The sequence below is a fragment of the Rhizobium sp. Leaf321 genome, from assembly GCF_001423215.1.
Lineage (GTDB): Bacteria > Pseudomonadota > Alphaproteobacteria > Rhizobiales > Rhizobiaceae > Neorhizobium > Neorhizobium soli.
This window is the reverse complement of record NZ_LMOF01000005.1, coordinates 227,527-342,869: the sequence shown is the minus strand read 5'-3', so window position 1 is coordinate 342,869 and position 115,343 is coordinate 227,527. Positions and strand designations below refer to the sequence as shown.

Below are 115,343 nucleotides of genomic sequence, written 5' to 3'. Positions count from 1 at the left end.
GCCAGCGCCACCTGCGCGGATCCGCTCGGCGAGCGTGCCTTGGGGGACGAGTTCCAACTCGATTTTTCCGGCCAGATAGGTATCGGTAAAAGCCCGCGGATCGGACGAGCGAGGGAAAGAGCAGATCATCTTTGCGATCATGCCCGCATCGATCATTGCCGCAATGCCGATGCGTCCGTTCCCGGCGTTGTTATTGATCACGGTCAGGTTTTTAGGACCATTGTCGATCAGCGCGTGGATGAGTTCGATCGGCGCACCGGAGCCTCCGAAACCACCGATCATCACCGTGGCACCGTCGGTAACCTTGGACACGGCATCAGTCAAAGTCCGAATTGTTTTATCCATCAGTATCCTCCGCAAACCGCTCCCGCTGCAGAAACAACTAAATCCCATACAGATGGACGGCAAACCATTTGTGCGATATCGTCTCTTTGTACGATTATCGCACAAAAACGAGGCTCTGTTGGACGTCAAGACGAGAGACATGATGGGCGGGCTGGCAAAGGGCCTCAAGGTCATAGAAGCCTTCTCTGCCGAGCGACCGCGTCTCAGCATCGCCGAAGCCTCACAGCTCACCGGCTATGATCGCGCAACGGTGAGGCGATGCCTCCTGACGCTCTCCGAACTCGGCTATTGTGCCTATGACGGAAAATTCTTCACCGTCACGCCCCGCGTCTTGCGACTGGGGACGGGATGCCTGGCAGCGATGCCATTGCCGAAGATCGTGCAGCCTTGGCTCGATGACCTGTCCGAACAGACAGGCCAAAGCACATCCGTTTCCATTCTTGATGAGAGTGACATCGTTTACGTCGCGCGGGCCGCGCAGCGCAGGGTCATGTCGATTTCGCTGATGCCGGGCTCACGCCTTCCAGCCTACTGCACCTCCATGGGGCGGGTGATGCTGTCAGCACTTCCTGTCGAGCAGGCAGAAGATCTTCTTTCATTAAAGCCGCTCGTGGCGAGGACGGCAAAGACCGTGACCGACATCGAAACGCTCAAGGGCGAACTGCTCCGCATCCGTGATCGCGGCTATGCCTGCATCGATCAGGAGGTCGAAATCGGCCTTCGCTCTCTGGCCGTCCCGCTATTCGGCCCCCGCGGCCAAGTCGTCGCCGCGCTGAACATCGGGCTAGCCGCGTCAGAGGAGCCGATGCAGGCTGTCGCTGACCGTTACATTCCGTCACTGCTTAAAGTTCAGAAGGAGCTGACCGGCATATCCGGTTGAATTTGCGGCATATGCCGGCGTTCCAACTCCGAAACCATCTTATTCCCGCGGTATCTCCTGCAGCATCCGGATGATGGCGGAAAAGTCCTCGCCGCCGTGTCCGGCTGCCTCGAACTGGGCGTAGAGGTCGGCCGCGTGGGCTCCGAGCGGTGTCGCGGCGCCGGATTGTTGTGCTGCCTCTTGTGACAGCAGCAAGTCCTTCAGCATCAACGCCGTGGCAAAGCCGGGGCGGTAGTCGTTGTTGGCAGGCGATGTCGGCACGGGACCGGGCACGGGGCAATAGGTCGTCAGCGACCAGCACTGGCCCGATGAGGTCGAGGCGACATCGAACAGCGCCTGATGCGAGAGGCCGAGCTTTTCAGCCAGGCCGAACGCTTCGCAGACGCCGATCATCGAGATGCCGAGGATCATGTTGTTGCAGATCTTTGCAGCCTGACCCGCACCATCGCCGCCGCAGTGGACAATCTTGCGGCCCATGGCTTCGAGGATAGCCTTACCCGACGCAAACGCACTCTCCGAGCCGCCCACCATGAATGTCAGCGTGCCCGCTTCCGCGCCAGTCGTTCCCCCGGACACCGGAGCATCGAGAGAGAGGCAACCCATCGCGCTGCCCAGAGCATGCGCCTTGCGGGCGCTCTCCACGTCCACGGTCGAACAATCGATGAGCAGCGTTCCCTCGGGGATCACGGATGCCAGATCCGACCAGACGGCGAGGACATGCTGGCCCTTGGGCAGCATGGTGATAATGCAGTCTGCATTCAGCACAGCCTGGGGGAGGGTGCTTGCCGCGTTGACGCCATGCGCGCTTGCGGCATTCCTGCTCGCCTCCGAAAGATCGAAGCCCCAGACGTCATGTCCCGCCTTGACGAGATTGGCCGCCATCGGCCCGCCCATGTTCCCAAGTCCAACGAATGCAACCTTGCTCATAGTCCCCCCTTACCGATTGTCCGCCAGGATCATCGCCGCCGCCTTTTCGGCAATCATGATCGTCGGAGAATTCGTGTTGCCCGATGTGATGGCGGGCATGATTGATGCGTCGGCAATTCTCAGCCGGCCGAGTGCTCTCATTTTCAGTCGCGGATCGACGACGCTATCGGGATCCGACCCCATCCGGGCCGTGCCCACGGGATGGAAAATCGTCGTTCCTATTTCGCCGGCAGCGCGCTCCAGATCTGCATCCGTGTCGTACGCCGGTCCCGGCTTGTATTCTTCCGGCTGGTAGCGGGCGAAAGCAGGCTGCGCGACGATGTTGCGGGTCAGCCGGATCGAACTTGCCGCGACACTGCGGTCGGCAGCTGTCGAAAGATAGTTCGGCCGGATCGCCGGCGCTGCTGCAAAATCTGGGCCTTTCAGATGCACGGAACCGCGGCTTTCGGGGCGAAGATTGCATACGCTTGCGGTGATTGCCGGAAAAGCATGAACCGGATCCCCGAAGCGGTCCAGCGAGACCGGTTGGACATGGTATTCGAGATCAGCCGTTTCCTTGTCCGGACCCGACCGGGTAAAAATCCCGAGCTGGCTTGGAGCCATGGACATAGGTCCTGAGCGTTTCAGCGCATATTCCAGCCCGATCGCAGCCTTGCCGAGCCAGCGAGAGGCTTTCTCGTTCAGCGTCGGCACGCCGGTGACCTTGTAGACCAGCCGTAGCTGCAGGTGATCCTGCAGGTTTTCGCCGACCTGTCGCACCTCCTTGACCATCTCGACCCCGGCGTCCGCCAGAACCTCGCCGCGTCCGACGCCTGAGAGTTCGAGCACATGCGGCGTCCCGATCGCGCCCGCCGAAAGCACCGTCTCGCGACGGGCATGAGCCACCTGCGACACGCCATTCTGCTGGAACTCGACGCCTTTCACCTCACCGGTTTCGATGATCAGGCGGCGGACATGCGCCTTGGTGAGGACGCGTAGGTTCGGCCGCTTCATCGCGGGCCGCAGAAAGGCCTTGGAGGTGTTCCAGCGAATGCCCGAACGCTGGTTGACGTCGAAATAGCTCGAGCCTTCGTTGTCGCCGCGGTTGAAATCCTCGATCATCGGGATGCCCGCCTGTTCCGCCGCCTTGCGGAAACTGTCGAGCACCGCCCAGTGCAGACGCTGCTTTTCGACCCGCCATTCGCCGCCTTCGCCATGCAGATCGTCGCCGCCCTTGTAGAAGTCCTGGCTCTTGCGAAACAGCGGCAGCACGTCGTCCCAGCCCCAGCCGGCACATCCCATCTGCCGCCATAGGTCGTAATCGCGCGCTTGGCCGCGCATATAGATCATGCCGTTGATCGAAGAGCAGCCACCGAGCAGCTTTCCGCGCGGATAAAACAGGGAGCGGCCGTTGAGGCCTTCCTCCTTTTCGGTGGCAAAACACCAGTCGGTGCGCGGGTTGTTGATGCAATAGAGATAGCCGACCGGGATATGCACCCAGTGATAGTTGTCGGTCCCGCCGGCTTCCAGCAGCAGCACGCTGTTGCGGCTATCGGCCGAAAGGCGGTTCGCAAGAACGCAGCCGGCGCTTCCGGCACCGATGATGATGTAGTCGTAGGTTTCCATGATCTTCAGCCAATCAGCGGCGATGCTCGAAGCCCAGTTTTCGGCCAAGCCGCGAGGCGTAGAATTCCCCGATCAGGCCGCGCCGGAAGAGGAGGACGCAGACCATGAAGACCACGCCGGTGATGATCGTGACGGGAAATTCCGAGGTCGCGAGGTAGTTCTGCAACGCAACGACAAGCCCGGCGCCAAAGATCGGTCCGATCAGCGTGCCGATGCCCCCAAGCAGCGTCATCAGGATCACCTCGCCGGACATCTGCCAGCCGACATCGGTCAGCGTCGCGAACTGGAAGACGAGCGCCTTGGTTCCGCCGGCAAGCCCGGCAAGCGCCGCCGACATGACGAAGGCGCCGAGCTTGTAGCGGGATACGGAATAGCCGAGCGAGATGGCGCGCTGCTCGTTTTCGCGGATCGATTTGAGGATCATGCCGAACGGCGAGTTGATGAACCGCCAGATGATCGCCATGCCAATCAAGAAGACGGCCAGCACGAAATAGTACATGTTCGTCGTTTCGCTGAGATCGATAAAGCCGAACAGGTGGCCGCGCGGCACGGACTGGATGCCGTCTTCGCCATGCGTGAATTCCGCCTGCAGGCAGAAGAAGAAGAACATCTGCGAAAGCGCAAGCGTGATCATCGCAAAGTAGATGCCCTGCCGCCGTATCGCAAAGAAGCCCATGATCAGGCCAAGCACGGCCGCTCCGAATGCACCGACGAGAATGCCGAGTTCCGGCGACAGACCCCAGACCTTCACGACATGGGCAGTAAAATAGGCGGCTCCGCCGAAGAACGTCGCATGGCCAAAGGACAACAGGCCCGTGTAACCCAACAGCAGGTTGAACGCGCAGGCAAATAGCGCAAAGCACAAAAGCTTCATCAGAAAGATCGGGTAGAAGAACAGCGGTGCAACAAGGAGCAGCACCAGTCCCAACCCGATGAAGATCGCGTAGGTTTTCGTGGCTGTGCCCGACCTCTCTATGCGCGGCGGGGCGGCGGTGTGGATGATGTCGCTCATCTCTGGCATCCTTCCCTAAACATCCCGGCCGAAAAGACCGGCTGGCCGCAGAAGCAGCACGATCGCCATGATCACGAAGATCACGATGCTCGATGCTTCCGGATAAAACACTTTCGTCAGGCCCTCGGCGATTCCGAGCATGTAGCCGGTCAGGATCGCACCCATGATCGATCCCATGCCGCCCACCACGACGACCGCAAAGACGACGATGATGATGTTGGATCCCATCAGCGGCGAGACCTGGTAGATCGGCGCGGCCAACACACCCGCGAAGGCTGCAAGTCCGGCGCCGAGCCCGTAGGTCAGGGTCAGGAGCACCGGCACGTTGACGCCGAAGGCCTGCACGAGGGTCGGATTTTCCGTCGCTGCCCGCAGATAGGCCCCGAGCTTGGTTTTTTCGATCAAAAGCCAGGTGCCGATACAGGCGATCAGCGACACGACCACGACCCAGCCGCGATAGATGGGCAGGAACATGAAGCCGAGATTGGTGCCGCCGGCAAGCTGCGGCGGGACCGAATAGGGCTGGCCTGACGATCCGTAGAGATACCGGAACGTGCCCTCGATGGTAAGCGCTAGCCCGAAGGTGAAGAGCAGACCGTAGAGATGGTCCAGCTTGTAAAGCCGCGATAGCAGAAAGCGTTCGGTGACGGCGCCGAACAGGCCGACGATGAGCGGCGCGAAAACAAGCGCGAACCAGTAGTTGATGCCGAAATACTGCAGCAGCAGCATGGCGACGAACGCGCCGAGCATATACTGCGCGCCGTGGGCAAAGTTGATGACCCGCAGCAACCCGAAGATGACCGCAAGACCGAGGCTTAAGAGTGCGTAGAAAGAGCCGTTGATCAGGCCGATCAGGAGCTGTCCGAGGAAAGCCTGGAGCGGAATGCCGAAAATCATGGTCATGGTGCGGCGCTCCTGGCGTCGTCTGATTTTACCGAAACTGGACGCGAGCGCGTTGCCAGGTCGTCCGTGCGGTGATCCGTTTGCATTGCGACCATGCTCAAACCCCCAGAACCTTGTGCAGCATGTCCATCCTCTCGGGCAGTTCGCCGACGGGAAAATTTGCCACCATTTTTCCGTGATCCATCAGGTAGAACCGGTCAGCGACGCGGCTTGCGAAGCGAAAATTTTGCTCGACCATCAGCACCGTCATGCCGCGGTCTTTGAGCGTCTTCAGGACTTCGCCGATGCGCTGCACGATGACAGGCGCAAGCCCTTCGGTCGGCTCGTCGAGGATGAGCAGTTTTACCCCGGTGCGCAGGATACGGGCGATCGCCAGCATCTGCTGTTCGCCACCGGAGAGTTTCGTGCCCGGGCTGGAGCGGCGTTCGTGAAGGTTCGGGAATAGCTCGTAGATCTCGCTGAGCGGCATGCCGCCTTGCGCAACGACGGGTGGCAGCATGAGGTTTTCCTCGACCGTCAGGGTCGAGAAGATCCCGCGTTCCTCCGGCACGAAGCCGAGACCCGCATGGGCGGTTCTATGCAGCGGAACGCGCGACATGTCCTGGCCCGAAAAGAGGATTTCGCCGCGGCGTTCGCGGATGATGCCCATGATCGTGCGAAGCGTCGTGGTCTTGCCGACGCCGTTGCGACCGAGAATGGTGATCGTTTCGCCCTCATGCACCGTCATGTCGACGCCGTGCAGGACGTGGCTTTCACCATACCAGGCATTTAGATTGGAAACCTGAAGCAGGGGTTGCGCCATCATGCTTCCTCCGTGCCCATGTAAGCCGTGCGGACGCGCGGATCCTGGCTCACCGTCGCATAATCGCCCTCGGCCAGAATTTCGCCGCGCTGCAGTACTGTGACGTGGTGGCAGATATCTGCAACGACGGAAAGATTGTGCTCCACCATCAGCACCGCACGGGTCTTCGCCACTTCGCGGATGATGGCGGACACGGTGCCGATATCCTCCTGGCCCATGCCGGCCATCGGCTCGTCGAGCAGCAGCACTTTCGGATCGAGTGCCAGCGTCGTTGCGATCTCCAGTACCCGCTTGCGACCGTAGGAAAGGTCGGCAGCCAGCGCGTTTCGCTCGCGTTTCAGCCCCACAGTCTCGATCAGATCGTCGGCGCGGGCATCCAGCCGGTCGAGCGAGGAGAGCGGCAGCCAGAACTGTGTCGACAACCCGCTCGGACGCTGCAATGCGACGCGGACATTGTCACGCACGGTCAGATGCGGAAACACGGCCGAGATCTGGAACGAGCGGACCAGCCCCATCCGCGCCACCTTGTCGGGTGGCAGTTTCGTGATGTCGGCGCCCATCAGCGTGATCGAACCGGCCGTCGGCTGCAAAAACTTGGTGAGCAGATTGAACACCGTCGTCTTGCCGGCGCCGTTCGGACCGATCAGCGCATGGACACTGGCGTCGTGAACATCGAGATCGACATTCTTGACGGCTGCGAATGCTCCAAAGCTCTTCGACAGGCCACGGGCGGACAAGACCACCCGTAGCTGCTCGTTAGTCGAGATCGATGCGACTGCCATCGCTCACTTCACCAGCTCGCAACCGGCCTTGGCCGGGTCGAGATAGGCCTCCTTGCCGGGAATGGTGGCAAGCACGTTGTAATAGTCCCACGGTTCCTTGCTTTCATCAGGCTTCTTCACCTGCAAAAGGTACATGTCGTGGATCATTCGGCCGTTGGCGCCGACCGTACCGCCGCGAGCGAAGAAGTCGTCGACCGGCATTTCATGCAGCGCTTTGGCCACCGCGTCGCTTTCGTCCGTACCGGCCTTCTGCACGGCTTTGAGATACTGCGTCACGGCAGAATAGGTGCCCGCATGAACCATGTTCGGCATCTTGTTGGTCCGGGCAAAAAACTTCTTGGCAAACTCGCGGCTCTTGTCGTCGAGGTTCCAGTAATAGCCTTCCGTCAGCGTCAGGCCTTGTGCTGCCTCAAGTCCGAGCCCGTGCACTTCGGCCAGCGTGAACAGGAGCGCCGCCAATTTCTGCCCCCCCTGGACAATACCGAACTCGGCCGCCTGCTTGATCGAGTTGGCCGTGTCGAGACCGGCATTGGCTAGCCCGATCACCTTCGCGCCTGATGACTGCGCCTGCAGCAGGAAGGATGAGAAATCCTGGCTCGACAGGGGATGCCGCACCGAACCGACGACCGTGCCGCCATTGGCCTTCACGTAGTCGCTGGTCTGCTGCTCGAGGGAATAGCCGAAAGCATAGTCCGCGGTCAGGAAAAACCAGCTGTCACCGCCCTGCTTGACCATCGCACCGCCTGTGCCGACCGCAAGCGCATGGGTATCATATGCCCAGTGGAAGCCGTAGGGCGTGCAGGACTTGCCCGTGAGATCAGTGGTCGCCGCACCGGTGTTGATGGTGATCTTCTTCTTGTCCTTGGACAGCGCCTGGACCGCGAGACCGACCGACGACGTTGTCAGGTCCATGATCGTATCGACCTGCTGGGTATCGTACCACTGGCGGGCGATGTTGGAGGCGATGTCGGGCTTGTTCTGGTGATCGGCGTCGATGACCTCGATCGGAACATCCAGAACCTTGCCGCCAAAATCCTCGACCGCCATCTTTGCAGCCTCAACGGACGACTTGCCGCCGAAATCGGAATACACGCCGGACTGGTCGTTAAGGATACCGATCCTGACCTTGCCGTCGGATGCCGTTTGGGAAAATGCAGTGCTGCTGGCGAGCAATACGGCCAGCGGTGTAACAACGGACGCCACAAACGTCTTTCGCATAAGGTCTCCTCCCAGAGATAACAGCGCGCGAATCTGTTCAAATTTGGCGGGCTACCCTCCTCAAAGCAGCTCCTCCTGGGGGTATGGTCGAGTAAAACGAACGTTGACGCAAGGAGGAGCGCGCTATTAATTGCAAACAGCCTCTGTTCAGTTTTGAACAGACACGTGACAGCGTTTGAACAGATAGGGACATTGGAGCGCTAACCGCCGACATGACAGCCAGCCCGAACTTCACCTGGGACGACCTTCAATATTTCCTGGCCGTCGCCCGAACCGGGCAGCTTTCCGTCGCGGCCCGGCAATTGCGCACCAGCCATGCCACCGTATCTCGCCGCATCGACCGACTGGAATTCAGTCTCCGGATCAAGCTTTTCGAGCGCAATCCGCGCGGTTATGTCCTAACCGGAATTGGACAACGCTTCATCGAAGCGGCGGAACGCATGGAGGCGGAAGCGGACCGGTTGCAGATGGATATCTTCTCGGGGAGCGCTGCTCACCAGGGCGTGGTCCGTCTCAGTGCTCCGGAAGGAATTGCGAACTTCTTCCTCGCGCATCAGATCGGTGATTTCACCGTCCAGCATCCCAATCTCTCGCTCGAGCTGGTGACGATCCAGCAGATCATGTCCTTGTCGCGCAAGGAGGCCGACATTGCCATCTCGCTCGATCCGCCGAAGGGCGGACCCTACGAAATCGAGAAGATCACCGACTATCGGCTGAACATCTACGGCGCAAAATCCTACCTGTCCGAGCGACCGCAAATCAAAAGCCGCGACGACCTGCTGCTACACCCGTTCATCGGCTACATCCAGGATATGATCTTTGCGCCGGGACTGGACTATCTTGGCGACGTCCATCCGGGAATCCGGCCGCGGTTTCAGAGCTCGAGCATCTCGGCGCAACTGACGGCGACGCTTCAGGGCCAGGGACTCTGCATTTTGCCGCATTTCATTGCGCGCCGTCAGCCGGATCTCGAGCTGGTGCTGTCCCGCGAGGTGCAGTTGACCCGGCACTACTACCTAGTCCGCCACCGCGACATGAGCCGCATTCCCCGTGTACGTGCCGTCGCCGACTACCTTTTGGCAGTCGTGCAGAACAATCGAGATGCTTTTCTTGGCGAAATAGAAAGCGCCTGAGCAAAACGGATGTGCCCGCCAAACCTGGTTTACCTGGCGTGGCGGGCACTGTACCGAGACAGTAGTCGCGTTCGGAATCAGTGACTGACGATTTTTACAGGGATTGCCTTGGACGCCGGCGTCTTGGACATCTCGTCGTGATGGTCGATTGCGTTCAGCACATTGCATTCGGGATAGTACCCGCCGATCGTGCCGCGGGGAAGCTTGTGCGCTCGGACCGTCAGCCCGCTGAGTTCGCGGTGTTTGCCGTCTTCGAAGTCACTGACGAGCGATACGACCTGACCTTCCCGAAGCCCTGCTGCAGCGATGTCTTCGGGGCACATGAGAAGCACGTCTCGCGTGCCCTCAATGCCGCGGAATCGATCCGAATAGCCATAGATCGTTGTGTTAAACTGGTCGTTGGATCGCATCGTGATCAGCCGGAACCGACCAGGCGCATCCTCGAACGACAACGCGTTGAGCTGATGCGGCGTTGTAAAGACCGCTTTCTTTTCCTCGGTATTCCACTTCCGTTCGTGTGCATCATTGCCGCGATAAAAGCCGCCGGGCTCGAACATGCGCTGGTTGTAATGCTTGAAGTCGTCGGGGTAGGTTGCCTCGATGAGATTGCGAACGAGGCTGTAGTCCCGCGTCCATTCGTCCCATTTCAGCTTCGGGTTATGGTCGAGGGTTGCCTTGGCGATGCCGGTCACGATCGCGAGTTCGCTCTGGAGTTGCTTGGATGCCGGCGTGCGCTTTCCGATCGATCCGGAAATGTGGGAGAAGCTGTCTTCCGTCGTGACGGACTGATTTCCGGTCGCCTGCATGTCGATCTCGGTTCTGCTGAGACATGGCAGGATCCAGGCCTCCTTGCCCGGAAACAGATGGCTGCGGTTGAGCTTCGTCGAGACCATGACCGTCAGCTCCTGCTCGGCCCAGACCCGCTCCATATCGACCTGATCCGGCACGGCCCGAAGTAGATTGCCGCCCAGTGAGATCGTGGCGCGAATGGTTCCTGCCATCATGCCTTTGACCGCATCGACGATGTGCGTTCCGTCCTCGGTCGGAGGATCGAAATCGAACAGTTCCTTCAGTTTGTCCATCGGGATGAGCTTGGTCTTTTCGGCAATGCCGACGGTCCGCTGGCCCTGAACGTTCGAGTGGCCACGCACCGGACAGCAACCAGCCCCCTCGCGGCCGATATTGCCGCGCAGGAGGAGAAGGTTGACTAGCATCGCGATGTTAAGGCCGCCCTGCGAGTGCTGGGTCAGTCCCATTCCGTAGACGCCGATGACGCGCTTGGCGGCAATATAAGTCGCGCCTGCCTCGCGCAGGCCAGCCTCCGTGAGCCCGCTTTCGCGCACAATGTCCGACCAAGGCGTGTCGCGCACGCATTCGATGAACTTGTCGGAGCCCGTCGTATGCTCGGCGATGAAATCGACATCGAGAACGCGCGCCCGGCCAGCGGCAACCGCCGCATCATCGGCCTCGACGACGGTCTTACAGAGACCCAGCATGGCAGCGACGTCACCACCGGCCTGCACCTGCAGATACTGATCGGATATCTTGGTCTCATTGCCCGTGACCATGTCGAGCGGATTTTGCGGGTTCACGAACGACACGAGACCCTGCTCGATGACAGGGTTGAATGTGACGATCTTCGCGCCGCGCTTTTTGGCTTCCTGCAGCGGATGCAGGAAACGTGGACTGTTGGTGCCCGGGTTCTGGCCGAAGAAGAAGAAGGCGTCGGTCTTTTCCAAATCTTCCCATACGATGGTTCCGACCGGCGAGCCGATGACTTTGGTGAGGCCGACGGACGTCGTCTCGTGGCACATGTTCGAGCTCTGCGGCAGGTTGTTGTTGCCGTAGGCGCGTGCCAGCAAGGCATAGAGGTAGGATGCTTCCAGTCCGGCATGGCCGGACGAATAGAAGACTACGCTCTTCTTCTCCAGGCGCTTTAGCGTTGCGCCGATCTTTTGGAACGCCTCGTTCCAGGTGGCCTCTACGTATTGTCCGGTCGCGTGGTCGAAGCGGAGAGGATGGGTCAGGCGACCTGTCATCTCCAGATCGTGGTCTTTCCAGCCCTTCAGCTCCTCCACCGTATGCTTCTTGAAGAAATCAGGTCCGCAACGGGAGTTGGTCAGGTCCCACATGGTGGCCTTGGCACCATTCTCGCAAAACTCGAAGGGGTGATAGTTCTTGGGCTTTGGCCAGGCGCAGGAGACGCACATAAATCCGCCCGGCTTGTTTTGGCGAGACAACGTTTCGAGAAACGCTGGTGGAGGCGAACTCTCGCCGTAGATCCGGAAAATCGACTTTACCGAGCCCCAACCACCTGCAGGGCCTTTGCCTTCAGGATTGCTGATGTTGTCTGCCATGGGTGGGCCTCCGAAATGTTCGCTGAAAGGGATGCTAGGGGCGGCATCGACATAACTCGAAGAAGGCGCGATCGTTCCTCCCGCCGGGCAGTCGTTTCCGAGCGGCTGTCGGATCCGGAGACGGCATACGGCCTCGGTTTCAGGACGAGGCATACCGCAAATGACTGACGTGACGTTGCTCCACTATTCTTCTTGAACCGGCGGCATATATAGGCGTTTGCGTCCGGACGATTGCGGTTGGGCGCGCGAGGCAAGACTAGTTTTAAACAGGGAGATACCGGCCGTGCACCTGCCCAAGATCGTGATCGGAACCATATTCGCCATTGCCGCATCTGCGGCCACGGCATCGGCGCAAGTCGTCGTATCATCAAAGATCGATACCGAGGGCGGCGTCCTCGGCAACATCATTTTGTCCATCCTGAACGCAAACGACATCAAGACGACGGATCGCGTTCAGCTCGGCGCCACACCTGTCGTGCGCAAGGCGATCACCGCTGGCGAAATCGACATCTATCCGGAATATACCGGCAATGCGGCGTTCTTCTTCGAAAAAGCCGAAGACCCGGCCTGGAAGGATGCGGCAAAGGCCTATACTGAGGCCAAGAAGCTGGATTACGATGCAAACAAGATCGTCTGGCTGACCCCGTCTCCGGCAAACAACACCTGGGCGGTCGCAATCCGCAAGGAAGTCGCGGACGAAGGCAAAATCAAGACCTTTAGCGAATTCGGCTCCTATGTTGCTGGCGGCGGTAAGGTCGTTCTGGCTGCCTCCTCGGAATTCGTCAATTCTGCTGCAGCCCTTCCGGCCTTCCAGAAGACCTACGGCTTCACGCTCAAGTCCGACCAGCTGATCACGCTGTCCGGCGGCGACACCGCTGCCACGATCGCAGCAGCTGCAAACCAGACCAACGGCGCCAATGCGGCGATGGTCTACGGCACGGATGGTGGCATTGCGCCATCGGGTCTCGTCGTTCTGGAAGACGACAAGGGCGTCCAGCCGGTCTACCAGCCGGCTCCGATCATCCGTGAAGCGGTTCTGAAGGAGCATCCACAGATCGAAACGCTTTTGAAGCCTGTCTTCGAAAAGCTTGACCTTGTGACACTTCAGGAATTGAACGGCCGCGTGCAGCTCGGTGGCGAACCGCCGAAGGCCGTTGCCGAAGACTTCCTGAAGAAGAACGGATTTCTGAAGTAAAGCTGGCTGTATGATGCATTCCACCCTCAGGGGCGGGATGCATCACCCGGGGGCCAAGGAGGATCGGATTGAAGCTTCGCCTCGATAAGCTGGGTGTCGTCGTGGCGCTGCTGGCGGTCTACGCTGCCTTCTTCGCGCCCCTCATGATTTTCCGTCCCAACCGGATCGTGCCGGGGCAGGGGAAGTCTCTCTGGGAATCCCAGCCGCCCTCCACGTCGATCGCCTTCGTCGTCGTTATCGGCGTCGCGATCCTCATCACACTCTTCAAAACACCTCTTTATCTGAGGCTGTCGGCTGCGGCGGCCGTTCTCGCGGGACTTGCCATCTCCGTCGGTTCCGCCGCGTCGTTTCTGACGCCGGACGGCAATACCTATGCTCGTGTTTCGCCGGCCTCCGGTGCCTGGCTGTTGATGCTTGCCTTCGCTCTGCTCGCCGCCGATGCGATCGCCAGACTGCGGCCAACGCCCGTCGTTCGGATCGCCTTGCTGGCGGTCAGCCTAGCGGGAATAGCGGTCGTCCTGTCTTCGGGTCTCTGGGACGGACTTTCCATCATCAGGGAATATGCGGGCCGCGCCGACGTCTTCTGGCAGGAAGCGGGAAAACATGTGACATTGGCGATCGGATCGCTGATTGCAGCCGTCGTCGTCGGTCTTCCCCTCGGCGTTCTTGCCCACCGAGTCACTTCCTTGCGTGCCGGCATTCTCAACACGCTGAACTTCGTCCAGACGATCCCGTCGATTGCCCTGTTCGGCATTCTCATCGCGCCGCTCGGCTGGATCGCCATCAACGTGCCGGGTGCGGCCGCGATCGGCATACGCGGCATTGGCGCTGCACCCGCGTTCGTGGCGCTGTTCCTCTACTCCCTGTTGCCTGTTGTCGCCAACACCGTCGTGGGACTCGAAGGCGTGCCCCGGGAAGCAAACGAGGCGGCCCGCGGAGTCGGCATGACCGGGCGCCAACGCCTGTTCGGCATCGAACTGCCGCTCGCCATGCCCGTCATCCTGACCGGTATCCGCATCGTTCTGGTTCAGAATATCGGGCTTGCCACCATCGCGGCCCTGATCGGCGGCGGCGGGTTCGGCGTCTTCGTCTTCCAGGGCGTCGGCCAGACGGCAATGGATCTTGTGCTCCTAGGCGCCGTACCCACCGTCGTGCTCGCCTTCACCGCAGCCACCGTATTGGACGCACTCGTCGAACTGAACGCCCCTGTTGGCACTCGAGGCAAAGCCGCATGATCGAAATCGAGACCCTCACCAAGCGTTACGGCGACAATACGGTTGTCGACACAGTGACTATGACGATCCAACCGCGCACGGTAACGGTCATTGTCGGAACGTCCGGCTCCGGCAAGACCACGCTTCTGCGGATGATCAACCGGCTCGTGGAACCGACCTCTGGAACCATCAAGCTCGACGGCGTCGACAATCGCGACCTGCCGGGGTTCGAACTGCGGCGCAGGATCGGCTACGCGATCCAGGGACACGGGCTTTTTCCGCATCGAACCGTCGCGCAGAATATCGCCACTGTTCCGGGTCTGCTTGGCTGGGACCGGCCCCGCATCGACGCCAAAGTAAAAGAGCTGCTCGAACTCTTCCAGCTCGACCCCGCCGATTTCGCGGCGCGTTTTCCGCATGAACTCTCCGGCGGGCAGCAACAGCGCGTCGGCGTGGCACGCGCTCTTGCGGCCGAACCCAACGTGCTCCTGATGGATGAGCCGTTCGGCGCTCTCGACCCGATCATTCGCGCCAAGGCGCAGCAAGACCTTATCAGCATTCAAAAGGTGCTCGGCACGACCATCGTTCTCGTCACGCACGATATGGACGAGGCCTTTCATCTGGCGGACCGGATTGCGGTGATGGACAAGGGCAAGGTCGTTCAATACGGCGCGCCTGTCGAACTGGTTCGACAGCCTGCGACCCCGTTCGTCGAAACGCTGATTGGCGATACGGAGCGGCCGTTCCGGCTCCTGTCGATGCAGACTATCGGTGAGGCCCTCGAGCCCAATCAAGCGACAGGGGAACCACTGTCCGAAGACATGAGCCAGCGAGAAGCGCTATCAAAGCTTTTGTGGACGGGACAGCAGGCATTGCCTGTTCGCGCATCCGATGGGCGGATCATCGGTTCTGTTTCGGTCGAAGGACTGTCCAAGCGCGCGGCGGGTCTGGCATGAGAGCGTGGCTTCCTCTCATGCTGCGGGCGTTACTGCTCGTTCTTCTGCTGACGTTCCTGCTGATGCCCGAATTGTTCGATCCCATCCTGCGCCCGCTGGTTCAGCAGAATGCGCCCGCGATCTACAATCAGGGAAGTCTTCTGACACTCACGCTTCTGCATCTGCGGACGGTCGCCATCGCCACGACAGCAGCGATCCTTGTGGCTGTTCCCATGGCAATTCTCGTGACGCGGCCGATCGGCGCCGAGTTTTTGCCGCTCTCGCGGGGCCTCGTGAATATCGGGCAAACCTTCCCGCCAGTAGCGGTGCTGGCGCTCGCGGTTCCAACGCTGGGCTTTGGTGAAAAACCGACGCTGGTCGCGCTCTTTCTCTACGGTTTGCTGCCGATTTTCGAAAACACACTGACGGGGCTGACGACCCTTCCGCCGTCTGTCATGGAGGCGGCGCGCGGGACGGGCATGACCGGGTTGCAGCGGCTGTTCAAGGTCGAGCTGCCGCTCGCGACACCCGTCATCCTCGCCGGTATCCGTCTGTCGGTCGTGATCAGTCTCGCCACGGCCACGATCGGTTCTACCGTTGCCGCAAAAACCTTGGGCGAAGTCATCATCGCCGGCCTGCAGGCCAACAATCTCGCCTTTATCCTGCAAGGCGGCCTGATCGTCGGCGCTCTTGCGATCCTCATCTACGACACGCTTTCCGCCGTCGAGCGGATTGCAGCGCGTCTTACGGGCCTGAACGTGCGGTAATTCCGCTTCTGGTAGAGCTTCAACGCTGACAGTCTAGCTGTCCCACTTCGGCCCGACACCGCGGCCGGTGATCAACCAGGCGAGGCTTACCTGCAGGGAGCGTGCGACGATCTCGAGATCGGTTGCGATCGGTGCGTCACGGTCGTTCTCCCAGGCCTCCCAGACACTCCGTTCCACACCGGACATGTGGGCAGCATCATCTACCGAAAGATCAGTCGCATCGCGTGCCAGGGAGATACGCCCGCCGAGCGTATCGCCGGTAGCCTGGTCGAGATCCGTTCCGTCAATAAACATCGTCTGCTCCTAACAACTGGACGCTGGCATCAAGTAGCAAAAGGGCTCCGCGGATAACCGCGAAGCCCGAGGCCTATGTCAGCCGTCTTCTCCAACCCAGGCCTTGACCTGATCCGGATGGTCCTTGATGTATTTTGCGACCGCTTCGTCGTAGGACGTCTCCTGCGCGGTAAACATCCCCGCCTCGAGATCAGCGATCGGCAGCTTCATGCGCGAGAGGAAGCCGGCAACCTTCGGATTTTCGGTCTTGAAATCCTTGCGGGCGAGAACGTCGACATGCTCTGCTTCACCCAACGACTTCTTGGGGTCGGTCAGGTAACGAAGCTTGTACTTTCCGAACATCCAATGGGGGCTCCAGGACGTGGCGACGAACCACTTTTCGCTGCGCATGGCGCGATCGACCGTCGTCAGCATGCCCGCCTCACTGGAGATCTGCAGCTTGTAGTCGTCGAGACCGTAATCCTTCACGGCCTTTTCTGACAACCGTGTCAGACCTGCTCCCGGATCGATGCCCTGCACGATGCCGGAAAGCTTCTTCTGCACTTCAGGCTTCTTCAGATCCTCGATCGAAGCGATCTCGCTTTCCGGGATATAGGCCGGAACGACCCAGCCCAGCTTTGCGCCATCATAGACGGTACCGAGCGTTTCGACCTTGTCTTTCACCTTGTCGTAATAGTCCGCATGGGTCTGCGGCAACCAGGCCATCATCATCGCGTCGAGATCGCCGCGGCTGACACCCTGGTAGAGCGGAGCGACATCGGACTGTACCAGCTCGACTTCCGTGCCGAGTTCATCCTTGATGAGCTTGGCGGCGAGCTTGGTGACAAATTCAGCATCGGACCAAGCGGACCAGCCGATCTTTACCGGCTTGGCGTCCTGCGCCATCGTTGCGGTCACAGATCCACCGATGAGGGTGGCGGCGAGCCCGAGGGTTGCGAGGGTCTTGAACATGTAGTCTCCTTTTTGGGAGGTTTGCAATTGCGGGTTCATCACCCGCACGGTTCGGCGAAGGACTGGATCAGGCGGTTACCGTCACCATATCCTCACGCTCGTTTCTCTTGAAAAGCGCGCGCCAGAGGGCGTTCGGCTTTCTGGATTTCTGGCCGAGGCTCTGGGTGATCCGGTCGAGAATGACGGCCAGGATGACGACGGCAAGACCGCCCTCGAAGCCCGTGCCCACATCCAGGCGCTGGATACCGGTCAGGACCGTGTTGCCGAGCCCGCCGGCGCCGATCATCGAAGCGATGACGACCATCGACAGCGACAGCATGATCGTCTGGTTGATACCGGCCATGATCGAGGGCAGGGCATTGGGAAGCTGGATCTTGAACAGAAGCTGCGTCGAGGTGCAGCCAAACGCGTTGCCTGCCTCGATGAACTCGTGATGTACCTGGCGAATGCCAAGATTGGTCAGTCGCACGACAGGCGGCATTGCAAAGATCACCGTGGCGATGGCACCCGGTACCGCTCCAAGCCCGAAGAACATCGCTGCCGGAATGAGGTAGACGAACGCCGGCATGGTCTGCATCAGATCGAGGATGGGCCGGACGATGGCTGCGACACTATCCTTGCGCGCCATGGCAATGCCGAGCGGCAGGCCAATGATCATCGCCATCAGCGTGGACGCGATCACCAGGGAAAGCGTCTCCATCATGGCGCTCCAAAGACCCATGTGGTCCACCAGCCAAAGTGCGATGCCGGTCAGCAGGCCGAAGCCGAGGCCGACCCGCCAGAGGGATAGCGCGACAAAGATGGCAATGCCGACGGGCATCGGGAGCGCAAGCAGCGCATCCTGGATCGTCCCGGTTACAAAGCCGATCGCCGACGCGATCAGATCGAGAAAGGGGGAGAAGTTGTCGAGGATGTAGTTGACGGCTGTATCGATGCCGTCGCCGATGTTGAAATTCATGTCTGTCTCCGGTTTCTGGCCGGCTACAGCGCCGCCTGCATCATGGGCCGGCAGGGCGCTGCAACAATTCTAAGGTCGTGAATGGAAATCAGCTGGCGCGGTCGAGCGTTTCGAGCAGCGTCGTTTTGCTGATCGATCCGAGATAGCGCTTGGCGTCATCGATGACGGGGACCGGCCAGGCGCTGGCGGCGACCGTGCCGAGAACGTTCGACAGCGGTTCGTCGGCTGCGATTGTCTCGATCCCGGTGAGAAACGCTCCGCGGTAGGGATCATCCGCCTTGGCGCGCAGCTTTTCGACAAGCGATGTCTGGCTGACCATTCCCTGGTAGGTCTTGTCGCGACCGAGAATGATCGCGTATTCGCGGTCGAAGTGCTTCATGCGTTCGAGTGCGGCGGCGGCCGATACACCCTGACGGTCGATGATCGTGACCTGGGTCTTGCGGGCAACATCGCCGGCCTTGAAGACATGGCTGACATCAACATTGCGGAAGAAGGAGCGGACGTAATCATTGGCCGGGCTCATGACGATTTCGTCCGGCGTACCGACCTGAATGACGCTGCCGTTCTGCATGATGCAAATACGGTCGCCGATCCGCATGGCTTCGTCGAGATCGTGGCTGACGAAGACGATCGTGCGGCTTTGTTCGGACTGAAGACGGACCAACTCGTCCTGCATCTCGGTCCGGATGAGCGGGTCAAGTGCCGAGAAGGCTTCGTCCATGAGAAGAATGGTCGGTTCACTGGCCAAAGCACGGGCAAGGCCGACGCGCTGCTTCATGCCGCCGGACAGCTGATCCGGAAGGCTGTCCTCGTAACCGTCGAGGCCCACGGCCTTCAAAGCAACGAGAGCCTTCTGCCGACGCTCGGCTTCGTTGACGCCTGCGACCTCGAGACCGAAGGAAGCGTTGTTGAGCACGGTACGGTTGGGCAGAAGCGCGAAGGACTGGAACACCATGCTGATATCGCGGCGCCGCAGATCGATCAGTTCCTTGCGCGACATCTGGGTGATGTCACGCCCGTCGATTTTTATCGCACCGGATGTCGGCTCGATGAGCCTGTTCAGTAGACGAAGGAGGGTGGATTTTCCGGAGCCGGACAGGCCCATGATCACGAAAATCTCGCCAGCTTTGATCTCGAAGCTCGCGTCGTTGACACCGACGGAGCAACCGGTCGCTGAATGGATTTCGGATTTTGTCTTGCCGGCGCGGATCATGTCCAAGGCCTTGTCAGGCCGCTCGCCGAAGATTTTGTAGACGTTGTTTAGACTGATCTTGGTCGGTGTCGCTTCGAGCGGCGCGTCATTTTCAGTTGCATAAGCCATTAAAAATTTGGCCCGGGCTCGGTAGCGCGGGCATTCTCCTAGACAGTCGGATCTACTCTACGGCGGAAGCATAGGCTTTCCGGCCAGAGGTCGTCCGTGTATTTTATTTGGGCGATATAGCCATCGCCGGCGAAGAACCAATCCGATCAGCGTATCGCGAGGATTGTATCAAGTCAGACGTCACGCACTAAAAGCGCGCTTCAGACGCACATTCGTTATGCGCATCTGCAGCCCGTCCATGACCTGTTTGTAGAGCGAGAGATGTGGATGTCCATCAAAAAATCTAATTTGCATGGGCCGGAAAATCTCCCGAAGCGCGCTCATCCATCGCAGATCCACTGCATCAACGAGCATCTCGCCCTATCGAACCCGGATTTCAGACCGGCCATCACGAAACCGTGAAACAATGAAAATCATGCTCTAGCCCAAATTGCGAACCTCCAGACTTTGTGAGCCAGTGAGCTAGACTGCGACGTGCAATCGTCCCAACAAGCCGATTTCCCGACCGTTACACAGCCAACGCAACTCCCCGCAGTCGCTCTGAGAAACACTCGCGTTGCACTGCGACATGGGATATTTGCATTGTTGGGTGATCGGCGAGTAACGACGTCTGGTCTTTATGAAGCGGTTTACTCAGCGTGGTCTCATGGGCGTTGTCGGGCAGAGTACTTTTATCATCGACAATCTGAGATTGGCGGACGGTCGCCAAGGCATGTCGCTGAGTGTTTCGAACGGCGTGATAGTCGCGATCGGAGAGCAGACCGCACAGCTATCGTCGCCGCGTCTCGATGCTGGAGGGGTGCTGATCCTGCCGGGACTGACGGATGCGCATGTCCATCTCGACAAGGCGATGATCCTTGGCCGCTGCCCGCTGTGTGAGGGGACCCTTGCTGAAGCCGTTCGGCTGACGGCGCAAGCGAAACGCAGCTTTACCGCAGAGGATGTCGAAGCGCGCGGCGCGCAAGTCTTGGAATTGGCTGTGCGTGCGGGTACGCAGCGCATGCGCAGCTTCGTCGAGGTGGATCCACGCGCAGGTCTTCGAAGTCTGGAAGGTCTGCTGCGGCTGAAGCGCAGATGGTCGGGTCTCATCGACGTCCAGCTTTGCGCCTTCGTGCAGGAAGGCCTGACCAACGAGCCTGAAACCATCGACCTTCTTCACGAAGCCATGAGGATGGGTGCGGATCTGATTGGCGGATGTCCTTATACGGACCCTGATCCCGTTGCCCATGTCGAGCTCATCTTCTGCCTTGCCCGTCGTTACAACGTTGATGTCGACTTCCACGCCGACTTCGATCTCGATCCCGTAAATTCCATTTTGCCCGAGATCATCAGGCAGACCGAAGCCTTCGGCTGGGGTGGGCGTGTCACTGTCGGCCATGCAACGAAGCTTGCAGCCTTCGATCCTGACGAGCGTGAGAGGATGGCGCGGAGCATGGCCGAGGCCGGTATCGCTCTCGTCGTCTTGCCCGCGACAGACGCGTTTTTGAACGGATCGCGCGACAACCCGATGCGGCCGCGAGGCATCGCTCCGGCAGCCCAGATGAAGCGCTTCGGGGTGGATGTCGCGCTCGCCACCAACAATGTGCAAAACCCGTTCACACCGTACGGCGACGCCTCACTGCTTCGGATGGCAGGCCTCTACGCCAATCTCGATCAGCTCTCGACGGCAGCTGATATGCACAGCGTTTTCGAGATGGTGTCGACAGATGCGGAGAAGATCACGGGGATGCTGGCGCCACCGATCGCTGTGGGGGCGAAGGCCGAATTCATTCTTGTTGCCGCAGAAACGGCCGAAGATGCGATCCGCCGCAACGCGCCCGTCGTCGCCGCTGTCAAACGCGGCGTGTTGCGACTATGGGCGCCTCTTGCGCCTTTGATCATTCCGGACTGAAACTTTCCTTGTCCCGAGCGCGTAGTAGGAGCGAAATGCTCATTTCGGCGAAACGCATTGAGGACTAATGCAAAAGATTGTCTTGCTTCTGGGGTTTGCGCTCGCGGCGTTCGGCATCGTCGGCGCGCGGCAGGTGACGGCCGATGACCATGTGCCACAAGCGGTCCGGATCGATGTCGGCGGTTACAAACTCAACAGCGTTCTGATCGAGCCGGACAAAAAAGCGGATCTTCCCCCGATCGTTTTTCTCCATGGTGCGAGCACGAGCCTGAAAGATCCCCTCTTTTCGTTCAGGAAGACGTTGCAGGGCAGGGCGCGACTGCTGTTCGTCGACCGACCGGGACATGGCAGTTCCGATATCGGAAGCGAACAGAATATCCTTCCGGATGGCCAGGCTGATGCCGTCGCGCAGCTGATGAGGAAGCGGGGGATCGGCAAGGCCATTATCGTCGGCCATTCCTTCGGGGGCGCCATCGCCGCGGCATTTGCAGTTCGGCATCCGGACATGGTGTCCGGTCTCGTCTTCCTCTCGCCGGCGGTCTACCCCTGGGACGGAAGCGTCGCATGGTATTATTCTGCAGCCACAGCCCCTGTCACGGGCCAGGTCTTCAGTGCGCTCGTCGTTCCACCGGTGGGGCTGCTGGCGATCAAGGGTGCGGCGAGCGCAGTCTTCTCTCCCAACCCTGTCCCCGCCGGCTATATTGCCGAGACCAATGCGTTTCAGGCGCTGAGCCCAACCGCATTTCGCCATAATGCGCGGGAAATCTCGGCGCTCAGCGACTGGGCACGTACCGCCTCGCGACAATATCCGAAGATCAAGGCGCCGACAGTGATCATCACCGGTGATGCCGATGAGATCGTATCTCCCGAAATCCATGCCAAACATCTGGCGCGCGATATCCGCGGCGCAAAACTGATCGTCGTCCACAAGCTCGGGCACAAGTCCGACTACATCGCGAGGGATCTGGCGGTGGCTGCCATAGAAAGCGTTGCGGGCCGACGCAAGGACTTAGCCTCCATTGCAAGGTCGGTGGAGCGACGGATAGCGGCAGATGCAAAGGATTGAACCCGTCAGGGAACGCGAGGGACAGGACCTGACCGTCTGGCGCCGTCGGTGCCGGTTGGGCCTCTTCCTGTTCTATGCCGCAGCGGGCGTCCTGCATATCACCGTGCCGCGGCCGTTTCTCAGCATCACACCCAGCTGGGTCCCTGATGCACCGGAGGTGATTCTTGTAACGGGCCTCTGCGAGATCGCAGGCGCGATCGGATTGCTTGTTCCGTGGTCGCGTCGGTATGCGGGCATTGGCCTGGCGCTTTACGCAGCCTGCGTCTTTCCTGCCAATATCAAGCACGCAGTTACCAGCCTGACTGCGCCAGACGCCTCGCAGTGGCAGTGGCTTTATCACATGGTCCGATTGCCGTTACAGCCTGTTCTGATCTGGATCGCCCTGTTTGCGGCGGGCATCGTCAGGTGGCCGATGAGGGCGAGGGGCTGATCTGTCGCCTCGGCGCGACAACAATTCCGCGCCGGCATCGTGCCGCGCTCGGCGAAGGTCGGAGGATTTCCAACCCGAATCCATCGGCAGCACGACACGACCTTAAGGGTTTCAAAAAGGAAGAGACCATGTCCTCCATTTCCAGAACCGGCTTTACGATACTCTCAGGCGCACTGATCGCCGTCACGCTCGGTGTTTCGGCCTTTGCGGCAGACACCGTCCGGGTCCGCGGTACAGTCGAGAGCCTCCAAGGCAAGACCCTGTCTGTCAAAACCCGCGAAGGCACGAATGCCAAGATCATGCTCAAGGATGACTGGAAGGTGTCGAGCGTTGCCAAGGCCTCTATCGATGACATCAAGCCTGGTGACTTTGTAGGGATCGCCTCGTTGCCGACTGCCGATGGCGGTGACGGCGCTCTTGAAGTTCTGATCTTCCCGGCGGCGATGAAAGGCACCGGTGAAGGCAGCTACGCCTGGGATCTGAAGCCGAACAGCTCGATGACAAATGCGACGGTTGCCGATGCGGTCAAGTCCGTCGATGGCCACACGGTCACCGTGACCTACAATGGCCAGGAGAAAAAGATCTCGATCCCTGAGGGCACGCCGATCGTGACGTTCGCGTCAGCAGTCGAAGCGGATATCAAGGCAGGCGCGACTGTGTTTGTGCCGTCGGAAAAGGCGGCCGATGGCTCCATGTCGAGCGGCCGGGTCGTTGTCGGCACCAACGGCGTCGTGCCTCCGATGTGAACGAGCTCGTCGATCGCCTAGAGATGGCGCAGTTCTATCCGCGCTTCGAAACCGTCGGAGCGTCCTGTCGCCGGAGATGCGAGGATCAACTGTCCGTTCATCTGACCGAGTAGTCGGTCCACAATTGAAAGACCGAGACCGGAGCCTTCGGCTTCGGTCCGGCCACGCCCGAAGCGCTTGCGAATGGCGGCAAGTTCAATCGCACTCATAACCGGCGATCCGTTGGTAATGCGCACTGGGCCACCATCCTCAAGAAACACCTCGACCGGTTTATCCGGTGTCCCGTGAATGAGTGCGTTTTCGATCAGATTGCGCAGCACGATCGCGAACCCGTCTTCGCTCACCGGCGCCGTCAGGCGCGCGCCAGTTGGATGGCGGAGGACCAGCCGGTCGGGATCGGCCATGCCGCGCTGAAAATCGGTCACCACCATGTCCAGAACACGACCAAGATCGACGGCGTGGTCGGCGAGGCCGATGCCCGCCTCCGCGCGAGACAGTTGCAGCATCTTTTCCGCAAGGTGGCTCAGTCGCGTCAGTGAGGCTTCAACCTGGTCGGCACGCCGGCGATGAGGGTTTCCCACAAGTTCGGCGACCAGCATCTGAGTCTGCGCCAGCGCGCCCGCAATCGGCGTTCTCAGCTCGTGGGCGCTGTTGGCGGTAAATTCACGCTCCGCATCAAGTGCTGTGCGCAGGCGCTGCATCAGCCGATTGACCGATGCGGCAATCGGCATCAACTCTTTCGGAAGCGCCGTCGCGTCGATCGGCTCGGTGTTGCCGCCGTCCTTGGTTTCGATCTCCTCGCGCAACGCACCGACGGGACGGACAGCTCGACGCACCACGAACCAGATCGCCATTCCGCAGACGGGAATAAGCAGCAGGAGTGGCAGAAACAGTGCCATGGCGCCTTCGCGAAGCGCTTCTTCTCTGTTTTCGAAAGCGTCGGCGACCTGCACGAAGACACTCCGATCGCCATTCGCCGCGGTATAAAATTGATAGGTGTCGTTTCGCCACAGCCCTGCCTTCAGCGGCGCCTCGAAAGGTTCTGCCGGCGCATCATGGGACCGGATCAGGATCCGCCCGGCCGTGTCTCTCACCTGATAGATCAGGTACTCCCGTTCGCCGCTCGAACTCGCGGTCTGTAGTTGTTGGGGGGAGGCGCCGACGAGGCTGCGATGTTCAAGGTCGTCGACGGCAAGAGGAACCAGTCTCTCGGCCGTATCCTGCAGAGTACCATCGAAAATTTCGGCGAGCTCCTCTTCCATCACAACCAAGCCCAGGCCCACGGCAAGCAGCCAGAGAAACGCCATCACCACAGTCAGCCACAAAATCAGACGCCGGGTCATGGAAGGCGCCGTCTTGGAAAGAAGCATGCTCATCGATCTACCCTAGCCGATATCCAATTCCGCGCAGTGTTGTGATGTGGTCGCGGCCAAGCTTCTTGCGCAAGCGGCTGACATAGACTTCGACGGTATTGCTCTCGATTTCCGAGCCGAAGGCGTAAAGCGCTTCCTCGATCTGCGATTTGGAAACGACCGCGCCGACACGAGACGACAGCGCGTCAAGCACGGCCCATTCCCGGCTGGAAAGTTCGATGACGGCGCCCGTTGCGGTAACGCGACGGTCGGTCGCATCGATCTCGAGATCGCCCACGCGAAGAAGCGAAACCGGACGGCCGCTGTAACGGCGACTAACCGCCAACATGCGCGCCGTCAGCTCACCCAGGTTGAAAGGCTTCACAAGGTAGTCGTCTGCACCGCTGTTCAATCCTTCGATGCGATCTGAAATCTGGTCATGTGCCGTCAGAATGATTACCGGCGTGGTAATACCCTTGGCGCGCAGGCGTTTCAAAAGCGCGATGCCGCTGCCATCCGGCAGGCGCAGATCCAGAAGGACAAGACCGTAGCCGGTCGTCGAGAGGGCGCTCTCTGCAGCGTCAAGCGTCTTGGTCCAGTCGACGGCATGGTCGGCGCTCGCCACATGGTCGCGCACTGCTTCCCCAAGTGTCACGTCATCCTCGACCAGAAGAACTCTCAAGCAGTCTGCTCCATCCCTTTGCCATTTCGCTTCGGCGATCCGGAGACGAGAATAGCCGGAAATCTCAGGAAGTGGAGCGACAATCGTGCGCACACAAGCGAAGCACGAGAGCCCTGTTGCCAACCCAGCAAACGATGTCGAGAAGAACTGTCTGACCGGACTACCACCAGTGTCGAACGGGTCAGAAGTCTGCACGCGCGCTGGCAACGCCGCTACTGTCTCTCACCCGCCGGCACGATGCCATTACGTCAAGGTCCGGCTTGTAGCTCGAAGTCCGAACGGACATCATTCCCAGTACGGTGTGAAACAGATTGTCATGTGAGGCGGGTGCAGCCGCTCGGGAAGAAAGGCATTGCGGATCGGTCGTGGTTTTCAACTCCGACCCTTGCCACAGCACAAAGGGCACGTGGGTCTGCTGCGATGGCGCAACGACATACGGAGCGCCGTGCAGATAAAGGCCATGCTCACCGAGCGACTCGCCGTGATCGGACATGTAGATCATGGCTGGAGCGATGACGTCCTGACGCGCCTTCAGACTGTCGATAACCGACGCGAGGATGTGGTCGGTGTAAAGGATCGTGTTGTCATAGGCGTTGACGATCTCATCGGTTTTGCAATTGCCCAGTTCAGCATTGCGGCATTCCGGCTTGAAGCGGGCAAAGGACGTGGGATAGCGCTCAGAATAGGCGGGGCCATGACTTCCCATCTGATGGAGGACCAGGACGCTGTCGCCCTTGACTGTCGAGAGCCAGCCATCGAGTGCCGCGACCATCCCCTCGTCGAGGCACTCCCTGTCTTTGCAGTAGCGGGGATCGTTGGCATCGGAAAACGAGTGGTAGGCGGTACGGCTTGCAACGTTCTTGCTGCCGGTGTTGTCGTCCCACCATTCCGTTTTGACACCCGCGTGACCGAGGACGTCGAGCAGATTTTCATTCGCGAGGCCGGCACGATGGGAATAGCCGCGCCGTGTCAGGTTGGAAAACATGCAGGGCACGGAAACCGCTGTTGCCGTGCCGCAGCTTGATGTTTCCTTGAAGTAGGTAATGTCTCGGCGGGCGAGCTCCGGATTGGTGTCGCGGCCGTAGCCACCAAGCGAAAAATTCCCGGCACGGGCCGTCTCGCCGACAACGATCACCACGACGCGCGGTCGGCCGGAGGATGTCGGGGCAATGACGCGGGCATCGGTCCCGAGCGATTTCACGACGACGGTTTCGTCCTCGCCGGTCGCCATGGCAAAGCCGATGGCATTGCCGATCGGCACGAAGGGGTTAAGTGTCATCATCAGGTCTTTGTGGAGCCGCGTGACCGAGGCAATGCTGCGAGCGCTGCTCATTCCGCAGGCGAGCGCGACCAGCAGAAGTGGAACGATTGCCGCGCTGTTCCACAAGACTTTGCCGAAGAACGGCCTGTGTTCGATCTTGACCCAGCAGACCAGAAGCGATGGCAGGATGCCGAAAACGGCCATGTGCAGCACGAAGGCCGGTGTCAACAGATGCCCGGCTTCGGATGACGTCGTCTGGACGGCGTTGCGGATCATGTCGACGTCGATGATCGTTCCGAACCTGTCCATGAACCAGGAGCCCGCAGCAGCGCTCACGAAGAGAAAGACCAGAACCGGCTTCAGGACATACTTGAGCGACAACGATACGATCAATGCTGCGAAAAGGCATGCGAGACCGAGTATGAAGGCAGCAAAGGCAAGGTGACTGTCGAAATAGGCGAAAGCCCGCGTGAGAAACATCCGGTTGGTAAAGGCCGCCAGATAGAGTGCACCTGTCACAGCCAGGGTAACGCTACCCATCCGCGGGCGGAAGAAAGGAGGTGCGGTTCTGGACAGACTGGAGATCGGCACTGGTTGATCCTCGGCGATATCGATTGCCACGGATTTGCATCGGATCCTGACACGCACCTGAATGCCCTAGACCAACGGCCACCCTTCAGCTGGGAGTCAGCTTCGTTCGTCATCATTGCCTGAGTGAGAAGCAACAAGGCCTATACTCGGTGAACAGTTTTCGTCTTCGGCCCGGTCTAATTTTCGTGGGCATATTCGTACTGATCGTGTGCTCGATCTCGCTGCTGCGCGATCCCCGGCACGTTCGCAATCCCCAGACGCTACCGGGATCGAACGTTCGACAAACACATATGCCGACGGGTTGAGCGGCCGCATCTTGACCGGCGGATGTCCGGTGCGCCATGTCATAGGGTGCATCTTTTCGGACGACGGGGGCAGGCAGTGGGCGATATCGATCGGGACAGGGCAGAGCGATTGATGCAAGAGGCCGATCTTGACGGCCTGCTGCTATTCCAACCCGAGGCATTCCGCTACGCAATCGGCGCATCCGCTGGCGTCGCAACGATGTGGGGCAGGGCAGGGGCAGCAATCGCTTTTGTCCCCGCGGATGCGGGGCTCGCGCTTGCCGCCGTGGTCAGCGATCACGCCCTGCCAAGCATCCGCAAATCCGCACCTGATGTCGAGCTGCGCAGTCATCGGATCTGGATCGACACCGTCGATACAACGGACGCCGGCTCCATCGCGCAAATCGACCAGTGCTATCGCCGAGGTGGGTCGACGGGGGAAAGGCCTGAAACCTTTGATCGCGAAGCGTCCTTCTGCCTGCTGGGAGAACTGCTTCGCGAGCGCGGTCTATCTGAGGCTCGTCTTGGCGTTGACATGGAGTTCATGCCCGCCGCCGATTTTGCCGCGCTGAAGCACCATCTGCCCCGCGCCTTGTTGACAGATGGATCTGCGGTTCTGCGCCGCCTGCGCTCGGTGAAGACGCCGGTCGAGATCGCTCGATTGCGTCTTGCGGCCAATGCGGCAGAGGCAGGCATCGTCAGAATGGTCGAGGCCATACGGACTGGCTCCTCTGTCCAATCGCTTTCCGACGCTTGGAAATCCGGCGCGAAGGCGTTCGCAATCGGGAAGGGCGTCAGCCTGTCCGGGTCATGGGACTACATCTCCGTTGGCCCGGATCTTTCAGACGCGAACGCAACGGTTGTTCCGGGTGCGCTCATCAAGGCAGATGTAGGAACGCTGGTGGAGGGATATTCTTCCGATAGCGCACGAACCTTCGTCTATGGCGAGGCGTCGCCGCTCGCGAACGATCTCGACAAGATCCTCCTCGAGGCATTTGAAGCGGGCCTCGAGCACATCCGGCCCGGCAATACATTCGGCGCGGTGCATCGGGTTGTCACGGCCGCCATCCGCCGTGGGGGATTGAGCGAATATCATCGTGGGCATTTCGGGCACTCGGTCGGCGGCAGTGCCGGCATCGAGGAATGGCCATTTTTCTCGATGGGAAATGAGGAACTGATCCAGCCGGGCATGGTGGTGGCGCTCGAGACGCCCTTCTACGGGAATGGCTTTGGTGCCCTGATGATCGAGGACCAGTTCCTTGTGACCTCTGACGGCACGGAATGCATGAATAGATTGCCGCGCGGTCTTCAGAAGATCATGCATTGAAGCCTGACGACCGAACGCCCGCGAACGGCATTCTTCAGAAATCAGGGGCCCTCCGCGCACGCCGTTCGTCCTGGTTCTTGCGATGGACACGCAATATTGCACACCCAGACAGTTGCCAAAACTCGATCATTGTTGCACCACCATTGCGCAAAACGAACCGACATCGCAATTGGAACATAGCGGAATGCGTCTGAGATATTCTTTCCTTGGTCTACTTCTTGCCATCGCACCAGCAGCCTATGCCTTGGAACCGGGCACACCCCCCGTCCTCGCTCCGCTCGATCGGCAGGCACAGGCGGCCAATATCAGCGCACAGTTTCTCGGCCGCTACAGCTACAAGCCCGTACCGCTGGACGACGCGCTGTCGGTCAAGATCATGAACAGCTTCATCAAGTCGCTGGATCCGGACCGGAGCTTTTTTCTCAAATCCGATATCGACAGCTTTGCCGCGAACAGCAAGAAGATCGACGATGCGATCGAGGACGAGGACCTGAAGCTTCCCTTCTCGATTTTCAACGTTTATTCGCAGCGCGTTTCAGAGCGCCTGACCTATGCACGTGAGTTGCTGAAGCAGGGTTTCGACTTCACCCAGCGGGAAGAGTATTCCGTGCTGCGAGACGACGCGCCGTGGCCGCAGTCGCAACAGGAAAGCAACGACCTGTGGCGCAAGCGTGTGAAAAGCGACTGGCTGCGCCTGAAACTGGCAGGCTCCCAAGACGCGACGATCCGCGAGACGCTCGACAAGCGCTACCAGAACGTCCTTGATCGGACCTACCGTTATAAGAGCGACGATGTATTCCAGTCTTTCATGGCTGCCTACACGACGTCGGTTGACCCGCACACGGACTATTTCGGGGCGAGGGCAGCGGCTGAATTCGACATCTCCATGAGCCTGTCTCTCGTCGGTATCGGCGCGGTTCTGCAAGAACGCGACGGTTACACCACGATCCGTGAACTCGTGCCTGGCGGCCCGGCGCAGCTCTCCGGCAAGCTCGCTGTCGGCGATCGCATCGCAGGCGTTGCGCAAGGTGAAGATGGCCCGATGAAGGACGTCGTGGGTACGCGCCTCGACGAAATTGTGCAGATGATCCGTGGCGCGAAGGATTCTGTCGTCCGTCTGGACGTGCTGCCTGCAGATACCGGTGAGACCGGAAGCCACCGGGTTATCAGCCTCGTGCGCGACCGGGTTAGTCTCGAAAAACAGGCAGCCCAGAAAAGCATTATTCCGGTCGAGGACAAAGGTGTCACCCGCCGCATCGGCGTGATCACTCTGCCTGCCTTTTACGAGGACTTCGAAGCGAGACGCAAAGGCGAGAAGAACTACAAGAGCGCCAGCCGCGATGTCGCCAAGCTGCTCGTTGAACTCAAACAGGAAAACGTTGATGGCGTCCTGATTGACCTGCGCGATAACGGAGGCGGATCCCTGTCTGAAGCGATTGAACTCACCGGGCTCTTTGTCGGCAAGGGACCGGTCGTGCAGCAGCGCGATGCCAAGGGTAAGGTTGAAATCCTGAAGGACGATCGGTCTGCTCCCGCTTGGGCGGGCCCGGTCGGCGTGCTCATCAACCGCGGTTCGGCTTCGGCCTCCGAGATCTTTGCTGCAGCTATCCAGGATTATGGTCGCGGCGTTGTGATCGGCGAGCCCAGCTTCGGCAAGGGAACCGTGCAGACCGTCGTGGATCTCGATCAGGCGACGCGCAGCAGCGAATCGAAATATGGCGAACTGAAACTGACCATCGCACAGTTCTTCCGCGTCGATGGCGGTACGACCCAGCTTCGCGGTGTGACGCCGGATATCAACCTCCCGGGCCTTTCTGACCCGAAGACGCTGGGTGAGGCGAGCTATGACAATGCGCTGCCATGGACACGTATCAAGCCTGCCAAATATGCCGCAGTCGGAAATGTCGCATCTGTTCTGCCACAACTGCAGACCCAGCACGAAGCCCGAATCAAGGATGACCCGGATTTCCAGCGGTTCATCGAGGACGCTGCCGAACTGAAGCAGCAGCGCGAGAAAAAGGTCATCTCGCTCAACGAGGCCGAACGCCGGGCAGAACTCGCAGCCGTCGCCAGTCGTCTGAAGGCTCGCGAGCAGATCAACAATGGACTGGTCGGCAGCGAAGACGATGGTCTGCAAGCAAACGAACGTAGCTTGAGTGCGGAGATCGCTCTTGAGGATGCGCGCAAGAATGCCAAGGACGTCCTGAAAAACGAGGCGTCTGCGATTGTCGCCGATCAGGCGACCTTGCTGCAAGACAGCAATGCACAGCCCGGGCGCGCCAAGCGAAACTAGTCACCAGCGGGCTGCGGGGTCGTCGGGGTTCAAGTGAACCTTATGACGGTCATTAGAGCAACGTCGAATGACGTCGACAGCGCGCGGTAGCGATACCGTGCGCTGTCGTTAAAGCGAAGGGGAGATGCAGTCTCACCGACGTGGAAAACCCGAGCCGCCCAACAGATAGCATCATCCATTTATCAGATAATATGCATTATGGAACCAACGGATATTGATGGCGTGTAGCAGGCTTAGCGGCCTTGGCTGAGACGGTAGATACGTCCGCTACGGTTCAACGTGCCGCCTCTGAAGCGCCGATATCAGCACGCCATTTCCGGCTATCTTTGCCGACGCGTGAGAGACGAAGCGAGAGAGACGAAGCGTAACAAAGCAGTGGCCGCGGGTTTAAAAAATGCAAATCCTAGTTCAGCCGCGACCATCGGTAGCTTGTAATCCCGGCCGACCTGGGAGCCTTACCAGACCGCGGCTAAAACTCCTCCCACGCCTCGGCGACAGCTGCACTTGTTGGAAAAGAGCTGTTCACTCTCGCCATCAGCTTTCTGGCTGGGGACGGCATATGGGGCGCGCCGTTGGCGTTTCCGGTTCGAGGTTGAAGGTCATGTCCTTTGCTCAACGTGAACCGACCAATCATGGTGAAAAGGTTATCTGCTTCGCGGGCAAGGCTGTTGCTGGCTGCAGTCGATTGTTCGACCATGGCCGCATTCTGTTGCGTGCCCTGGTCCATCGTATTGACCGCCATATTGATTTCCTTGAGCCCGACCGCCTGCTCCTTGGCCGCTTCGACGATGGCGGTGACATTGACGCTGACGTCCTGGACGCGGGAGACGATCTCAGTGAGCGATTTTCCGGTTTCTGCAACAAGCTGAACCCCGTTTCGAACCTGCTCGCCTGACGTGTTGATCAGGGTTTTGATCTCCTTGGCCGCCTTTGCAGAGCGTTGAGCAAGTTCACGGACCTCCTGGGCGACGACGGCAAATCCCTTTCCGGCCTCCCCGGCGCGCGCCGCCTCGACGCCGGCATTCAATGCCAGCAGATTTGTCTGGAAAGCGATATCATCGATGACCCCTATGATATTGACGATCTCGTTCGACGAGCGCTCGATTTCGCCCATTGCCGAAATCGCTTTTCGCACGACGTCGCCAGACTTTTCGGCACTGTCCTTTGTCTCGGTGACAAGGCGACCAGCGGCTTCGGCACGCTTGCTCGATCCGGCAACGGTGGTCGTGACCTGCTCAAGGGCCGCAGCCGTTTCTTCAACAGAGGCAGCCTGTTGCTCGGTGCGCTTCGAAAGATCATTGGCGGCCGACATGATCTGGTTGGAACCCGCCGCGATCGTCTGCGCGTTCTGGCCGACGGTGCGCAAGGTCTGCTCGAGGCGTTCCATGGAGCTGTTGAAGTTCGTCCTCAACACATCAAGCTGCGCAACGAATGCTGCATCGATCCGATGCACGAGGTTCCCATTCGCAAGCTGATCGAGACCATGTTTCAGGTTATCGACAGCGAACTCCATCGCTTCGGCTTCGGCGGCTCTGATCCGGTCGCGTTCAATACGCTCCCGCTCCGAAACGCTGCGGTTTGCATCGGCCTCGGCCTCCAGACGAGCTCGATCTTTCGCACTTTGCCTGAAGACACCAACGGCGCCTGCCATTGTGCCGATCTCGTCGCGGCGGCCCTCGCCGAAGATGCGCACGTCAAGTTTGCCGCCCGCCAACTCGGTCATGGCCCTCGTCATCTCGGTCAACGGCCGGATAACCGCAGAACGAACCGTCCAAACCGAAATCACCACGACGGTAAGACCCGCGAAGGCAATGATCGCCATGACCAATGTCAGGCCAGCCTTCATCTCCTTTCCTGTCGCGAGCGTTTCGGCTGCGACACGAAGCTGAAGCTTCACCAGTTCGTCGATGGGACCACCAAGCGGATCGATTGTCGGATAAAGATCGGCGTCGGCGAAGCGTCCCAAGGCATCCAGATCGCCGGATGCAATCAGGGTCAGCAGGCCTTTCAGCTTTGCATCGGCCGCTGAGCGAGACGCCTCGAAGGTCGTAGCGATCGCCGACTCATCGGCTGTCATCTTCGTGTTGCGATATTCGCGCCATCGCAGGTCGATGACCTTCATGGCGGTCTCGATGTTTTCGGTCGCCTGCCGGGCTGTCAACGTTCTCGCGCGGGCCTTGTGGACCGTATCGACGATGTTTACCGCGTAACTGTCGGCGACCTGCTTCAACTGCGCCAAGGGGATGACGCGATCTTCAACGATGGAATTGGCAAGCTTGCCTTCTTCATCGAGTGCATAGAAAGCAAAACCAGCCATCGACAGTAGCGCCGTAGCGAGGACGAAAAGACAGGCTAGAAGCTTTGTTCGTATCAACATTTTCAACCTCTCATCGGGCATCGACCTGCCACCGGCACAACGGGCCGGAAGTCAGTATGGTCGCAGATTGTGGATTTTGGAAAAACTGACCGTATGCAGTGGCACGGCGTCTTGCTCGCCGGTACCGCAGGGGTCGATCGGAAAAGGAATTCTAGACGATTGGCCCAAACTAAAATTGTTGCCGTTTACCGGGCAGTGCAAATCCTGAAATCGGTCTCGCGCTGACAAAAGACGAGCGCCTACCCACTCCCTCGATTTGTAGGGCAGATTCGTTAAACTGTGGTTACGATGCGAAAATCAGCAATTCGTCTTAATCAAATACTCATACGTTGTGCGATTGAGGCGTAAGTTGCGTTTCAGGTTGTACCTGCTTCCGCAAGCCAAGTTTGGTCGTGCACCGAACCTTCATCTGACAGTCACGGAGCGTCTAGGCGGATGAGTGCGAACGGCGCAGCTATCAGGCGGCGATGAGGCCGGCAGTATTCAAACCTTCGAACATTCGTTCCAGGTTCAGAAAACAGATCATTCCTGTGGGCTGGACGATGATGCCGTCGGAATAGCTCGTCGCGGCACCCGCGTTCATGTCAGGCACAGGCTGCATGTTTTCGACGGGAATCGTGAGGATGTCCGAGACCCGGTCGACAACAAGACCAAAGGCCATTCCGTGGACTTCCGCCACGACGATCGCACTCCGCTCATTGGGTTCGGTACTCCGCATACCGAGCTTGCAGGCGAGGTCGATGATCGGAATCACTGCACCGCGGAGGTTCATCACTCCCAGAACCTCTCTGGGTGAATGCGGGATCGGCGTCGCGGGGCCCCAGCCGCGGATTTCGCGGATCGTCACCGTCCTGACGCAGAACTCCTGGTCGTGAAGGCGGAACGCGATGATTTCCAGGGTCTCACCGGAACGTGCAGAATTGGAAGGATGCAAAGTGTTCATTTCATCGTCCTTGCAAAGCGGTCGGTTGATTTTCGAGTTCGTAGTTCTGTGTTGTTGGTGACGTCATCATTGCAACAGTCAGTGGACCGTCATTTTTCTCCACGCGGGCATCGCTGATTGCGCGGCGGCAGCGTTCAAAGGATTCCTTCGACTGCGAGCACCCAGCGTGAACCGGGATGCAGCTTGTAGGCACTGAAAGCAGGCTTTCCCTGCGATCGGTCTCCATGATTTCGAGAATGACGGACAATGCCTTGTCGAAGGCAGCGACGCAGCGGGGGTCGAAGTGGCTCCCCGATCTTTCACGTATGTGTGCTACGGCGCGATCCACGCTCCACGCCTCTTTGTAGGGCCTTGCGCTCGTCAACGCATCGAAATTATCGGCAATGGCGACGATGCGGCCGGAAACCGGAATGGTCTCACCCGAAAGACGGAACGGGTACCCCTGCCCGTCCCAGCGTTCATGATGACTGCCAGCAATTTCGGCAGCAAGCTGCAGAAGACTCGACTTCGATTCCCGGAGAATATCGCAGCCGACGACCGTATGTCGCTGCATGGCCGCGAACTCCTGTTCGGTCAGCTTGCCGTTCTTCAGGAGGACGGCATCGGGAATGGCGACCTTTCCGATATCGTGCATCGGCGAGGCAAGCCTGATGTCGGAACAAGCCCGCGCCTCCATGCCGTAGGCCCGCGCGATTGCCTCGGAATAAAGGCCTACGCGCCGCGTGTGCCGGGCCGTCTCGAAGTCCTTGTAACTTGCTGCGATAGTCAAGCGGTCAATGATTTCCTCCTCGCGGGCACGCAGCTCAACGACCGCTTTCTCGACCTCGATACGAAGCCACTCGGCCTTGTCGGCAAGCTTGTTGCGCGCGTCCACGAGGGCGACCAGGTTCTTGATCCGGGCCTGAAACTCCAACGGGTTCACGGGTTTCGTCAGAAAGTCGATCGCGCCTGCATTGAGCGCCGCCATGCGCGTCGCCGTATCGGTATCGGCCGTGACAAATACCACGGGCTTGTCGCGGTAATTCTCGAAGCGAACGAGTTCGGTCAATAGCTCGATGCCGCTATAGACAGGCATCTGGAAATCGATGACGGCGATGTCGAATTCGAGCGCTGGAGCATCTGCCAGCACGTCTTCGGGATGAAGATAGGGAATGGCGACGCAGTCCGGCAGTTTCTCGACGAGTCTCGTCAGGAGAGAGAGGTTCGTTTTATTGTCGTCGACAAGTAGAATGCGCATGTGAACGTCCCTTATGCGACAAGGAGCTGCCTGTAGCGGGTGACTGTGTCTTCAAGGTCTGCAAGTACGGTTTCGGTGATTGATGCATGACGGAGGTCCTGAGACCGGTCAGCCACGTCTTGAAGACCGACGCTGCTTGCTGCGCCCTTCAGAGTGTGCAGCAGATGATCGGTATGACGGTGGTCATTGACGGCCAAGGCGGAGTGAAGATCAGTGAGGAGTAGGCTTGCGTCTTCGAAAAAGCTCGACAGGAGTTCGTCGAACGTCTCTTCGCCCAGTGCCTCCACGATCTCCAACCGCCGGGTTTCGAACGCGTTATCGATGCTCGGACTTTGGACAGCCTCCACAGCAGTTTCCGCAGCCGCCTCCAGAGACCCGATGATACCCCGAAGCTGATGCATCGAGACTGGCTTCGACTGGAACCCCGTCATCCCCGCCTCCTCGCAAAGCCGCCTGTCGTCGTCAGAAGCATTCGCGGTCATGGCGATGATGGGAGCATTCCGGCTAAGGCCGTTGGAAGCGCGAATTTGCTTGGTAGCCTCTATGCCGTCCAGCCTCGGCATTTGCATGTCCATGAGGACGAGATCGAAGCGGGTCGTCTCCGCCAGTTTGACGGCTTCCAGCCCGTCGTTCGCGATCGTGACCAACTGGCCGAGATGGGCGAGAAACCCGGCCGCAACCTGCTGATTGATCACGTTGTCCTCGACAAGAAGGATATTCCATGCCTGAAACTGTTGGGGCGCAGCCTTTGCCGCCAAGGCGTCGACAAGACCCTTCTCGGCCGGGTTGGCAGGGATTACGAACCAAAAGATGCTGCCCTCGCCTTTGCGGCTGTTGACACCTATTGTTCCCGACAGCGCCTCTACGATCTGCTTGCAGATGGTCAGTCCCAGTCCCGTACCACCGTATTTCCGGCTGATAGACGCATCGACCTGCGAGAACGGCTGGAATAGCTTGCCAAGACCTTCACCGTCGATCCCGATGCCTGTATCTTCAATCTCAAACCTCAGCTGTGCGTCTTGCGGATCGCCAATCTCCAGCACGCGCAACGTGACGGTGCCCTCGCTCGTGAATTTGATGGCGTTGCTCAACAGGTTGAGAAGAACCTGACGCAGACGGGTGGGGTCCGATGATATGACCGGCGTGGTGAACGAGGTCGGCAGTTCCAGCGCAATGCGATTTCCATGTTCAGTTGCTCTGTCTCGTACCATTTCGACCGTGGCTGTGACGACGGCCCGAACGTCAACCGCGCGGGTCTCGACGTCCAGTTTTCCGTGTTCGATCTTTGCGAAGTCGAGGATTTCGTTGATGATTTCGAGAAGAGCCTGACCAGAACGCCTGATGGTCTGCAGGCCAGGTGCAACTGACGGCGGTAGGGGGGACAACTCCAGTAGTTCCGCAGTTCCGAGAATGGCGTTCAAAGGTGTGCGGATCTCGTGTCCCATCGTCGCCATGAACTGGGACTTGGCGCGGTTCCCGGCTTCCGCCGCGAGATATGACTCCTTCAGCTGGTTCGAAATCGCCTCCAGGCTGAGACCGGCAAGCTGAACTGACTTGAGCTGACGTCGCAGCGTAAGAATGAGGAATACCACGCAGCAGACAAGAAGTGCGACGAGACCCGCCGATTTCATCTGAAGGTCAAGGACTGCGTCCCGAGCCTCAGCCCGTTCGATGCTGACGGTGCTGTTCGTATAGAGAAGCAGTTTTTCCGTATTCTCTACCAGCCTCTCAAACTCTGAATCTGCTGTCTCTAGCTGCACCGGATCCACGGGGTCGCCTGCGGCCAGTCTGTCGAAAACGGCGCTGCGACCGAACACCGCGTCGCGAATGGCAGTGACCTGCTCGGCAACAGCCGCATCCAGCTTGAACTTTGTCTCGAACGAGGTTTTGTCGAGAATGTTCATTCGCGAGTACAGAATGTCGTAGCGCGTCCCGAGAGCCTTGATGCGCTCCGGATTCAGGTCGTTTTCAACGAGCATGATGTGCAGGGTCTCGTGCAACCGGCGCGCTTCCCGGTCGAGCTGGTAGACGGACCACAAAGCATTCTCGCGAATGCCGTCCTGCAGGGCGGAGTATTTCCTTGAGATATCGGCAAACAGAAAAACGAGGCCCAGCAACAGCAACACGGCAAAGCACTGCAGCACGACGGTCGCCTTGCTGGCTTTCCGGATGATATCGCCACTCTGCTGGGCGGCAGTGATCATTCAGCGACCTCGATATCCTTGATCTGCCAGACCGACCGGGAGAAGTATTTCTCGTTGAACAGACCTTGGTCCTTATCGAAAGGATACACGAGGAAGAGCGGGCCCTTGTCGCGGACAGACATCAGCTTGCCGTCCATGCGCGTGGCGAGCATTGTGTCGAGCAAGGTTGCATCTTCCATCGGCAGGTCAGCGGCATAATCGTTGAGCGCAATGACCTTGAGCTTGGTGCCATGGGCCCCCGCTGCCTCGAGTACAGACCGCAGAAGCGGGCCGGAGAACTTGACCACGCCTTCGGTCCAGGGGGTCTCCATTTCACCCGTGCGGCCCGCAAGGGCTTCGAGCATAGGCATGTCGAACTGGGCTTTGCCACCGACGTTGGGATGATCGAGCTTGGTGCCAGTCACCGTAAGCACCACCTTGCCTTTCGGCAAGTCAAGCGCCGTCGCCTGAAGAGGAAGCAGCGCGCCGGCGACAATGACGGCTGCGATCATGATGCGGTTTATCACTTGAAACTCCAAGATACGAAGTAGACTCGCGGCGCGCGCGACAAGCTGTCAAAACGGGGGGTGCCTATTGGCCAGCGTCCCATCGGGGCATGCGTGGTGGAATACACCGCGCGCTCCTCCCAGATCGGCGTCATGCCGATTGCGTGTTCAACGCTGTGGACGCCTTAATTCTAGGGCGGAGGCATTTATATTAGGTGAATCTTGAAATGAGAATTGGAGTAGAAAGAGACGTCACGAACGTAGCGCTCAATTCTTACTTCTTTGCTGTTGCCTCAGGCGCTTACGGTCGAAAAGATGACCGCCCCCTGTGGCAGATCGCTTTTTAGCTAGGGCGATGCGATCAGGCGATGAGCCGGCGGCGTATAGCTTCGGCAATGGCCTGCGTTCGGTTGGTCGCGCCGATCTTCTTCACGGCCGACTTTATGTAACTGTTGACCGTATCGTTCTGGTATCCAGTCGCGACCGCAATCGCCTCGCTCGTCAGCCCGAGACTGGCCTGGGTCAGGCAGGCAATTTCACCCTTGGAAAGCCGAAGCTGGTGGGCAGCGAAGCGATCCATCAGCGGCTTGGTGACAGCCGTGTGAATGGATTCCGCTACCAGCGAAAGGAAGATCAACTCCTTTTCGTCAAACGGTGTCGAGCGGGAAAAACAGATCGCTCCGTAAATGACATCGTTCCTGAGGATCGGGATAAGCGTTCGGTTGTGCAGGCCGAAGGTTCGTTGGAGGTAAACGAGCCTCTGCGGCGGCGGAGTTTCCGCGTAGACCTCGCTCTCGACCACGATCACGTTCGAGGCCTTCGCGGCTAGGACGAACGGGTCGGTCAGATAGAGGCGATCCGCGTCATAGGCGTCGAGGAATGCAGGAGGCATGTCGGTGTCGATCGAAAAACCCTGACCGAACCTGTAGTGGTCGACGTCGAGACCGCTGATGGAGATGTAGTCAAAGGGAACCGCCAACCGCAGGCGGTCAACGATGTCGTTTTTTCCGAAATGACGGTGCTTCGGCACCGAACGCAGGTCGCAATAGTCGTCGAGAGCGTTTGGATCAAGAATGGAAAGCGCGCTGACGGGCATATCAGAATCCGTTGGAAGATCGTCAACACGAGTTTTGGCGTCTCAGCGTTAACAAAAGGTAAAGACTCAACCTTGGATTTTGCAACCAACTGTCGGGCTCTTTCAAGCGAGGGCTTTTCTGAGGTCGATATATGGGAGGAGCCGCCCGTCCGCTGACCGAACCATGAAGTCACCCAGGATCCGATGCTCGAACCCGCTGGAGTCCGTAGCGTCCGGTCCTGTCGCAGATTTCGAGGCCATTTCGATCCGTGCCAGACTGTCGACCACCAGGCCAGTCGTCTTGAGGCCGTCCGACACGAGAAGAACGCGACTTTCTTGGCCGGTAGGAACTGCAGGCAACCGGAGCCGTCTGGCAAGGGAGATGAGAGGGATAGCTGTGCCACGGTGGACAAACAGGCCCATCGTGCCGCGTCCGACATTGTTCAACGAAACGTAGTCTTCCGGCATCTCGACGATCTCCCGGACATCGGCAACCGGCGTTGCCATGTCTCCCCCTGCTCTGAAGACCAAGTATGGCAGCAACGCGTCTCCGCGCTGCCCCGGCGCTCGACCGGCCGCCGCTGTCTTGGGCTTGGTGGATGAAAGTCGCGAAAACATCAGCAGGACATCGTCACTCATCATTGTGCGCTCGTCGAGGACGAGAAACAATGTCCGTCCGTCGACGGAATAGACACCGCTGAGAACAGACCCGGTCTCTACGGCATTATCAGGCATCGCCATAATGTCGCCCAACGGTATCGGCCGTATATCGACGACGGTATCGAGCGCAAAGCCCAGCAGCCGGTCGTCGGGGTAACGCAGGACGAGGACGGACGACTGCTTGCGTTCCGACAGGACGCCCATGCCAAGCACCCGAAGCGTATCAAGAACCGGCACCTGGGTGCCATGATGATCGATGACACCGAGGCAGGTCTCCGTCTTCATCGGCGAATCCTTCAACTGCGCGGTCGGCGCGGTGGCCTCGACCACCCCGGCCGCAACGCCGAAAGAAAACGCGCCGCACGTGAACAGCAGAAGCGGCTTCGCATTCGAGCTCGTCTTTGCGACCGCCTCCGCGACTGGCTCTTGCACCGACGGAATTCCCGGCAACGCCAAGATGCGCTCCGCTGCCAGGACCGAGATTACCTTTCCGCTGTGGAAGAATGAATGCGTGACCAAAGGTCCCTGTACAGCGGGTCGCGACACGCCCAGTTCATCGAGTGCCGCGACGTCTTCTGTCGCGATGCCGCGCACTTCGTCAGCAAAAATGCATATCAGCCTCTGTCTTACCCGCAGGACCAGAATCACGGCGCCGTAGGCCTCCGTCGCCGGCAGGCCGAGCATCGGTCGGATATCCATAACCGGGATGGTGCTGCCTCTCAATTCGAACAACCCGCACAAGCCGGTTGCCGCGATGCCTGCATTCGATAGCCCACCGGGCGCCGGAACGACTTCTCGGATATTCTCGACATTGATGGCAAGCATCGCCTCGCCAATGCGCAGGAGGCCGAACTGCTGCGTTGCAGGGCGACTGCCTCTCAGCACTTCCGGCATCGCAAGAGATCTGACCATCTGGTTCATGGGTTAACCCACTTTGCGCTGCTGCGCCGTCGAAGACGTCAGGTCATTGATGAGTTCGACAACAGTCTTCGAGACACGCTGCTGAGCATCCGTCGATTGCGCAATCTCCCGGATGGACTCGCCGGTCTTGTTCACGCTGCCGACGATCCGTTCGAAAGCCAGTCTCGCATGCTGCGACCGGTCCGTTCCCTGGTTGACGCGCATGGTCGATTCCTGGATGAGCTTGGATATCTCGTGCGCAGCTTCCGAACTTCTCTCGGCGAGTTTCCTGACCTCGCCCGCGACGACCGAGAACCCGACCCCATGTTCCCCTGCCCTTGCGGCTTCGATTGCCGCGTTGAAGGCGAGAAGGTTGGTCTGACTGGCGATCTCGCCAATCACCTTGACGATATCGGAGATTTCCGTGGAGGACTTCTGGATGAGATCGATTGCCGCGATCGCGCTGCCCAGCGCTTCTGAACCCTGTTCCGCATTGCCCTGCGTCTCGGACGCAAGCGTGGTGGCCGTGCGGGTGTTAGCGGTGATTTCCGCGATCGATCCGGACAGTTCTCCGACAATGCTGGTCATTTGCTGCGATTTCGAACGGATGTCATGCTCGAGCTTGACCTGATCGGTGATGTCGCTGGCATACTTCACCACGCGCACCGTCTCGCCCCGCAGATTGACGATCGGGCTGTAGATCCCCTGAATGTGCACTTCCCGGCCATACTTTCCAACGCGGGCAAAACGCCCCGAAAAGAATTCACCCTTGTTGAGACGCAGCCAGAAATCCCGGTAGTCTTCCGAGACGATGTAATCCTGGCTGCAGAACATGCTGTGGTGCTGCCCCGTGATTTCGCGAAGCGAGTATCCCATGACCCGTAGGAAGTTCTCGTTGGCGGAAACGACATGTCCGTCGAGATCGAATTCGACGACTGCCTGCCCCCGCCAGATCGCGTCGACCCTTCCCTCGAACTCGATGTTGCGCAGCTTCGCCTGCGTAATGTCAGAGGCGAACTTTACGATCTTGATCGGGCGGCCTGCGAGGTCGAGGATCGGATTGTAAGTCGCCTGAAGCCATATGTCGGCACCGCTTCTGGTGAGGCGTCGGTATTCCCCTCCTTCGAACTGGCCACGTCCCAGCCGGTCCCAGAAGGAACCGTATTCCGCTGTCTGCGTGAACGCAGGGTCGCAGAACATCCGGTGGTGTTTGCCCCGGACTTCTTCCAGTGAATAGCCGACGGCGGCAAGAAAGTTCTCGTTCGCGTCAAGGATATTGCCGTGCAAGTCGAACTCGATGACGGCCTGGGCCCGGCCGATCGCGTTGACCTTGCCTTCGAACTCGGCGTTCCGGATCTTGCTGGCAGTCACGTCATAGGCATACTTGACCACCTTGCAGGGGTTGCCGTTGAGATCGAAGATGGGATTGTAGGTCGCCTGGATCCAGACATCCTTTCCGCCCTTGGCGAGACGACGGTACTCTCCGCTCTCATAGTCGCCGCGCCCCAACCTCTGCCAGAATGCCTTGTAGGCGGGTGTTCGGGTTTGGTCGGCTCCGCACAGCATCCGGTGATGCTGACCGATGACTTCTTCCCGAGCATATCCCATCAGGGTGAGGAAATTTTCGTTCACTGCGAGGACGTGGCCTTCGAGGTCGAATTCGATCACGGCCATTGCGCGGTCGATCGCCGCTACTTTTCCCAGGAGTTCCGCCTCTACCGACTTGGTCGCTGTGACATCCATCGCGTACTTGACCACCCCGATGGTCACGCCGTTGTCGTCGAGGATCGGATTGTAGCTCGCCCGGATCCACACCTCGCGTCCGCCGCGTCCGATGCGCTTGAACTCTCCGTCGTGGAGCTTGCCCTCCGCCAGATCACTCCAAAACGCGGCATATTCGGGAGCTTCGACGATCTCCGGCTCGCAGAACATGGAGTGATGTCGGCCACGCACCTCGGCCAGCGAATAGCCCATGAGGGAAAGGAAGTTCTCGTTAGCGTTCTTTACCGTGCCGGTTAGATCAAATTCGATGACCGCTTGCGCACGGTCGATTGCGCGTGCCTTGTTGCGCAGAACGGCGATCTCGTTGAGGTCCGAAAGGGTGCTGACAGAAGACTTTAAAGTCATGGGAGAGCACTTTCGGTAACCAGGCAAACTTCGAATTTCATCACGAACCCCCTCCATCTGAAGCAACGGCACGACCGCGACGGTCTGATACCCGAATTTTAGAGGCAACTAACTAATGAAGGATTAATGCTAAATTAGAGCCCGCGTCGTTATGCGTCCGTTTCCGGTCGTACTGGCGCCGTCGCGGTAACCAAGTCGCTGTAACCAAATTTTGACGGGTTAGCGCTCATCCTTGTCCTGAATTGTAGTGAGTACGGGATAGGAACATGCGTTTCAGCGCTCAGCGGCTTGGCGATCTCGCCGGTATCATCCGGCATCTGAACTGGCGCCTCAGCCCGCTCAGCCGGATGGGTGTCGCCCGGATGGTCAACGACACGACGGCAGCGCTGGAAACTCTTGCTCGCAGCGAGGCCGATCTCTCGATATCGGAGCAAGCTGAAATACGGGCTATTGCCTCGCGGCTGATCGTGATCCTCCAGGACGCGTATTCCGGCAAAACACCGACAATCCACTGACGTCGGCAACCGGCCGTGTCCCTCCCACCTTTTTTATCGGACCGGTCCTGCGGATCCCGCCACCTGAATTTCGAACGCCGACAGCGATCCGCCGGCAAATTGACAATTGATAATAATACTCGATGAAGTCGAGCAAGCCACGAACTTCCCGCAGAGGTAGGCATTTGTGCGCACGCATGGCAGCATCGCTAATTAGCGCAAAATTTTTCTCATAAATCGCACCTCATAAGCATTGCATACTCAAACCTTGCGGGTTTAAAGGTCAGCAACGAATGAGGCCATATGTCGCAGCGACGGGTGCCTCACGTTTCCAGCCTATTCGGTTCCGGCCCCCTGTCGGGACACCAAGGAGCGATACAATGAGAGATGTCCCGGGGTTACCGTCCCGCCGTAGCTTTTTGAAGGCTTCGGCGGCAAGTGCGGCCGTCGTCGGCGTGGTGATGCAGGCGAAGGCGGAGACCCCGCCGGCCCCGCCACCGATCGAAGAATACCAGCCGGTCTGTCTCAAGCCCACTGAGTGGGCCTTCGTTATGGCTGCCACGGCGCGGCTCATTCCCTCCGAAGGCGAAGGTCCCGGTGCCATCGAGGCCCGCGTCCCCGTCTTTATCGACAAGGAACTGGCCGGTGGATTCGGTGAGGCGGCAGACTGGTACATGGAAGGTCCGCACGATGCCGCAGCCCATCCGTTCCGCGGCTGGCAATCGCCTTTGACGCCGCTGCAAATCTATCAGCAGGGTATCCCGGTGTTCGACGCATGGTGTCAGCAGACGCACGGCAAGATATTTGCCGAGCTTGACGCCGCAACTCAGGACAAGGCCCTGACCTCCCTCCAGAAAGACGAGATGAAGATCAAGCCCGAACTGCGCGACTTCTTCACGATCCTCTTGCAGAACACCAAGGAGGGCTACTTCGCAGACCCGATGTATGGCGGCAATCACGGCATGCAGGCCTGGAAATATATCGGTTTCCCAGGTGCCCGCGGCAGCTACAAGGAGTGGGTGTTGAAGCACAACGTCGCCTACCCGCTCGGTCCCGTTTCGATTTCCGGTGAGAGGGCATAACGATGGCACGCACTGCAAAGAAGAAGGACGTCGTCATCGTCGGTCTCGGCTGGACCGGCTCGATCCTCGGCATGGAACTCGCCAACGAGGGTCTGGAGATCGTTGCGCTTGAACGCGGCCATGACCAGAACACCGTTCCGGATTTCCAGTACCCGAACATGATCGACGAGCTGAAATACGGCGTTCGTCTCGGCATGATGCAAAAGCCGCGCAATTCGACCCTGACGATCCGTCGCAACGTCGATGAAGCCGCCCTGCCCTATCGCAGCCTCGGCTCGTTCCTGCCGGGTATCGGTGTGGGCGGTGCAGGCACCCACTGGAACGGTCTGAACTGGCGTCCGCAGCTCTCGGAATACCGTCTGCGCTCGCATGTGGAAGAGCGCTGGGGCGCCGGCATCATTCCGGAAGACATGAACCTGCAGGATTACCCCGTCAGCTACGAAGAGCTGGAGCCGTTTTTCGATCGGTTCGAGCATGTCGCGGGGATTTCCGGCAAGGCCGGCAATCTCAATGGCAAGAAAATCGAGGGCGGCAACCCGTTCGAGGCACCGCGCTCGCGCGAATACCCGATGCCGCCCATGCCGGTGACCTGGGACGGAGCCAAATTTGCCGAAGCCGCGAAAGCTGCCGGCTGTCACCCGTTCCCGAGCCCGGGCGGCATTGCCTCGCAGGCCTATGTCAACGAATACGGAATGCAGATGGGCCCCTGCAACCACTGCGGTTTCTGCGAACGCTACGGCTGCTACAACTATTCAAAATCCTCACCGCAGACGGCGATCCTCGACGCGTTGAAGCGCAAGCCGAATTTCGAATACCGCACCCATGCGGAAGTGCTGAAAATCGAAATGGCGCCCGACGGCAAAACCGCGACCGGCGTGACCTATTTTGACGAAAAGGCCGGCGAAGAGGTGTTCCAGCCCGCGGATCTGGTAATCCTGGCCGCCTATCAGTTGCACAACGTCCATCTGATGCTGCTCTCGGGCATCGGTCAGCCGTTTGATCCCGCAACGAACGAAGGCGTCACCGGTCGCAGCTATGCCTACCAGATGAACGGCGGCTACACGATGTTCTTCAAGGACGAGGTGTTCAATCCGTTCATCGGCACCGGTGCCAACGGCATGTCGATCGATGATTTCGGCATGGACAATATCGACTTCGGTCGTGAAGGCTTTATCGGCGGCGCCTACTGGCGTGCCGGCCAGTCCAACGGTCAGCCGATCCGCTCCATGGCGCTCCCTGCGGGCACGCCGACCTGGGGTGCCGGCTGGAAGAAGGGCATCGGCGAGTGGTACGGCCACTCGATGTCGATCGGCTCGCACGGTTCGCACATGTCCTATCGCGGCAACTATCTCGACCTCGACCCGACCTACAAGGATCGCCACGGTCGTCCGCTGATGCGCATGACGTTCAACTGGCAGCCGAACGACATCCGCATGACCCAGTTCATGAAGTCGAAGATGGAGCCGATCGCCAAGTCGATGAACCCGACCTCAATGCAGGAAGGCTTCAAGAAGGACGGCGCCATGTACGACGTGCGTCCTTACCAGACGACGCACAATGTGGGCGGCACTGTGATGGGTGACAATCCGAAGACCTCGGCAATCAATCGGTATCTGCAGGCCTGGGACAAGCACAACATCTTCGTGATGGGCGCCGGCGCCTTCCCGCAGAACACCCAGTACAACCCGACCGGCATGGTCGGCGGCCTGGCCTATTGGGCGGCGCATGCGATCCGGACGCAGTACCTGTCCAATCCGCGGCCACTGGTGTGAGGAGCGCAACGATGAAAACCTTTCTTCGCGTCATTCTCATCCTCGCCGTTCTCGGCGTCGTCGGCCTTCTCGCCTTCATCTTCGTGCCGGTCCAGCGCACTGCCGCGGTTGCCCAGCTCCCGGCTGATTACAAAGCACCGGCGGGCAGTGGCGAATACGCCATGCGGGCCGGTGACTGCATGGCCTGTCATACCGCGGAGGGCGGCAAGCCCTTCGCCGGCGGCCGGCCTATCCACAGCCCGATGGGCACGATCTGGGCCACCAACATCACACCGGACAAGGAAACCGGCATCGGCAATTACACGCTCGATGATTTCCGCGCGGCGCTCTACGACGGCGTTCGCAACGACGGTGCGCATCTCTACCCGGCCATGCCTTACGAAAACTATCGCAAGCTGACGGAAGAGGACATACGAGCCCTCTACCAGTATTTCATGACCGAGGTGCCTGCAGTTTCCAACAAGGTCGAGGAAACGGCACTGTCCTTCCCGTTCAACCAGCGCTGGGGCATTCGCGCCTGGAACTGGCTGGCGCTGGGCAAGCCGGGCTTTGAACCTGTTTCGCAGGACGAGCAGTTCAACCGTGGTGCCTATCTCGTGCAGGGCGCCGGACACTGCGCCGCCTGCCACAGCCCGCGCAACCTGCTGATGGCGCAGGACGGTACCGACGAGAGCAGCGCTGCCTTCCTGACCGGCGGCGAGATCGACGGCTATACGGCACCTGACCTGCGCGGCCCGCAAAGCGCACCGCAGAAATGGTCCACCCAAGAGCTCGCGGCCTATCTTACGACTGCCCGCAACGCGCATTCCACGGCAACCGGCGAGATGATGCTGGTGGTGCGCGATTCGCTGCAATACATGACGCCCGAGGACAATCTGGCGATCGCAACCTACCTCAAGAAGATCGGCAGCACTGGCGGTTCCACGGCACCGGCAACGCCTTCGGCGGCGCCTGAAAAGGCCGACGTTACCGACACCGAGAAAATGCTGACGGAAGCCAAAGCGGATATGCCGCTCGGTCCCCGCCTCTATCTCGACAATTGCGGTGGCTGCCACTTTGTCAACGGCAAGGGTGCCGCGGAAATCTTCCCGGAGCTTGACGGAAATTCGCTGGTTACCGCGAAGTCTTCAAAGGGCCTGTTGGATGTCATGCTGCACGGAGCGGAACTGCCTTCGACCAAGGACCGTCCCATGCGCGTGCGCATGCAGGGCTATAACGACCGCCTCAACGACGAAGAAGCGGCAGCACTTGCCACCTTCCTGCGCCAGGCCTGGCATAACGACGCTCCGCCGGTCACTGCGGAAGACGTCAAGGCTGTCCGCCGCTAGACCATGACATCAGACCCTGCCGGTTCGTAACCGGCAGGGTCTTTACACGTCGCCATGGGTGGCATCAGCCGTTGGCCGTTGCCAAGGCCTCCGGCGGCCCGAGGATCGCAATACTTCGCCGCGTCAGTTTGGCGTGATACATGCGCCGATCTACGAGAGCGACAAGAGCCGTTCTCGACCACTTGACCTCGCTTGCAAAGCCAAAACCCAGCGCCGCACCGACGCGCAGCGTTTTGCTTCCGATCGTGACGGCGGCCAGCACAGTGTCCATCATCACGGCGAGCCTCTGCTCCTGCATTGCACTGTCTCCCATGTCTGACTGGAACAGGAGGGCAAACTCGTCACCGCCCAGCCGCGAAACGAATTCTCCCGCTCTCAGGGACGACAACAGTCTTTTCCCGATAACCGCAAGCAACTCGTCCCCGACCGGGTGACCGTGCATGTCATTGACGATCTTGAAGCCGTTGAGATCGAAGATTGCGAGCCCGAACTCCTCATGGTTGGCGCGATCTTCGATAAAGTGAGCGATCCGTTGCTCGAACCCAAGACGGTTCGGAAGCCCGGTCAGGCTATCGGTGACGGCCGCGGCTCGCAACGCCTCTTCCTGTCTGATTTGCGCGCTCGTCTGTTCGGTGACATCGGTCAGCGCCTCGAGATCGTAGAGGTCGTTTCCAATCTTGATCCGGCGTGCGGAGATCATCACGGAAATTTCCCACCCGTCACGATGCCGGATCTTGCCCGACTGCGCGGAGTAATACCCAACCTCGTCAAGGAGTTTGATCCTGGCAACACGGTCTGAACCATCGACGATCAGGCCGACATCCGTCAGTTTGCGACCAACCAGTGCCGTTTCGTTCATCCCGACGAGGTCCATGTAAGCCTGGTTGACCCGCACATAAACGGAGTTTGGCCCGGCCGTCGAAATGGCATAGGCAAGCGGAGAGATGTGAAACAGCGTCTGCAGCATTCCGTCCAGCCCATCTCCGCCTTGTGTCACATTGGAAAAGAGTGAGGCTGCCGCCCGTTCATCCGAAAGCATCGGCCTAACCCTTATTCGCTTTAGGGGATTGCCACAGCAGGACGACCGGTGACGGCAAGAACCGCAGATCCACCCGATATTGCATGTCGCAGGTTCTGTCTGTCATCATTCCCTCGCCGCAACCTCGCCCGATGGAGAGGTTCGCGGGTGAAAAACCTCCAGCTAGTTTTGCGTCCACAATACGAGTCACAAACTCGACGACTTCCGTCATCTCTATCCATTCGGCCCCGGCCGCTTTGGATCCCGACCTATACCCTCGGCGACCCGCAAACCCCGTGAGCATGTTCAGATCGAACTGCGCCGTATTGCCGATGTCCAGGTGCTCGAGATTCCTTTTGACCAAAAGGATCAGTTTATCGAGCGCTTGTGCGGTGGAGAGCCCGGCAGCCAGCAGTGCGAGTGGTATTGCGATCAGCATTTTCACAAAACTACCCTCATGATGTGGCGTACCGGGTCGCCATGCTCAGAATTCCGACCAGCCTTCATTGGCCGCCTTCGACCGCTGTAGTTTGCCAGGAAGCGACTGGATCATTTGTCGCGCAGGCGAAGCTGCAGGAGAATGCGCCCGACCGTTGCTTTGCCCCACCGCGCTTGGCGTCGTTTTGAACCCGGCGACAAGCTCCGAAAGTCTCTCGGCCTCGTTGGAGAGTTTTATCGTCGCCGCAGACGTCTCTTCCACCATGGCAGCGTTTTGCTGCGTGATCGTATCCATGCTGCCCACGGCAGAGTTGATTTCAGCTATCCCAGTCGCCTGTTCGCGCGACGACATGGCAATCGATACCATGTGTTCGTCGATCGTCTGCACCTGTCTGCCGATGCTTCTCAATGCCTTGCCCGTTGTGTTCACAAGATCGACGCCGCGCGCGACATCCTGAGAAGATCTCGAGATGAGATCCTTGATTTCCTTGGCGGCCCGGGCTGAGCGTTGCGCGAGCTCCCGCACCTCCTGCGCCACCACCGCAAAGCCTTTCCCCTGGTCACCGGCACGGGCTGCTTCGACCCCCGCATTGAGTGCGAGGAGGTTCGTCTGGAACGCGATTTCGTCAATGACACTAATGATGTCGTTCATTTGTTTGGATGACTCGACAATGTCGCTCATCGCCTTGACGGCCTGCTCTACGATTTCTCCGGACGTTGCTGCCTCTGTTGCAGAGGCCGTCACGACCGCCTGGACTTCTGTCGTCCGGGTTTGAGACTGCCGCGCGATTGAACTGATCTGCTCCAGCGCTGCCGCTGTTTCTTCAAGCGCCGTGGCCTGCCGTTCGGTGCGCTTTGCCATTTCGTCGGTCGCAGTGGCGATTTCGGCCGACTGCGAGAGAACGAAGCCGACCGTGCTTGAGATCTCGGAAAGAGCACCGTTGAGGCTCGATACGGAATCGTTGAAATTATGCTTGAGCCCGTCGAAACTGACCGCGAGGGGCTGTTCCAAGGGCCGGGTCAGATCACCGCCGGAGAGAGATCTCAACGCACTTTCGAGGGCTGAGAGCGCTGTGTCTTGTTCCGCTTTCAGCGTCGCCTGCTCCGCTTCAGCGTGGCTCTCTCTTCCGCAAGGACGTCGAGATAGACCGAGATCGCATAATCCATGTCCACGAGGGCCGCTTTGACAACCGTCGTTACGTCGTCTCCGATCTTCTGGCGTTTGCCGCGCACCAGGAAACTACCAAGCTCATTATCGATGACGGCGCGCACGATGTTCTCGATCATCAACGCATAGCCGCCAATGTACCAGCGCGGTTGAAGCCCAAGCCTTGCATGGGCTTTGCCGATCATGGTGACTTCATCAACATAGGCTTCGTCGAACTTTGCCGAGGAAATCGTTTCCCAGTGTCGAGCCTGTCGTCCTTTTGCCTGGGTGATGTGATTTTCACCGGAAAAGTATTTGGAGGTTTCCGGGTGATGACGGACCTTGGCGTAAAACACATCGAGCGCGCTATCGAGCGACCCGTTAATGATGGGCGCCAATGCTGCGAGTGTCCTGCGCTGTGGATCACCAAGACCAGCGAAGTCCAGTCGGTCGTTAAGCGTTGCCTGTGCTGATTTCTGCGTACTCATGTATGTCCCCTGCTGCGGTCCCTTGGTAACAAGGCATGGTTGGTCTGCCCGCTAAAGCGAGTGCGATCTGTTGCTGACGGGAACGCAGTCCATCACCGGCGCGCGTGCTTCGAAGCCATCGCGTGGCAAGCAAGGGGGCTCAAAAACCCAGATGTCTACCGAACAGGTGTTAGACTGTCAGGTGGCGGCTGTTCCTGATCTTCACGGCCATAAAACCCTCATGGGTATGCGGCGCCACGGCGCCTATCTGGCACCACAAATCTAGGATTCAGGGGATAAAAAACCGTTAATAGTTCGCCCTATGCTATAGTAGCAGAACTTGATTTAAGCAGCGCCATCGTTTGACCGAGGCTATATCTGGCAATCGTCAAGCATAGAGCCAAAAATACGAGTTTTTGCCTTAAAATTCATGCCGCATGTAAGCGCTGCTATGACCGGCAGCGTGCTCATTGCATTCTCAAGACAGCGGTCGATATTGACAGAAGAGAGCTGGGACATCGTCAAGGTCATTGCGTAGGGTCTAAGCGTAGGCAACCGCCACAGCATCGTGAGTCTCTGCGACGGGACAGAATATGCTTTGCATACAGTCAAGAACCTGGCGGACACCTTCCTCGTGAGAGCGATAGAAAACCGTCTGCGCTTGTCGACGCGCCGAGACGAGGTTCGCGTCCCTGAGAATCTTCAGATGTTGAGAGAGTGCCGATTGGCTGAGATTCACCGCCTTTGCGAGTGAACGCACGTCGCGCTCCCGATCCTGCACCAGACAAAGGACTTTGAACCGTGCGGGGTGCCCCATAACCTTCAGTAGATCGGCGGCGTCGCCCTCATCGAAGGGAAGAACTTCTCCCGACAGACCGATGTCCATAACGCCTCCAACCACCATTGAATAAAATCGCGTATCTTCATGGACCGAACCGAGTCCGGCGCAACATCAGCGAGAAGTAATACAAGCAAGATATAAGCTGCGGCGGCTAAGCATCTCCGCATTACGTCTCTGCTTCAATACGCAAATTGTACGTTATTTTATCGCAGTCCAGACGTTTTACGCATCTTAACAATACTTAACTCTGACAACCGCCGAATCTGTATTAAGGCAGATACGAAACGCGGTCTCGCCGCCCAATATACATTCAATGCTGGTGTGAAATGACAGAAGCAGACGCGTTGGAGATCCTGCGGATCTCTGTCTGGGCAATGCTCCTTGCTTCAGCGCCCGCGGTTTTCACCGCGATGGCAGTCGGCCTGGTTATCAGCCTTGTCCAGGCTCTCACGCAGGTCCAGGAAAGCACGCTGAGCTTTGCGCCAAAAATTGTTGCTGTCTTTGTAGCGCTGGCAGTGGCCGCCCCGTTCATAGGCGGCCAACTCAATCTTCTCGTTGTCGAGATTTTCTCTCATGTGCAGTCGGGTTTCTAGGCCGGCTGCGATCTCAAGAGGTCAGGCGTCTGCAGTCTCTCGCACTTCGTCGAGCAGGAAGAACACGACCACATAGCGGGTCGCATAGGATCGGCCGCCCTCGGCATCGCCTGCGTCCGAACCTCCGTCGGCCGGGTGCCATTGCTGGTAGTGCGGATTGTTGGCGATCAGCGTGATCGCTTTGCCAGTACGGCTACCGCCAAGACGATAGCGTGTTTCCGCCAACGGCCAGACACGTTCGTAATCCTGTTGCGTGAGACGGACCTTAAGAGCATGGCGCGTTACCGTTTCGCCCTGCGAAACATCTCCCTTGCGGGCCACTGGAACCTCCAGCGAAACCTCCTCAGCCCCATCCAGTATGAAGTCGAATTCCTCAGGCCACGTCCGCTTCATGTAATCGCTCCTCCAAGCTATACCGAGGGTTGCCGACGACTGTATCGTCGTCTGCCGAGACAATATGCAAACATTATCCCCTTCTGAAAAGCATCAAACCGCCTACGGCCGCACTATTTCGTGAGTTCACGCTTGGCGCCGACAAATGTCTTACCAGGCCGCCACAGGGAAGGCGTCGATCGGGATCTTCAGGTACCTCACGCCGTTCGCCTCCTTTGGCGGCAGCTCTCCTGCCATCAGATTGACCTGCAAGGCATGCAGCATCAGTTTTGGAAACGGCAACGTTTTGTCACGGCTGATGCGAGACTGGATAAACTCGTCACGCCCTGACCGGAGGTGAATGTTCTGCGCCTTCTGTTGCGCGACGGTGCTCTCCCAAAGCGCTTCCCGCCCGCCATGACGATAATCGTGGCCGGTGAACAGCCGGGTGTCGTCGGGCAAGTTCAGGATTGCCTCGATCGACGACCAGAGATCTTCAGCGCTGCCTCCGGGAAAATCGGCGCGGGCCGAACCGCTGTCGGGCATGAACAGCGTGTCGTGGATGAAGGCCGCATCGCCGACCACATACGTGATCGATGCCAGTGTGTGGCCGGGCGAATGCATGACGCGGCCCTCGATCTCACCGATCATGAACCGGTCGCCATCCGAAAACAGCCGGTCCCACTGGGATCCGTCGGTTGGCATCGCCGGCGCATTGTAGATGTCCTTCCATAGCGCCTGGACCTTGACCACGTCGGCGCCGATCGCGGTCGGCGCGCCGGTCTTCGACTTGAGGTATGCTGCTGCGGTGAGATGGTCTGCATGGGGATGCGTGTCGAGGATCCATGCGACGTCCAGTCCCTGCATCTGGATATGTGAAAGGAGCGCATCGGCGTGACGCGTGGCCGTGCTTCCGGATTTCTCGTCGTAGTCGAGAACCGGATCGATGATGGCGCATTTCTTCGTGGCCTTGCAGCTTACGACATACTGGATGCTGCCGCTACGCGCGTCGTAAAAACCAGCGACTTCGGGTTGGGCACTCATGGTGTAAAATCCGGCTTGTCAAACGCCTACACTGGCGCGGCTCTATGATGGTCTGGCCACAGGATGTCCACGAGGCAGGTCTGATCGCAGCAACGCTGTGACAGCGGGCAAGACGAGGACATCAAGCGTCACGGCGGCCCCTCCTAAGTCAACCTCTCACGAACGTCAACTCGGAGCCCTTTGCCGCAATCTTGCTTACCAAGCGATAGGGCCAACCCGATAAGCCGCGCCCTTGGATCGAGACCAGCCGAGCAGTTGTTCGCGCGTGGCAACGCGCTTGATTTTGCCCGTCGCAGCCATAGATCCACATCGTTGGCCGGCAAACAAACTGGTTGTGCCTGTGGCGCATGTCTCGGCGACCCTGGATGCGGCTGATGTGTGGTTCCGTTTGGCAACTGCGAGTACTTCCGCGGGGAGTACGGTTGCCTCGAGATCACGCGGGATCGGCAACCGACAGGATGAGCATATGCACAATCTTATCAGACATCTCAGCTTGCACTTAATCACATGCCTTTTCGCGATCGGCGTCGTATCGCAGGCCCTCGCCGCTCCCGATGTCGTCAAAGTCGGGCCGGATCATTACCAGGGGACATGGCTGGAAATCGGGAGGACCCCGATGTTCCTGACCGATGGCTGTGTTGCCGGTTATTCCACCTACCGCAAGGGCAAAACGCCTGACACGGTCATGGTCGAAGACGGTTGTCGTGTCGATACTCCAAACGGGCGCCTCAAAACGATCAATGGGACCGGGAAGATCCAGGATTACGGAACGACGAACGCAACGATGCGCGTCCGCTATCCACTGTTCATCACCTTCACCTACCGCGTGCTCTACAAATCGCCGGATAAATCCTGGTTCATCAGCGCCAACCCGTCGATGTCGGACCTGTGGATCTATTCGCGAACCGTACCATCGAAATCCAAGCTCAACCGCATGGTGCGCAAGGCGAGCGAACTCGGCTACGACGTAAAGAAGCTGGAATTTCCGCCAGCCCGCTAGGCTGACTGGAAAGCGTCCGAACGGTTTGGCGTCCACGCGACAAGACAACCGTTCGGAACGCGAGCTTCGCTGCGGCTTCGAACCTTGGTTTTATAAAGCTCGGCCCCTACCCTGCGACCAGCTTGAGAGACCGAATGGAATTCTGGGATCGAGCGCGCGGGCTTCGTCACGCAGATTGTTTTCGGCCAATATTTCAATAATCCTTGAAGTCTTGAATAATTATTGTTCTATAGCCTTTACAGGGCTTTGAAAGCCGGGCAAGCGCCCGCGCCTGATCACTATTGGACAAGGAACGAACTGGTGAACGAGCGACAGGTCCTTGATGCGTTTGGCGCACTGTCACAGCAGACCCGACTGCAGGTCATTCGCAAGCTCGTCGTCGCAGGCCCGGGCGGACTGGCGGCGGGTATGATTGCCGACGCTGTGAACGTGTCGCCTTCCAACATTTCTTTTCATCTCAAAGAACTGGAACATGCGGGCCTGATCAGCGCTCAGCGGGAGTCACGCTCCATCGTCTACAGCGCGAATTTCGAGACCCTCAACGGCCTTGCCCATTTCCTGATGGAGAACTGTTGTTCGGGCCAATCTGATGCCGGTTGCGGGCCTACAGAACTCGCAGGGTCTGGGTCATAGGAGCCCTAAATGCGAACGTTTCAATCTTTTTCGATGGAGTATCCAAATGGCTGATCTGCCAGCGGCCTCGCTTGATCTCATTTCCCAGCCCGACCTTGAGGCACTTCGACCACCCTATTCGCAGCACAAGCCGCGGATCCTGATCCTCTATGGATCGCTGCGGAAGATTTCGTTCAGCCGTCTTTTGGCGGAAGAGGCATCCCGGCTCCTCGAGCACCTTGGATGCGAGGTGAAGATCTTCAACCCCGAAGGTTTGCCCCTACCAGATGCCGCACCCGATACGGATCCGAAGGTTCAGGAATTGCGGGCGCTTTCTCTCTGGTCGGAAGGCCATGTCTGGGTCAGCCCCGAGCGGCACGGTGCAATGACCGGCATTATCAAGGCGCAGATCGACTGGATCCCCCTCACGACCGGTTCGGTGCGACCGACGCAGGGCAAGACGCTTGCCGTCATGCAGGTCTCCGGTGGCTCGCAGTCCTTCAACGCGGTCAATCAGTTGCGCATTCTCGGTCGTTGGATGCGGATGATCACCATTCCGAACCAGTCGTCGGTTGCCAAGGCATGGCAGGAGTTCGACACGGATGGCCGCATGAAACCCTCGGCCTACTATGATCGCGTCGTTGATGTCTGCGAGGAACTGGTCAAATTCACATTGCTGACCCGGGATGCGTCCGACTATCTGACAGACCGCTATAGCGAGAGGAAGGAAGAGGCCGCAAAGCTCGAACAGCGCGTGGATCTGAAGTCGATATGAGCGAGCGGCCGCCGATCGGCACTATCCTTGCCCTAGGCCTCACCCAGATCATCGGCTATGGAACTCTCTATTACAGCTTCAGCATTCTTGCACCCGATATGGCGCGAGACCTGAACTGGTCGACGGAGTGGATATTTGCCGCACTTTCGGCGGCACTTCTTCTGGGCGGCTTGACCGCTCCCTGGCTCGGCCGGGCCATTGATCATTTTGGCGCAGGACGGGTGATGACGGCCGGATCCGCGATTGCCGCGGCAGCGCTGGTCGCTTGTGCCTATGCGCCGGGAAAGAGCGGCTTCGTCGCCGCTCTGATCGTGATCGAGATCGCCGCCAATCTGGTACAATATGGCGCGGCCTTTGCGCTGCTGGTGCAGGCAAGCCCCCGCACCGCCCAGCGCAGCATCACCTATCTGACCCTGATCGCCGGCTTCGCCTCGACGATCTTCTGGCCCATCACAACGGCTCTGCACGCCCATCTGTCCTGGCAGAATGTCTACCTGGTGTTTGCCGGGCTCAATCTGCTCGTCTGCCTGCCTCTGCACGCCTGGTTGTCCTACGGCCTTGCCCAGGGGAAGTCGCAGAAACAGAACGGCACGGCGCAAGTCGTCGAAGGGTGCCTCAGCCCGGACGTCCGGCAGTTCGGGTTCAAGCTGATGGTGGTGGGGTTTTCACTGCAATCTCTCGTCAGTGCGGCGATCCTGGTCCATATGGTGCCGCTGTTGTCGGGTCTTGGCCTTGGGGCCACTGCCGCCATTGTCGGCACGCTGTTTGGTCCGTCACAAGTGCTGAGCCGGTTTGCCAATATGATGCTCGGCGGCAATCTGCCGCCGCTGGCTTTGGCAACGATTGCCGCCACGTTGATCCCCGGGGGTGTATTGATCCTCACCCTTACCGCTCCGTCGGTGGCAGGCGCCATGGCGTTTGCCGTTGTCTTCGGTTTGGGCAACGGTCTTTTCAGCATCGTCACCGGCACCCTGCCGCTGATGCTGTTTGGCAGCGCTGGCTACGGCAGGCTGCAGGGCAAGGTCATGGCCGCACGATTGATCCTGTCCGCGACCGCACCGTTTGCGCTGTCGTTTGCCATGGCCCATTTCGGCACGCTGTGGTCACTGACCATCACAACAGCGCTCGGGGCCTGTGCGATTGTCGCCTTCGTCGGGATTGCGCGACTGGAGCGCCGCCACAAGTCTGGCGATCATCTCGCGAGCCGTCCGGCCTGAACCAGTACGCTGGGATCCGTGCGTCCTTGGTTGCCCGCTGGGAGCGCTACACGGCCGGGCTTCCTGCCGATTTGGCAAAATATCTGCGGCCCATCCACAGTGCCATCTGTACCAAAAGGATCAGCACAGGAACCTCGACGAGCGGGCCGATGACGGCCGCAAATGCGACCGGGGACGCCAGGCCGAACGCGGCAATGGCAACCGCGATGGCCAGCTCGAAGTTGTTGCCGGCCGCAGTAAAGGCAACCGCTGTCGTGCGCGGATAATCTGTCCCCACCGACCTCGCCATCCAGAAACTGACAAGAAACATGATGAGAAAGTAGATCGTCAGCGGAATGGCGATCATCACCACATCGCCCGGCAGGCGGACCACGTCGCCGCCCTTCAGGCTGAACATGGCGACGATCGTAAACAGAAGGGCGGCCAGGGTCATCGGGCTGATCTTCGGGAGGAAGACATTCTCGTACCAGTCCCTGCCCTTGCTCGCGGTCAGCAAGCGGCGCGACAGATATCCCGCAAGGAACGGAATACCGAGATAGATCAACACCGCTTCCGCAATCGTCCAGAACGAGACGTCAATCACACTGCCTTCAAGACCAAACAGCGGAGGCAGGACGGACAGGAAAAACCACGCATAGATGCTGAAAAACAGGATCTGGAAAATCGAATTGAAGGCAACGAGACCCGCGACATACTGGTTGTCGCCCCGGGCAAGCTGGTTCCAGACGAGAACCATTGCAATGCAGCGGGCAAGACCGATCAGGATAAGGCCGGTCATGTATTCCGGATAGTCCCGCAGGAAGATCACCGCCAGCGCGAACATCAGCACCGGACCGATAATCCAGTTCTGCAGGAGAGAAATCGCCAGAACCCGCTTGTCGGCAAACACCTGAGGAAGTTCCTCAAAGCGCACTTTCGCCAAAGGCGGATACATCATCAGGATGAGGCCGATGGCAATCGGAATATTGGTGGTGCCGACGGACAGGCTGTCGAGCGCTGCGGGCAGGCCGGTAAAGACAGTTCCGAGCAGCACACCCAGTGCCATGGCGGCAAAAATCCAGACGGTCAGATAGCGGTCGAGGAACGACAGACGCAGTGTTGGTTCTTCGGGACGCATTTGCGGCCTCCTTGGCAGATAGACATCGTCCGCAGCCTTGCCATGAAGACTGGGCCGCACGGGTTCGGCTTGAATGGCGTGCGTCAGACGACGCGACGGCCGGTTTGGTCGACGACGATTTCGCCGTCTTCCTTCGCAAACGCAGCCTGCTGGCCAGCTGGAAGAATATCCAACACCGCTTCCGATGGTCGGCACAGCCTGACACCGGCAGGCGTGACGACGATCGGGCGGTTGATCAGGATGGGATGGTCCATCATGGCATCGACCAGTTGCTCATCGGACAAGGAAGGGTCGCCCAAACCGAGTTCGGAAAATGGCGTTCCCTTTTCGCGAAGAAGATCGCGCGCGGATATTCCCATCCGGTCGATCAACTGCTTAAGCAGCGCGCGCGCTGGCGGGGTTTTGAGATACTCAACCACATGGGGTTCGATGCCGGCGTTGCGGATCATCGCAAGCGTGTTGCGCGAGGTCCCGCAGTCCGGGTTGTGGTAGATGACGATATCGATAGGGTTAGTCATGCGACGTCAGGCCTCTTGTTTGTCGATCCTTCGAGCTGACCGATTTCCTGAAGCTTGGCGGTCAAGCTTATCCTTTCGAGGCTTTGCAAAGGCAGCGCGGCGAAAGCCGCAATACGCAGCTTCATGTAGCGAAGCGCTGTGGTGAAGGCGATGCGCTTTTCCGCGTCGGTCCCCTCCACCGCAGCAGGATCCTCGATACCCCAATGGGCGGTCATCGGTTTTCCCGGCCAGACCGGGCAGGATTCGCCAGCAGCGTTGTCGCAGACCGTAAAGATAAAATCCAATTGCGGAGCCTCGGCACCCGCAAACTCGTCCCAACTTTTTGACCGAAGTCCCTCCGTGGGAAACTTGTGGCCAACAAGCACATCGAGCGCCATTGGGTTGACGTTGCCTTTAGGCTGGCTTCCCGCCGAGTAGGCATTGAATTTCCCAGCGCCAATTTTTCGCAGAACACTTTCCGCGAGGATCGATCTCGCAGAGTTGCCGGTGCACAGAAACAGGACGTTGAATGTCTTGTCGGTCATGAGAGCGCCTTTCCCGGAGGGCAGCACGGGGTGAGTTCCGCAATCAGCGGCGCGCAGAGCTCTGCGTTTCCGCCACAGCAGTCCTTGAGAAGGAAGAGCACCAATTCCCGTAACGTCTCCATCTCCACACGGTAGGTAACGACGCGGCTTTGGCGCTGCGAAGAAACAAGACCCGCGCGTGACAAGATGTTGAGATGCGCAGACATCGTGTTTTGTGGCACCGCGAGCGCGCGCGCTATGTCACCTGCGGGCAGTCCATCCGGTTCATGCCTGACAAGCAGGCGAAAAGCTTCGAGCCGGGTTGGCTGAGCAAGCGCAGCAAGGGCGAGAATAGCGACTTCTGATTCCATATATCCAGAATACTGGATATATGGAATCAGTCAAGATGCGTGTTCCGGGTCGTCTTCTTACGATCGACGGCAGGTACTCGTGTTCAGAACCAGGAAGTCAGTGCGATTTCCGCCGGCCAGCGCTTGCGTAGATCAGCGCTGCCACCACAACCAGCAATCCCTGGAAGAGATACTGGTAGGTCTGGGTCAGCCCCAGGAATGTCACCGCGTTCAGCACTTCGGTCAGAAGCACGGCTCCGAGAAGGGTTCCGATGAAGGTTCCCCGCCCGCCCGAAAGGCTCGTTCCGCCCAGAACGACTGCGGTGATGCTGGCCAGCGTGTAGTTCACGCCCTGGCGCGGGTCACCGACACCGATCTGCGTCATCAGCATGATGGCACCGACAGCGGTCAGCAGCGAACAGGCGATATAGCCGCCGATGAAGGTGAGTTCGACAGGAATGCCGGCCCGGCGCGCAGATTGTTCATCGGATCCGACCGCCCGCAGACGCCATCCGGCCCGGGTCCGGCGCAGCAAGAATTCGGCGCCGACCGCTGCAACAACCAGTACCAGAAAGGCGACCGGGAAAGGACCCAATTGCCAGTTGACCCAGTCGGTGACCGTCGCGCTGATATAGCCATCCGGATTGTCACGCAGCAGGAAGCTGCAGCCCTGGATCGCGATATACATGGCGAGCGTCGCGGCAATCGGGGTGAAATTCGCAAATCGGATCAGCACACCGTTGATAGCCCCGGTCACAAAGGCGCCGGCAAACATCAGGAGGAAGCCGACCGCCATCATCGCAGTGGAATTGTCGTCGGTAATGAAAAATGACGCGACCACGACCAGAAATCCGGCGAGCGGACCGACCGAAAGATCGATCCCGCCCATCAGCAGCGCCACGGTCTGGCCCATGGCAATAAAGCCGAGCGCGGTCGCCAGAAGCAAGATGTTGTAGATGTTGTAGACGGAGAAGAAGTTCTCGTTCTGGCCATAGACATAGAGCCCGAGAAGCACGGTCACGATGGCAAGCGGGACCGCTGGAGCATTGTCCGACCGCAGAAGGTCGCGCCATCGGCTGCCGGTACTCGGCTGTGCCACCGTCGAACTGCTGTCGCCATGCGTCTCCGCTCCAACGGCCGCAGTGACTATTCGTTCTTCGGTGACGTCGTCACCTTCAAGGATCTCGACCACATGCCCGCGCGACAGCACGACGACCTTGTCGCACAGCCCTTCGAGCTCCACGGCATCGGACGAGTTCACCACAACCGGCGTTCCCGCCTCGGAGACTTCGCGCAGAATTCGGTAGATTTCAAACCGGGCTCCGACATCCACCCCTTGCGTCGGTTCGTCCGCAATGATCAGTCCCGGTTCGGACAAAAGTGCGCGGGCCATGACCACTTTTTGCTGGTTGCCGCCCGACAGCGCAAAAATCGGCGCTTCGATCCCCGGCGTCTTGACCGCCAGCTCACTGAAGATCGCGCCGACCTGCGCCAGTTCCTTCTTGCGGCTCATCACGCCACCGACCGCGAACTTCTCAAGCGCGGAATAGGTTGCGTTTTCCCGAACGGTCAAACTACCGGCGACACCTTCGACGTGGCGATCCGACGGCATGAAGGCCGCCTCATGGAGGAGTTCCGGTTGGGCGAGTGCGCGTCCGCGTAAGACGATCTGCCCCTCGGCAGGCATCAGCCCTGCAAGAACCCGCATCAGTTCCGGCTGACCGTTGCCGGCGACACCGGCGATCCCAACGATCTGCCCGCGCGGCACGTCGAAGCTGATGTTCTTCAGGTCCCTGTTGGTGATGCCCACCACGGACAGACCGGTCTCCGTATCGGCAGATGACGCTTTCGGCGGGAATGCCGATTCCAGAGTACGCCCGACGATCAGCCCGACCAGATCGGAATCGCTGATCTCGCCGATGACGGCGGAGCCGCGCACGCGACCATCCCGAAGCACGGTGACCCGATCGGCGATCTGGCGAAGTTCGGCCAGGCGATGGGTGATGTAGATGACCGATGTGCCAGCGGCCGCAACCTCTCGGATGCGGGCAAACAGCATGTCGGTCGAATCCTGGTCGAGCGAGGCAGTGGGTTCGTCCAGGATCAGCACCTTCGGCTCAAGCGCCAGCGCCTTGGCGATCTCCAGCAAATGCTTCTGCGCAACCGTCAGACCGTCGGCGCGCATGCCAAGAGGGAGATGCAGGCCGACCTTGGCAAGCACGCGCCGGCCCACATCGTCGGGCTTTGCGCCCGCAAACACCGAGGCTGGCAACGCCACGCGCAGGTTTTCCAGGATCGACAGATCGTCCAGAATGGCAGGATGCTGGAAGCAGATGCCAATCCCGTGGGACTTGGCGATTTCCGGGGTCATTTGCTGTACGGCGCGGCCTTCGAAGTGAATCTCTCCCTCGGTCGGCTGCAGCGTTCCGGAAATGATGTTCATCAGGGTCGATTTGCCGGCGCCGTTCTCGCCGAGAAGGGCATGCACTTCGCCGGCCCGGAATTCCACGCTGACATCGGCCAGTGCCGCGACAACCGAGAAATATTTCGAGATGCCCGAAAGGCGGATCACCACATCCCGAGCGTCCAGCGCCACGTCTTGACTGTTTCGTGCCAACATTATTTGCAATCCGTCCTGGTGACAGAGCCCCGGAAGGTAAACCCTCCGGGGTCAGCGATGCGTAAGTTTCAGTTACTGGCCGACGGCCTTTGCCTGGTCTTCCGGCTTCAGCGCCGAGGACATGTAGATGGCGCCCGGCAGATCCTTGCGGCACTGAACGGCATTGGGCTTGCCCGATACGGAATCCTCATAAGCAGGCGCCTCGAAGATCTGCTCCTTCGGCTTTTCGCCGTCGGTTGCAAGCGCGACGGCCCACTGCACGGCCAACCGGACATTGTCGTTACCGGTGGCGACGGTGAACAGCTTGAAGTCCGGGTTGCTGGCGTGATTGTCCTGCCAGAAGCAGCCGAGCGAGTTGCCGTCCGACGTGGCAAGCGCCGGGATCGATTTGCCCTGCTTGGTGAAGGCCGGCAGAGCGCCGACCAGCGACGGGCCGAAATCGGACACGATGACGTCGATCTTGGCGTTCTTGGCGATTTCGGCGGTCAGCACCTTTTGCGTCAGCGCCGGATCCCAGTTGGTGACGGCAAAAGGCGCCTGATTGACGAAGACATACTCAGGCCCGAGCACGCTCTTCAGGCCTTTCAGCTCATCCAGGCCCTGGCTGTTGCCGGCAGGTCCGCTGAGGAACAGGACATTGCCACCCTTGGGAAGCACACCCTTGATCCACTTGCCCCAAGTGACGCCGTCGTTTTCGAAGGACGAGCCGATGAACTTCGAATAATTCATGCCTTCCTTGCCGCCAACAGCGACGCGGTAGGGCACAATGATCTTTCCGGCCTTGAAGACGCTGGTGATGGCCGGCAGCATGGCCGGGCCGGCGTCGCCAAAGACGACCAGTGCATCGACGCCCTTGGCGGCCATACCCTTGATGTCGGAGATTGCCTTCTGGGTGTCGCCCTGGCCGTCGGCATACTCATACTTGGTGATACTGGCGCACAGTTCGACGGTCTGCTTGCCGGATGCCGTCGTCACCTGACGCCAGCTGTTGCCGCCGTAGCCGTCGAGAAGGGCAAGCGTCGCCTTCTTGGGCCCGCACCAGGACGGTGTCTCCGCCTTGGCCAGACCCGCACCTCCCAGTGCGATGACCGCAGTCGCAACCGAGACTGCCAGGCCCTTCTTCAAATTTGCATAGTTCATGTCTGCTCCTCCACTTGTTATTGTTAGGTTGTTTTTCTGACTTTCCCGCTCCACCGGAGCGAGTAGACGCCGATGCCGAAACCGAGGGCCAAGGCCTGGATGATGGTTTGTGCTGAATAGGGCACACCGACCGACAGCGCGAACTGGCTCAGCTGGTTGAGGAAGAAGGCCGCCAGCACCGTCGAGATGGGAAATCCGCGCCCGCCGAGCAGCGACGTGCCTCCCAACACGACGACGGCAACCGACGGCAGCAGCAGGCTATCGCCTTGGAAGGCCGTCGGTTCGCGGGTGATGCCGGCAATCAGGACGCCGGCCAGGCAATAGAACAGCTGGGCATAGACATAGGCCATCATCTGATAGGAGCGCACGCGAAGGCCCGCGGCCTCTCCGGCAGCAGGGCTTGCGCCGATCGCCTCGAACCGGCGGCCGCCCACGGTCTTTTTCAGCATGAAGGAGACCAGCGCGGTGGCGCCGAGGGCGAAGTAGACGGCATTGGGCAGGCCGAAGGTTTCGCCGCCGGCAATATTGGCGAGCAGGCCCGTCGTAACAGACGGCACCCCGCCCGACATGGCAAAGACGGTCGCATAAAGCAGTGCGTTGGTGCCAATCGTCGCAATGATCGAGTTCAGGCGGAAGATGCTGACGAGCGCGCCATTGAGAAAGCCGATCGTCAGATTGAAGGCCAGCGCCAAGAGCACCGCCTGATACAGCAATCCGTCATTCTGCTGCGGGTAATGGGTCGAGACCACGACGGCGAGAGAGACGGCACCGGGAAGCGAGAGGTCAAAGCCGCCCTGCTGAACCACCATCAACTGGCCGAGGCCGACAATGGCAATGATCGCCGCAAACGGAAGACTGCCTGACAGGGCACCCCAGGATACGCTTGAGGGCGCAAAGACCAGGCAGGCGACCAGAAGGACCATGGTTGAGAAGACCACGGTCACGAAACTCCGCGTCAGCTTCATCCGGCCTGGGGCATAGCTGTCCGCCCGTGTGGGGATTGTTGAGACTGCACTCACCGGTCGGCTCCTTTTGATGATCGCACCTCACCCGAGGCGATGGCCGGGCGGCGCAAACCGATCTCTTCGGCGGCGTTGGACGCCGCCTTGAAGTCTGCAAAGAGACACGTCGGTTTGTCAGCAAAATCAGGCATCGCGTCCTCCTCCCAGAGCCGGTTATGGTTCATACCTGGAGGAAGCAATCTGCTGGACAGATCCTTGGCATCGTCGGCCTCAGCCTCAAGCTTCGGCAAGCCTGTAGCTGGCTCCGAACCGCTGCGCGGTCAGAACTTCACAAGGCACGATGATTTGCGGATTGCCCAAATTCTTGCTCCTCCAAGAATTTGTCACTCTGACCGGTCAGCATCTCTTGCTAAAACAAGTACGCAATCCGGCGCTTCAAATACGTCGGGAAATTCTCTCCTCCGAACTCCTTCCGATCAACTGTATGTATTTTGAAGACTACGAAAACCCTGAAAATATCCGCTTTGGATAAGTGTATTCGAGACGGGAAACATATCAGTGCACCCTCAGCCCGCCGGGATGCTGGCCGCATAGGTTTCGATCAGCAAAGCGGCGTTTTCTGGTTTCGCCTCAAGCGTGTTCGCCTCGATCTCATAGGCAAGGTCTACGACCCGCTGATTGATCGGGGCCGTCCGGCCATGCGCTTTCAGCGTGTCGATGACCCAGCCGTTGACCTCCTGGATCTCGGCCCGCCGGCCCTTCCGCCAGTCCTGCAGCGAGGTCGTGAGCGTATCGGCTTGCGAGAAGACGGTGAGCACCTCCTCGAAGATCTGGTCGACGTAGCGCTCCGGATGGTTTGTGGTGACCGGTGGCATGCCGATGATCGGGACGATCTTTGCGCCATCGGCAATCGCCGCCTGCATGGCCTCATAGCCGGCCGCCCGCATCACCTCTAGCATTCCCGTGCTGCGGGCTGCATCGCCGAGCGGCAGGTTGACGATGGCAGACGGAATAAGTTCGGCGGCGTTGACGACGAGCTTCATCCATTTGGCGGAGCGGATATCATCCGTCACCTCGACGGTCCCTGTGCAGCGCAGAAGTTCGGCGACCGACTCCACCCTCTCCTGGGTCTGCGGATCGAGGGCGCCGAGCGCAAACCAGGATGTGTCGTGATCGTTCTGCCGGTTGGTGACGCCGGGTACGAACATGTTGGAAGCGATCTCTATGACGGCGCCGATAGTCCGCTCCCGCCCGACGATGGCCGCGATGTCCTCGTGCGTCATGCCGTTCTGGAGGCCGATGACCAAGCCGTCCGTGGCCAGCACCGGCTCGATCAGTTGGGTTGCCCATTTCGTGTCGTAGGCTTTGACCACCAGGAAGACGAGATCGAACGGCTCCTTGATCTCCGCGACTTCGCAGAGATGCAAGGCCTTGACCCTGGCGTTGATCGTCCGGGTCGGTAGATTGACGGTGATCCCATTTTCCCGGATCGCGTTCACATGGTCGGGCCATTGCTCGATGAAGGTCACGTCATGACCGGCGAGCACGAAGTCCGCTCCGATCGATGCGCCCTGTGCGCCGGTTCCGAGAAAAGCAATTCTCGGCGTCTTGCTGAAATGAGAGGTCATGCGATGGTCTCCTAGAAGGGCATGAAGGCGGGGCCGCGCCGCGCTTATCCGCGGTCAGGCGACACTTGTGGTCAGCAGATATAATCGACCTGATGGCGGGCGATCCGGATGCCCTCGAGCTCTGCCCGCACCTTCGCGTGCGCCGGATGGTCCGCGTAAAGCTTGAGAGCGGCTTCGTCGTCGAACTCGGAGTAGAGAACTACGTCGCAGGCATAGGAGATGCGGCTGATGTCCAACCCCACCTCAATTGCACTCAAACCAGGGATCTGTCCTTTGAGGCCTTCGAATTTGGTCTTGATCAGACGCGCAGAGGCGATTTTTTCCTCGGGCGTCTCGCCGCGCACGTTCCACATGACGATGTGCCTGATCATGGCTTGTCTTTTCGCTCGGATGAGCCGTCGTCCACGACGTGGGCCGCGCCCAGTTCACGAAGCCAATCCGATATCACCTGCCAGTATTCACTAAGCCACTTGCTCATCGCTACCCCCTCCCAAGGGCCGTTCATTATAGGACGTTATTCTGGTCGCTGGCCCTCGTAAGCCCCGGCTAGGAGCTGGTGCAAACCATCCTTTTCCAGCACTCGCGGGTTCCAGTAGGCGTTGGCCATGGCCTGCTCGACGGCAGGATCGATGCCGTCGTCCGGCATGCCCATAGTTTTAAGAGCCATCGAAGCCCCCAGTCCTTGAGCCAAATCAAACAGCCCCGTTGCCGCATCCTTTGCGGAGAGCGCCTGCGCAATACGCGCCATGGCTTCCGGCGCGGCCGGTGCGTTATAAGCGACCGCATGCGGCAGAAGTGCCGTATGCATGGGGGCGTGCGGCAGGTTGAACATGCCGCCGAGCGTGTGGCAAAGCTTGTGGTGCAACGCCATGCCGACGGATCCAAGGCACACGCCACAGAGCCAGGCCCCATAGAGCGCGTCCGCCCTGGCATCCGGATCATCCGGGCGACGGGCAATGATGGGGAGCGCGCGGGCAATCGCGGCAATCCCCTGCTCCGCCATCAGCGAAACAATCGGGTTGGCCTCGCGGGCATAAAGCGCTTCCACCGCATGCGCCACGGCATTGATGCCGCTTGTCACCGACATGGCAACCGGCAGGGTGAGAGTGAGGTCCACGTCGTAGACGATGACCTCGGGAAGGATGCGCGGGTCGGATTTCGTCACCTTACGGCCATTCTCCGTCTCACCCAGAATGGGAGTCGCTTCAGACCCGGCATAGGTCGTCGGCACGACGATCTGCGGAAGGTCGGTGCGAAAGGCGATCGCTTTACCAAGCCCTGTCGTGGACCCGCCGCCGATCGACAGAACCGCATTGGCCCCGAGCCGCTCGACCTCACGCAAAGCATCGGCCGTCACGTCGACCGGCGTATGCATCTGCGCCTTGGAATACAGCCCGGCAAAGCGCGAGCCCAGAACCTCTGCAATCCCCTGCGCCTGGTCTGCCTGTTCGGGCGTTGAAAGCACCAGCACCCGATCGGCCGACAATCGCTCGGCCTCTTCCGCCAGGCGAGAGATCGTTCCACGCCCGAAAATCACGCGGGCCGGATTTCCATTATAGATGAAATTGTCCAAGCCTGGCTCCTATCTTGACTGGTCAGGTCGCACGAGGATGAAATCGAACTCCGAACGCCACAGCGTGTCGCCGTCTTCAAGGCGGTCGAAGGGCGCGACAAGGGTCGATTTGACGCCAAACACCGCGTCGGATTCGAGATACGCATCACCACCGACAAACGTATGCGTCACCAGCTTCTGATAGCCTTCGGCTCGCACCATGTAGTGCATGTGAGCCGGGCGATATGGGTGCCGTCCCAGATGCGCGAGCATCTCGCCCACAGGACCGTCGTCGGGAATGGGGTAGGACACCGGCTTGATGCCGATGAAGCTGTAATGTCCGTCGGCCCCGGTGACGAATACGCCGCGATTGTTCCATTTCGGCTGAATGTCGGGCTGCTGGACGTCATAGTAGCCGTCGGCATTGTCGGACCACACGTCGATCCGCGCCCCCTCGATCGGCTTGCCCTCGAGATCGAGCACACGGCCGAGGAACAGGCAGCTCTCGCCCTTCCCGTCCAGACAGATCTGCGCGCCCATCTCCCTCACCGGGGCGCCTTCGACATGGAACGGCCCAAACACGGTGTTTTCCGTTGCACCCTCGGGCCGGCGGTTGTTGATCGCATCCACCAGCATCGACAGACCGAGCGTATCGGACAGAAGAATGAACTCCTGCCGCTCCTGCGTGCAGATCTGGCCGGTGCGGGTGAGAAACCCGATCGCCGTCTCCCACTCATCCTGCGTCAGTTGGACCTCCCGGGCAAAGTCATGCAGATGCTTCACAAGGCTCGCCATCACTTGCGCAAGACGCGGATCAACGTCAGCGCCCATGCGCGCATTGACGGTGTCGACCGAGTTCGTCTCCGTAAAGTAACCGATGTCCGCCATGGCCTGTCGATCTCCTTGCTGGTCGCGTGGTCCTGTCATCACGGAATGATCCGGTCGGCGCGCAGGCGATCGAAGGCGTCCGTGAAGGATTCCGTCGTGTCCTGGTAGGCAAGGAAACCGGCCTTGCGGCTGCGGGCCATGTCGTTGAATGTCTCCACCTGCCGGCCAAGGTCGGCGTCCGTGTGCCAGAAAGAGGCGACGCGCGAGAGCGCATTTTCCTTGAGGCCGTGCTTCTTCACGAGCGCGTCCCAGATGGGTGCGGCATCGGCCATCTTCGTCTCGAGCGGCTGCGGAGAGCCCGGATAGTCCGCGGCTTCGATGCCGAAATAGGCGGCGATCCGCGGCCAGAGCCATTTCCAGCGAAACACGTCACCATTGACCACATTGAACGCCGTGTCGGCAGCTGCTGGCGTCGTTGCGGCCCAGCACAGGTGATTTGCGAGGATGCGGGCATCCGTCACGTCGGTTGCCGCCTGCCATTGCTCGGCGGATCCGGGAAACACAAAGGGCATCCCGGTTTCCCTGCAGAGAGAGGCATAGACGCCAAGCGTGGCCGCCATGTTCATGGCGTTTCCGACCGCATAGCCGATCAGGGTGTGCGGCCGATGCACCGACCAGGTGAACCCTTCGCGGGCTGCCGCCGCAAAGACCTCGTCTTCCTGCACATAGTAGAAGTTCTGGTTGGGAAGTCGCTCCTGCTCTTCGCGGAACGGCGTCTGCGGCGCGACTTTCGCATAGTTCTCGAAAGGCCCAAGATAATGCTTGGTGCCGGTAACGAGGGCGACATGGTTCACACCTCGGCCACGCAGGGCATCGAGAACGTTGCGGACGATCGAACCATTCACCTTGCAGTTCTCGTCTTCCGTCTCCTGCCGCGACCAGGCGGTGATGAACACATGGGTGGGCCGGATACCCTCGAGGGCGGCAGCGACGGAAGCAGCGTCAGTGAGGTCGCAGGACAGGGTTCGGACGGCAGCAATCGGGCTTTGCGACCGCGAAAGGCCGGAAATCTCCCAGCCGCCTTGGGCCAGCAGGTATTCGGCAAGATTGCTGCCGGCAATGCCGGTCGCACCGACAATGAGAGCGTGATGTGTCATGTTCTCATCCATTCAACAGAGTGATCTTGATGCTCTTGGTCGCGTCCTTGCCAAAGTTGAAGGCTTGCACCGCATCGGTCAGAGCATAGTCATGGGTCTGGATCGGCGAGAGGTCGATGCCTGTTCGGTCCAGGAAGCGGATTGCGGCCGGCCAGACGCCGGGCGAGCCGATACAGCCCCGGACCGTCAGATTCTTCATCTGGATCTGGCCGATGACAACAGGGACTTTGCGGCCGATGTTGATGCCGACCATCGACATGCGCCCATCTTCTCTTGCGTAGTCGAACGCCGCCGCAAGCGAGGCATCATGTCCGGAGGCTTCGACCACCAGATCAGCGCCATGACCACCGGTCATCTCGCGGATCCGATCTGCCGCGCCGCCATCGGATGGATCGATCGCAGCGTCTGCGCCGAGTTTCAGTGCCACATCGCGACGGGTTGCGACCGGATCAACGACGATGACGCGTGCACCCATGCCGATCGCAGCCGCCGCAGACACCAGGCCGATCGTTCCGCCGCCGGAGACGACGACCGTCTCGCTGGCATTGGTGCCGCCGGACCGCAGCACCGCATAGAAGCCGCAGGTAAACGGCTCGATCAGCGCCGCCTTCTTGTCATCAACCGCGTCCGGCAGCTTATGCAGCCATTCCGGATTGACGGCGAAGAACTCCCGGTCGGCGCCGCTTATCGAAAAACCGAAATGATGAAGCCGCTCGGGCGTGCGCACCACGCATTCGCCGACGACACGGTCTCCCGCCTTGAAGCCCGTGACGTTGCGACCGACCTCGACGATCTCGCCGCTCCACTCGTGGCCGGGCGTCACCGGATAGGAGATCGGAATGATGTAGCGACCGGCCAGAAGTTCGTAATCCGAATGACAGATGCCGACGGCACGGGTGCGGACGAGGACCTCGTTGGCAGAGATTTCCGGCATGGCCAGATCGGCAATGACAGGCTTGTCCGGTGCTTCGAATACCAAGGCTTTCATGATGCTCCTCCCAAAGCCAATCTCAAAGTTGCTCGACTGCGCCCGTGCGGGCCGACCGAATGATCGCTTCGAGCAGCGCAATATTGTCGATCATTTCTTCGCCGCTAATCGGATAGGTCTCTCTGCCGCGGACAGCGCGCGCAAAAGCCCGCAGGTTGTCCCGGACCGGCTCGGCCGGTGACACTTCGCGGGTCGTGATCGGCTGGCCCTTCCAGCCCTCGGTGACGATCCAGCCATCAGGCGATTCCACATGCGCTTTGTCCCGCACCTCGATCCAGCCGAGCGTGCCGAACACCGCAAAGCGCGAGATGAACGGCGTTGCAAGTGTGGCGGACACATAGGCCGACCCGCCGGACTTGAAGCGGATATGCGCACTCATGGTGTCGCCCTGCGGGATTTCCGACGCGAGGTTTTCGCAGATGACGCGGACATCCTTCGCCGGCCCCATCAGCTTGACGGAGAGGTCCGTCAGATGGATGCCGGTGGCGGTCATGCCGCCCGCCGGCGCCTGTTCGGCACTGAGCCGCCAATTGGAGGGGTCGAGCCCCAGGAACTTGTCGTGGCTGAAATTGGCTTCGATCTGCAGCAGGCGGCCAAGGCGGCCCGTGGCCGCGGCATCAAGGATCTCGGCAATCGGCGGTTCAAAGCGGCGCTCGTGGCCCATGCCAAGCACCAGACCGGCCTTCTCGCACAGCGCGACAGAGGCTTCGGCGTCCTTCCTGGTCATCGCAAGCGGCTTTTCGCAAAAGACATGCTTGCCGGCGGCAACCGCCTGCGCGATCTGGCTCTGGTGCAGCGAATGTGGCGTTGCCAAGATCACCGCCTCGACCTCGGGATCGGCAAGCGCCTCGCCGAGTTCGGAGGAGAAACGCATGCCCCGTTCCGCGGCAAAGCCCTGCTCTGCCGGGTTGGGGTCGACGCCATGCACGAAGTGCATTTCAGCACCTCCGGCATTGACCAGCGTCGCCATTTTCTTGCCCCACCAGCCAAGGCCGACAATGGCCGCCTGGACGGGTTTTCCCTCGTAGCCGCTCATCGGTTGTCCACCCGCTTGGCAAAGGGATGGATGTTTACCGACGCCCAGACGCCGGCAGCATTGAACGGGTCTGCCTGGTTGAAGGCCACCACCTCGTCCTTCGTGTCGGCCTCGAGCAGGAACAGCGAGCCGATCATCGTCTCGTTATCGTCGGCAAGAAGAGGACCGGAGATTACGGTCTTTGTCTTGGCAGATGCCAGATAGGCCTTATGGGCATCGTAATGGGCGAGGCGCTTGTCAACAGCGCCGGGATGATCGAGGCAATGAACGATGTAATGCATGATAACCCTCTTGGATCAGGCTGTTTCAAGTGCTGCAGACCGCCCGCAAATCACCTTTGGTCGGACGGATCTGCGTGGCGGCCGCGCTTGTCACGGTCCGCGGCAAGCGCAGGGTGTCAGCCCTGCATGTTGACCAGAATCTTCATGTGTGACGCATTGGGATCGAGCAGAGCCTCGAAACCCTTCTCGACCACATCCTCCGGCGAGATCTGCGCGGTCACAATCTGCTCAACCGGAAAGATGCCGGCGCCGATCATCTGGGCGATGCGTGGCCAGATCGTCACCGGATAGCACCACGTCGCCTCCACTGTGATATCCTTCAAGGCCCAGAGCATGGCGTCGATCGAGGCAGGTTTGACATGCAGGCCGACCTGGACGACCGTGCCTCGGCGCTTGACGGCCTTGACGCAGAGATTGAGAGAGGCTTCCGCGCCGACGCATTCGAGCGCCACATCGACGCCGACGCCGTCTTCGGTATGCTGCCGGAAAAGGCTTTCCGTATCCGTTTCGCGCGGGTCGAAGACGATCGCCTCCGGGACCAGCTTCTGAGCCAGCGCGCGGCGGTTTGGATTGAGTTCGGAAACGAAGATCGTCGTCGCACCGGCTGCGCGGGTCGCCAGAAGGACCAGCGCTCCGATCGGCCCGACACCGGACACGAGGACCGTGCTTCCGGCCTCGACACCGCCGCGATCGACGCCATAGAGCGCGACCGCCGCCGGTTCGATCATCGCCGCCTGAACGTCGCTGACGCTGTCAGGGACCGGAAAGACGTTGTAGCTGTTGACGACAGCGCGCTCGCCCATGCCGCCCCAGTCCCAGGACAGGCCGACGCAGGCCATTTTCTCGCTGAGATGATATTGACCGCGGCGCCCGTAATAGTCGTCGCGTGGGGAGATGAGTGGCTGCACCGACACGCGGGTTCCGGGCGAAACATGCGTGACGTTGCGCCCGACTTCGAGGACGCGCGCCGAGAATTCGTGGCCTAGAATCTGTGGCAGTGTTGCGCCCGAATAGACATGAGGCGTGCTCGGCGTCACGATCGGTCCGGCAATGTATTCATGCAGGTCGGTCCCGCAAATGCCACAGACCAGCGGCTCGATCAGCACCATGTCGTCCCCGAGCGGACCCGAAGGCGCCGGGACATCCTCCACCCGGATGTCTTTCTGTGTGTAGTAGCGAACGGCTTTCATCTGACTGTCCTTCCCGAAATAACTGCATCTGCCTGCGCTGCCAGCCGCGCCCCGCCAATCTCTGATGTCACGAGGCGACATGGCGGCAGTGGCCTCACCAACGCATTGCCGAGGTTTGCTAGCGGCGAATATCCAAATTTCTGAAATGATCGTCTTGCATGGCGGATCCTCCTCCGATCCTCGACATATCCTGCGAAACACACGGCACAGGGGAACGACGCTCGACAGCGCGCGCACCATGATCCTTGTTGTCAGCTAAGTTCCTCCCACGGAACGCTGAACGGTCCGACTTCAGGCTAGTAGATAACGGAACCTGTCACAGCCCTCCTTTTGTCCAGAATGGATATTTTGCAGAGAGCATTCGGTAAGCTGTCGCCCTAGTGTTTTGGAGGGAGGAAATGTCTGGTCCGCGCTGTTCGATGCGCGCGCTGGGCGTATGGATCCCCAGGCGATGGCCAGATCGGTGGTCCGTCACAGCCTGTTGTCGATTGGGACGGGAGGACGCAATGAACGAAGAAATTTCAGTCGGCTGGGCTGGCATAGGCAAGATGGGCGCTCCGATGAGCCGCCGGGTGCTGGAAGCCGGTTACCGGCTTCACGTCTATGAACCCTTGCCCGAAAATCGGGCGACGATCGTTGCGGAAGGCGCCAATGTCGCCCACACGCTTGAGGATCTGGCCGCGAAATCCGACGTCGTGATCCTGACTATTCCCAACGACGCCGTTTTGCGCGACCTCATCTTCGGCAAGGGTGGCCTTGCGAGCGTCATGACATCAGGCCAGACGCTGGTGGAAATGAGCACTGTGTCGCCCGCGATCTCCGCCGAAGTGAATGAAGCCATGAGCGCATGCGGCGTCCATTACCTGCGCGCACCGGTCTCGGGCAGCACGGCGACCGCGTCTGCGGGAACCCTTTCGGTCATGGCGTCAGGTCCGGAAGACGCCTACAAGCGCCTCGATCCTATCTTTGGTTGCTTTGCCTCGCGTCGCTTCTATGTCGGCCAGGCCGAGGAGGCCCGCTATCTGAAGCTCGTCCTCAACGCCTTGGTGGGCGCCACATCGGCGCTGCTGGGCGAAGCGCTGACGCTCGGCCTCAAGGGAAACCTCTCGGTTGAGACCATGCTCAATGTCATTTGCGAAAGTGCAGTTGCGTCGCCTTTGATCGCCTATAAGCGTGACCTTCTGGTCCAGCGCAATTTCGATCCGGCATTTTCGGTGTCGCAGATGATGAAGGACTTCGACCTGATCCTCGACGCGGCCCGGGCAGACCATATCCCGATGTACATGGCATCGATGATCCGTCAGCAATACGAGACCGCCTTTACGGAAGGGCTGGCTGAAAAGGACTTCTTTGTGCTGTTCGAGCAGTCCGAACGCCGCGCGGGTCTGCTGCCGCCAGCGGAAAAATAATCACCACATTCGCGTCAGCACCTGGAGCGCCTAGCCAAGAGGCGCTGCAATGGCTACGAACATCGTCTAGTGACGCGACGGACGGGGGGCCGACGTGAACGACTACGAAATGCTGCGGGTGATTGAGTTCCTGGACAAGACCCGGCGGCCCTTCGGCGACGTGATCGGCGGATTCGACGAAGACCCCGGCTGGAAAATCGTGGTCTTTCTCATCAAGGCCCATATCCACAGCCAGACTGTCGCCATCTCAACGCTCGGCCAGGAATCCGGCCTGCCCTACGCAACTTCCATGCGGCTGATCAATCGCATGGTGGACAGTGGCTACATTTTGAAAGTCCCCAAGGGGCCCGGCGCCAAGACCTTTTCCCTGCAACCGAGCGAAAAGCTCCTGCAGTCCTTCCAGGCTTATGCCGGAAAGACGAAGTCCCTGCTTGCCCAGACGCTCGGCCTGCGCGGCGGCGAGCAGGAGGAAGACTATTACTTTGGCGGGACCCCGTTGGGCTCGCAGATCATCCCGCCCATGCGACTGGTGCAGAAGCGGGTCGAGTCGCATATCGAACTGCGCTTCCTCCTCAACGACGACAACTACTTTTCGTCCATGCGCAACATGTGGGCCGACTTCCGCAACAACCTCGCATCGAAGAAGAACTTCGACCTTCTGCCACTGCCAGATCTCTATCGCCGCATCCTGGACAATCGCAACAAACCGGTCTCTGACTACGATGTTCTCGCCATCAACATGCCCTGGCTTGGCGAGTTTGCCGAAAAGGACATCATCCGCCCCTTCGATGCCCTCATTCAGAAAACCGGTATCAACCCGCTCGACTTCCATCCTTCCATCTGGTCGACGGCCCGTTGGGATGGCCAGGACTATGGCGTTCCGGGCTACTGCACGATCGAGATCCTCGCCGCCCGGCGGGACCTGTTTGCCGATGCCGGGCTGGATTTCCCGCGAAAGTTCGAGGACGTGCTTGCCGCAGGCCGGCATTTCCACGCCCCGCAGCACGGCATGTATGGCGCAGTCTGGGACGGTGCCCGCGGCATGCCGATCGCGTCGAGCTTCATGTTCTTTCTCGGCGCTTGCGGCCAGCCGACCATTTCACTGCGCAAGTCCCGGGCGGGCTTTACGCTGGAGGGTGTGAACCTCGAAGAACTGCACTGTACCATCCAGTCGGATGCCGCCCTCTCCGCGCTGGACTTCATGCGCCGCCTGATCGAGATCTCGCCGCCGGGCATTCTCAACATGGCGTGGGACAAGACGCTTGACGTGTTCATGAAGGGAAAGGCCAGTCTCGGCTATTTCTGGACGATGCGCGCGGCAAGGTTCGAGTACGACGTTCAGTCCGTGGTCAAGCGGCGGGTCGAGTACCTGCCACAGCCCTCCGGGCCTGGCGGCACCCGCGCTTCGCCGATCGGCGGTTTCCTTTTCTGCATTCCGTCCAATCTGCCCGAAGCCCGGGTGGAACTCGCCGCAGACGCAATCGCCTGGATGGCGTCGCGCGAGGCCATGAAGGCCCATGTCAAGAACGGCTTTCCGATCGCCCCGCGCTTCTCGGTGAGTGCGGACCCGGAGGCGGCTGCGAGTTCGCCGATCGTGCGTTTTGTCGATCAGCTCGCGAAGAAAAACCTGCTGCACACCTGGCAGCGACCCAATATTCCGCAATATTCAGCGATCGAACGAATCCTTGGCGAGGAAGTGCATGACGCATTGTCGGGGGCAAAGTCAGACAGGACAGCATTGGCGGATGCGGCCGATCGGATCAACCGGGAGCTTAAAGCCTCAGGGAAACGACGCACCGGGCCTGCGAGCTAGAAAAGGACGGAAGCAGTCTTGAGACGGCCACCGGCAGTGTGCCATCGAGATATTTGGGGCGTCGCCAACCTATCGAGTTGATGACGCTTGAGAGCGCAGTTTCATCCACCCGTTCAAAAGACGTAGCGGAAAAGCATGACGCCATAGGCAAGCGCGACAAGCGCAGTCACCCGAATGCGCAGTTTCCAATACCACTGCCGTGAAGGATCCGTAGAAAGGGTCCTGTGGTCGGCGATCAGCAGAAGGGCAAACAACAACACCTGTACCAGCAGGGCTATCGGCAAAGGACTGGCAACCAGTGTCGCAAAGGCAATGAGAGCCAGCACATTACTGGCGACAATGATCACCAGGTCGCCCCTGCCGGTTTGAGCGCTTCCCCAGAGGGCTCCGGCCATAAAGGATGCGATGACTGCCCCGTAGGACAGGAATGCGGGTGCCGTTTCAAAACCGAGAACGGTCGAGGGGGCAAATGCCAGCAGCCAGAACGGCAGGGCCCCGCAATAGGTCAGAAGCGTGGAGATGGTCCGCGGGGTTATTGTCATGGCGCTACCTTTACGATCTGTTTGAGCGCATCGCCAAGGGCCGCGGCGCTGAGGAACGCTGCCTCGACCCGCCCTGCGATGCACCAGTCTCCGCAAGCCGCCAATTGGGACACATCATCGAGAAGGAAAGCCTGTCCGGCCGGCCGATCGACATTGGCATAGCGCCAACGATGGATGGTTGCAGCCTCAGCCTCACTCGGGGAGATCGGAATATAGCGCTGGAGCGCCTCCAGCATCGTCCGACGAACATCTTCCAGTGGCTCCTCCAAATGATCGTCGGACCACTTGGCCGTCGCGTTGACCACTAGACAGGGGTCGTCAGGCCGTTCCGGCTTGGAATTGTTGCGGGAGATCCAGCCGATGACCGGATCATCGACACGGGCGGCAGCAAAGGGAAGCTTTGCATCCTCGGTCTGGCGAATCATCAGCGTGAAGCAGGCATTCATCCGGGTTTTTGCCAGCGCCCCGTGATGCGTAAACTCGTCAGGAAGAAGCAATGCCGACTGTGGGGCTGGCGCCGCTAAAACCAGCCAGTCGAACGGGCCCTCGCGGCGATCGCCGATTTTCAAGAACCACTTACCCGCCGTGCCGCTGATCGCCTCCACAGGCGCGTCGGTCTGGATATCAAGGCCTGCCGCCATCGCTTTCGCAAGCGCGTTCATCGAAGGGCTCCCGACATAACGCGTTGTGTCGCCCCCCGACAAAGCCGCGAGATTGCCGTCGGGCAGCGTTGCAAGCGCACCGGTCCAGGGCTGAATCACTCCGTCGGCCTGCGCCGTCTCCAGCGCTGCACGGGAACGTCCGTCCCTGATGGTGAAATACTGCGCTCCATGATCAAAAGCCACGGCATCGGTTCGCCGTGTCGCCATCCGTCCGCCGACGCCTCTGCTTTTCTCGAAAATCCTGACATCGGCACAGTCGGCCATGGCTCTGGCCAGAGTCAGGCCGGCGATCCCTGCACCGACAATGCCCAGTCGTATTCGTCTTGCCATGTCTGTCGATCTCCGGCGGTGGCTGAGGGCATCAATGCCCCATAGGTTCCGCCGCCGCAAGCCGATCAGGCTGCGTCTCTGGTTTCCATCTTGGATGCGGCCTTGGTTGAATACTTGGGCGCTTGTGGGCGCAAGGTGCCCTGTATCGGGGATAGAGAGCGCCGATCCAGCAGGTAGGCTGTGATGTAACCTATGCTTGCGGAACATCTGTGCAGATGGGATGGTTTGGCATTCTTCGCACTCGAGGTATTAGCCATGCTCATCAACACTACAAAGCACACGTCATGATGGAGCAAGTCACCGTCTGGTTTGACAGCGGCTGCCCGCTTTGCCGGCGCGAGATCGCGATCATCCGGAGGCTGGACCGGCGCAATGCAATCCGCTTCATCGACGCCTGCGATCCCAAGGCATCGTGTCCTGTCGATCGTGTGGAGATCCTGTCGCGGTTTCATGCCGAAGAAGGAGGCAAGCTTTTGTCGGGGGCGGCAGCCTTTGCCGCAATGTGGCGGGCGATACCCCTTTTGCGCCCGCTCGGTCTCATCGCAGGCTGGCCTCCCGTCACGCCATTCTTCGAGATGGCCTACCTGGGTTTCCTGCGACTGAGGCCGTCTCTGCAGAAGTTTTTCCGGTAATGGATACCGTGGTCGGCGCTGTCTGAACGCGGCTTGCTGCCGACCGTCTCGAAATTTGCCGATTAGAGCGAGGGAAGCCAGGCACGCCTTCATCAAGAGCGTGCCTGGCTATGAAACCGGGTTGTTAGGCCAGCCAGAAGATGATCCCGGAGAGCGCAAAGCCAACGAGGCCCACCAACGTCTGCATCGCGGTCCAGGTCTTGAACGTGGTCTTGATGTCCATGTTGAAGAAGCGACCGACCAGCCAAAAGCCGGAATCATTGACATGCGACAGCATGACAGAACCCGATGCGACGGCGATGACGATCGCTGACAGCTGAATACCTTGATAACCGGCAGCCTGTACCGCAGGCTGCACAAGGCCAGCAGCCGTGATGAGTGCAACCGTCGCGGAGCCCTGTGCAACGCGCAGCGCGGTCGAGATCAGGAAGCCTGCCACCAGTATGGGCATACCGATATCGGCAAGCACATCCGACAAAGCATTTCCGATCCCCGAAGCACGCAGAACGCCGCCAAACATGCCGCCCGCGCCGGTGATCAGGATAACAGAGCAGACAGGTCCAAGAGCAGAGTCAACGATGCGCTCCACCTTGATGGGATCGCGACCGCGCATTGGCCCAAGAACGTAGCCGGCGACGAGAACCGAAATCAGAAGTGCGATTGGAGTAGAGCCTACGGTGCGGGCAAGCTGGAACCAGCTGGCATCCTTGCTGACCCATTCCTGTGCGCGCGCGAAATCGAGGCCGGTATTCATGAAGATGAGAACGAGCGGCAAAAGAAGAAGTGCAACGACGAGGCCAGGGCTCGGCAGGGAGATTCTCTCGTCGTCGGAGGATTGCTCATCAGTGACGTTGTCGGGCACCGGCAGGTAGATGCGTTTGCCGATCCAGCTTCCGAAAAAATGGCCCGCAACGACCCAGGTCGGGATGGCGACCAACAGACCGACGATGATCAGAAGTCCGACGTCGGCGCCCAGCAGTTCGGCTGCGGCGACAGGCCCGGGATGCGGCGGCACGAAAACGTGCATGCACGAGAACGCGGTCGCGACCGGGATGCCGTAGAGAAGAAGGCTTCCGCCAAGGCGACGCCCTACCGTGAACATCACCGGAAGCATGACCACGAGGCCTGCATCGAAGAAGATCGGGAAGCCGAAGAACAGCGACGCGATGCCCAACGCCAGCGGTGCACGTTTTTCGCCAAATCGGCGGACGAGGTCATCCGCAAGAGCCTGCGCACCACCCGATACTTCCAGCAAGCGACCCAGCATTGCGCCAAGGCCGACAAGCAGAGCAACGCCCCCGAGGGTCGAGCCAAATGCGGACGTGAGGGTGGTGAGGATATTCCCCGCCGGAATTCCCGTCACGAGCGCGGTCAGGAAACTGACGAGAATGAGCGAGACAAAAGCGTGGATGCGAAACTGGATGATAAGAACCAGCAGCAGCGCAACGGCGCCAGCCGCAATGGATATGAGCGTACCCGCTCCCAGGGTCTGTTCGAACTCCGGCAAAATTATACTCCTACAGGGCTTAGCGGTTGTGTCTGCGCGATGTACGGAGGTATCGCCCAGAATGCAAACTCAACCTCAATCGACGTGCACGACCACGTTAGAGCCGCTGCTCAGCGCGGCTTGCAGGAATTGCCTGCGAAGGCTCTATTCAACTTGAAATCGGACGTTCAACCAGAACGGCTGGTCATCACGCAGTGTCAGTCGCGTCGCGCATTTGCCTGCATCCTGCGGCGAAACGCGGATGGCCGGTCGGCGAAGCGGTCGGTGAAAGCTTCGTAGAAGCGCGAGACCGAGCCGAAGCCGGATTCGAAGGCGACATTCGTGATCGACATGTCTGTCGAGATCAAAAGCGAGCGAGCCGTGTCCAACCGGTGGCGGGCAATCGCCTGGTTCATCGTCTGGCCGACCGCCCGCTTGAACAGGCTCATGGCATAATTTGGATGAAGTCCCACATCCCGCGCCACGTGATCGACGGAAATATCGCCGAGGGCGTGTTCGGCAATGAAGCGCAACATCTGCTCCACATGACCGGCGCGCCCGCTGTCACTGGATGAGAGGCCGGCAATGGCAGGGGCGTGTTCGCGCAGATCCCGCCAACCTTCCCGCTCGATCCTCAAAACCCGGGCCGTGAGCTCGGTTCGGACGATCTCTGCCAGTCCCTCGTCACCCTGCAAGAGTTCCTCGCGCCATCTGAGAAAGACGTCCTCATCGAAAGGCCTGACAACGGTCGCTTCGATGACCGCACCACGGAAGACGGCATCCCGGAACCGGCTGAGAGTGGCAAGACCAAGAAAAACGGACATGGGAACATAGAGACAGACAAACCGCGTACCTTTTTCGATCTCCGTCACCTGATGCGGTACCATGCCCCAGAAAAGGCAGAGACGACCCGCGCCGATCGTCAGTTCCCGCCCGTCGAACCAGTAGGTCATCTGGCCCTGGGTAAGAAAATTCAGTTCGATCTGACTGTGCATATGCGGGCCAGCCATCCGCTGCACGACAAGAGTTTCGCCCGCGCAGAACCGATGGTCGCCGAACACGACAAGCGGGTGCCGCGGATCGAGATCGGGATGTGCCGGAACCGATCCGTCCTTTAAAATGGTTGATGCGGCCTTATCCATCTTAGGATCCCGGAAAACATTCCCTGAAATACAGTGGAACTCTACGGGTTTGTGGCGGAACATCAAGACGGGCTGGAGGAGCTCGATCGGTAAGGCTGAAATCTAGGACTTCATCCGGTTACCGATGGTCACAAGGGAGGAACACATGACCGTTCTAAGAAAGAGGCTGCTTGGCCTCGTATTGTCGACTTTTCTAATTGCGCCATCGGTTTTCGCGGGCGAAATCACAGTCAATTCAGACCATTCGGATCCCGTGCCGAAAAAGGCGATGGGCGATCTGATTGCGGCCTTCGAGAAGGCCAACCCCGACATCAAGGTCAAGTGGAACAACTTTGACCACGAAGGCTACAAGGCCGCGATCCGCAACTTCCTGACCGCCGACGCGCCTGATGTCGTCGCCTGGTATGCCGGCAATCGCATGGAGCCCTTCGTCAAGGCGGGACTGTTTGCCGATGTGAGCGATGTCTGGGCGGCCAATGGCTACGATCAGCAGATGAAGGCTGCCGTACCGTCAATGACGATCGACGGCAAGAAGTGGGGCATGCCCTATACTTATTACCAGTGGGGCATCTACTACCGTAAGGACATCTTTGCCGAAAAGAGCATCACCCCGCCAAAGAACTGGGCAGAGCTGATTGCCGCGAGCGCCAAGCTCAAGGCTGCGGGGATCACGCCCTTCACGATCGGCACCAAGGCACTCTGGCCGACCGGCGGCTGGTTCGACTATCTCAATCTTCGCGTCAACGGCTACCAGTTCCACATGGATCTGACAGCCGGCAAGGTTCCTTACACCGATCCCAAGGTAAAGGCCGTGTTCGAGAAATGGGCCGAGCTCGTCAAGCCCGGCTACTTCATCGAGAACCATGCGGCGATCGACTGGCAGGATGCAGTCCCGCAGCTCGTCCAGGGCAAGGCCGCCATGTATCTGATGGGCAATTTCGCCGTCGCCACCATGAAGGACGGTGGTCTGAAGGAGGAGCAGATCGGCTTCCTTCCCTTCCCTGAAATCACCCCCGGCCTGCCGAGGGCCGAAGAAGCGCCGACGGATACGTTCCACATTCCAGCCAAGGCAAAGAACAAGGAAGACGCCAAGAAATTCCTGGCTTACGTCGGCTCGGCCCAGGCACAGTCGACGATGAACGCCACGCTTGGCCAGCTGCCCGTCAACAATCAGGCCGAAAAGCCGAAGGACGTCTTCCTCGAGGCCGGCTTCACGATGCTATCGGGCGCCCAGGGCCTCGCGCAGTTCTACGACCGCGATGCCAATGCCGAAATGGCAAAGGCCGGCATGGAAGGCTTCCAGGAATTCATCGTCAAGCCGGACAAGATCGACGCCATCCTGGCACGGCTCGAGAAGGTCCGCACCCGCGTCTACAAGTAGCGCTTCCTCCCAGGAGACCGGGCGCAGCGACCGCAAGGTCCTGCGTCCGGCCGCAATCCTAAAAGAATCTGCAGAAGTATCGTCGTGAGCTATTCCGCAACGCAGCCGTCGCGCCGCTCGAAGAACAACAGGGAATGGCTCACGCCATGGCTGTTTCTCGCCCCCGGCCTTTTCATGTTCATCGTCTATGTCCTTTTGCCGATCTTCCAGTCGATCTGGATCAGCTTTCATGACTGGGACGGGCTTGGCGAAAAGGTCTGGATTGGACTTGGCAATTACCGCGAACTTCTGGATGACGACTCCTTCTACGTTTCCCTGAAGAACAACGTCATCTGGCTGCTGCTCTATCTTCTGGCGATCCCTGCAGGCCTTGCCGTAGCACTTTTTCTCAACCAGTCGGTCACCGGGATCCGGCTCTACAAGTCGCTGTTCTTTTTCCCGTTCGTCATAAGCCAGGTCGTGGTCGGCCTGATCTTTACCTGGTTCTACGCGCCGGATTTCGGGCCGTTTTCGAAACTGCTGGAGTGGCTGACGGGCGAGCAGCTGGCGGTTCTGGCGGATGAGCGCTACGTCTCCTACGGCATCATCATCGCCGGCCTGTGGCCGCAGACGGCCTATTGCATGATCCTCTACCTGACAGGTCTCAACAACATTAATCCGGAACAGGTCGAGGCCGCGCGGATGGATGGCGCCAAGGGGCTCAAGCTTCTCTGGTACGTCGTCCTGCCGCAGCTTGCGCCGGCGACTTTCATCGCGATGGTCGTCACCGTCATCGGTTCGCTGCGCTCCTTCGACCTCGTGTCGATCATGACCGCCGGCGGTCCTTACGGATCGAGCCAGGTTCTCTCCTACTTCATGTTCGAACAGGCATTGTCGGAATACGGTTTCCGCATGGGCTATGGCGCCGCGATCGCAGTCGTACTGTTCCTGATCATGATGGTGTTCATCTCGCTCTTCATCGTGCGGATGCTTGTCCAGGAAAGGAACGCCTGATGTTCCCCTCCCCCATTCAGAACGCATCGCCATGGATGCGGACCGGCTACAAGGTGCTCCTGCCTGTCTCGCTCGTCCTCTGGCTCCTGCCTCTGATCGGCGTCGCCATCACCTCGGTGCGGCCGGCGGGCGATCTTGCAGCCGGCAATTACTTCGGAATGCCCTCCGGTTTTGCCGGTGTCGAGAACTACACGGCCGTCTTCCGGGATTCTCCGATCGGTCTCTACATCCTGAACTCGTTCAAGGTGACGATCCCGACCGTCATCGGCGCGGTCGGTATTTCCTGCCTGACCGGCTTTGCGCTGGCGGTCTATCGCTTCAAGGGAAATCTCGTCCTGTTCTTTATGTTCGTCGCGGGCAATTTCATTCCCTTCCAGATCCTGATGGTGCCGGTTCGCGACCTGACGCTGAAACTCGGTCTCTATGACACGGTGACGGGACTGGTGCTTTTCCATGCAGCCTTCCAGACCGGTTTCTGCACGCTGTTCATGCGCAACTTCATCAAGGGCCTGCCCTTTGCCCTGATCGAATCCGCTCGCGTCGAAGGCGTGTCCGAATGGAAGATCTTTCGCCATATCGTGCTGCCGCTGATGCGGCCGGCGATTGCGGCGCTGTCCGTCCTGATCTTCACCTTCGTCTGGAACGACTATTTCTGGGCGACCGTGCTCGTGCAGGGCCAGCACGCCATGCCGGTGACTGCCGGCCTCTATTCGCTGAACGGCCAATGGGTTGCCGCCTGGCATCTGGTTTCCGCCGGATCGATCATCGCGGCCCTGCCGCCGGTCGCCATGTTTTTCCTGATGCAACGGCATTTCATTGCCGGCCTGACACTTGGAGCCACCAAGGGATGAGTGACATCGTAACTGTCGGATCCGGCGATTTCGCGCTGAGCCTCCGCCTGCCCGAAACGGGGATGCCCGAAATCCTGGCCTTCGGCCGCCCGCCGGTTGCCACCGATCCGCTGTTTGAGATCGAACGATCGAGCCGTATCAACGGCATGGACGTCGCGGTCCCATCGGCCGTCCTGCTGCCATCAGGCGGAATGGGCTTTTTCGGCTGGCCGGCGATTGCAGGCCACCGCGCCGGCCGCGATTTCATTCTCGCGCTCAGCGGCTGGTCGGCATCACGGAACGGAGCACAGACCGTGCTTTCGGCGAACGACCCGGTCGCACGGATCGGGATCTCCATCACGCTTACGGACCATGCGTCCGGCGTGCTCTCGATCGCAACCCGGCTCTCCAATGCAGGCGAGACCGACTACCAGCTCGATCGCTGCATGGCCGCGAGCTTCCTGGCGCCCTCAGGTGAGACAACCATCACCAGTTTTACCGGCTCATGGGGCCGAGAGTTCCAGACCCGGCGCGAAACGCTCGCCAATGGCCTGTGGATGCAGGAAAACCGCCGCGGCCGCACCTCGCACGACCGGTTGCCGATGCTGTTCGTCGAGGGCGCCGACCAGCGTTTCGGCGTCACGCTCGGCTGGAGCGGGAACCACCAGATCGCCATCGACCGGACCGATGACGGCCAGCGCCTCGTCCATCTTGGCGAACTGTTCGAACCCGGCGAGATCATTCTCGCGCCCGGCGAGAGTTACCAGAGCCCGGTCGCCTATGCCGGGCCACACAGCGAGGCATTTCATGCCTTCGTCCGCACCGAGCTTGTCCAGTGGCCGGGCGGTTCCATGAGCCCACGGCCGGTCACGCTCAACACCTGGGAAGGCAATTATTTCGACCACCAGCTGGGCTCGCTGAAAGCGCAGGCGTCTGCAGCCGCAGCACTCGGCATCGAGCGTTTCGTGCTGGACGACGGCTGGTTCGGCAAACGCGACGACGACACGACGAGCCTTGGCGACTGGGATATCGACCCGCGCAAATATCCGGACGGACTGAAACCGCTCGTCGATCACGTGACCAGCCTTGGCATGCAATTCGGCATCTGGTTCGAACCGGAAATGGTCAATCCGTTGTCCGACCTGTTCACCGTCCACCCGGACTGGGCGCTGCAGGTCGAAGGGCGGCCACTGCTCGCTTCCCGCAACCAGCTTGTGCTCGATCTCACACGTCGGGACGTCTCCGACTATCTATTTTCGAAGATTGATGCGGTGCTTGGCGGCCATGCGGTTTCCTATGTCAAATGGGACATGAACCGCGACCTGACCCATAGCGGCGGTCGCGACGGCAAGGCAAAGACCGCCGCCCAGACACGCGCCGTCTACGCCCTGATGGATCGCGTTCGCGCCGCTCACCCGGATGTCGAGATCGAAAGCTGCGCATCGGGCGGTGGCCGGATCGATTATGGCGCTCTTGCCCGCACCCATCGCGTCTGGACATCAGACTGCACCGATGCGCTGGAGAGGCTGGAAATCCAGCGCGGCGCTTCGCTTTTCGTGCCTCCGGAAATTCTCGGCAGTCACATTTCCGCAGATCCCAACCACCAGACCAACCGTCGCCATTCCCTAAGCTTCCGGGCGCTGGTGGCGATGGCCTATCATTTCGGCGTCGAGCTCAACCCGCTCGAACTCTCAGTCAAAGAGCGCGGCGAGCTGGCGCTCTATATCGAGACCCACAAGCGGCTTCGTCCGCTTCTGCATGCGCCGGGCGCCAATTTCCGGATTGAGCCAATCGATGGGCGCTATGTCTGGGGTGCTGCCAGCGCAGAAAAGATCGTCGTCATCGTTGCACAGGGACCGCAGATGGTGGGCGAACAGCCATCACCGCTGCGCTTGCCTGAACAACTCACGCGCTTCGGCGGAACCTGGCGCATCGAAACTGTTCTGCCGAAAGAGCCCGACTTCGTCCGCATATCGGACGGTCAGAAGCGCCTGCTTTCGGGCGAGATGGCTTTCGATCTGGCGCATGCCGGTCTTGCTGGCCTTCCCTTGCCGATGCTTCGGCCCGAAAGCGCCCTGCTTCTTGAACTAACACCTAACCATGGGAGACAGATGCGATGAGCGACGTCAGCCTGCGCGCCGTCAAGAAAAGCTTTGGCGCCGTCAATGTCATCAAGGGTGTCGATCTCGATATTGCCGATGGCGAGTTCTGCGTTTTCGTCGGCCCGTCCGGCTGTGGCAAGTCCACGCTGTTGCGGATGATCGCCGGCCTGGAGAAGATTTCCGAGGGCTCGCTGTCGATCGGCAGCCAGGAGATGACCGACGTCGGCCCGTCCGAGCGCGGTGTCGCCATGGTGTTTCAGTCCTATGCGCTTTATCCGCATATGACGGTTGCGGAAAACATCGGTTTTGGCCTGAAGATGACGGGCCATCCGAAGGCCCTGGTCGCAGAGCGCACAGCCTATGCGGCAAAGATGCTGCAGCTTGAGCCGCTGCTGCAGCGCAAGCCGGGGCAGTTGTCGGGTGGTCAGCGCCAGCGTGTTGCAATCGGCCGTGCGATTGTCCGCAATCCGGACGTCTTCCTGTTCGACGAACCGCTCTCCAATCTGGATGCGGCGCTGCGCGTGCAGATGCGCTCGGAGCTCTCGAACCTGCATCAGGATCTGAAGGCGACGATGATCTACGTGACCCACGATCAGGTCGAGGCGATGACCATGGCCGACAAGATCGTCGTGCTGTCGGCAGGTCGCATCGAGCAGGTCGGTGCGCCGCTCGAGCTCTATCACCGGCCGAAAAACCTGTTCGTCGCCGGTTTCATCGGTTCGCCGAAGATGAACTTTCTGACGGTTCCCGTGACACCCGGCGAGAACGGCCGCGTCACCGCAAGCCTTCCCGGCGGCGCATCGCTTTCGCTCGACACGCACGGCGCCTCAGTGAAAGGCGGAACGATGACGCTGGGCGTCCGCCCCGAACATCTGGATGCGACCGGCAATGGCGATATCGTTCTCGAAGGCCGCGTGAAGCTCGCCGAACATCTCGGCTCCGAGACCCTGTTCTTCGTTTCGCTCGCCGATGGTTCTGAGATTGCGGTCAAGGCCGACGGCCTTGCAAGCCAGCGCGCGGGCGACCCTATCCGCGTCGGTGTTCCGGCCAGGGCCTGCCATCTGTTCGATACCGACGGCCTTGCCGTCGTCAATGGAGATCTCACACGATAATGCTTGGCGTCTGCTACTATCCGGAACACTGGAACGAAGACCGCTGGGAAACCGATGCCCGGCGCATGCGCGAACTTGGCATTTCCTTCGTGCGCATCGGCGAATTCGCCTGGTCACGGCTTGAGCCGAGCCGCGGCAACTTCGACTTCGCCTGGCTCGACCGGGCGATGGACGTCCTGACAAAGGCTGGCCTCAAAATCGTGCTCGGCACGCCGACGGCGACACCACCAAAGTGGTTGATCGACGAGTATCCCGACATCCTGCCCTATGACGAACACGGCCGTCTGCGCGGTTTCGGCTCGAGGCGTCATTACACGTTTTCCTCAGAGACTTGGTGGCGCGAGAGCGCCCGCATCGTCGAGGCGGTCGCAAAACGGTACGGCGACCATCCGGGCCTCGCCGGCTGGCAGACCGACAACGAATACGGCTGCCACGACACGACCCTGTCCTTTGGGCCTGAAGACCTGAAGGCATTCCGCCGCTGGCTGCGGCTGCGCTACCAGTCTACCGAGCAGCTCAACGAGGCCTGGGGCTCGGTGTTCTGGTCAATGGAAGTCGCGAGCTTCGACGACGTCGCGCTGCCGAACCTGACCGTGACCGAAAGCAATCCGGCGACGCGGCTCGATTTCTGGCGTTTTCACTCGGAGCAGGTCGCAGCCTATGACGCAATGCAGTGCGAGATCATCCGCCGGCATTCGCCGGATCGCTGGATCACCCATAACTTCATGGGCTTCGTTCTCGATTTCGACCATTTCCAGGTGGCTGACAATCTCGACCTCGCCTCCTGGGACAGCTACCCGATCGGCTTCGTCGAAAAGTTTCCGTTCTCGGAGGCGGAGCGCAATCGCTGGGCCGAGACGTCGCATCCGGATATCGCGCCGTTTCACCACGATCTCTATCGCGCGGTGGGCCGTGGCCGGTTCTGGGTGATGGAACAGCAACCCGGCCCGGTGAACTGGGCGCCCTGGAACCCGATCCCGAAGCCCGGCATGGTGCGCCTCTGGACCTGGGAAGCGCTGGCCCATGGCGCGGAAGTCGTCAGCTATTTCCGCTGGCGGCAGGCACCCTTCGCGCAGGAGCAGATGCATGCGGGTCTGAACCTTCCCGGCCTCGACGAGCTTTCTCCCGGCGGGCGTGAAGCTGGACAGGTAGCGAGCGAGCTCGCCACCTTCGGAACGCTGCCAGAAACACAGACGGCTAAAGTTGCTGTTGTCTTCGATTACCAAAGCCATTGGACGACGGTGATCCAGCCACAGGGCAAGGACTTTCACTACGAGGAACTGACCTTCCGCTGGTACGAAAGCCTACGCCGCCACGGCGTCGATATCGACTTCGTGCGCCCCGGCGCGCCGCTCGATGGCTACGCGCTCGTCGTTCTGCCCTGCGTCACGGAAGTATCCGCGGATCTGGAGAGGGAACTCCGCCAATTCGACGGCGTGGTCCTGATCGGTCCACGAACCGGATCCCGAACCCGCAACTTCACCATTCCCGACAATCTGCCCCCCGGTCCGCTCGCCGATCTCACGGGCCACCGCGTCCTGCAGGTCGCCACCCTGCGGCCGGGCCTTGCCCAGCCTGTGACCGGACAGATCTCAGGCGCAGCAATCCGCTGGCGCGAAGATATAGAAGCGACCGGCGATGTTCTTGCCCGCTTCGGCGATGGCATGCCGGCCCTCACCCGCAAGGAGAAGATCCATTACCTGGCCTGCTGGCCGGATGAGTCACTCCTTGCCGCAACGATGAGCCTGGTTCTGGACGCTGCGGACATCCCCACGTTCGAGCTGCCGGAACATGTTCGTATGCGGCGACGCGGCGAGCTCGTCTTCGCGTTTAACTACGGTGCGGAGGACTGGACGGTTCCAACCGGGATCCGCATCGTGCTCGGCGAGCGCACTCTTCGCCCGTATGAGGTTGCTGTCTGGCGGGCGTGAGCGAGCCAGACAGCAACCAAACACGCGCCTGCCAAACGGTTGCCCGGGAGCTGAACGGGCCCTATGGAACGGTGCGGAACTGACCGAAATGATGCGAGCGGATCTCCACTACGACATTCGCTGAGCTGTATCAGGATTCCGGCTTAGGCCGGTTCGCGGCAGGGTGTCGACCCGACATCCTGTTTCGATCTTCAGGAATGCCAGATGGCCCGCATCAACGGATGCTGAAGGGGAAATATTTCGCGTTGATGCTGTCATAGACTTCGCCAGCCTGAAGCTCCGCCAGGGCCGCATTGATCTTTGCCGTCAACGCAGCATCGTCCTTGCGGAAAGCGATGCCCGCACCTTCGCCGAAGATCGATGCGTCCTTGACGTCGGTGCCAACGAACTTGCAGCAACGTCCTTCATTCGTGTTCGTGAGCCAGTCGTACACGGCAAGCTTGTCTTCAAGCATGACGTCAACGTCCTCGTTTGCCAGCGCCTTGTAAAGCTCCGGCGAGGAGCGAAACACCGTTGTCTCGGCGCTTGGGAAAAACTTCTTGATGTATGCCTGCTGTGAGGTCTCCGCCGCGATGCCGACGCGCAGGCCCTTGAGGCTTTCGTCCGATATGGTGGTCAAGACCGAGTCCTTGCGTGCGATAAAGACGGAGGGACTGTCGTAGTATTTGTCCGAGAATGTCACGAGTTTGCGTCTCTCTGCACTCATCGACATGGACGATACGATCATGTCGTATTTGTTCGAAAGCAGATTGGGGATCATGTCGGTCCATTCCTGGACGACCAGTTCGCAGGAAAGCCGTGCCGTCTCACAAAGGGCCTTGGCGATGTCGACGTCGAAACCCTGCAGTTGACCGCTGGAGTCCACGTAGTTGAAGGGAGGAAAGCCTCCCTCAAACGCAACCTTGATCTTCTGATCTCCTGCCCGGTCGGCAGCGACTGCCTCTCTAAGGTTATGTGTGGGCAAAAGGAGCCACGAAGCAGCTATACACAGTGTGATCAGCGCTCTGGGGTTCATTTTCGGCATCTGGCTCTCCTCTTGTCGTCCGGGCTCGATTCCCGTATTGGGAATATTAGAACATACAAGGATTAAGAGCTTCTCTCGCATGCTTGTCAGCAGCCGACCAGAAGCTCATCTTGACCCCGGCCGTCTCCGGCATTGCGTGTTTTCGTCATCAATCGCGAATGCTTCAATTTTGAGACATGCTTTAAAAGCATTTCGTAATTAATCCCCTCTACACTTCCCTGGGCGAGGGGAGATTCCGTGTCTTCAAACTGGGTGTTTTCATTGTTGACGCGACTGTCGGCTCGTTCGTCGTCGCAGTCGGTTTTGATCCTGCTGACCGGAACCGGTCTTGCAATATTAGGGCTCGTTGTTCTCGCAGCCATTTGGGCTGGAAGTGAAAGCGACTCTGCGGCGCGCGACAGGCAACGAGAGCTGGTTGACGGCAGGCTGCAAAATCAGGTCGACCGCGTTGCACAGGATATGCAACTGCTGGCGGAAGGCTATGCTTCATTCTTATCGCCCGGCTCTTCGGACAGCGGCACGGAGATATCCAGAAGCGCGTCGATCCAGACGTTTGGTCGGATCGCCACATCCGTCTTTGGCTACAGCGCCGTTTTTCTGATTTCGCCCGACGGAGAACTCGCACTCCAGCCTGACCCCGATAGCGTGCGTCGTTTCAAATGGGTTCGTCCCGTCCTTTGGCCAATGATCTCGGCCGTAACAAAAGGCCTGAAAACCGATGGGCAGCACGCTCCCGCTCCCCAAAAGAATCAGGTGGAGTTGCTCCGGCTGGAAGGCAGGCCCTCGATTGCGGGCATCGTTCCGGTGGTTCATCAGGTGCAAGATGATCCGGGTAAGGTGAAGGCGGCATACTATCTGATCGCCATCCGGTTCCTGGACGGCCCGACGCTCGATATGTTGAGCAGGGAGCAGGGTCTCGCGGGGGCACGTTATGCTCGCACAGCGGATTACGAACCGGGTGAGGTCGCGTTCCAGGTGGCGTCCACCCGCACGGCAGAGCCCATCGGATTTATCGTCTGGAAACCGGATCTGCCTGGTTCTCGCGTTATCGCGCGTCTCCTGCCCTTCCTGTCTGCCGCCGGACTTGTCGTCACCATCTTGTTTTCCGCCCTGCTGCTGCGCCTGCGCTATAGCCTGAAACAACTCGCTGCGAGCGAGACCCATGCGCGGCATCTTTCCCATCACGACGTGCTGACCGGTCTTCCCAACCGCGCTTTGTTTGCGACAAGACTTGAGCAATGTCTTACCGAACTCGGGACACAAGACCGCGAGACTGTCGTCGCGCTGATCGACCTCGACCGGTTTAAGCAGGTCAACGACGTCTACGGCCATCTCGCTGGCGACGAGCTGTTGCGTATCGCCGTAGAGCGGATGAAGTCGCTTCTTCGGCCTGGTGACACGCTTGCGCGTTTCGGCGGCGACGAGTTTGCCCTCCTCATCCCCTCTCTCGGCCACAACCGAAGCATCATCGGTTTGTGCAACGAGATCATGGTGCGCATCAGCGACCCGTTTCATCTTGTGAACGGTACTGTCGTTGTCTCTATCGGCGGCTCCATCGGATACACGGCCCCTGAGGGCGCGTTTACCACTGCCCGGGAACTCCTTCGTCGGGCAGACGTCGCACTCTACGATGCCAAGGAAAGTGGCCGCGGCCGCGCGGCAGAATACAATAGTTCGCTGGACACCCGCGCAAACGAACGCACCGAACTGCGGAACGAACTGCGCATCATGCTCGAAAGAGATGAAGGTCCGGGTGACACGCAAGGGGTGATGCGCGACAACAGGGTAGGTCATCTGGAAGTTTTTGCTCAAGGCGTCCATCAGGCAGACAGGTCAGGTGATGTTACAGGTGCGGAAGCTCTTGTCCGATGGCGCCACCCGACAAGGGGGCTTCTGTCGCCTGACAAGTTTATTCCGATTGCTGAAGAAGCCGGGATGATCAACCAGCTCGGCCGATGGGTCTTGCTCACGGCGGCCGCCGCTGCCGCGTCCTGGCCGGCTCATCTCTCGATTGCCGTCAACGTCTCCCCGTCACAAATCGGACAGCGCAACTTTGCCCAGATGGTTCTGTCGATTCTGAGAGATTGCGGGCTTTCGCCGGATCGCTTGGAGCTTGAAGTAACAGAGGCTGCCATTTTCAACCTCGACGAAGGCGCGGCCGAGAACCTGAACCTACTCAGGTCACGCGGGGTGAGAATTGCGCTCGACGATTTCGGCACCGGCTTTTCGTCGCTGAGCCATTTGATCGACCTCAAAATCGACCGCGTAAAGATTGACAGGTCCTTCGTCCAATTGCTGGGCTGCAAGGCAGAAGGTGCCGCCATCGTCTCCGCTATCGCCAGTCTGAGCCGGACATTGGGCAAGGCAACAACGGCCGAGGGTGTCGAAACCGAGGAGCAGAGGGAGTTCCTGATCGCAGCGGGATGCGACGAGCTGCAAGGTTACCTTTTCTCGCGACCCATACCGATCGAGGCCTTCGGCCACCAGGTGCGGCCGAGCCAAATACGCCTCTCGTTATAAACGGAACACGAACGGTGGCAGAATTCCATCGGTCGTTTCGGATCTGCCACAACTCTCGACAGTCGATGACGTCTTGCCTACAACGGATCAGGTCGTATGTTGTCTTGCTAACGTTACGGCGCGCGAAACAACTCCTGAGGAGGAAAGCTGGAATGAATTTCTTCCCGAGGGTGGCTTTGGTGGCCGTCGTCTTGCAGTTGGGTCTCGGTCATGCGCGGGCAGACCGTCCTGATCTGGATCAGTCGGTGATGGTGTTCGGTGGCGCTATGGTCGATGAGAATATGCTCGACGCTGCCAACGTGTTCGGTTCTGACTACGAAGATAACGCGTTGATTGGGCTGGGTTACCAGGTGTTCCCATACCAGTTCGGGACGTTCAGCTTCGGCCTGGAGGCGGGTCTTTCTGGTCGGTTCGGCCAGAGCACGAGCGGCGAGGTGTGGGGCGGTGTCGTGGGCCGACATGACGGCGTCAAGCTTGGTCCTGTGCGTGTCGCGCCATCGTTCACGTTCGGCCTCAGCCATGTCACCAAAAGCCAGAAAGGTCGGGAGCGGGATCACGAGCAGGAACGGGACGGCAACGCCCGCACCCTGTTCTACCTTGGGCCTGAGCTGAGCCTTTCGAGCGACAAGCTCCCGAACACGGAAGTGTTCTGGCGGCTCCACCATCGCTCAGGCGCATGGGGAACGCTGGGCGACATGCACGGCGGCTCGAACGCCAATGTCGTAGGGGTCCGGTACAAGTTCTGACAAAAAAGGTCCGTATCAGGCTCAGCCTGATCGCATGGCCTGACGTTGGAAATGTCGATCGGCAGATGCCGGCGGCAGATCACACTGACTTTGGGAACAGTGGAGTCACATTCGTGGTTGCATTCCCGGTGGCGGGTTGGAGCTTGTTTGCGGTCGCCTTATCGAGGCCGTGCAGAATCTTGGCCAGCCCTTCCGCCTGACGATAGTAGTCCGGTTTTTCAGGAAGGGTCAGGTCGAACTCGCTGCTGATCCGAGCAATCAGATCCATCGCTCTTGCAGCAAGCCGGGCGTAACCCTCAATGCGGCGCTCGAAAAAGCCGTCATGCGCGGGTTTCGACAAATCGAGGCTTTCGAGAGCGTTCTCGTGGTTGCTAACACGGTTTGAAAACCACAATATCTCTTCGCCAAGATCCGCCCCGAAAAGTTGCCAGTCCGCGTCGTCAGGAAGGATCAGCACTGGTTCGGGAAGATGGAACGCGAACTCCTCCTGGTCCATAGGATTGAACTCAGGCCGGTCATGGACGGCTGCATAGGCGGCCCCAACGTAGTCATCGAGCGCCAGCATCGTTCGCATTGCAAGGCTGCGCGCGTTCCGGTTTGTCTGTCCCGGACGGACGAGAACGCCGAGTTTGTGGATGGACCGACTGGCGGATCCCAGAGCAAAGCTACCAGCGCCAATCAGCGCTCCCAACGTCATGGAACCTTGCGTTGTGCCGAAGAAATCAATCACCGAGTACCTCGTTAAGTAAGCCCGTCGTGGAGTCGACTGAAGAGTAAAAACCGGAATCGTTCCAAGTGACAGTCTGCACCGAAGCGTGCAGAAAACAAACGTTACCGTTCCAGTTTGATGAGATTTTCAAGATGGAGCGGGCTTTACCGGCAATAGATGTGATGCCGAGCAGCCGTGTTCAAGTCTGCGGGCGATGCCCATCCTTCAGCGCGGGGCCTACGTCATAGAGGTTCTCCATGTCTTCTGGACGAGGCATTGTCACGAGAAACAGGCTTCGTCGCCGGCAACAAGAACCGCGTCCATGCGTTATCGTCGCAACGGTCTCATGGTAACTGCGAATAGATCGATAATGGAGACGACGATGGTGGCGGGTGTATTTGACGTTACGCAACTCAACTTGATCAGAGACGCGCACCTCGACTGGTGCGCCGTTAACACCGTTGAGCCGACCAGCGTGTTGGGGGAGGAAGCGGTTGCCTATCTGTTGAGGGCATATGGCGCTGGCTGCGACAGCCCCCAAGAGATGATCGCGTCCCTTGATCGTCACATCAGCGAACGGGCGAGCCACGTACAGCTGGGATCGCCTGCTATACCATCATCCGGCGACGGACGTTGAGACCAGCGGCTGAGGCAACGCTGCCCGGCGACCGACCACGCAATCTCGTGCGTAAGTCTTAGACGATCGTTCGAGCGTCGATCACAAGGCTTTGCCTTCCAAGCGGGCGCGCAGTGTCGCGTTTTCGGCTTCCAGCTGGTGCAGTCTTTGACGAAGGGGTACTACCGCTTCCTCGACCTGCTGCTCGGTATAGCGCGGGATGATGTGTTGTGGGCAGTTCCAGTCGTAAGCCTCGAGCCGAAGCTTGAATAACCGCTCAGGCCTGCCTTTGTAGGTGGGATCGGAGACCAGATCTGTAAGAGCTTGATCGGCATCGAGCGTTAGCCGCTCGACATGCGCGTAGATTTTGAGCCGGGCTCGTCGGACGTAGTCCATAAGGAACAGGCAGGCCCGGTCGTTGGCTGCGAAATTTCCTGCACTGATGTACTGGCGGTTACCTCGATAATCGGCAAATGCCATGGTTCGATGATCGACGACCTTCAAAAAACCAGCTCTCCCTCCACGGTGTTGAACGTATGGCCACCCGGTTTCAGACACCGATGCCATGTAGAAGCTGTCGCGCGAGGCGATGAAGGCGATTTCGTTTTGCGTGAATGTATCTGAGGGGCGGTCGTGGTTGCCCAACCATATTTGATCCGCACCCATATCCACCTGTGCGGCTCTGACGCTCGGCGTCACGGCGACTTCCAGGAAATGATACGGCACGTGAACCCCCATATTCAGGCGGGCCCGCATGGTGACCGGACGGTGCGGCGCCGCGGATCGGACTATAGCTCGACCAAATCAAAGATTGGAATGCTCATTCTTCCGGCCGGTGGACATTCCGGCCGCAGTTGATCGGGATCACACTCTTCGGTTCGTCTCTATCGATGCACGCTTTCTCCCGTCAAATTGTTGCTGTCCGATCTCCTACCGCACAACAGTGAAAACCGAGACTTCCTCGCTCTTGCCTTTGACGAGGATGCGGCCGAGCTCCCTCACACCGCTCGTGTCGGCCAGGCTGGCCGCCGTCCCTGCCCCGATCAATAGGGAGACGCCGAGGTTCTTGGATTCCCCCTCGAGACGTGCTGCCAGATTGACGGCATCGCCGAGCGCGGAATAGTCAAAGCGCCGGGTCGAACCCATGTTGCCCACGACGCAATCACCCGTGTTGATGCCGATGCCGATACGCAGCTCGTGATGCGTTCGACCGGCGATCTCCGCCTCACGCGCGAGCTCGGCGTTCAGGCTCTCCATTGAAGCGAGCATTGAGAGCGCGGCTGAAACCGCGTGATCGGCATGGTGGGGATCGTCGAGCGGCGCATTCCAGAATGCCATCAGGCAGTCGCCGATATATTTGTCGATCGTTCCCCCATGGGAGAGCACGATATCCGAAAGCGGCGTCAACAGCCGGTTTATCAGCTCGGTGAGGTGTTGAGGGTCATCCTTCAGCTGTTCGGCGATTGTGGTGAACCCGCGGACATCGCAGAAAAGGACGCTCAGCTTCTTCTTCTCGCCGCCAAGCTTCAAACGGGTCGGATCGCTGGCCAATTGAGAAACAAGGTCAGGCGATAGGTACTGAGCGAACGCTTGCGTGATCTGGCGACGGCCCGCCCGCTCCTTCGCGTAATCGAGCCCCGCCTGCGCAGCGCTCAGGCTGAGCATCGCCAATGCGGGCGAGACCGGAGACACAAACTCCCTCCCGAACCGCAACGCGGCGTATGCTCCACCTAGCATCACGACAAGCGCGACACTGTTGTACAACACGGTTTTCCAACCCGTATCCTTGCGGACCAGCAGCGCCCCGATGACGACCGCACCAAACAGCAGAAGTTGACGCAGTGCCTGGTCAGCTTCTGTAACGGAAGATCCCAGTCTGATGTTGTCGACGATCGTCGCCTGGATTTCAGCGCCGGCCGTCAGGTGACCGGTGTGGACGGTGTAGGGTGTTGCATAAGCGTCCGCTCCGCCCTTCTCCACCGTCGCTGCGGTTTGAAGGCTTAGACCGACCAGAACGATCCTATCCTTGAAAAACCCTTCGGGCAGGAACCGCTCCGGCTCGAGCGCCTGGTAATAGGAAACTGTCGGGTATGTGCGGGCTGGCCCGTAAACCTGAAGCAGTTTGTTCGGCACTCCCACAGGAATTTCGAAACCTGCAGCAGTCGCAACCGTGGCGGCGAAGCCATCGTCATAGGGTGGCAGACGACGCAGAACGCCGTCGCGATCAAGCGTAATCGAGGCAATGCCCGTCAAGGCATAGGCGTCACTGAACATTTGCAGCGGCAGCACCCGCACGAACTGATCCGCCTGCGCGGACGTCACAAGCGTTTCGTCACCGGCGAGCACGACGTCTGGTCCAAGCGCTGCGGCAAGGGCGGCGTCGTCTTCCGGATTGGACGGCTCCGCGAAGATGATGTCCATACCGATCGTCCTGGCACCGGCCGCGCGCAACGCCGTGATCAGTCTGGCATGCAGGCCTCGTGGCCACGGCCACTGGCTCTGGATTTCGGCGAGAGAGGGTTCGTCGATCGCAACGACGATCGGGCTGTCCGAGGCAAGCGGCAAAGGGTTGAGGGTCGAGAGATAGTCGAACGCACGGTTGTCGAGCAGCGACCAAGCTGGAAGCTGAGCGATCAACGTCAATGCGACGTAGATTATCAGTGACAGCGCCGTGAGCTTTAGCTGCCGAGACCGGAGCATGGGCCCGCCGCGGGCATTCGACCGACTACCTGACATCTAGAAACGAACCTTCAACGTACCCTTGAAGGATCTTCCCCAGGCGGGAACGCCGGCGTCGACTTCGAACTCTTCGTCGAGCAGATTGAAAGCCTCCAGTTCCAGCGCCATCCGCTTGTCGAGAGGCTCCCAGGTCAGCTTGCTGTCGAGGGTCCAGTAGTCACCAAGGCCAGTCCCGGCACTGCCTATCCGCTCGCCAATGTAGTTGGCGGCCAGCGAAACCTGGACATTGGCCGGATTGACATAGGTGAGCGCCAGCTGGCCTGCCCATTCCGGGATGAACGGCAAGGATGAGCCGGCGGGCAGGCTGCCGCCTTTTTCTTCCGAATCCGCGTAGGCGATCGTGGACGAGAGACCGAAGCCGTGCCCTAAGAGAAGATTGCCTGTCAGACTCGCCCTATCGATGCGTCCCTCGCTGGTGGTGAAGGGAACGGCTGTCAGTGGAACTGCGATCTGCATGTCGCGCACGTCCTGGTGCTGGAACTCCGCAGCCGTGAAGAACCGGTCTGTCCACTCGGCATCCCACCGAAGTGCGACCGTATCGGCACGTCCTTCGGGTGCAACATCGAAAGCATTCGGCTGCAGGCCGACGACAGAGACCGGCGACAGCGTCGGCGTCGACAGATCCGTGCTGCTGCGCATCACGGCAGCGCGGAGCCACTGTCCCTCGACCGGTGACCAGGCAAGGCCGAGACGCGGCTCTAGGCGAACACCGTCAGATGCGTCGTTGCTGAGGTAGTTACCGAATACGGCGTACTCAGCCTTCAAGTTTGACTGGATCTCGTGGAGCAGATCGACATAAACGCTTGCGACGCTCGTGCAATCCGAGCTGCTGACGGTCCTAGCACCCCCGTTAAGAAGGTCTTCTAACGTCTGTGACTGGGATTCGGAGATCCAGCCTCCTTCAACACCATAGCGCCAAGTCAGATCACCCGCATTGAACGTATGGCTGGCTGCGGCAATATAAGCATTTTCTTCAAACTCATCGCTTTCCCGCGCGAATGGAAGGGTCGGGAACGGAGGTCCAAAGTCGATCTCGCTGTACCGGGTGTCATTGCGCCTTGTCCCGCTGTACAGAATGGCCGCGTTCATGACATTCTCGTAGGCGAATGTGTGGCTCCAGCCTAAGCCGCCGTTGCGGCTTCTCCCGACGATCTCATTCCTCACAAGGGGGAAGGCTCCAGAGCTTGTCACCTCTTGGTCGAAGGTGCTCTTGGCGTCGTTGTAATAGAGAACGATGCGGTCGTAATAGGTCGGACTGGTGGTCAGGAAGACATTGCCGCCGAGCACCTCCAGCTCTGTCCCGATATCCGTGATCAAGCCGGCATCGCGGGCGTCGAGTGACTTCTGCCATTCGAAATTGGCATAGTAGCTCGTCGGGTTCGGGATGTTCGTATAGCCCTGAATCTCTGCCTCGCCCGTCCCGCCGGTGCCTCCGCCCGCCGCAGTGAAGCCACCTCCGACAGATACTTCGAAGAACGGCCGGGTGAGAATGTCAAACCCGCGACTGGGAGACGAGATCAGTGTCGGCTCCAGCAGGAGCCCCTGAAGCGTTGATGAAAAGAATTGCCCGTTCGGGGCATTGTTGATGACATCCTCACCATAGAGGTAGCTGTTCGCGAAAGGGTTGACGCTGCCACGGATGCTTTCATCGATATAGGCAGCACCGGAAAATGGATCGAAGACGGCATCGCTGTAGAATTCGCCCCAGGCGTTCAGGCCTTGAAAGCGGAACGCACTGTTGAGAATCGAACCCGCCTGCTGGTTTGCGCCCAGCGACGTGTACTCTCCACCGCGCGCTCGCGCACGCAGGACGTAGTCTCGCGCATGTTGGATCGCACCCGGCGCATCATACTCCGAAATGGCCACCGAGGCCCGAACCGCCGAGATGACGGGATCGTTGTTATCCAGTCTATCGGCATTGTCGATCGCCTGTTCTGCAGCGACACGGTCCCCTTTCTGGTAGTAGGCCGCGCCAAGAACAATTTGCCCCTGGGCATCCGCCGGATTGGAAACAGTGCCTGCGAGCAGGTCTTCGACCGCCTTGTCGGGCTCGCCTGTCTGGAGATAGTAGCGACCTCTCGCAATCAGAACCTGATCCAGCGCCGGATCCGCAGCCATGGCGAGATCGATCTCGCGCTTCGCCTCCTTCACCCGGTTTGTGTCCAGATAGAAGATCGCCAGATTCGAGTGCGATATAGGATCGATCGGATCCAACTCGATCGCCTTTCGAAGCGCTGCCTCTGCCTCTCGATTGGCACCTCTGGTCGAGTGGATGTCGGCGATCGCATTCCAGGTGGTGCTGCTTCCAGGCGTTACCTTCAGAACCTCGTAGAGATCTGCCAGCGCTCCGTCGTTATCGCCCTGGAACCCTGCCTTGAAATGAGATCGCGCCTCCAGCGCAGTGGGCTCATGCGGATCGAGAGACAGTGAGCGGTTTATCGCCTCCTCCGCCTGCTTGCGGTCATTCAACAACAGTGCGATCCAGCCGCGATAGGCCGGAAGCGAGGGGTCGGAAGGGTACTGTCGCTCCGCTTCGCGAAGAGCCTCGATCGACGCGTTCAGGTCCTTCAGGAAACCGACCGCATAGGCCCGCAGAAATGCGGCTTCCGGTCCCCCATTGCTCGGTGGCGGCGGCTCGACACGGCTTGGATCTGCCAGCGACCGTGCGTAATAGCCACCCCAAAGCGCGATCGCTCTCCTGCGCGGATCGAGGCGGTGAGAGACCTGCACGAAAAGGGCCGCCGCTTCGCCGTATCGTGCTTGGTTGGCTGCGATGATGGCCTTGATCAGGATCAGCCGGTCCCGTTGGGTTGATGATAACTGCGTGCGCTCCAGCGCACCAAGCATCTCCATTGTCTTTGCCGGGCCTTCAAGCGACAACTGCGCTTCCGCCAGATCGACCAGGTCGGCGGTCGAACGCTTCTCAGGTGGAATCGCCAGAATCCGATCCGCATTTCGGCGCATGTCTGCAAATGGGACCGCTGCTGGCGGCATACGCTCGAACGCTTCTCGCGGCGGAAGGTAGAACAGCATTTGTTCGCGGTCATCGGACTCGACGATAACCACCTTGCGAGGCGCCTGACCCAAGGTGGCTGCTGCCGCCTCGCCCGCACGCACGTCGACCATGCCTTGTGGATTGGCGAGTTGCACGACCCCGTCGAGGACCGTCAGCGACGTGTCGTTGCCGCTGACCGTCATGGTCCAGTCGGTCCCTCGAATAGCGGCAGCCGCTGCGGCCGTCTGGACCTGTACGCCGGGCCCTCCGCGCTCGGCCCGGGCCCAGATCGTTCCTGACTGAAGCTGCAACACCGTGTCGGAACTCGTCTCGCTGGTGATCTGCTTCACGACCATCGAGGTGTTGCGGCCGAGCCTGACCTGGGTACGGTCCGAGAAAACGATGGCGAGCTGGCCGACCTCGTTCGTGCGCAGGATATCGCCGCTCATCAGGTCCTGTTTGAGATCGACGGACTGCCAGTCGGACACGTCAATAAAGCGGACTTCCTCGCCGGTCTTGCGTGCGATGACGGCCCCAGCTGCAGTACCTGAGCGCGGAACGGGCTCCGCACCCGCAGGCTCAAGTGCAGCCGATAACAGAACAGCCGTCGTCATCGACAGCACTGTTGCTGCCTTAAAAAGTTTCACTCTACAATCCGGCATCCCCCGCCGCTCCACTCTTAAGCAACTAAGTGTCGTAGTCGCCCTAGCAAGACTATTGAATAGCCGCCAGAGTCTTATTAGAGAGGATACTTTGTAAGCGGAGAATTTTCACGTGAGTGACTTTGATAGCGCACCTACGGAGATGCTTGACCTGACCATGGCGAGCGGTGAGGTGACGGAGGAGTACATAAACCACATCCGGAAGATCAACGACGTCTTCTATGATCAGATCAAGATAGCCGACCAAAAGGCCGCCTATATCTTCACGTTCATGCTGGCTTTCTTGATCTCTTCTGCGGAAGGGCGAAGTGTGTTCGATTGGGCGCTCTATGCAAAGGCAGACATTCCGGAGGCATTGCTTCGCGCGATACTGGCCTGCGCGTCAGTCTTTTCAATCATTTGCGCAATCCTGGTTGTCCTCCCCCGCAACATCCCCCGCTCGACGTCTCTCTTCTGGGGCACCTGGCCGCATCATCGCCCGCTGTTCGAGCTCGCTGCGGCGAACCGCGATGTCTCTTACCTGTTCAACGAATATCTCGATAACGCCGACATCCTGTCGCTGATCTCGCGCCGTAAGTACAAGTGCGTGTCGTTCGCCTTCCGCGGACTGGTCCTGACCGTCCTCGCCTATGTCATTCTCCTGCTGGCGACGCAGAACATCCGCTAATCACGCCATCTTGAGGCGATGAGCAATACTCAACCCCGGTCCTGTTCATCGTCACATCGGCAAGGCTGCGGCACCCACCAAGCGACCGCGGAATCGGCCTTTCGAAAGAGGTCGATCCCTTCCGTTTCTGACGTCGATTTGGATCAGGTGTGATCGCCGCTATGCCACATCGTGTTTGTATCGATCTCGGACCGATGCGAGGGAAAGTCCTCGCCGCGGTAGCTGATCAGCAGCTTGAACAGGTCGCTGCGCAGCCTTTTGCGGGGTTTGAGACGGTGCTCGATCTGCCGCGTCAATGCGGCCTGCGTGACCGATAGAGCTTCGACAGAGGTTCCTTCGGCGATGATGACAACATTGACCGTATCAGGGTCGGTCGCTTCATCCTGCTCGAAAACCTCGTACACCTGGTTGGGCTCGGCGAGTGCGACCTGGAAGCCCGTTATGCGGGTTTGGGTCATCAGCTGGCGAAGAATTTCTTCCATCGTCGGTATTGATGCATGGGCCTTTCCGCTTTCGACAGAATAGGCCTGCACGAGTGTTGCGCCTCCGATACCGCTTCCAGCTTTCACAGCGATCTCGCCTGGGATCCGCAGCACGCTCGAAAAATGCTGCCGCATTTTCTGAGACCAGGGCGTCGGATTTCGCACAAGATCGAGATAGGACGGCTGCTCGATCACCGCGAGACTTTCAAGCTCGTAGAGGGTGAAATAGCTCTCTTTTCCGGCTGCCGAAACGTATCGGCTGGCGGCACGCATGCCGGCGACCGTCAATCGCTCCGGGACATGCTCGAATGTGTGCCAGGCTTCGTATTCCTCCGCCATGGCGGCGGGATAATCGTTCCAGAGCGCGAGAATGGCGGGGCTCATCAGGGCTCTCCCATGCGAAGGACGACCTTGGATGCGATACGGTCCTGCGCGGCCTGGAAACCCGTTAGCGCGTCCGACAGTGGGAGCGTGTGCGAAATCAGCTGTCGCATCAGCGGCTGATTGGCGTCAAGAAAGGCAATGACGCCGTCCCAGTCGGCAGCAGGTGCCCGGTAGGAGCCGCGGATCTGCTGATGCATGCGCACGACGGATGTGAGGTCAATTTCGGCTGGCCGAGGGTGGATGCCGACAACGGTGAAGATCCCTCGCTTCTTGAGATACGGGAGCGTGGCGCTGACGAGCGCGGGTACGCCGGCCGCCTCGATGATCGCGTCGAACGGCGCAAGGTCCGCCAGGGCGCCCGCCATGTCTGTCTTCGCCGTATCGATCAGTTGCTCGAAACCCGCCGCGCGGAGGGAATCCAGCCGCGGCCCGTCATCGCGGCCGATCACTACGACCCTGGCACCTATCGCCCGTGCCATGATGGCGATGCCCTGTCCGATGAAACCCGGACCGATCACCAGAATTGTTTGACCCGGCTGGACCTCCGCAGTCGCGACCGCCTCGGCGCAGACAGTCATCGGTTCTGTCAAAGCCGCGACATCCATGTCGAGACTGTCGGGAAGGACGTGGCAGTTATCGTAGGGCACACAAACAAACCCTGCGAATGCGCCGTTGCGGCCGATGCCGATCCCTTTGCGCGCCGTGCAATTGTCTTCGTCGCCGCGAAGGCAGGCATCGCAACGGCCGCAGGTGGTAGAGGGTCTTGCGGTCACGCGGGTGCCGATAATCGTTTCCGACAAAGCCTCCCCTACCCGTTCGATCGTGCCCGCAAACTCGTGGCCAAGGGTGACGGGCATGGCGCGCTCCATCGACTCGTAGCCCGGCGTCCACTCCGCGATGTGCAGGTCTGTTCCGCAGATGCCCGCCGAATGGACGCGGACCAGAACGTCGCGCGGAGCAAGAGCTTCCGGCACGCCGATCTCGCGAAACTCCACGCCTTTGGCGGGCCGGACCTTTTGCAATGCCAGCATGGTGTCGTTCCCTTCGATAATATTTAGGTGTTTAGCCGCGCCAGCTCAGAAAGCGCTTTTCGACCTGCCCAATTACAAAATTCACGAGCAGTCCCATGACCGAGAGGATGGTGACGCCGGCAAAGAGCTTTTCCAGGTCGTAGAGCGAGCCGGCCTCAAGGATGTAAGAGCCGACGCCGTATTGCGCACCGAGCATCTCTGCGGCAACGAGAAGAATGATCGCGATCGAAATCGAGACGCGCAGACCCGAGAGGATTGCCGGGAATGCCCCGGGCAGGACGATCTTGCGGACGATCGACCACCAATTCAGCCCGAAGCTCTGGCCCATGCGGATCAGCGAGCGATCGACGTTGTCGACGGCGCCATAGGTGGCAACCACGGTTGGCGTGAACGTGCCGAACGCGATCAGTGCGTATTTCGACATTTCGTCGATGCCGAACCAGATGACGAACAGAGGCAGGAGCGCGATCTTGGGGATCGGGAACAGCGCGGCGACGAGCGGGACCAGTCCGGCGCGGACATAACTGAAAAGGCCGATCAGCACGCCGACCGCTATGCCGACGCTGATGCCCATGAACGCACCGACGAAAAGCCGCTGCAGTGAAGGCAGAAGATGCTTCCACAGCAGACCCGTCTGCCAAAGCTGGACAAAGGTATCGAGGACCGCCGAGGGCCGTGGCAGCGTCAGGTTCGAGATGAACCCGCTACGGGTGCCGATTTCGGCGAGCGCGATCAGAACGACAAAGACGGCAATGCCGACGCCCTGCACCGGGATCGGCGCAAAGCCGCCACCGCGGAACGATACGGTCGATATCTTTCCTGTTTCACCCTTGCTTGATGTCTCTACAGGGCTGGAAAACGTTGTGACGTCAGACATTGACCAACTCCTTGTCGGCCGCCATGGCCTCTTCGCGCATCAGGTCCCAGAGCTGCTTCTGTTTTTCTTCCAGTACAGGATCGCCGAGATGCCGATCCGACAGTGGAATGTCGATATCGACGATCTCGCGGATCCGGCCTGGCCGGCGGGACAAGACGACGACGCGGTGCCCGAGCCGGACCGCTTCGTTGAGATTGTGGGTTACATAAACCGAGGTGAACGGCTGGCGCGTCCAGAGCGAGATCAGGTCATCCATCAGCAGTTCGCGGGTCTGGCTGTCGAGGGCTGATAGCGGTTCGTCCATCAGCATGACTGCGGGACGGACCGCCAGAGCCCGGCTGATCGCCACGCGCTGCCGCATGCCGCCCGACAGTTGCTTGGGAAGGGCTTTGCGGAACTCGGAAAGGCGGGTGCGATCGAGAACATCCGTCACGATTTCGTCCATCTGACGCCCGCTCAGGCCATGGTCCTCGAGGACCAACCGGATATTGCCCTCGACCGTGCGCCAAGGCAGCAGAGCGAAATGCTGGAAGACGTATGTCAGCGGGTTGAGCGAATCTGCCGGCGGATTGCCGACCTGCAGCACGTTGCCAAAGGTCGGCCGCTCTAGGCCACCCAGGAACCGAAGCAGGGTCGACTTGCCGCAGCCCGACGGTCCGATCAGGCAGATGATCTGCCCTTGCGGAATGTCGAGCGAAATATCCTTCAAAACCTCGACGGCTCCATAGGAGTGGCTGATGTTGTTGAGCTTCAGATCCATGGGTACTCCAGGCTGGCCGCAGTGCTGCCGCGGGTTCGACCGGTCAGATAGTCTCGACGTAGGACGTATCGAACAGCTGTTCGTTGGTGATCGCGTCCTTGACCATGCCTTCGGACTTGAACCATTCGAGCTGTTCGACACAGCTTCCAAGCGACAATGCGAGGCCCTCGTTGACGCGCATGGCGCCTTCGGTCAGGTTCTGCTTGGCCGTTTCGAATGGGCTGTCGCTTTCCACATATTTGTGGACGATCTTGGCCAGGGCGTCGCGCTCGGCGTCACCTGCCTTGTTGTCGACGAAAGCAGCGTTGTAGTCGGCGATCGCCCGCGAATAGGCCTTGACGAAAGACGCTGTCATGTCGCGCTCGTTGGCGGCGTTTTTGGTCGAGGTAAAGGCGGTCGTCACCTGGTAATCCGGTGCGTAGTCCGACACGAGGCCGATTTGCTTGGCAGCGCCTTCGCGGATCATCTTCTTGGCTACATTCGGCTGAATGGCCCAGGCATCGATCTGGCCCGTGGTCAGGGCGCCGACGATTGCGCCAAGCTTCTGCAGCGGACGCAGCTGGATGTCGGACAGCTTGATGTTGTTGGCTGTGGCAATCTTGTGCGCCATGAAATGGAAGGAGGATCCGGCCGTTGTGATGCCGAAACTCTTGCCGGACAGTTTCGAAGGGTCGGTGAGACCGGCCTCATAAGCCTTGTTCGACGCCAGGATGATCGCGCCGGTAACGCCCTTCTGTTCGGTCAGCGCGCCGCCGATAACCTTGATGGCGTCCTTTTGCGCGAGGCTGATCAGGCCACCGCTCATCGCGGTAACGCCGAAGTCGGCATCACCTGAAGCGATTGACACGGCCATTGGCTGCGCTGCCTCGAAGAACTTCAGTTCGATGTCCAGCCCTGCGTCCTTGTAGTAGCCGCGCTCGAAGGCAATGAAGCTCGGTGCGTGGCTGGCAAGGTGAAGCACGGCGAGGTTACGGGTTGCAGCCCGTGCAGGCAGACCAAAAGCCGCAGCGCTGCCGAGTGCACCCATGCCGATGAGTGCCTGACGGCGATTCATTTGAAACTTCATGATTATCCTCCTCCAAGGACGGCGTTGCGTTACGCCAGTGCCCCTCATTGCCACTCACCGCACCAGAAGACAACAAACAATGATTATGCCTCCCATGCCTTCAGAGCATGTTACCCGGCCTCTCAGGGCAGCGGCGGCAGGGCTGACAGTCGTGCGGCGATGATCTCGATCAGTTTGCGCAGGTTGGCAGAGTGCGAGCGACGACGGTTCCACAGGACGGATATCGAGAACTGAGGTGCGTTGTGGATCGGCCGGATGACAAGATTGCTGCCAACCGGGCCGAGGGTCGTGACGTAGTCGACAAGGACGATACCCATGGCTTCGTTCGCCAGCGCCAAGGCAGTGTCGGAAAAGCGCGCAACGGCACGGGTGTTGACCTTGAGCTTCTCGCGGCTGAGGAAACGATCAACGATTGTCTGATGGGCACCCCCGGCGGCAAAGCTGATGAAATCCACGTCGGCAAGATCCGCTGCATGGATGACGGGACGGGCCGCAAGGCTATGGCTCTTGGGAATGACGGCCACCAGATCGACGCGCCCGACATGTTCCCTTTCGATCAGCGGATGGTCCAGCGAAGCAATCGTCACCACCGCTTCACCGCGGCCGGTAATCAGATATTCCTCGATCTGGTCGACCGGCAGCACGTCGAAGAACAACTCGATACCCGGCACTTCGACGGAGAGCGTCCGCAGCGCCTGCGGAACCAGCGCCCGCGCCACGCTGGCCGTCGAGCCGACCCGAAACACGGCGGTTTCGCCGCGCGCGATACGGCCGATCTGCGTTCCAACACCGGTCAGCTGGCGGATCAACGGATCGATTTCCGCGTATATTTCCAGCGCCTCGGACGTCGGCACCAGCCCGTTACGATCACGGGCGAAAAGCGCGATTCCAAGCAGGTCCTCAATCCGGCGGATCGTGCGGCTGAGCGCCGGTTGCGATATGGTGAGAACCTTGGAGGCGCCGGTGATCGAACGCGCCTGCATTACCGCATGGAAAACCTCCATCTGGCGCAGGCTCAGCAATCCGTCGGTGGTGGCCGGCACCCTGTGCTGGTGGTCGTCGTTCTCAGCGGGCATCGGTGATTTTCCCAAGGAAGGCCAGCAACCTCTCGATCATCTGGTCAGCCGCCGTTTCGGGCAGCAGATGTCCGCCTGGAAGACCCTCGCCTTCTACCGAGACCGCCCAGTCAGCCCAGATGTCGAGCGGCGTGCGTCCGCCACCGTAGAGCCGGCCTTGTTCGGAGAGCACCAGCACCGGCGCCTGTATCTTTCGACCGGCGTTGCGATCGGCAAGGTCGTCTGCCTCGTCCACCGACGCGCCAGCCCTGTAGTCTTCGCACATCGCATGACGGACCTCGTCACTGTCGAAGGCCATCCGGTAGTCTTCCAGCGCCGCAGGATCGATCAGGCGGATGTCGCCGGCCATCTTGGCGAGCGTCAAGTCGATAAGAAAACGCGGATCGGCCGCCATCAGCGTTTCAGGCAGCGGTGCGGGTTGCGCGAGCATGAACCAGTGCCAGGCGCCAAGCCCGAAAGCCTTGCCTGCCCCTTCCCACATTTCCGGCGTCGGCACGACGGTGACGGAAACCAGTGCGCGCACCTCCTCCTCGAAATCGAGCGCGAGCCGATAGGCAACCCTTCCGCCGCGATCGTGGCCGACGACGACGAAGCGGTCGTGCCCAAGGGCTCGCATCATCTCGTGCAGGCTCTTCGCCATCCGGCGCTTGGACCCCATATCCATGAGCGTCCCGGTGACCCGGCTATCGCCGTAACCCGGCAGGTCGGGCACGACCACGGAATAGGAAGCAGCGAGCACGGGCGCGATCCGGTGCCAGGCCGAACGGGTTTCCGGATAGCCGTGCAGCAGCAGGATGGCAGGGCCGGAGCCTGAGGTGAGGACGGCGAAATCGACATCAGCCGTCTGGACGCGACGGTCCTTGAACCCCGGGAACAGGGCGTTTGCCGGTCTACTCATCGATTTTTGCTCCTGCTTGCGTGTTTGTCACAGCTGCCGCGATTTCTCGGAGCGCGGTTATCAGGCTGTCGACGCCTTTCTGTCTTGGACGACGGTCGCAGACGTGAACATAGGCGGAAACGCTGGCGCTGTTTTCGATCGGTATTGCCACCAACCCATGGACATCGCAGTCGATTGCCGAAAAGGCATCGAGAACGCTGATGCCGATACGTTCGGCGACGAAGGCGAGAGCGGCGTCGACAAAATGGACGTAGACCGCCGTTTTGCGCGTCTCGCCCCAGCGCTGATAGGTCTGATCGATCAGAAGACCGTGCGTCGTGGTCGCGCCAAACGAAATTAGTTGTTCGTCCGAAAGATCCGCTGGCCTGACGGACCGTCTACCTGCCAGCGGATGGCCAGCAGGCACCACGCAGACCAGGCCAGCGGTGGCGATTGGGACAGTCTGGATAACCGGATCGTTAACCTCCGCGATCGTCGCGACGCAGGCCCCTTGGCCAAAGAGGAGGTAGTCACGCACATCGCGCTGCGACAAGGAATCGCTGTAGAAAGTGCCGGCGGTGCCTTGCTGCTGCAAGCGCTTCAGTGCCTTCGGGATCAGCCGGGCGCCAAGGCTTGGCGTGGAGCCGAAGCGGAAGGTGGACGCGTCGCCCCGGGCAATCGAGTAGATGACATCGGACAGTATTTCCGACTGCTGATGAACATGCTCGACCTCGGCAAGAATGAGTTCGGCCTCCTGCGTCGGGACCAGCCGGCCGGAGATGCGGGCAAACAGCGCGATGCCGAGCTGGTCCTCCAGACGCTTGATCGCGGTCGACAGGCTGGGCTGCGAAACGCCGAGATGTCTTGCGGCAACCGTCAGCGAACCCGTCGCCATGATCGTCCGAAAAATCTCGATCTGCCGTTCCTTGAGCTTGGGGTTCGGCATCCGCCACGGGTCTCCGTCCTATAAATCCGGGTTATACCCTGGTTCGGAAACTGTATTGGCGTCAATACCCGCGGCCGCCTATCGTCGCCTTTATGCTCGCAACCGCAGTGAGCATCATCGATTGAGAACCATAGGATGAGCATTATGCGTGGTGGTCGATATGATGTCGTGGTGGTCGGAGGCGGTGCAGCCGGCATGAGCGCGGCGGTGGCCGCATCCCGATCGGGCGCACGAGTTCTGCTCGTCGAGCGGTACGGATTTCTCGGCGGCGCAGCCGCAAATTCTCTGGTTCTCGCCTATTGCGGCTTCTACCAGAAAGGCCCCGAACCGGTCTTTGCCGTGCGCGGAATAGGTGCGGATCTCTTGCACACCCTCCGCACGCTCGGCCAGGAGGTCGCGCCGATCAGGTCGAGCAGCGGCAACTGGATCGTCATGCTGGATCCGGAGGCAATCAAGTTCGGCTTCGACCAGATGACCGACGCTGCCGGTATTGACGTGTTGCTGCACTCTCGCGTGACAGCCGTCGCAACCGGCTCGGACGGCCTGACCGCAATCACCGTGACTGACCACGCCGGTTGCTACGAGATCACTGCCGCCGCATTCGTCGATGCCAGTGGCGAGGCAGCGCTCGCATCGCTCGCCGGGTTCGAAATGACAGTCAACAGCATGGCAGGCGACAAGGTTCAGCCGGCCTCCATGCCGGTTCGCATCGGCGGAGTAGCGCCAGGGGTTTCATTCGACCGGGCGCGGATGGCAGACCTGATTGCAAGGCACAACGAGAGCGGCGATACGCAAATCCACCGTGCAGACGGGGGCGTTATGCTGCGGCTTTCGACATCGAACGACTACTGGTGGATGACGATCGACCTCGACACGGACGGTTTGAGCGGCGCAAGTCTTGGATCAGCGGAACGCCAGGCACGACAAGAAGCGTGGCGAAACCTTCAGTTGCTGCGGCAGCTACCGGGCTTTGAAACGGCCTTCATCGCGGCGACCGGACCGCAGATCGGCATCCGCGAAACGCGCCGGCCACGGTCGCGCAACGATCTGACCGGCGCTGCCCTGGCAAAAGGCGAGCGGCGCGAAGACGGTATCGGCCGCGCAGCGTGGCCGATGGAAGTTCATGAGGCGCCTGGGAAAGTACGTTTCGTCGATCTTGGGGGAGAAGGATTTGCAGACATCCCGATGGGATCGATCGAGGCTGCCGGAGCTTCCAATCTTTTCCTCGCGGGCCGCGTCGCCGGGGCCGATCAGGCAGCCTATGGTTCGCTGAGGGTGATGGGAACCGCTTTCGCAACAGGGCATGCAGCCGGCGTTGCCGCAGCATTGCGCGCCTCGAGCGCAACAGTTTCGGCCGACGACGTGCGGGCAGCGCTTACGCTCCAAGGCGCGTTGATTTGAAATCCTGCAGGTTCACTGGCGGCCGGAAATCGGCGGGACGACAATAAATTTGATCACCGCAGTGCCGGGGCCGCGTTGAGTTCAACACGGCCACGGCGTTTATCGTCGCGGAAACAGGAACCGCTTTACCCGCGAGCGCAAAGATCAGGGCTTGCAGGTCTGTACAGCGCCGGGGAGCTTGCACCAGTCGGCATACCAGGTGTCGAATAGCGTCAGCTGGGCTTCCACATAGCCGCGCTGGCTGTCGCTGAGCACGTCCGTTTCGATGAAGTTCAGCGCATATTCTGCGTCACCCTTCAGGACCATCATGTGCTTGAAATAGAGAACCAGATCCGGGCCTTCATCGAAGGAGGAAAGCACGCCGAGCGCTTCTTCCAGTTCCTTGGCGCGCAAGCGTGCATCTGTGTTACCCGTGGCCGCGGCTTTCGCGAGGTTGCACAGATGCAGCACTTCCTTGGGAAGAACGTTGCCGATGCCTGTAATGGCGCCGGTTGCGCCGCAATTGACGTAGCCGTGGTAGACGGCCGTATCGACGCCGATCATCAAAGACACGCCGTCATCGCGGCTGGTAATGGTTTCGGCCGCATAGCGCATGTCGGCCGGACCGCCGAATTCCTTGAAACCAACGAGGTTCGGGTGCTCGGCGCGAAGCGCGAAAAACAGATCGGCGCGCGTGGCAAAGCCGTAATAGGGGCTGTTGTAGATGACCGCTGGCAGGTTCGGTGCCGCGGACAGGATTGCCTTGAAATGCGCCTTCTGGGCGGCGATCACGGAGCCGCGCGACAGAACACGCGGGATGACCATGAGACCATTTGCGCCGACCTTCTGGGCGTGTGCGGCAAGCGCGACGGCAGATGCGGAGTTGATCGCGCCAGTGCCGACAATCACGGGGATGCCAGCCTCAACCAGGCGCGAGACGCCTTCCATGCGCTGCGCATCGGTGAGCAGGGGCCAGTCGCCCATGGATCCGCAATAGACCACTGCCGACATGCCCGTTTCGATCAACTGCTGTGCCTTACGGACCAGCGCGTCAAAATCCGGCATGCGGTTTGCGGTGCACGGTGTCATCAGCGCCGGAACGACGCCCGAAAATATGCTTGCAGTCACGGGAAGCTCCTTCGTTTCGGCGCACGGAAACGCGCCCCTGTCCCTATCGACGAGCAGCATAGCGTCTTCTTCAATCTTGTCGACAAGAAAAATACAAGGACCTACAGGAGGATGTCGAGCCTGTCATGGCGGGTGAGCAACCGCTCGATCTGGGCTTCGATCTGCTCACTGTGAGCGCGGCCGAGCCTGTCCGCGGCCTCGACGTCTCGCGCTTCGATCGCCGCGATGATTTCTTCGTGTTCGTCCACAAAGCGGGATGGCAGCCGATCATCATAGGATTGGTAGTAGAGACGCAGCATTCTCCGCCCTTCGCCCAGCAGACGCTCAAAGAAGCGCGCATAGTATTCATTGCGGCCAGCCGCAGCGATCGCCGCGTGAAAGTCCGCATTGGTTGCGATCATGGCCAAGGCGTCCTGGGCTTCGACAGCCGCTTTGAATTCTGCCTGATGAGCTCGAATGATGTCGAGGTCACCTGCCTTGTGGTGCTGCGCGGCGAGCCGCGTTGTGACCCGGTACATCAAACCCAGCGCATCGAAATAGGCGTGCATGCCGAGAAAGTCGATGTTCGACACCATGGTCGACCGGTTCGGCAGGGTCTCGATCAGCCCCTCTCCGGCAAGCCGCACCAGAGCTTCACGAATCGGCGTGCGCGACATGCCGAACCGCGTTGCCAGTTGCACTTCGTCGATCGCACTTCCGGGGGCGAGGCGAAGATCAAGGATTTCATCCCGCAAGAGGTCATAGACCTGCCTCGCGCCGGACCCCCTCTTGCGCTCCAGCGCATGATTTTGATTGCTGTCGTCCATGCCGGCACCCACAAAGTTTTTATCTGTCATTCATGCACTACTGCATCCTCTCCTCGTCGTCAGCCCGTCCGGCAATTCGAACGAAAGTCTTGACGACCGTCGCCAGCAGCATATTCATCGCCCAACGCTACCGCTACGCCAACTGCGCACGCTCAAAGATCTCACCCCTCGCGTAGGCCCCGCCCGCCGAACAGCGCTTTCAGGAAAGTCCCAGCATGAGTGCCCCTGCCTACATATCGTTCGAACAGTCGCTTGCCGGTTTTGACAATATTGCTGCCGCGGTTCCGCCGATCTCGAAGGAGGAACTGAACGCGCGCATAGCCAAGCTGCAGGGGCTGATGCGCGACGGAGGCGTCAAGGCGGTCTATCTCGATACATCGACGAGCCTCACCTATTTTACCGCCATGACGCTCGGGGCGAGCGAACGCATGCATGGTGCGATCATCCCTTCGCGCGGCGCTCCGATCTATATCAGCCCAGCCTTCGAGGAGCCGAAGACCCAGACGCTAATCACGATCCCCGGCGAGATCGCGGTCTGGGAGGAGCATGAGGATCCGGCCCGTTTGGTCGCTGACCTGATCTGCAGCCTTGCCGCAGACGGGAACATTCTGGCCTTCGATTCGGCGACGCCATTCGCATTTTCCAGCCCGATCACCACGCATCTCGGCGACCGCCTGACGGTTACCGGCGCCAAGGACTTGATTGCCCAGTGCCGGCAGATCAAGTCGGCGAACGAGATCGCGATCATCCAGGCCGCGATGACCGCGAGCCTTCGTGTTCACAAGGCCGTCTGGGAAGGTCTCTACGAGGGCGTGAAGACAACGGAAGTCACCGATTTCATTGCCGCTGCGCATGCCAAGCTCGGCATGAAACACATCTTTGCCGCCGCGCAGTTCGGCGAAGCGACCGCCTATCCGCACGGCGTTCCCTATGCGCAGACGCTGAAGGCGGGCGACATGGTGCTGATCGATCTCGGCGCGCATATCCACCGCTACTGCTCTGATATCACCCGCACCTATGTCTTCGGAGAGCCGACGGAACGGCAGCGCGAGATCTGGTCGCTCGAACAGAAAGCCCATCGCGCCGCCTTTGACGCGGCAAAGATCGGGATCGCCTGCGAAGAGGTTGATTTTGCCGCCCGCAAGGTGCTGACCGATGCCGGCTACGGTCCCGACTATCAGGTTCCCGGCCTGCCGCACCGGACCGGACACGGGCTCGGCATGGACATGCACGAAGACCCCTACATCGTTCGCGGCAACAAGACACCTCTTGCTCCAGGCATGGTGTTTTCCGACGAACCGATGTTGGCACTCTACGGGGAATGCGGCGTCCGCCTGGAAGACATCATCTACATGACCGAAGAGGGCCCCGCCTTCTTCACGCAGCCGTCGTCCTCTCTCGAGCGGCCGTTTGATTGACGAGGCGAGTCTATCCGAGGGCGTGAGCCGGGGCCGGCGTCACCTGTGTCGGCCGGCGCAGCCTTCTAGCCAGTCGTCATCCTGCGCAGAACATTTGTTTTCCAATAGAACTGGTGGACAAGAGCGCCCAGCACATGGCCGGAGATCAGCACCCATAAGGCGACTTTGAGGACATCGGCATGCAGTTCCCCTGCACTGCCGTAGCCAAGATAGTATGCAGCCATGCCAGTCAGCGGCATTGCGACGAGCAGAATGTAGAGCGCGGCATGCGCGGCTGTGGCAGCCATCCGAAAAATCGGGGGTTCCTGCGGCGGGGATGCCGGAACGCCACGGGTGAAGCGGATGATCAGGCGAAGCACGACGAGAGCCAGAATAGAAATGCCCACATAGGCGTGAATATTGGCACTTGCCACTTGGTCGGCAGAGGCCATCCCGTCTCGCTCCATACTCCGGTTCCAGTCGCTCATGC

103 protein-coding genes (2 of these 103 only partly in view) are annotated in these 115,343 nt (G+C 59.8%); 35 read left to right on the top strand and 68 right to left on the bottom strand.

Annotated features, from left to right (window positions below; all coding sequences use genetic code 11):
* Positions 1–345: the 5' end (the start) of a 3-oxoacid CoA-transferase subunit A gene (locus tag ASF70_RS05235; protein ID WP_062578015.1), read on the bottom strand. It extends 378 nt beyond the left edge of the window; 345 of the gene's 723 nt are visible here — the first part of the coding sequence; the start codon lies at positions 343–345; its stop codon lies off the left edge, out of view.
* Positions 346–463: 118 nt separating this feature from the next.
* Here ASF70_RS05235 and ASF70_RS05230 point away from each other — a divergent pair, with 118 nt between their 5' ends.
* Complete coding sequence (locus ASF70_RS05230; protein WP_062459715.1) at positions 464–1,225, top strand: IclR family transcriptional regulator; 762 nt, start codon at positions 464–466, stop codon at positions 1,223–1,225.
* 39 nt (positions 1,226–1,264) lie between these two features.
* Here ASF70_RS05230 and mmsB read toward each other — a convergent pair whose 3' ends face one another.
* The 7 genes from mmsB to ASF70_RS05195 form a co-directional block, all read right to left on the bottom strand.
* Entirely contained in the window at positions 1,265–2,152 is an 888-nt protein-coding gene (gene mmsB / locus ASF70_RS05225; RefSeq protein ID WP_062459718.1) for a 3-hydroxyisobutyrate dehydrogenase, read from the bottom strand.
* A gap of 9 nt (positions 2,153–2,161) precedes the next feature.
* Positions 2,162–3,757: a GMC family oxidoreductase N-terminal domain-containing protein gene (locus tag ASF70_RS05220; RefSeq protein WP_062578415.1), complete on the bottom strand. Its 1,596-nt coding sequence runs from the start codon at positions 3,755–3,757 to the stop codon at positions 2,162–2,164.
* Between the two features lie 13 nt (positions 3,758–3,770).
* The gene (locus ASF70_RS05215) at positions 3,771–4,769 is read right to left on the bottom strand and encodes a branched-chain amino acid ABC transporter permease (protein WP_062459725.1); all 999 of its coding nucleotides are present in this window, start codon (positions 4,767–4,769) and stop codon (positions 3,771–3,773) included.
* A gap of 15 nt (positions 4,770–4,784) precedes the next feature.
* A complete protein-coding gene (locus ASF70_RS05210; RefSeq protein ID WP_062578012.1) occupies positions 4,785–5,672 on the bottom strand; it encodes a branched-chain amino acid ABC transporter permease in 888 nt (295 codons plus the stop codon).
* Positions 5,673–5,769: 97 nt separating this feature from the next.
* Positions 5,770–6,474 (bottom strand): ABC transporter ATP-binding protein, encoded by a 705-nt coding sequence (locus ASF70_RS05205; RefSeq protein ID WP_062459733.1) that lies wholly within the window; start codon positions 6,472–6,474, stop codon positions 5,770–5,772.
* Positions 6,474–7,256: an ABC transporter ATP-binding protein gene (locus ASF70_RS05200; protein ID WP_062578010.1), complete on the bottom strand. Its 783-nt coding sequence runs from the start codon at positions 7,254–7,256 to the stop codon at positions 6,474–6,476. The genes ASF70_RS05205 and ASF70_RS05200 overlap by 1 nt, the downstream gene beginning before the upstream one ends.
* Before the next feature lie 3 nt (positions 7,257–7,259).
* A complete protein-coding gene (locus tag ASF70_RS05195) occupies positions 7,260–8,474 on the bottom strand; it encodes an ABC transporter substrate-binding protein (RefSeq protein WP_062578008.1) in 1,215 nt (404 codons plus the stop codon).
* Between the two features lie 212 nt (positions 8,475–8,686).
* Between ASF70_RS05195 and ASF70_RS05190 the strand changes: the two genes are divergently transcribed.
* The gene (locus tag ASF70_RS05190) at positions 8,687–9,607 is read left to right on the top strand and encodes a LysR family transcriptional regulator (protein ID WP_062578006.1); all 921 of its coding nucleotides are present in this window, start codon (positions 8,687–8,689) and stop codon (positions 9,605–9,607) included.
* 77 nt (positions 9,608–9,684) lie between these two features.
* Here the strand turns inward: ASF70_RS05190 and ASF70_RS05185 are convergent, their stop codons facing one another.
* Positions 9,685–11,964: an FdhF/YdeP family oxidoreductase gene (locus ASF70_RS05185; RefSeq protein WP_062578003.1), complete on the bottom strand. Its 2,280-nt coding sequence runs from the start codon at positions 11,962–11,964 to the stop codon at positions 9,685–9,687.
* Positions 11,965–12,262: 298 nt separating this feature from the next.
* Here ASF70_RS05185 and ASF70_RS05180 point away from each other — a divergent pair, with 298 nt between their 5' ends.
* From ASF70_RS05180 to ASF70_RS05165, 4 genes are all read left to right on the top strand, one after another.
* Positions 12,263–13,159 carry an ABC transporter substrate-binding protein gene (locus ASF70_RS05180; RefSeq protein ID WP_244473982.1) on the top strand — a complete coding sequence of 299 codons (897 nt, stop codon included), beginning with the start codon at positions 12,263–12,265 and terminating at the stop codon, positions 13,157–13,159.
* A 68-nt stretch (positions 13,160–13,227) separates the two neighbouring features.
* Positions 13,228–14,394, top strand: a complete 1,167-nt coding sequence (locus ASF70_RS05175; RefSeq protein ID WP_062577998.1) for an ABC transporter permease — start codon at positions 13,228–13,230, stop codon at positions 14,392–14,394.
* A complete protein-coding gene (locus ASF70_RS05170; RefSeq protein WP_062577995.1) occupies positions 14,391–15,329 on the top strand; it encodes an ABC transporter ATP-binding protein in 939 nt (312 codons plus the stop codon). Before ASF70_RS05175 ends, ASF70_RS05170 begins: the two co-directional genes overlap by 4 nt.
* Positions 15,326–16,075 (top strand): ABC transporter permease, encoded by a 750-nt coding sequence (locus ASF70_RS05165; RefSeq protein ID WP_062577993.1) that lies wholly within the window; start codon positions 15,326–15,328, stop codon positions 16,073–16,075. The genes ASF70_RS05170 and ASF70_RS05165 overlap by 4 nt, the downstream gene beginning before the upstream one ends.
* A 33-nt stretch (positions 16,076–16,108) precedes the next feature.
* Here ASF70_RS05165 and ASF70_RS05160 read toward each other — a convergent pair whose 3' ends face one another.
* From ASF70_RS05160 to proV, 4 genes are all read right to left on the bottom strand, one after another.
* A complete protein-coding gene (locus ASF70_RS05160) occupies positions 16,109–16,369 on the bottom strand; it encodes a helix-turn-helix transcriptional regulator (protein WP_062577991.1) in 261 nt (86 codons plus the stop codon).
* A 78-nt stretch (positions 16,370–16,447) separates the two neighbouring features.
* Positions 16,448–17,320 (bottom strand): glycine betaine ABC transporter substrate-binding protein, encoded by an 873-nt coding sequence (locus ASF70_RS05155; RefSeq protein ID WP_062577989.1) that lies wholly within the window; start codon positions 17,318–17,320, stop codon positions 16,448–16,450.
* 67 nt (positions 17,321–17,387) lie between these two features.
* Positions 17,388–18,278, bottom strand: a complete 891-nt coding sequence (locus ASF70_RS05150; protein WP_062577987.1) for a proline/glycine betaine ABC transporter permease — start codon at positions 18,276–18,278, stop codon at positions 17,388–17,390.
* Between the two features lie 88 nt (positions 18,279–18,366).
* On the bottom strand, positions 18,367–19,599 hold the full coding sequence (proV, locus tag ASF70_RS05145) for a glycine betaine/L-proline ABC transporter ATP-binding protein ProV (RefSeq protein WP_062459769.1): 1,233 nt from the start codon (positions 19,597–19,599) through the stop codon (positions 18,367–18,369).
* Between the two features lie 712 nt (positions 19,600–20,311).
* Here proV and ASF70_RS05140 point away from each other — a divergent pair.
* From ASF70_RS05140 to ASF70_RS05125, 4 genes are all read left to right on the top strand, one after another.
* The gene (locus tag ASF70_RS05140; RefSeq protein ID WP_210166802.1) at positions 20,312–21,490 is read left to right on the top strand and encodes an amidohydrolase family protein; all 1,179 of its coding nucleotides are present in this window, start codon (positions 20,312–20,314) and stop codon (positions 21,488–21,490) included.
* A gap of 67 nt (positions 21,491–21,557) precedes the next feature.
* The gene (locus tag ASF70_RS05135) at positions 21,558–22,556 is read left to right on the top strand and encodes an alpha/beta hydrolase (RefSeq protein ID WP_062577984.1); all 999 of its coding nucleotides are present in this window, start codon (positions 21,558–21,560) and stop codon (positions 22,554–22,556) included.
* Positions 22,543–22,986 carry a DoxX family protein gene (locus ASF70_RS05130; RefSeq protein ID WP_062577982.1) on the top strand — a complete coding sequence of 148 codons (444 nt, stop codon included), beginning with the start codon at positions 22,543–22,545 and terminating at the stop codon, positions 22,984–22,986. The genes ASF70_RS05135 and ASF70_RS05130 overlap by 14 nt, the downstream gene beginning before the upstream one ends.
* Before the next feature lie 128 nt (positions 22,987–23,114).
* The gene (locus ASF70_RS05125) at positions 23,115–23,732 is read left to right on the top strand and encodes a hypothetical protein (RefSeq protein ID WP_062578413.1); all 618 of its coding nucleotides are present in this window, start codon (positions 23,115–23,117) and stop codon (positions 23,730–23,732) included.
* A 17-nt stretch (positions 23,733–23,749) separates the two neighbouring features.
* Here ASF70_RS05125 and ASF70_RS05120 read toward each other — a convergent pair whose 3' ends face one another.
* From ASF70_RS05120 to ASF70_RS05110, 3 genes are all read right to left on the bottom strand, one after another.
* Positions 23,750–25,102 carry an ATP-binding protein gene (locus ASF70_RS05120; protein WP_062578411.1) on the bottom strand — a complete coding sequence of 451 codons (1,353 nt, stop codon included), beginning with the start codon at positions 25,100–25,102 and terminating at the stop codon, positions 23,750–23,752.
* A gap of 10 nt (positions 25,103–25,112) precedes the next feature.
* On the bottom strand, positions 25,113–25,766 hold the full coding sequence (locus ASF70_RS05115; RefSeq protein WP_062577980.1) for a response regulator: 654 nt from the start codon (positions 25,764–25,766) through the stop codon (positions 25,113–25,115).
* A 181-nt stretch (positions 25,767–25,947) separates the two neighbouring features.
* The gene (locus tag ASF70_RS05110) at positions 25,948–27,648 is read right to left on the bottom strand and encodes a phosphoethanolamine--lipid A transferase (protein ID WP_348270987.1); all 1,701 of its coding nucleotides are present in this window, start codon (positions 27,646–27,648) and stop codon (positions 25,948–25,950) included.
* 351 nt (positions 27,649–27,999) lie between these two features.
* Between ASF70_RS05110 and ASF70_RS05105 the strand changes: the two genes are divergently transcribed.
* Positions 28,000–29,229 (top strand): Xaa-Pro peptidase family protein, encoded by a 1,230-nt coding sequence (locus tag ASF70_RS05105; RefSeq protein ID WP_062577975.1) that lies wholly within the window; start codon positions 28,000–28,002, stop codon positions 29,227–29,229.
* Positions 29,230–29,413: 184 nt separating this feature from the next.
* Positions 29,414–31,522 (top strand): carboxy terminal-processing peptidase, encoded by a 2,109-nt coding sequence (locus ASF70_RS05100; protein WP_062577972.1) that lies wholly within the window; start codon positions 29,414–29,416, stop codon positions 31,520–31,522.
* A gap of 469 nt (positions 31,523–31,991) precedes the next feature.
* Here ASF70_RS05100 and ASF70_RS05095 read toward each other — a convergent pair whose 3' ends face one another.
* The 8 genes from ASF70_RS05095 to ASF70_RS05060 form a co-directional block, all read right to left on the bottom strand.
* Positions 31,992–33,899, bottom strand: a complete 1,908-nt coding sequence (locus tag ASF70_RS05095; protein ID WP_082471775.1) for a methyl-accepting chemotaxis protein — start codon at positions 33,897–33,899, stop codon at positions 31,992–31,994.
* Between the two features lie 457 nt (positions 33,900–34,356).
* Entirely contained in the window at positions 34,357–34,842 is a 486-nt protein-coding gene (locus ASF70_RS05090; RefSeq protein ID WP_062459796.1) for a chemotaxis protein CheW, read from the bottom strand.
* Between the two features lies 1 nt (position 34,843).
* Entirely contained in the window at positions 34,844–36,079 is a 1,236-nt protein-coding gene (locus tag ASF70_RS05085; protein ID WP_082471774.1) for an HD domain-containing phosphohydrolase, read from the bottom strand.
* An 11-nt stretch (positions 36,080–36,090) separates the two neighbouring features.
* Positions 36,091–38,283: an ATP-binding protein gene (locus ASF70_RS05080; RefSeq protein ID WP_062577969.1), complete on the bottom strand. Its 2,193-nt coding sequence runs from the start codon at positions 38,281–38,283 to the stop codon at positions 36,091–36,093.
* On the bottom strand, positions 38,280–38,789 hold the full coding sequence (locus ASF70_RS05075; protein ID WP_244473966.1) for a molybdopterin-dependent oxidoreductase: 510 nt from the start codon (positions 38,787–38,789) through the stop codon (positions 38,280–38,282). Before ASF70_RS05075 ends, ASF70_RS05080 begins: the two co-directional genes overlap by 4 nt.
* Positions 38,790–39,129: 340 nt before the next feature.
* The gene (locus tag ASF70_RS05070) at positions 39,130–39,864 is read right to left on the bottom strand and encodes an autoinducer binding domain-containing protein (protein ID WP_062459805.1); all 735 of its coding nucleotides are present in this window, start codon (positions 39,862–39,864) and stop codon (positions 39,130–39,132) included.
* Positions 39,865–39,966: 102 nt separating this feature from the next.
* Positions 39,967–41,424 carry a chemotaxis protein CheW gene (locus ASF70_RS05065; protein ID WP_062577966.1) on the bottom strand — a complete coding sequence of 486 codons (1,458 nt, stop codon included), beginning with the start codon at positions 41,422–41,424 and terminating at the stop codon, positions 39,967–39,969.
* 3 nt (positions 41,425–41,427) lie between these two features.
* Positions 41,428–43,530 (bottom strand): PAS domain S-box protein, encoded by a 2,103-nt coding sequence (locus ASF70_RS05060; RefSeq protein ID WP_082471773.1) that lies wholly within the window; start codon positions 43,528–43,530, stop codon positions 41,428–41,430.
* Positions 43,531–43,796: 266 nt separating this feature from the next.
* Here ASF70_RS05060 and ASF70_RS05055 point away from each other — a divergent pair, with 266 nt between their 5' ends.
* The 4 genes from ASF70_RS05055 to ASF70_RS05040 all read left to right on the top strand — a co-directional run bounded on the left by ASF70_RS05055 (position 43,797) and on the right by ASF70_RS05040 (position 48,206).
* Positions 43,797–44,045, top strand: a complete 249-nt coding sequence (locus ASF70_RS05055) for a hypothetical protein (protein ID WP_062459810.1) — start codon at positions 43,797–43,799, stop codon at positions 44,043–44,045.
* A 359-nt stretch (positions 44,046–44,404) separates the two neighbouring features.
* Complete coding sequence (locus ASF70_RS05050; protein ID WP_062577964.1) at positions 44,405–45,106, top strand: gluconate 2-dehydrogenase subunit 3 family protein; 702 nt, start codon at positions 44,405–44,407, stop codon at positions 45,104–45,106.
* Between the two features lie 2 nt (positions 45,107–45,108).
* Complete coding sequence (locus ASF70_RS05045; RefSeq protein WP_062459814.1) at positions 45,109–46,878, top strand: GMC family oxidoreductase; 1,770 nt, start codon at positions 45,109–45,111, stop codon at positions 46,876–46,878.
* A gap of 11 nt (positions 46,879–46,889) precedes the next feature.
* Complete coding sequence (locus ASF70_RS05040) at positions 46,890–48,206, top strand: cytochrome c (protein ID WP_062577962.1); 1,317 nt, start codon at positions 46,890–46,892, stop codon at positions 48,204–48,206.
* Between the two features lie 64 nt (positions 48,207–48,270).
* Here ASF70_RS05040 and ASF70_RS05035 read toward each other — a convergent pair whose 3' ends face one another.
* From ASF70_RS05035 to ASF70_RS05020, 5 genes are all read right to left on the bottom strand, one after another.
* A complete protein-coding gene (locus ASF70_RS05035) occupies positions 48,271–49,245 on the bottom strand; it encodes a sensor domain-containing diguanylate cyclase (RefSeq protein ID WP_082471772.1) in 975 nt (324 codons plus the stop codon).
* A gap of 4 nt (positions 49,246–49,249) precedes the next feature.
* Positions 49,250–49,669 carry a hypothetical protein gene (locus tag ASF70_RS05030; protein ID WP_156461768.1) on the bottom strand — a complete coding sequence of 140 codons (420 nt, stop codon included), beginning with the start codon at positions 49,667–49,669 and terminating at the stop codon, positions 49,250–49,252.
* Positions 49,670–49,708: 39 nt separating this feature from the next.
* Positions 49,709–50,674: a methyl-accepting chemotaxis protein gene (locus ASF70_RS24570; protein ID WP_244473965.1), complete on the bottom strand. Its 966-nt coding sequence runs from the start codon at positions 50,672–50,674 to the stop codon at positions 49,709–49,711.
* A 77-nt stretch (positions 50,675–50,751) separates the two neighbouring features.
* Complete coding sequence (locus tag ASF70_RS24565) at positions 50,752–51,297, bottom strand: protoglobin domain-containing protein (RefSeq protein ID WP_244473964.1); 546 nt, start codon at positions 51,295–51,297, stop codon at positions 50,752–50,754.
* Positions 51,298–51,817: 520 nt separating this feature from the next.
* Complete coding sequence (locus ASF70_RS05020; RefSeq protein WP_062578407.1) at positions 51,818–52,162, bottom strand: metalloregulator ArsR/SmtB family transcription factor; 345 nt, start codon at positions 52,160–52,162, stop codon at positions 51,818–51,820.
* 281 nt (positions 52,163–52,443) lie between these two features.
* Here ASF70_RS05020 and fliQ point away from each other — a divergent pair, with 281 nt between their 5' ends.
* On the top strand, positions 52,444–52,710 hold the full coding sequence (fliQ, locus tag ASF70_RS05015) for a flagellar biosynthesis protein FliQ (protein WP_062459823.1): 267 nt from the start codon (positions 52,444–52,446) through the stop codon (positions 52,708–52,710).
* Positions 52,711–52,731: 21 nt separating this feature from the next.
* Here fliQ and ASF70_RS05010 read toward each other — a convergent pair whose 3' ends face one another.
* Together ASF70_RS05010 and ASF70_RS05005 are read right to left on the bottom strand one after the other, a co-directional pair.
* Positions 52,732–53,103: a hypothetical protein gene (locus ASF70_RS05010; RefSeq protein WP_062459825.1), complete on the bottom strand. Its 372-nt coding sequence runs from the start codon at positions 53,101–53,103 to the stop codon at positions 52,732–52,734.
* A 150-nt stretch (positions 53,104–53,253) separates the two neighbouring features.
* A complete protein-coding gene (locus ASF70_RS05005; RefSeq protein WP_062459827.1) occupies positions 53,254–54,126 on the bottom strand; it encodes an MBL fold metallo-hydrolase in 873 nt (290 codons plus the stop codon).
* A gap of 466 nt (positions 54,127–54,592) precedes the next feature.
* Here ASF70_RS05005 and ASF70_RS05000 point away from each other — a divergent pair, with 466 nt between their 5' ends.
* The 4 genes from ASF70_RS05000 to arsK all read left to right on the top strand — a co-directional run bounded on the left by ASF70_RS05000 (position 54,593) and on the right by arsK (position 57,730).
* Positions 54,593–55,126, top strand: a complete 534-nt coding sequence (locus tag ASF70_RS05000; protein WP_062577956.1) for a lipocalin family protein — start codon at positions 54,593–54,595, stop codon at positions 55,124–55,126.
* Positions 55,127–55,426: 300 nt separating this feature from the next.
* Positions 55,427–55,759 (top strand): metalloregulator ArsR/SmtB family transcription factor, encoded by a 333-nt coding sequence (locus ASF70_RS04995; protein WP_062577953.1) that lies wholly within the window; start codon positions 55,427–55,429, stop codon positions 55,757–55,759.
* Positions 55,760–55,805: 46 nt separating this feature from the next.
* Entirely contained in the window at positions 55,806–56,513 is a 708-nt protein-coding gene (gene arsH, locus ASF70_RS04990; protein ID WP_062577951.1) for an arsenical resistance protein ArsH, read from the top strand.
* Positions 56,510–57,730 (top strand): arsenite efflux MFS transporter ArsK, encoded by a 1,221-nt coding sequence (gene arsK / locus ASF70_RS04985; protein WP_062577949.1) that lies wholly within the window; start codon positions 56,510–56,512, stop codon positions 57,728–57,730. The genes arsH and arsK overlap by 4 nt, the downstream gene beginning before the upstream one ends.
* 46 nt (positions 57,731–57,776) lie before the next feature.
* On the opposite strand, the gene arsB is transcribed toward arsK, so the two are convergent.
* The 17 genes from arsB to ASF70_RS04900 all read right to left on the bottom strand — a co-directional run bounded on the left by arsB (position 57,777) and on the right by ASF70_RS04900 (position 73,600).
* On the bottom strand, positions 57,777–58,847 hold the full coding sequence (arsB, locus tag ASF70_RS04980; RefSeq protein WP_062577946.1) for an ACR3 family arsenite efflux transporter: 1,071 nt from the start codon (positions 58,845–58,847) through the stop codon (positions 57,777–57,779).
* Positions 58,848–58,930: 83 nt separating this feature from the next.
* Positions 58,931–59,365: an arsenate reductase (glutaredoxin) gene (arsC, locus tag ASF70_RS04975; RefSeq protein WP_062577944.1), complete on the bottom strand. Its 435-nt coding sequence runs from the start codon at positions 59,363–59,365 to the stop codon at positions 58,931–58,933.
* Positions 59,362–59,889: an arsenate reductase ArsC gene (locus ASF70_RS04970; protein ID WP_062577942.1), complete on the bottom strand. Its 528-nt coding sequence runs from the start codon at positions 59,887–59,889 to the stop codon at positions 59,362–59,364. Before ASF70_RS04970 ends, arsC begins: the two co-directional genes overlap by 4 nt.
* A complete protein-coding gene (locus ASF70_RS23530; protein WP_082471771.1) occupies positions 59,886–60,239 on the bottom strand; it encodes a metalloregulator ArsR/SmtB family transcription factor in 354 nt (117 codons plus the stop codon). Before ASF70_RS23530 ends, ASF70_RS04970 begins: the two co-directional genes overlap by 4 nt.
* A 97-nt stretch (positions 60,240–60,336) precedes the next feature.
* Complete coding sequence (locus ASF70_RS04965) at positions 60,337–62,838, bottom strand: ATP-binding cassette domain-containing protein (RefSeq protein WP_062577940.1); 2,502 nt, start codon at positions 62,836–62,838, stop codon at positions 60,337–60,339.
* Positions 62,839–62,910: 72 nt separating this feature from the next.
* Positions 62,911–63,978 (bottom strand): substrate-binding domain-containing protein, encoded by a 1,068-nt coding sequence (locus ASF70_RS04960; RefSeq protein ID WP_062577937.1) that lies wholly within the window; start codon positions 63,976–63,978, stop codon positions 62,911–62,913.
* Between the two features lie 23 nt (positions 63,979–64,001).
* Positions 64,002–64,997 carry an ABC transporter permease gene (locus tag ASF70_RS04955; RefSeq protein ID WP_200943513.1) on the bottom strand — a complete coding sequence of 332 codons (996 nt, stop codon included), beginning with the start codon at positions 64,995–64,997 and terminating at the stop codon, positions 64,002–64,004.
* Complete coding sequence (locus tag ASF70_RS04950; protein WP_062577932.1) at positions 64,994–65,230, bottom strand: hypothetical protein; 237 nt, start codon at positions 65,228–65,230, stop codon at positions 64,994–64,996. The genes ASF70_RS04955 and ASF70_RS04950 overlap by 4 nt, the downstream gene beginning before the upstream one ends.
* A gap of 276 nt (positions 65,231–65,506) precedes the next feature.
* Positions 65,507–66,568, bottom strand: coding sequence for a 2-dehydropantoate 2-reductase (locus tag ASF70_RS04940; RefSeq protein WP_062577928.1), 1,062 nt, complete (start codon positions 66,566–66,568; stop codon positions 65,507–65,509).
* Between the two features lie 71 nt (positions 66,569–66,639).
* On the bottom strand, positions 66,640–66,939 hold the full coding sequence (locus tag ASF70_RS04935; RefSeq protein WP_062577927.1) for a Dabb family protein: 300 nt from the start codon (positions 66,937–66,939) through the stop codon (positions 66,640–66,642).
* A gap of 143 nt (positions 66,940–67,082) precedes the next feature.
* A complete protein-coding gene (locus ASF70_RS04930) occupies positions 67,083–68,141 on the bottom strand; it encodes a maleylacetate reductase (RefSeq protein ID WP_062577924.1) in 1,059 nt (352 codons plus the stop codon).
* A 9-nt stretch (positions 68,142–68,150) separates the two neighbouring features.
* Positions 68,151–69,008 carry an intradiol ring-cleavage dioxygenase gene (locus tag ASF70_RS04925; RefSeq protein WP_062577922.1) on the bottom strand — a complete coding sequence of 286 codons (858 nt, stop codon included), beginning with the start codon at positions 69,006–69,008 and terminating at the stop codon, positions 68,151–68,153.
* Between the two features lie 38 nt (positions 69,009–69,046).
* Positions 69,047–70,105 (bottom strand): SDR family oxidoreductase, encoded by a 1,059-nt coding sequence (locus tag ASF70_RS04920; protein ID WP_062578405.1) that lies wholly within the window; start codon positions 70,103–70,105, stop codon positions 69,047–69,049.
* A 4-nt stretch (positions 70,106–70,109) separates the two neighbouring features.
* Complete coding sequence (locus tag ASF70_RS04915; protein WP_062577919.1) at positions 70,110–71,093, bottom strand: zinc-binding dehydrogenase; 984 nt, start codon at positions 71,091–71,093, stop codon at positions 70,110–70,112.
* 22 nt (positions 71,094–71,115) lie between these two features.
* Positions 71,116–72,129, bottom strand: a complete 1,014-nt coding sequence (locus tag ASF70_RS04910) for a Gfo/Idh/MocA family oxidoreductase (protein WP_062577917.1) — start codon at positions 72,127–72,129, stop codon at positions 71,116–71,118.
* Positions 72,126–72,410, bottom strand: a complete 285-nt coding sequence (locus ASF70_RS04905; RefSeq protein ID WP_062459867.1) for a YciI family protein — start codon at positions 72,408–72,410, stop codon at positions 72,126–72,128. The genes ASF70_RS04910 and ASF70_RS04905 overlap by 4 nt, the downstream gene beginning before the upstream one ends.
* Before the next feature lie 116 nt (positions 72,411–72,526).
* Complete coding sequence (locus ASF70_RS04900) at positions 72,527–73,600, bottom strand: 2,3-butanediol dehydrogenase (RefSeq protein ID WP_062459869.1); 1,074 nt, start codon at positions 73,598–73,600, stop codon at positions 72,527–72,529.
* 506 nt (positions 73,601–74,106) lie between these two features.
* Here ASF70_RS04900 and ASF70_RS04895 point away from each other — a divergent pair.
* Both ASF70_RS04895 and ASF70_RS04890 read left to right on the top strand, forming a co-directional pair.
* Positions 74,107–75,009, top strand: a complete 903-nt coding sequence (locus ASF70_RS04895; protein WP_062577915.1) for an NAD(P)-dependent oxidoreductase — start codon at positions 74,107–74,109, stop codon at positions 75,007–75,009.
* 94 nt (positions 75,010–75,103) lie between these two features.
* Positions 75,104–76,822 (top strand): extracellular solute-binding protein, encoded by a 1,719-nt coding sequence (locus tag ASF70_RS04890; RefSeq protein WP_062577913.1) that lies wholly within the window; start codon positions 75,104–75,106, stop codon positions 76,820–76,822.
* Positions 76,823–76,935: 113 nt separating this feature from the next.
* On the opposite strand, the gene ASF70_RS04885 is transcribed toward ASF70_RS04890, so the two are convergent.
* Together ASF70_RS04885 and ASF70_RS04880 are read right to left on the bottom strand one after the other, a co-directional pair.
* The gene (locus ASF70_RS04885; protein ID WP_062577910.1) at positions 76,936–77,364 is read right to left on the bottom strand and encodes a DUF3429 domain-containing protein; all 429 of its coding nucleotides are present in this window, start codon (positions 77,362–77,364) and stop codon (positions 76,936–76,938) included.
* On the bottom strand, positions 77,361–78,356 hold the full coding sequence (locus tag ASF70_RS04880) for an FAD-dependent oxidoreductase (RefSeq protein WP_062577908.1): 996 nt from the start codon (positions 78,354–78,356) through the stop codon (positions 77,361–77,363). Before ASF70_RS04880 ends, ASF70_RS04885 begins: the two co-directional genes overlap by 4 nt.
* Positions 78,357–78,571: 215 nt before the next feature.
* Between ASF70_RS04880 and ASF70_RS04875 the strand changes: the two genes are divergently transcribed.
* Positions 78,572–78,988, top strand: a complete 417-nt coding sequence (locus ASF70_RS04875; RefSeq protein ID WP_244473981.1) for a DUF393 domain-containing protein — start codon at positions 78,572–78,574, stop codon at positions 78,986–78,988.
* A gap of 124 nt (positions 78,989–79,112) precedes the next feature.
* On the opposite strand, the gene ASF70_RS04870 is transcribed toward ASF70_RS04875, so the two are convergent.
* The gene (locus ASF70_RS04870) at positions 79,113–80,495 is read right to left on the bottom strand and encodes a gluconate:H+ symporter (RefSeq protein ID WP_062459880.1); all 1,383 of its coding nucleotides are present in this window, start codon (positions 80,493–80,495) and stop codon (positions 79,113–79,115) included.
* 197 nt (positions 80,496–80,692) lie between these two features.
* A complete protein-coding gene (locus ASF70_RS04865) occupies positions 80,693–81,616 on the bottom strand; it encodes a helix-turn-helix domain-containing protein (protein ID WP_062577905.1) in 924 nt (307 codons plus the stop codon).
* Between the two features lie 145 nt (positions 81,617–81,761).
* Between ASF70_RS04865 and ASF70_RS04860 the strand changes: the two genes are divergently transcribed.
* The 6 genes from ASF70_RS04860 to ASF70_RS04835 all read left to right on the top strand — a co-directional run bounded on the left by ASF70_RS04860 (position 81,762) and on the right by ASF70_RS04835 (position 89,965).
* Positions 81,762–82,997 (top strand): extracellular solute-binding protein, encoded by a 1,236-nt coding sequence (locus tag ASF70_RS04860; RefSeq protein WP_062577903.1) that lies wholly within the window; start codon positions 81,762–81,764, stop codon positions 82,995–82,997.
* Positions 82,998–83,171: 174 nt separating this feature from the next.
* Positions 83,172–83,990 (top strand): sugar ABC transporter permease, encoded by an 819-nt coding sequence (locus tag ASF70_RS04855; RefSeq protein WP_156461786.1) that lies wholly within the window; start codon positions 83,172–83,174, stop codon positions 83,988–83,990.
* Positions 83,990–84,841, top strand: coding sequence for a carbohydrate ABC transporter permease (locus ASF70_RS04850; RefSeq protein WP_062459888.1), 852 nt, complete (start codon positions 83,990–83,992; stop codon positions 84,839–84,841). The genes ASF70_RS04855 and ASF70_RS04850 overlap by 1 nt, the downstream gene beginning before the upstream one ends.
* Positions 84,838–86,940 carry an alpha-galactosidase gene (locus ASF70_RS04845; RefSeq protein ID WP_062577900.1) on the top strand — a complete coding sequence of 701 codons (2,103 nt, stop codon included), beginning with the start codon at positions 84,838–84,840 and terminating at the stop codon, positions 86,938–86,940. Before ASF70_RS04850 ends, ASF70_RS04845 begins: the two co-directional genes overlap by 4 nt.
* The gene (gene ugpC / locus ASF70_RS04840) at positions 86,937–88,034 is read left to right on the top strand and encodes a sn-glycerol-3-phosphate ABC transporter ATP-binding protein UgpC (RefSeq protein ID WP_062577897.1); all 1,098 of its coding nucleotides are present in this window, start codon (positions 86,937–86,939) and stop codon (positions 88,032–88,034) included. Before ASF70_RS04845 ends, ugpC begins: the two co-directional genes overlap by 4 nt.
* On the top strand, positions 88,034–89,965 hold the full coding sequence (locus ASF70_RS04835) for a beta-galactosidase (RefSeq protein ID WP_062577895.1): 1,932 nt from the start codon (positions 88,034–88,036) through the stop codon (positions 89,963–89,965). The genes ugpC and ASF70_RS04835 overlap by 1 nt, the downstream gene beginning before the upstream one ends.
* Positions 89,966–90,179: 214 nt before the next feature.
* On the opposite strand, the gene ASF70_RS04830 is transcribed toward ASF70_RS04835, so the two are convergent.
* Entirely contained in the window at positions 90,180–90,989 is an 810-nt protein-coding gene (locus ASF70_RS04830; RefSeq protein ID WP_244473963.1) for a transporter substrate-binding domain-containing protein, read from the bottom strand.
* Positions 90,990–91,292: 303 nt separating this feature from the next.
* On the opposite strand from ASF70_RS04830, the gene ASF70_RS04825 reads away from it, so the two are divergent.
* Together ASF70_RS04825 and ASF70_RS04820 are read left to right on the top strand one after the other, a co-directional pair.
* Positions 91,293–93,509 (top strand): EAL domain-containing protein, encoded by a 2,217-nt coding sequence (locus ASF70_RS04825; RefSeq protein ID WP_244473962.1) that lies wholly within the window; start codon positions 91,293–91,295, stop codon positions 93,507–93,509.
* 152 nt (positions 93,510–93,661) lie between these two features.
* Positions 93,662–94,255, top strand: a complete 594-nt coding sequence (locus ASF70_RS04820) for a hypothetical protein (RefSeq protein WP_062577891.1) — start codon at positions 93,662–93,664, stop codon at positions 94,253–94,255.
* Between the two features lie 79 nt (positions 94,256–94,334).
* Here ASF70_RS04820 and ASF70_RS04815 read toward each other — a convergent pair whose 3' ends face one another.
* The 4 genes from ASF70_RS04815 to ASF70_RS04795 form a co-directional block, all read right to left on the bottom strand.
* Positions 94,335–94,985, bottom strand: a complete 651-nt coding sequence (locus tag ASF70_RS04815; RefSeq protein ID WP_156461766.1) for a hypothetical protein — start codon at positions 94,983–94,985, stop codon at positions 94,335–94,337.
* Positions 94,986–95,682: 697 nt separating this feature from the next.
* On the bottom strand, positions 95,683–96,306 hold the full coding sequence (locus ASF70_RS04805) for a pyridoxamine 5'-phosphate oxidase family protein (protein WP_062578398.1): 624 nt from the start codon (positions 96,304–96,306) through the stop codon (positions 95,683–95,685).
* Between the two features lie 204 nt (positions 96,307–96,510).
* Positions 96,511–98,223: an adenylate/guanylate cyclase domain-containing protein gene (locus tag ASF70_RS04800; RefSeq protein ID WP_280136584.1), complete on the bottom strand. Its 1,713-nt coding sequence runs from the start codon at positions 98,221–98,223 to the stop codon at positions 96,511–96,513.
* A 93-nt stretch (positions 98,224–98,316) separates the two neighbouring features.
* Complete coding sequence (locus ASF70_RS04795) at positions 98,317–101,961, bottom strand: FecR domain-containing protein (RefSeq protein ID WP_244473961.1); 3,645 nt, start codon at positions 101,959–101,961, stop codon at positions 98,317–98,319.
* Positions 101,962–102,088: 127 nt separating this feature from the next.
* On the opposite strand from ASF70_RS04795, the gene ASF70_RS04790 reads away from it, so the two are divergent.
* Complete coding sequence (locus ASF70_RS04790; protein ID WP_062459905.1) at positions 102,089–102,643, top strand: Pycsar system effector family protein; 555 nt, start codon at positions 102,089–102,091, stop codon at positions 102,641–102,643.
* A 143-nt stretch (positions 102,644–102,786) separates the two neighbouring features.
* On the opposite strand, the gene ASF70_RS04785 is transcribed toward ASF70_RS04790, so the two are convergent.
* From ASF70_RS04785 to ASF70_RS04750, 8 genes are all read right to left on the bottom strand, one after another.
* Positions 102,787–103,509 carry a hypothetical protein gene (locus ASF70_RS04785; protein WP_062577883.1) on the bottom strand — a complete coding sequence of 241 codons (723 nt, stop codon included), beginning with the start codon at positions 103,507–103,509 and terminating at the stop codon, positions 102,787–102,789.
* A complete protein-coding gene (locus ASF70_RS04780) occupies positions 103,509–104,540 on the bottom strand; it encodes an alcohol dehydrogenase catalytic domain-containing protein (RefSeq protein ID WP_062577881.1) in 1,032 nt (343 codons plus the stop codon). Before ASF70_RS04780 ends, ASF70_RS04785 begins: the two co-directional genes overlap by 1 nt.
* 31 nt (positions 104,541–104,571) lie before the next feature.
* Positions 104,572–105,417 (bottom strand): ABC transporter permease, encoded by an 846-nt coding sequence (locus ASF70_RS04775; protein WP_062577879.1) that lies wholly within the window; start codon positions 105,415–105,417, stop codon positions 104,572–104,574.
* Positions 105,410–106,177: an ABC transporter ATP-binding protein gene (locus ASF70_RS04770; RefSeq protein ID WP_062577877.1), complete on the bottom strand. Its 768-nt coding sequence runs from the start codon at positions 106,175–106,177 to the stop codon at positions 105,410–105,412. Before ASF70_RS04770 ends, ASF70_RS04775 begins: the two co-directional genes overlap by 8 nt.
* A gap of 43 nt (positions 106,178–106,220) precedes the next feature.
* The gene (locus ASF70_RS04765; protein ID WP_062577875.1) at positions 106,221–107,243 is read right to left on the bottom strand and encodes an ABC transporter substrate-binding protein; all 1,023 of its coding nucleotides are present in this window, start codon (positions 107,241–107,243) and stop codon (positions 106,221–106,223) included.
* A 122-nt stretch (positions 107,244–107,365) separates the two neighbouring features.
* Positions 107,366–108,319, bottom strand: a complete 954-nt coding sequence (locus tag ASF70_RS04760; RefSeq protein ID WP_062459917.1) for a LysR family transcriptional regulator — start codon at positions 108,317–108,319, stop codon at positions 107,366–107,368.
* Positions 108,309–109,217 (bottom strand): alpha/beta hydrolase, encoded by a 909-nt coding sequence (locus ASF70_RS04755; RefSeq protein ID WP_062577873.1) that lies wholly within the window; start codon positions 109,215–109,217, stop codon positions 108,309–108,311. Before ASF70_RS04755 ends, ASF70_RS04760 begins: the two co-directional genes overlap by 11 nt.
* Positions 109,210–110,142 carry a LysR substrate-binding domain-containing protein gene (locus ASF70_RS04750; RefSeq protein WP_062577871.1) on the bottom strand — a complete coding sequence of 311 codons (933 nt, stop codon included), beginning with the start codon at positions 110,140–110,142 and terminating at the stop codon, positions 109,210–109,212. Before ASF70_RS04750 ends, ASF70_RS04755 begins: the two co-directional genes overlap by 8 nt.
* Before the next feature lie 144 nt (positions 110,143–110,286).
* On the opposite strand from ASF70_RS04750, the gene ASF70_RS04745 reads away from it, so the two are divergent.
* The gene (locus ASF70_RS04745; protein ID WP_244473960.1) at positions 110,287–111,543 is read left to right on the top strand and encodes an FAD-dependent oxidoreductase; all 1,257 of its coding nucleotides are present in this window, start codon (positions 110,287–110,289) and stop codon (positions 111,541–111,543) included.
* Between the two features lie 144 nt (positions 111,544–111,687).
* Here ASF70_RS04745 and ASF70_RS04740 read toward each other — a convergent pair whose 3' ends face one another.
* Both ASF70_RS04740 and ASF70_RS04735 read right to left on the bottom strand, forming a co-directional pair.
* Entirely contained in the window at positions 111,688–112,650 is a 963-nt protein-coding gene (locus tag ASF70_RS04740; RefSeq protein ID WP_062578396.1) for a dihydrodipicolinate synthase family protein, read from the bottom strand.
* A 101-nt stretch (positions 112,651–112,751) separates the two neighbouring features.
* A complete protein-coding gene (locus tag ASF70_RS04735) occupies positions 112,752–113,456 on the bottom strand; it encodes a GntR family transcriptional regulator (protein WP_062578394.1) in 705 nt (234 codons plus the stop codon).
* Positions 113,457–113,671: 215 nt separating this feature from the next.
* Between ASF70_RS04735 and ASF70_RS04730 the strand changes: the two genes are divergently transcribed.
* On the top strand, positions 113,672–114,874 hold the full coding sequence (locus tag ASF70_RS04730; RefSeq protein ID WP_062577868.1) for a Xaa-Pro peptidase family protein: 1,203 nt from the start codon (positions 113,672–113,674) through the stop codon (positions 114,872–114,874).
* Positions 114,875–114,939: 65 nt separating this feature from the next.
* Here the strand turns inward: ASF70_RS04730 and ASF70_RS04725 are convergent, their stop codons facing one another.
* Positions 114,940–115,343: the 3' portion of a cytochrome b/b6 domain-containing protein gene (locus ASF70_RS04725; RefSeq protein ID WP_062578392.1), read on the bottom strand. 97 nt of this gene lie beyond the right edge of the window; only the last 404 of its 501 coding nucleotides appear in the window; its start codon lies beyond the right edge, outside the window; it ends in the stop codon at positions 114,940–114,942.

What these genes read in the sequence shown, in the direction of transcription:
- ASF70_RS04845 (WP_062577900.1), top strand. Translation starts at nt 84,838, where the DNA reads ATGAGTGACATCGTAACTGTCGGATCCGGCGATTTCGCGCTGAGCCTC.
- ASF70_RS05135 (WP_062577984.1), top strand. Translation starts at nt 21,558, where the DNA reads ATGCAAAAGATTGTCTTGCTTCTGGGGTTTGCGCTCGCGGCGTTCGGC.
- ASF70_RS04885 (WP_062577910.1), bottom strand. Translation starts at nt 77,364, where the DNA reads ATGACAATAACCCCGCGGACCATCTCCACGCTTCTGACCTATTGCGGG.
- ASF70_RS05055 (WP_062459810.1), top strand. Translation starts at nt 43,797, where the DNA reads ATGCGTTTCAGCGCTCAGCGGCTTGGCGATCTCGCCGGTATCATCCGG.
- ASF70_RS04965 (WP_062577940.1), bottom strand. Translation starts at nt 62,838, where the DNA reads ATGTTGGCACGAAACAGTCAAGACGTGGCGCTGGACGCTCGGGATGTG.
- ASF70_RS04855 (WP_156461786.1), top strand. Translation starts at nt 83,172, where the DNA reads ATGTTCATCGTCTATGTCCTTTTGCCGATCTTCCAGTCGATCTGGATC.
- ASF70_RS05000 (WP_062577956.1), top strand. Translation starts at nt 54,593, where the DNA reads ATGCACAATCTTATCAGACATCTCAGCTTGCACTTAATCACATGCCTT.
- ASF70_RS05070 (WP_062459805.1), bottom strand. Translation starts at nt 39,864, where the DNA reads ATGCCCGTCAGCGCGCTTTCCATTCTTGATCCAAACGCTCTCGACGAC.
- ASF70_RS04760 (WP_062459917.1), bottom strand. Translation starts at nt 108,319, where the DNA reads ATGCCCGCTGAGAACGACGACCACCAGCACAGGGTGCCGGCCACCACC.
- ASF70_RS05040 (WP_062577962.1), top strand. Translation starts at nt 46,890, where the DNA reads ATGAAAACCTTTCTTCGCGTCATTCTCATCCTCGCCGTTCTCGGCGTC.
- ASF70_RS04915 (WP_062577919.1), bottom strand. Translation starts at nt 71,093, where the DNA reads ATGAAAGCCTTGGTATTCGAAGCACCGGACAAGCCTGTCATTGCCGAT.
- ASF70_RS04835 (WP_062577895.1), top strand. Translation starts at nt 88,034, where the DNA reads ATGCTTGGCGTCTGCTACTATCCGGAACACTGGAACGAAGACCGCTGG.
- ASF70_RS05155 (WP_062577989.1), bottom strand. Translation starts at nt 17,320, where the DNA reads ATGTTCAAGACCCTCGCAACCCTCGGGCTCGCCGCCACCCTCATCGGT.
- ASF70_RS04775 (WP_062577879.1), bottom strand. Translation starts at nt 105,417, where the DNA reads ATGTCTGACGTCACAACGTTTTCCAGCCCTGTAGAGACATCAAGCAAG.
- ASF70_RS05215 (WP_062459725.1), bottom strand. Translation starts at nt 4,769, where the DNA reads ATGAGCGACATCATCCACACCGCCGCCCCGCCGCGCATAGAGAGGTCG.
- ASF70_RS04895 (WP_062577915.1), top strand. Translation starts at nt 74,107, where the DNA reads ATGAACGAAGAAATTTCAGTCGGCTGGGCTGGCATAGGCAAGATGGGC.
- ASF70_RS04910 (WP_062577917.1), bottom strand. Translation starts at nt 72,129, where the DNA reads ATGAGCGGCTACGAGGGAAAACCCGTCCAGGCGGCCATTGTCGGCCTT.
- ASF70_RS05130 (WP_062577982.1), top strand. Translation starts at nt 22,543, where the DNA reads ATGCAAAGGATTGAACCCGTCAGGGAACGCGAGGGACAGGACCTGACC.
- ASF70_RS05080 (WP_062577969.1), bottom strand. Translation starts at nt 38,283, where the DNA reads ATGATCACTGCCGCCCAGCAGAGTGGCGATATCATCCGGAAAGCCAGC.
- ASF70_RS05205 (WP_062459733.1), bottom strand. Translation starts at nt 6,474, where the DNA reads ATGGCGCAACCCCTGCTTCAGGTTTCCAATCTAAATGCCTGGTATGGT.
- ASF70_RS04770 (WP_062577877.1), bottom strand. Translation starts at nt 106,177, where the DNA reads ATGGATCTGAAGCTCAACAACATCAGCCACTCCTATGGAGCCGTCGAG.
- ASF70_RS04900 (WP_062459869.1), bottom strand. Translation starts at nt 73,600, where the DNA reads ATGAAAGCCGTTCGCTACTACACACAGAAAGACATCCGGGTGGAGGAT.
- fliQ (WP_062459823.1), top strand. Translation starts at nt 52,444, where the DNA reads ATGACAGAAGCAGACGCGTTGGAGATCCTGCGGATCTCTGTCTGGGCA.
- ASF70_RS04755 (WP_062577873.1), bottom strand. Translation starts at nt 109,217, where the DNA reads ATGAGTAGACCGGCAAACGCCCTGTTCCCGGGGTTCAAGGACCGTCGC.
- ASF70_RS05035 (WP_082471772.1), bottom strand. Translation starts at nt 49,245, where the DNA reads ATGCTTTCGGATGAACGGGCGGCAGCCTCACTCTTTTCCAATGTGACA.
- ASF70_RS04850 (WP_062459888.1), top strand. Translation starts at nt 83,990, where the DNA reads ATGTTCCCCTCCCCCATTCAGAACGCATCGCCATGGATGCGGACCGGC.
- ASF70_RS04925 (WP_062577922.1), bottom strand. Translation starts at nt 69,008, where the DNA reads ATGGCGGACATCGGTTACTTTACGGAGACGAACTCGGTCGACACCGTC.
- ASF70_RS05140 (WP_210166802.1), top strand. Translation starts at nt 20,312, where the DNA reads ATGTCGCTGAGTGTTTCGAACGGCGTGATAGTCGCGATCGGAGAGCAG.
- ASF70_RS05095 (WP_082471775.1), bottom strand. Translation starts at nt 33,899, where the DNA reads ATGTTGATACGAACAAAGCTTCTAGCCTGTCTTTTCGTCCTCGCTACG.
- ASF70_RS05220 (WP_062578415.1), bottom strand. Translation starts at nt 3,757, where the DNA reads ATGGAAACCTACGACTACATCATCATCGGTGCCGGAAGCGCCGGCTGC.
- ASF70_RS04880 (WP_062577908.1), bottom strand. Translation starts at nt 78,356, where the DNA reads ATGGCAAGACGAATACGACTGGGCATTGTCGGTGCAGGGATCGCCGGC.
- ASF70_RS05150 (WP_062577987.1), bottom strand. Translation starts at nt 18,278, where the DNA reads ATGAATTTCAACATCGGCGACGGCATCGATACAGCCGTCAACTACATC.
- ASF70_RS05195 (WP_062578008.1), bottom strand. Translation starts at nt 8,474, where the DNA reads ATGCGAAAGACGTTTGTGGCGTCCGTTGTTACACCGCTGGCCGTATTG.
- ASF70_RS24565 (WP_244473964.1), bottom strand. Translation starts at nt 51,297, where the DNA reads ATGAGTACGCAGAAATCAGCACAGGCAACGCTTAACGACCGACTGGAC.
- mmsB (WP_062459718.1), bottom strand. Translation starts at nt 2,152, where the DNA reads ATGAGCAAGGTTGCATTCGTTGGACTTGGGAACATGGGCGGGCCGATG.
- ASF70_RS04820 (WP_062577891.1), top strand. Translation starts at nt 93,662, where the DNA reads ATGAATTTCTTCCCGAGGGTGGCTTTGGTGGCCGTCGTCTTGCAGTTG.
- ASF70_RS04860 (WP_062577903.1), top strand. Translation starts at nt 81,762, where the DNA reads ATGACCGTTCTAAGAAAGAGGCTGCTTGGCCTCGTATTGTCGACTTTT.
- ASF70_RS05065 (WP_062577966.1), bottom strand. Translation starts at nt 41,424, where the DNA reads ATGAACCAGATGGTCAGATCTCTTGCGATGCCGGAAGTGCTGAGAGGC.
- ASF70_RS05020 (WP_062578407.1), bottom strand. Translation starts at nt 52,162, where the DNA reads ATGGACATCGGTCTGTCGGGAGAAGTTCTTCCCTTCGATGAGGGCGAC.
- ASF70_RS05060 (WP_082471773.1), bottom strand. Translation starts at nt 43,530, where the DNA reads ATGACTTTAAAGTCTTCTGTCAGCACCCTTTCGGACCTCAACGAGATC.
- ASF70_RS05090 (WP_062459796.1), bottom strand. Translation starts at nt 34,842, where the DNA reads ATGAACACTTTGCATCCTTCCAATTCTGCACGTTCCGGTGAGACCCTG.
- ASF70_RS05200 (WP_062578010.1), bottom strand. Translation starts at nt 7,256, where the DNA reads ATGGCAGTCGCATCGATCTCGACTAACGAGCAGCTACGGGTGGTCTTG.
- ASF70_RS05170 (WP_062577995.1), top strand. Translation starts at nt 14,391, where the DNA reads ATGATCGAAATCGAGACCCTCACCAAGCGTTACGGCGACAATACGGTT.
- ASF70_RS04750 (WP_062577871.1), bottom strand. Translation starts at nt 110,142, where the DNA reads ATGCCGAACCCCAAGCTCAAGGAACGGCAGATCGAGATTTTTCGGACG.
- ASF70_RS04780 (WP_062577881.1), bottom strand. Translation starts at nt 104,540, where the DNA reads ATGCTGGCATTGCAAAAGGTCCGGCCCGCCAAAGGCGTGGAGTTTCGC.
- ASF70_RS04960 (WP_062577937.1), bottom strand. Translation starts at nt 63,978, where the DNA reads ATGAACTATGCAAATTTGAAGAAGGGCCTGGCAGTCTCGGTTGCGACT.
- ASF70_RS04935 (WP_062577927.1), bottom strand. Translation starts at nt 66,939, where the DNA reads ATGATCAGGCACATCGTCATGTGGAACGTGCGCGGCGAGACGCCCGAG.
- arsB (WP_062577946.1), bottom strand. Translation starts at nt 58,847, where the DNA reads ATGCGTCCCGAAGAACCAACACTGCGTCTGTCGTTCCTCGACCGCTAT.
- ASF70_RS05120 (WP_062578411.1), bottom strand. Translation starts at nt 25,102, where the DNA reads ATGCTTCTTTCCAAGACGGCGCCTTCCATGACCCGGCGTCTGATTTTG.
- ASF70_RS05045 (WP_062459814.1), top strand. Translation starts at nt 45,109, where the DNA reads ATGGCACGCACTGCAAAGAAGAAGGACGTCGTCATCGTCGGTCTCGGC.
- ASF70_RS04920 (WP_062578405.1), bottom strand. Translation starts at nt 70,105, where the DNA reads ATGACACATCACGCTCTCATTGTCGGTGCGACCGGCATTGCCGGCAGC.
- ASF70_RS05185 (WP_062578003.1), bottom strand. Translation starts at nt 11,964, where the DNA reads ATGGCAGACAACATCAGCAATCCTGAAGGCAAAGGCCCTGCAGGTGGT.
- ASF70_RS04735 (WP_062578394.1), bottom strand. Translation starts at nt 113,456, where the DNA reads ATGGACGACAGCAATCAAAATCATGCGCTGGAGCGCAAGAGGGGGTCC.
- arsK (WP_062577949.1), top strand. Translation starts at nt 56,510, where the DNA reads ATGAGCGAGCGGCCGCCGATCGGCACTATCCTTGCCCTAGGCCTCACC.
- ASF70_RS04905 (WP_062459867.1), bottom strand. Translation starts at nt 72,410, where the DNA reads ATGCATTACATCGTTCATTGCCTCGATCATCCCGGCGCTGTTGACAAG.
- ASF70_RS04875 (WP_244473981.1), top strand. Translation starts at nt 78,572, where the DNA reads ATGGGATGGTTTGGCATTCTTCGCACTCGAGGTATTAGCCATGCTCAT.
- ASF70_RS04940 (WP_062577928.1), bottom strand. Translation starts at nt 66,568, where the DNA reads ATGACCTCTCATTTCAGCAAGACGCCGAGAATTGCTTTTCTCGGAACC.
- proV (WP_062459769.1), bottom strand. Translation starts at nt 19,599, where the DNA reads ATGGCTTATGCAACTGAAAATGACGCGCCGCTCGAAGCGACACCGACC.
- ASF70_RS05160 (WP_062577991.1), bottom strand. Translation starts at nt 16,369, where the DNA reads ATGTTTATTGACGGAACGGATCTCGACCAGGCTACCGGCGATACGCTC.
- arsC (WP_062577944.1), bottom strand. Translation starts at nt 59,365, where the DNA reads ATGACTAACCCTATCGATATCGTCATCTACCACAACCCGGACTGCGGG.
- ASF70_RS04730 (WP_062577868.1), top strand. Translation starts at nt 113,672, where the DNA reads ATGAGTGCCCCTGCCTACATATCGTTCGAACAGTCGCTTGCCGGTTTT.
- ASF70_RS05085 (WP_082471774.1), bottom strand. Translation starts at nt 36,079, where the DNA reads ATGCGCATTCTACTTGTCGACGACAATAAAACGAACCTCTCTCTCCTG.
- arsH (WP_062577951.1), top strand. Translation starts at nt 55,806, where the DNA reads ATGGCTGATCTGCCAGCGGCCTCGCTTGATCTCATTTCCCAGCCCGAC.
- ASF70_RS05125 (WP_062578413.1), top strand. Translation starts at nt 23,115, where the DNA reads ATGTCCTCCATTTCCAGAACCGGCTTTACGATACTCTCAGGCGCACTG.
- ASF70_RS04865 (WP_062577905.1), bottom strand. Translation starts at nt 81,616, where the DNA reads ATGGATAAGGCCGCATCAACCATTTTAAAGGACGGATCGGTTCCGGCA.
- ASF70_RS23530 (WP_082471771.1), bottom strand. Translation starts at nt 60,239, where the DNA reads ATGGAATCAGAAGTCGCTATTCTCGCCCTTGCTGCGCTTGCTCAGCCA.
- ASF70_RS04970 (WP_062577942.1), bottom strand. Translation starts at nt 59,889, where the DNA reads ATGACCGACAAGACATTCAACGTCCTGTTTCTGTGCACCGGCAACTCT.
- ASF70_RS04785 (WP_062577883.1), bottom strand. Translation starts at nt 103,509, where the DNA reads ATGAGCCCCGCCATTCTCGCGCTCTGGAACGATTATCCCGCCGCCATG.
- ASF70_RS05100 (WP_062577972.1), top strand. Translation starts at nt 29,414, where the DNA reads ATGCGTCTGAGATATTCTTTCCTTGGTCTACTTCTTGCCATCGCACCA.
- ASF70_RS04765 (WP_062577875.1), bottom strand. Translation starts at nt 107,243, where the DNA reads ATGAAGTTTCAAATGAATCGCCGTCAGGCACTCATCGGCATGGGTGCA.
- ASF70_RS05190 (WP_062578006.1), top strand. Translation starts at nt 8,687, where the DNA reads ATGACAGCCAGCCCGAACTTCACCTGGGACGACCTTCAATATTTCCTG.
- ugpC (WP_062577897.1), top strand. Translation starts at nt 86,937, where the DNA reads ATGAGCGACGTCAGCCTGCGCGCCGTCAAGAAAAGCTTTGGCGCCGTC.
- ASF70_RS04745 (WP_244473960.1), top strand. Translation starts at nt 110,287, where the DNA reads ATGCGTGGTGGTCGATATGATGTCGTGGTGGTCGGAGGCGGTGCAGCC.
- ASF70_RS04830 (WP_244473963.1), bottom strand. Translation starts at nt 90,989, where the DNA reads ATGCCGAAAATGAACCCCAGAGCGCTGATCACACTGTGTATAGCTGCT.
- ASF70_RS05210 (WP_062578012.1), bottom strand. Translation starts at nt 5,672, where the DNA reads ATGACCATGATTTTCGGCATTCCGCTCCAGGCTTTCCTCGGACAGCTC.
- ASF70_RS05165 (WP_062577993.1), top strand. Translation starts at nt 15,326, where the DNA reads ATGAGAGCGTGGCTTCCTCTCATGCTGCGGGCGTTACTGCTCGTTCTT.
- ASF70_RS05010 (WP_062459825.1), bottom strand. Translation starts at nt 53,103, where the DNA reads ATGAAGCGGACGTGGCCTGAGGAATTCGACTTCATACTGGATGGGGCT.
- ASF70_RS05005 (WP_062459827.1), bottom strand. Translation starts at nt 54,126, where the DNA reads ATGAGTGCCCAACCCGAAGTCGCTGGTTTTTACGACGCGCGTAGCGGC.
- ASF70_RS05050 (WP_062577964.1), top strand. Translation starts at nt 44,405, where the DNA reads ATGAGAGATGTCCCGGGGTTACCGTCCCGCCGTAGCTTTTTGAAGGCT.